This is a genomic window from Pseudomonas fluorescens (genome assembly GCF_902497995.1).
In the GTDB taxonomy this organism is placed as follows: domain Bacteria; phylum Pseudomonadota; class Gammaproteobacteria; order Pseudomonadales; family Pseudomonadaceae; genus Aquipseudomonas; species Aquipseudomonas fluorescens_BK.
In genome coordinates, this window is record NZ_CABVII010000027.1 from 1 (window position 1) to 90,554 (window position 90,554).

74 protein-coding genes and 2 pseudogenes are annotated in these 90,554 nt (G+C 59.3%); 46 read left to right on the forward strand and 30 right to left on the reverse strand.

Annotated features, from left to right (window positions below):
• Positions 1-204 precede the first annotated feature (204 nt).
• From F8N80_RS25470 to rarD, 4 genes are all read left to right on the forward strand, one after another.
• The gene (locus F8N80_RS25470) at positions 205-969 is read left to right on the forward strand and encodes a TOBE domain-containing protein (RefSeq protein WP_150745743.1); all 765 of its coding nucleotides are present in this window, start codon (positions 205-207) and stop codon (positions 967-969) included.
• Between the two features lie 57 nt (positions 970-1,026).
• Positions 1,027-2,928 carry a PhoX family protein gene (locus tag F8N80_RS25475; protein WP_150745744.1) on the forward strand — a complete coding sequence of 634 codons (1,902 nt, stop codon included), beginning with the start codon at positions 1,027-1,029 and terminating at the stop codon, positions 2,926-2,928.
• A 301-nt stretch (positions 2,929-3,229) separates the two neighbouring features.
• Entirely contained in the window at positions 3,230-4,204 is a 975-nt protein-coding gene (locus F8N80_RS25480) for a serine/threonine protein kinase (RefSeq protein ID WP_150745745.1), read from the forward strand.
• A gap of 172 nt (positions 4,205-4,376) precedes the next feature.
• Positions 4,377-5,264: an EamA family transporter RarD gene (rarD, locus tag F8N80_RS25485; protein ID WP_150784946.1), complete on the forward strand. Its 888-nt coding sequence runs from the start codon at positions 4,377-4,379 to the stop codon at positions 5,262-5,264.
• Positions 5,265-5,479: 215 nt separating this feature from the next.
• On the opposite strand, the gene F8N80_RS25490 is transcribed toward rarD, so the two are convergent.
• Entirely contained in the window at positions 5,480-5,998 is a 519-nt protein-coding gene (locus F8N80_RS25490; protein WP_150745747.1) for a glycine cleavage system protein R, read from the reverse strand.
• A 560-nt stretch (positions 5,999-6,558) separates the two neighbouring features.
• On the opposite strand from F8N80_RS25490, the gene F8N80_RS25495 reads away from it, so the two are divergent.
• Positions 6,559-8,736 carry a malate synthase G gene (locus F8N80_RS25495; protein WP_150784947.1) on the forward strand — a complete coding sequence of 726 codons (2,178 nt, stop codon included), beginning with the start codon at positions 6,559-6,561 and terminating at the stop codon, positions 8,734-8,736.
• Between the two features lie 197 nt (positions 8,737-8,933).
• Here the strand turns inward: F8N80_RS25495 and F8N80_RS25500 are convergent, their stop codons facing one another.
• Positions 8,934-9,380, reverse strand: coding sequence for a response regulator (locus F8N80_RS25500; protein WP_150745749.1), 447 nt, complete (start codon positions 9,378-9,380; stop codon positions 8,934-8,936).
• A 257-nt stretch (positions 9,381-9,637) separates the two neighbouring features.
• Here F8N80_RS25500 and F8N80_RS25505 point away from each other — a divergent pair, with 257 nt between their 5' ends.
• The 9 genes from F8N80_RS25505 (at position 9,638) to F8N80_RS25545 (ending at position 20,076) form a co-directional block, all read left to right on the forward strand.
• Positions 9,638-11,572, forward strand: coding sequence for a putative nucleotidyltransferase substrate binding domain-containing protein (locus tag F8N80_RS25505; protein WP_318186175.1), 1,935 nt, complete (start codon positions 9,638-9,640; stop codon positions 11,570-11,572).
• Positions 11,569-12,276, forward strand: a complete 708-nt coding sequence (locus F8N80_RS25510; protein ID WP_150784949.1) for a 3'-5' exonuclease — start codon at positions 11,569-11,571, stop codon at positions 12,274-12,276. The genes F8N80_RS25505 and F8N80_RS25510 overlap by 4 nt, the downstream gene beginning before the upstream one ends.
• A gap of 250 nt (positions 12,277-12,526) precedes the next feature.
• Positions 12,527-13,045 (forward strand): RNA polymerase sigma factor, encoded by a 519-nt coding sequence (locus F8N80_RS25515; RefSeq protein WP_150745752.1) that lies wholly within the window; start codon positions 12,527-12,529, stop codon positions 13,043-13,045.
• Positions 13,042-14,013: a FecR domain-containing protein gene (locus F8N80_RS25520; protein WP_150745753.1), complete on the forward strand. Its 972-nt coding sequence runs from the start codon at positions 13,042-13,044 to the stop codon at positions 14,011-14,013. Before F8N80_RS25515 ends, F8N80_RS25520 begins: the two co-directional genes overlap by 4 nt.
• A 259-nt stretch (positions 14,014-14,272) precedes the next feature.
• Positions 14,273-16,711: a TonB-dependent siderophore receptor gene (locus F8N80_RS25525; protein ID WP_150784950.1), complete on the forward strand. Its 2,439-nt coding sequence runs from the start codon at positions 14,273-14,275 to the stop codon at positions 16,709-16,711.
• A gap of 72 nt (positions 16,712-16,783) precedes the next feature.
• Entirely contained in the window at positions 16,784-17,914 is a 1,131-nt protein-coding gene (locus tag F8N80_RS25530; protein WP_150784951.1) for a PepSY-associated TM helix domain-containing protein, read from the forward strand.
• Positions 17,911-18,090 carry a hypothetical protein gene (locus F8N80_RS25535; RefSeq protein WP_150745756.1) on the forward strand — a complete coding sequence of 60 codons (180 nt, stop codon included), beginning with the start codon at positions 17,911-17,913 and terminating at the stop codon, positions 18,088-18,090. The genes F8N80_RS25530 and F8N80_RS25535 overlap by 4 nt, the downstream gene beginning before the upstream one ends.
• A gap of 185 nt (positions 18,091-18,275) precedes the next feature.
• Positions 18,276-18,905, forward strand: a complete 630-nt coding sequence (locus F8N80_RS25540) for a glutathione S-transferase (RefSeq protein WP_150745757.1) — start codon at positions 18,276-18,278, stop codon at positions 18,903-18,905.
• A 103-nt stretch (positions 18,906-19,008) separates the two neighbouring features.
• Positions 19,009-20,076: an RHS repeat-associated core domain-containing protein gene (locus F8N80_RS25545; protein WP_150784952.1), complete on the forward strand. Its 1,068-nt coding sequence runs from the start codon at positions 19,009-19,011 to the stop codon at positions 20,074-20,076.
• Positions 20,077-20,344: 268 nt separating this feature from the next.
• On the opposite strand, the gene F8N80_RS25550 is transcribed toward F8N80_RS25545, so the two are convergent.
• Positions 20,345-20,695: a DUF6124 family protein gene (locus tag F8N80_RS25550; protein WP_150784953.1), complete on the reverse strand. Its 351-nt coding sequence runs from the start codon at positions 20,693-20,695 to the stop codon at positions 20,345-20,347.
• 506 nt (positions 20,696-21,201) lie between these two features.
• Positions 21,202-21,450 carry a hypothetical protein gene (locus F8N80_RS32245; RefSeq protein WP_440131197.1) on the reverse strand — a complete coding sequence of 83 codons (249 nt, stop codon included), beginning with the start codon at positions 21,448-21,450 and terminating at the stop codon, positions 21,202-21,204.
• Here F8N80_RS32245 and F8N80_RS32250 point away from each other — a divergent pair.
• From F8N80_RS32250 to F8N80_RS31745, 3 genes are all read left to right on the forward strand, one after another.
• Positions 21,334-22,266 carry an RHS repeat-associated core domain-containing protein gene (locus F8N80_RS32250; RefSeq protein WP_440131196.1) on the forward strand — a complete coding sequence of 311 codons (933 nt, stop codon included), beginning with the start codon at positions 21,334-21,336 and terminating at the stop codon, positions 22,264-22,266. The genes F8N80_RS32245 and F8N80_RS32250 overlap by 117 nt on opposite strands.
• A gap of 378 nt (positions 22,267-22,644) precedes the next feature.
• Positions 22,645-23,700: an RHS repeat-associated core domain-containing protein gene (locus F8N80_RS25560; protein ID WP_150784955.1), complete on the forward strand. Its 1,056-nt coding sequence runs from the start codon at positions 22,645-22,647 to the stop codon at positions 23,698-23,700.
• 184 nt (positions 23,701-23,884) lie between these two features.
• Positions 23,885-24,430: an RHS repeat-associated core domain-containing protein gene (locus tag F8N80_RS31745; RefSeq protein ID WP_318186180.1), complete on the forward strand. Its 546-nt coding sequence runs from the start codon at positions 23,885-23,887 to the stop codon at positions 24,428-24,430.
• A gap of 553 nt (positions 24,431-24,983) precedes the next feature.
• Here F8N80_RS31745 and rloA2 read toward each other — a convergent pair.
• Positions 24,984-25,490: a retropepsin-like aspartic peptidase RloA2 gene (rloA2, locus tag F8N80_RS25570; RefSeq protein ID WP_150745762.1), complete on the reverse strand. Its 507-nt coding sequence runs from the start codon at positions 25,488-25,490 to the stop codon at positions 24,984-24,986.
• 323 nt (positions 25,491-25,813) lie between these two features.
• Between rloA2 and F8N80_RS25575 the strand changes: the two genes are divergently transcribed.
• Positions 25,814-26,701: an acyltransferase gene (locus F8N80_RS25575; protein WP_150784956.1), complete on the forward strand. Its 888-nt coding sequence runs from the start codon at positions 25,814-25,816 to the stop codon at positions 26,699-26,701.
• 1 nt (position 26,702) lies between these two features.
• Here the strand turns inward: F8N80_RS25575 and F8N80_RS25580 are convergent, their stop codons facing one another.
• The 9 genes from F8N80_RS25580 to F8N80_RS25620 form a co-directional block, all read right to left on the reverse strand.
• A complete protein-coding gene (locus F8N80_RS25580) occupies positions 26,703-27,263 on the reverse strand; it encodes a DUF2780 domain-containing protein (RefSeq protein ID WP_150784957.1) in 561 nt (186 codons plus the stop codon).
• 316 nt (positions 27,264-27,579) lie between these two features.
• On the reverse strand, positions 27,580-28,779 hold the full coding sequence (gene fdhA, locus F8N80_RS25585; RefSeq protein ID WP_150745766.1) for a formaldehyde dehydrogenase, glutathione-independent: 1,200 nt from the start codon (positions 28,777-28,779) through the stop codon (positions 27,580-27,582).
• 206 nt (positions 28,780-28,985) lie between these two features.
• Positions 28,986-29,843, reverse strand: a complete 858-nt coding sequence (gene purU, locus F8N80_RS25590) for a formyltetrahydrofolate deformylase (RefSeq protein WP_007981374.1) — start codon at positions 29,841-29,843, stop codon at positions 28,986-28,988.
• Positions 29,844-29,996: 153 nt separating this feature from the next.
• On the reverse strand, positions 29,997-30,629 hold the full coding sequence (locus F8N80_RS25595; protein WP_150745767.1) for a sarcosine oxidase subunit gamma: 633 nt from the start codon (positions 30,627-30,629) through the stop codon (positions 29,997-29,999).
• A gap of 175 nt (positions 30,630-30,804) precedes the next feature.
• A complete protein-coding gene (locus F8N80_RS25600; protein ID WP_150784958.1) occupies positions 30,805-33,822 on the reverse strand; it encodes a sarcosine oxidase subunit alpha in 3,018 nt (1,005 codons plus the stop codon).
• Positions 33,819-34,148, reverse strand: a complete 330-nt coding sequence (locus F8N80_RS25605; RefSeq protein ID WP_150745769.1) for a sarcosine oxidase subunit delta — start codon at positions 34,146-34,148, stop codon at positions 33,819-33,821. The genes F8N80_RS25600 and F8N80_RS25605 overlap by 4 nt, the downstream gene beginning before the upstream one ends.
• Before the next feature lie 14 nt (positions 34,149-34,162).
• Positions 34,163-35,413 carry a sarcosine oxidase subunit beta gene (locus F8N80_RS25610; protein WP_150745770.1) on the reverse strand — a complete coding sequence of 417 codons (1,251 nt, stop codon included), beginning with the start codon at positions 35,411-35,413 and terminating at the stop codon, positions 34,163-34,165.
• A 23-nt stretch (positions 35,414-35,436) separates the two neighbouring features.
• Entirely contained in the window at positions 35,437-36,690 is a 1,254-nt protein-coding gene (gene glyA, locus F8N80_RS25615) for a serine hydroxymethyltransferase (protein ID WP_150745771.1), read from the reverse strand.
• Between the two features lie 284 nt (positions 36,691-36,974).
• On the reverse strand, positions 36,975-37,691 hold the full coding sequence (locus F8N80_RS25620; RefSeq protein ID WP_150784959.1) for a TraX family protein: 717 nt from the start codon (positions 37,689-37,691) through the stop codon (positions 36,975-36,977).
• A 123-nt stretch (positions 37,692-37,814) separates the two neighbouring features.
• Between F8N80_RS25620 and F8N80_RS25625 the strand changes: the two genes are divergently transcribed.
• Complete coding sequence (locus F8N80_RS25625) at positions 37,815-38,855, forward strand: threonine aldolase family protein (protein ID WP_150784960.1); 1,041 nt, start codon at positions 37,815-37,817, stop codon at positions 38,853-38,855.
• 964 nt (positions 38,856-39,819) lie between these two features.
• On the opposite strand, the gene gbcB is transcribed toward F8N80_RS25625, so the two are convergent.
• Positions 39,820-40,920 carry a glycine-betaine demethylase subunit GbcB gene (gene gbcB, locus F8N80_RS25630; RefSeq protein ID WP_150745774.1) on the reverse strand — a complete coding sequence of 367 codons (1,101 nt, stop codon included), beginning with the start codon at positions 40,918-40,920 and terminating at the stop codon, positions 39,820-39,822.
• A 285-nt stretch (positions 40,921-41,205) separates the two neighbouring features.
• On the opposite strand from gbcB, the gene gbcA reads away from it, so the two are divergent.
• Positions 41,206-42,501 (forward strand): glycine-betaine demethylase subunit GbcA, encoded by a 1,296-nt coding sequence (gene gbcA, locus F8N80_RS25640; RefSeq protein WP_150745775.1) that lies wholly within the window; start codon positions 41,206-41,208, stop codon positions 42,499-42,501.
• 123 nt (positions 42,502-42,624) lie between these two features.
• On the opposite strand, the pseudogene F8N80_RS31750 reads toward gbcA, so the two are convergent.
• The 8 genes and pseudogenes from F8N80_RS31750 to F8N80_RS25680 all read right to left on the reverse strand — a co-directional run.
• Positions 42,625-42,896 (reverse strand): annotated as a pseudogene (locus F8N80_RS31750) (metallophosphoesterase); the annotation flags it as partial.
• Between the two features lie 801 nt (positions 42,897-43,697).
• Positions 43,698-44,264: a GNAT family N-acetyltransferase gene (locus F8N80_RS25650; protein ID WP_150745776.1), complete on the reverse strand. Its 567-nt coding sequence runs from the start codon at positions 44,262-44,264 to the stop codon at positions 43,698-43,700.
• Positions 44,265-44,438: 174 nt separating this feature from the next.
• Positions 44,439-45,209: an electron transfer flavoprotein subunit beta gene (gene etfB, locus F8N80_RS25655; protein WP_150745777.1), complete on the reverse strand. Its 771-nt coding sequence runs from the start codon at positions 45,207-45,209 to the stop codon at positions 44,439-44,441.
• Between the two features lie 15 nt (positions 45,210-45,224).
• A complete protein-coding gene (etfA, locus tag F8N80_RS25660) occupies positions 45,225-46,445 on the reverse strand; it encodes an electron transfer flavoprotein subunit alpha (RefSeq protein ID WP_150745778.1) in 1,221 nt (406 codons plus the stop codon).
• Entirely contained in the window at positions 46,445-48,397 is a 1,953-nt protein-coding gene (gene dgcB / locus F8N80_RS25665) for a dimethylglycine demethylation protein DgcB (RefSeq protein WP_150745779.1), read from the reverse strand. The genes etfA and dgcB overlap by 1 nt, the downstream gene beginning before the upstream one ends.
• A gap of 175 nt (positions 48,398-48,572) precedes the next feature.
• Positions 48,573-50,633: a dimethylglycine demethylation protein DgcA gene (gene dgcA / locus F8N80_RS25670; RefSeq protein ID WP_150745780.1), complete on the reverse strand. Its 2,061-nt coding sequence runs from the start codon at positions 50,631-50,633 to the stop codon at positions 48,573-48,575.
• A 15-nt stretch (positions 50,634-50,648) separates the two neighbouring features.
• Entirely contained in the window at positions 50,649-51,179 is a 531-nt protein-coding gene (locus tag F8N80_RS25675; RefSeq protein ID WP_016972865.1) for a DUF5943 domain-containing protein, read from the reverse strand.
• Positions 51,180-51,255: 76 nt separating this feature from the next.
• Complete coding sequence (locus F8N80_RS25680) at positions 51,256-52,233, reverse strand: dipeptidase (protein WP_008033250.1); 978 nt, start codon at positions 52,231-52,233, stop codon at positions 51,256-51,258.
• Between the two features lie 224 nt (positions 52,234-52,457).
• On the opposite strand from F8N80_RS25680, the gene F8N80_RS25690 reads away from it, so the two are divergent.
• The 4 genes and pseudogenes from F8N80_RS25690 (at position 52,458) to F8N80_RS25705 (ending at position 56,468) form a co-directional block, all read left to right on the forward strand.
• Positions 52,458-52,859 (forward strand): lysozyme inhibitor LprI family protein, encoded by a 402-nt coding sequence (locus F8N80_RS25690; RefSeq protein WP_150784962.1) that lies wholly within the window; start codon positions 52,458-52,460, stop codon positions 52,857-52,859.
• Positions 52,860-52,872: 13 nt separating this feature from the next.
• Positions 52,873-53,100: pseudogene (locus tag F8N80_RS25695) on the forward strand (helix-turn-helix domain-containing protein); the annotation flags it as partial.
• Between the two features lie 32 nt (positions 53,101-53,132).
• On the forward strand, positions 53,133-53,549 hold the full coding sequence (locus F8N80_RS25700; RefSeq protein ID WP_150745785.1) for a DUF3010 family protein: 417 nt from the start codon (positions 53,133-53,135) through the stop codon (positions 53,547-53,549).
• A gap of 171 nt (positions 53,550-53,720) precedes the next feature.
• Complete coding sequence (locus F8N80_RS25705) at positions 53,721-56,468, forward strand: RHS repeat domain-containing protein (protein ID WP_150784963.1); 2,748 nt, start codon at positions 53,721-53,723, stop codon at positions 56,466-56,468.
• Positions 56,469-56,549: 81 nt separating this feature from the next.
• On the opposite strand, the gene F8N80_RS25710 is transcribed toward F8N80_RS25705, so the two are convergent.
• Entirely contained in the window at positions 56,550-57,515 is a 966-nt protein-coding gene (locus F8N80_RS25710; RefSeq protein WP_150784964.1) for a GlxA family transcriptional regulator, read from the reverse strand.
• A 207-nt stretch (positions 57,516-57,722) separates the two neighbouring features.
• Here F8N80_RS25710 and choX point away from each other — a divergent pair, with 207 nt between their 5' ends.
• The 6 genes from choX to F8N80_RS25745 all read left to right on the forward strand — a co-directional run bounded on the left by choX (position 57,723) and on the right by F8N80_RS25745 (position 63,184).
• Positions 57,723-58,667, forward strand: coding sequence for a choline ABC transporter substrate-binding protein (choX, locus tag F8N80_RS25715; protein WP_150784965.1), 945 nt, complete (start codon positions 57,723-57,725; stop codon positions 58,665-58,667).
• Positions 58,668-58,741: 74 nt separating this feature from the next.
• Entirely contained in the window at positions 58,742-59,629 is an 888-nt protein-coding gene (locus F8N80_RS25720) for a 3-keto-5-aminohexanoate cleavage protein (protein WP_150745789.1), read from the forward strand.
• Between the two features lie 138 nt (positions 59,630-59,767).
• Positions 59,768-60,733 (forward strand): L-carnitine dehydrogenase, encoded by a 966-nt coding sequence (locus F8N80_RS25725; RefSeq protein ID WP_150745790.1) that lies wholly within the window; start codon positions 59,768-59,770, stop codon positions 60,731-60,733.
• 151 nt (positions 60,734-60,884) lie between these two features.
• Positions 60,885-61,361: a thioesterase family protein gene (locus F8N80_RS25730; protein WP_150784966.1), complete on the forward strand. Its 477-nt coding sequence runs from the start codon at positions 60,885-60,887 to the stop codon at positions 61,359-61,361.
• 25 nt (positions 61,362-61,386) lie between these two features.
• Positions 61,387-62,550 (forward strand): gamma-butyrobetaine dioxygenase, encoded by a 1,164-nt coding sequence (locus F8N80_RS25735; RefSeq protein WP_150784967.1) that lies wholly within the window; start codon positions 61,387-61,389, stop codon positions 62,548-62,550.
• Between the two features lie 370 nt (positions 62,551-62,920).
• Complete coding sequence (locus F8N80_RS25745) at positions 62,921-63,184, forward strand: hypothetical protein (RefSeq protein WP_150745793.1); 264 nt, start codon at positions 62,921-62,923, stop codon at positions 63,182-63,184.
• Positions 63,185-63,298: 114 nt separating this feature from the next.
• Here the strand turns inward: F8N80_RS25745 and F8N80_RS25750 are convergent, their stop codons facing one another.
• Positions 63,299-64,402, reverse strand: a complete 1,104-nt coding sequence (locus tag F8N80_RS25750) for a GlxA family transcriptional regulator (protein WP_046029844.1) — start codon at positions 64,400-64,402, stop codon at positions 63,299-63,301.
• A gap of 549 nt (positions 64,403-64,951) precedes the next feature.
• Positions 64,952-66,328, reverse strand: coding sequence for an L-serine ammonia-lyase (locus tag F8N80_RS25755; RefSeq protein WP_150745794.1), 1,377 nt, complete (start codon positions 66,326-66,328; stop codon positions 64,952-64,954).
• A 435-nt stretch (positions 66,329-66,763) separates the two neighbouring features.
• On the opposite strand from F8N80_RS25755, the gene F8N80_RS25760 reads away from it, so the two are divergent.
• The 13 genes from F8N80_RS25760 (at position 66,764) to F8N80_RS25825 (ending at position 84,449) form a co-directional block, all read left to right on the forward strand.
• A complete protein-coding gene (locus tag F8N80_RS25760) occupies positions 66,764-67,714 on the forward strand; it encodes a choline ABC transporter substrate-binding protein (protein WP_150745795.1) in 951 nt (316 codons plus the stop codon).
• A gap of 67 nt (positions 67,715-67,781) precedes the next feature.
• Positions 67,782-68,627 (forward strand): choline ABC transporter permease subunit, encoded by an 846-nt coding sequence (choW, locus tag F8N80_RS25765; RefSeq protein WP_038983589.1) that lies wholly within the window; start codon positions 67,782-67,784, stop codon positions 68,625-68,627.
• Positions 68,624-69,802 carry a choline ABC transporter ATP-binding protein gene (gene choV, locus F8N80_RS25770; protein ID WP_150745796.1) on the forward strand — a complete coding sequence of 393 codons (1,179 nt, stop codon included), beginning with the start codon at positions 68,624-68,626 and terminating at the stop codon, positions 69,800-69,802. The genes choW and choV overlap by 4 nt, the downstream gene beginning before the upstream one ends.
• A 183-nt stretch (positions 69,803-69,985) precedes the next feature.
• Positions 69,986-70,579 (forward strand): transcriptional regulator BetI, encoded by a 594-nt coding sequence (gene betI / locus F8N80_RS25775; protein WP_150745797.1) that lies wholly within the window; start codon positions 69,986-69,988, stop codon positions 70,577-70,579.
• Between the two features lie 110 nt (positions 70,580-70,689).
• The gene (betB, locus tag F8N80_RS25780; protein ID WP_150745798.1) at positions 70,690-72,162 is read left to right on the forward strand and encodes a betaine-aldehyde dehydrogenase; all 1,473 of its coding nucleotides are present in this window, start codon (positions 70,690-70,692) and stop codon (positions 72,160-72,162) included.
• A gap of 186 nt (positions 72,163-72,348) precedes the next feature.
• The gene (betA, locus tag F8N80_RS25785) at positions 72,349-74,052 is read left to right on the forward strand and encodes a choline dehydrogenase (RefSeq protein ID WP_150784969.1); all 1,704 of its coding nucleotides are present in this window, start codon (positions 72,349-72,351) and stop codon (positions 74,050-74,052) included.
• Positions 74,053-74,316: 264 nt separating this feature from the next.
• Complete coding sequence (locus F8N80_RS25790) at positions 74,317-75,759, forward strand: TldD/PmbA family protein (RefSeq protein WP_150745800.1); 1,443 nt, start codon at positions 74,317-74,319, stop codon at positions 75,757-75,759.
• Positions 75,759-77,096: a TldD/PmbA family protein gene (locus tag F8N80_RS25795; protein WP_150784970.1), complete on the forward strand. Its 1,338-nt coding sequence runs from the start codon at positions 75,759-75,761 to the stop codon at positions 77,094-77,096. Before F8N80_RS25790 ends, F8N80_RS25795 begins: the two co-directional genes overlap by 1 nt.
• A gap of 170 nt (positions 77,097-77,266) precedes the next feature.
• Complete coding sequence (mdtD, locus tag F8N80_RS25805; RefSeq protein ID WP_150784971.1) at positions 77,267-78,694, forward strand: multidrug transporter subunit MdtD; 1,428 nt, start codon at positions 77,267-77,269, stop codon at positions 78,692-78,694.
• Between the two features lie 105 nt (positions 78,695-78,799).
• Positions 78,800-80,137: an ATP-dependent RNA helicase DbpA gene (gene dbpA, locus F8N80_RS25810; protein WP_263596679.1), complete on the forward strand. Its 1,338-nt coding sequence runs from the start codon at positions 78,800-78,802 to the stop codon at positions 80,135-80,137.
• 147 nt (positions 80,138-80,284) lie between these two features.
• On the forward strand, positions 80,285-81,463 hold the full coding sequence (locus F8N80_RS25815) for an NAD(P)/FAD-dependent oxidoreductase (protein ID WP_150745804.1): 1,179 nt from the start codon (positions 80,285-80,287) through the stop codon (positions 81,461-81,463).
• 230 nt (positions 81,464-81,693) lie between these two features.
• Positions 81,694-83,877, forward strand: coding sequence for a YccS family putative transporter (yccS, locus tag F8N80_RS25820; protein ID WP_150745805.1), 2,184 nt, complete (start codon positions 81,694-81,696; stop codon positions 83,875-83,877).
• 119 nt (positions 83,878-83,996) lie between these two features.
• Positions 83,997-84,449, forward strand: a complete 453-nt coding sequence (locus tag F8N80_RS25825) for a GNAT family N-acetyltransferase (RefSeq protein ID WP_150745806.1) — start codon at positions 83,997-83,999, stop codon at positions 84,447-84,449.
• Positions 84,450-84,575: 126 nt separating this feature from the next.
• On the opposite strand, the gene F8N80_RS25830 is transcribed toward F8N80_RS25825, so the two are convergent.
• Genes F8N80_RS25830 through F8N80_RS25840 form a run of 3 tightly spaced genes read right to left on the reverse strand, consistent with a single transcriptional unit; the run spans position 84,576 to position 87,569 of the window.
• Complete coding sequence (locus F8N80_RS25830) at positions 84,576-84,872, reverse strand: winged helix-turn-helix domain-containing protein (RefSeq protein WP_150745807.1); 297 nt, start codon at positions 84,870-84,872, stop codon at positions 84,576-84,578.
• Between the two features lie 36 nt (positions 84,873-84,908).
• Positions 84,909-85,400 (reverse strand): M48 metallopeptidase family protein, encoded by a 492-nt coding sequence (locus F8N80_RS25835; protein ID WP_150784972.1) that lies wholly within the window; start codon positions 85,398-85,400, stop codon positions 84,909-84,911.
• A gap of 45 nt (positions 85,401-85,445) precedes the next feature.
• A complete protein-coding gene (locus F8N80_RS25840; protein WP_150784973.1) occupies positions 85,446-87,569 on the reverse strand; it encodes a putative bifunctional diguanylate cyclase/phosphodiesterase in 2,124 nt (707 codons plus the stop codon).
• Between the two features lie 323 nt (positions 87,570-87,892).
• On the opposite strand from F8N80_RS25840, the gene F8N80_RS25845 reads away from it, so the two are divergent.
• The 3 genes from F8N80_RS25845 to F8N80_RS25860 all read left to right on the forward strand — a co-directional run bounded on the left by F8N80_RS25845 (position 87,893) and on the right by F8N80_RS25860 (position 90,275).
• Positions 87,893-88,561 (forward strand): polysaccharide lyase family 7 protein, encoded by a 669-nt coding sequence (locus tag F8N80_RS25845; protein ID WP_150784974.1) that lies wholly within the window; start codon positions 87,893-87,895, stop codon positions 88,559-88,561.
• Between the two features lie 808 nt (positions 88,562-89,369).
• The gene (locus tag F8N80_RS25855; protein ID WP_150784975.1) at positions 89,370-89,654 is read left to right on the forward strand and encodes a fructose-bisphosphate aldolase; all 285 of its coding nucleotides are present in this window, start codon (positions 89,370-89,372) and stop codon (positions 89,652-89,654) included.
• Positions 89,655-89,960: 306 nt separating this feature from the next.
• Entirely contained in the window at positions 89,961-90,275 is a 315-nt protein-coding gene (locus F8N80_RS25860; protein WP_150745811.1) for a hypothetical protein, read from the forward strand.
• A 60-nt stretch (positions 90,276-90,335) separates the two neighbouring features.
• Here the strand turns inward: F8N80_RS25860 and F8N80_RS31755 are convergent.
• Positions 90,336-90,554: hypothetical protein (locus F8N80_RS31755; RefSeq protein WP_224790761.1), on the reverse strand; the 219-nt coding region annotated here is incomplete at its 5' end.

Genomic DNA, 90,554 nt, shown 5'->3' on the forward strand with positions numbered 1-90,554 from the left:
TACCACGCAAGCACTGGTGATACTGGCTCGCAAACTCGCTCGAATCGTATTCGCCCTACTGAAAGGGCAGAGCGAATACCAACCGAAAGCAGGTTGAGGCTTCCCCTCAACCATAGAATCTCCCACAAGGAATGTGGCTTGGCTTGACTCCCGGCCTTCCAGCCGCCAACGTCCTCCCCATCGCCACAGCCCAAAGCATCCGCCATGTCCTTGCCTACGTTGTTGTCCCAGCACATCGTCCGCCGCCCGCAACGCATTGCCTTGCTGCAACACATCGCCGAGCAGGGCTCGATCACCCGTGCCGCAAAAAGCGCAGGCCTGAGTTACAAGGCGGCGTGGGACGCCATCGACGAACTGAACAACCTCGCGCAAAAGCCATTGGTGGAGCGCAGTGTCGGCGGCAAGGGCGGCGGCGGCGCCAGGCTGTCCGGCGAAGGCGAGCGGGTATTGCGGCTCTATCAAAAGCTGCAAGCGCTGCAGGCCCAGGTACTGGAAGCGGCCGAAGACGCCAGCGACCTCGACCTGCTCGGCCGATTGATGCTCAGAACCAGCGCGCGCAATCAATTGCATGGCAAGGTCGTGGCGATCGAAAGCCAGGGTCGCAACGACCTGATTCGCCTGGAACTGGCCGCAGGCTTGACCATCGATGCGCAGATCACCCACGACAGTACCCTGCGCCTGGAGCTGGAGAACGGCACCGAAGTGGTGGCGCTGATCAAGGCCGGCTGGCTCGATCTGCTCGACATCAAGGATGCAGTGACGCCAGGACACAATGGCCTGACAGGCATCATCGAAGAAATCCTCGACGCCGAAGACGGTCCCAGCGAAGTGCGCATCGGCCTGCCCAATGGCCAGACCCTGTGTGCGCTGGCCGAACCGCTGCACTTGCGGACCCTGGGCCTTGGCACGGATAAAGCGGTACGGGTGCAGTTCGCGCCGTCCAACGTGTTGCTCGGTACACCGCTCTGAAACATTAGCGTCACAATCGGTCTTTAAGGTGGCTGAAAAATCCGCAGGGAGCCTGATGTGAGCCTATTGGAAGAAAACCAGTCCACCGACCTCGAAAACATGGTCGGCCTCAGCCGTCGCGGCTTTATCAGCGCCGGCGCCTTGTGCGGTGCAGCGATGTTCCTCGGCGGTAATCTGCTGAGCCGTAGCGTGCTCGCTGCCAGCGTCAGTGCAGGCACCAGCAAACTGTTGGGTTTCGACAGCATCCCCGCCGCCACCCGCGACACCATCAGCTTGCCGCCGGGCTATAAATCCTCGGTATTGATCAGCTGGGGCCAGCCGTTGCAAAAGGACGGCCCGGCATTCGACCCGAGCGGCAACGGCACCGCCGAGCAACAAGAAGTCCAGTTCGGTGACAACAACGACGGCATGAGCCTGTTCGAGTTTCCCGCAGAGCAAGACCGGGCGTTGATGGCGATCAACAACGAGTACACCAACTATCGCTACCTCTACCCCCACGGCGGCATGCCGCAATCGGCCGACGAAGTGCGCAAGGCACTGGCCTGCGAAGGCGTGTCGGTGATCGAGGTCCGGCGCCAGAACGGCCAGTGGCACTTCGTCCAGGGTTCGCGCTACAACCGGCGCATTCACGGCAATGCCCCGATCGACCTGAGCGGTCCGGCTGCCGGCCACACGCTTGTGAAAACCAGCGCCGACCCGCAGGGCAAGCACGTCCTCGGCACTTTCCAGAACTGCGCCAATGGCAAGACGCCGTGGGGCACTTATCTGACCTGCGAAGAAAATTTCACTGATTGCTTCGGCAGCAGCAATGCCGAGCAAAAATTCGATGCCGCGCAGAAACGCTACGGTGCAGTGGCGGCCAGCAAAGAGATCAACTGGCATCAGCACGACGAGCGATTTGACCTGGCGAAGCATCCGAACGAACTCAACCGTCACGGCTGGGTGGTGGAAATCGACCCGTTCGACCCACAATCGACCCCGGTCAAACGAACTGCGCTGGGCCGTTTCAAGCATGAAAACGCCGCCCTGGCTGAAACCCATGACGGTCACGCCGTGGTGTACATGGGCGACGATGAACGCGGCGAATTCATCTACAAATTCGTCAGCCGCGACAAGATCAACCATAAAGATCCCAAGGCCAACCGCGACTTGCTGGACCATGGCACCCTGTATGTGGCGCGCTTCGACGCGGGCGACGGCAATGCCGATCACCCCAAGGGCCAGGGCGAATGGATCGAACTGACCCACGGTAAAAACGGCATCGATGCCAGCAGCGGTTTTGCCGATCAGGCGCAAGTGCTGATTCACGCGCGCCTTGCGGCCAGTGTGGTGAAAGCCACGCGCATGGACCGTCCGGAATGGATCGTCGTCAGCCCCAAGGATGGCCAGGTCTATTGCACCCTGACCAACAACGCCAAGCGCGGCGAAGACGGCCAACCGGTGGGCGGGCCGAACCCGCGTGAGAAGAACCTGTACGGACAGATCCTGCGCTGGCGCACCGAGCGTGACGATCACGGTGCCAAGACCTTTTCCTGGGACTTGTTCGTGGTAGCCGGCAACCCGGGCGTGCATGCCGGCACGCCGAAGGGCGGCTCCTCGAACATCACGCCACAGAACATGTTCAACAGCCCGGATGGCCTGGGCTTCGACAACGCCGGGCGGCTATGGATTCTGACAGACGGTGATTCGAGCAATGCGGGTGATTTTGCCGGTATGGGCAATAACCAGATGCTGTGTGCCGACCCGTTGACCGGGGAAATTCGTCGTTTCATGGTCGGACCGGTGGGCTGCGAGGTGACGGGGATCAGCTTCTCGCCGGATCAGAAGACGTTGTTTGTGGGGATTCAGCACCCGGGGGAGAACGGTGGGTCGACGTTTCCTGAGCATTTGCCGGACGGGAAGCCGCGGTCTTCGGTGATGGCGATTTCACGGGAAGATGGCGGGATCGTCGGCGCCTGATAGGGCCTCTTCGCGGGCAAGCCCGCTCCCACAAGGGATCTCCTGTGTGTCACAAATCCTGTGCACACCGCAGCCCCTCTGTGGGAGCGAGACCGGCTTGCCGGCGAAGTCGTCAGCCCAAACAAACAGGATCTCCTGTGTGTCACAAATCCTGTGTACACCACAGCCCCCTGTGGGAGCGGGCTTGCTCGCGAAGACGTCAGCCCGGACAACACTCATCTCAAGCCCACCCCCTAAAGAAGCCCCGTCTGCGCTACCATGCTTGGCCGGACGCGGCAGCCTGCTGCGCGCAGGAGTCAGCATGGCCCACCCGTTTGCAACCCTCACCCCAGACCTCGTGCTCGATGCCGTCGAAAGCATCGGCTTTCTCAGCGACGCGCGCATCCTGGCGCTCAACAGCTACGAAAACCGTGTCTATCAGGTCGGTATCGAAGACGGCGAGCCGCTGATCGCCAAGTTCTACCGTCCGCAACGCTGGACCAACGAGGCGATTCTCGAAGAGCACCAGTTCACCTTCGAACTCGCCGAGTGCGACGTGCCCGTGGTGGCGCCGATGATTCACAACGGTGCAAGCCTGCACGAACACAACGGCTTCCGATTCACCCTGTTCCCCCGCCGTGGCGGACGCGCGCCGGAGCCAGGCAATCTCGATCAGTTGTATCGCCTCGGCCAACTGCTCGGTCGTTTGCATGCCGTCGGCGCGACCAAGCCGTTCGAACACCGTGAAGCCCTGGGCGTGAAAAACTTCGGCCACGACTCGCTGACGACATTGCTCGAAGGCAATTTCGTCCCCAAAAGCCTGCTGCCGGCCTACGAGTCCGTGGCCCGCGACCTGCTCAAGCGGGTGGAAGAGGTCTACAAGGCGACGCCGCACCAGAACATCCGCATGCACGGCGATTGCCACCCCGGCAACATGATGTGTCGCGACGAGATGTTCCACATCGTCGACCTCGATGACTGTCGAATGGGCCCGGCGGTGCAGGACATCTGGATGATGCTCGCCGGCGACCGCCAGGAATGTCTCGGCCAGTTGTCGGAACTGATGGACGGCTACAACGAATTCCACGACTTCGACCCGCGGGAATTGGCGCTGATCGAACCGCTGCGCGCCCTGCGCCTGATGCACTACAGCGCCTGGCTCGCCCGCCGCTGGGACGACCCGGCATTCCCGCACAGCTTTCCGTGGTTCGGCAGCGAGCGGTATTGGGGCGATCAAGTACTGGCGTTGCGCGAACAACTGGCTGCGCTCAATGAAGAGCCACTAAAAATCTTCTGATCCACACGACCCTGTAGGAGCGAGGCTTGCCCGCGAAGAACGATAACGCGGTATATCAGGCAGACCGCGTTATCGTTCTTCGCGGGCAAGCCTCGCTCCTACAGGGATCAGCACATCGAGACAAATCTCCTTACAATCCCCTCTTTGTTAGCTGCCTAAGCAAGGATTCTGCATGCAAGCCGCCAACCCGCGTCGCGGGTACATTCTGGGCCTGAGTGCCTACATCATCTGGGGATTGTTCCCGCTCTATTTCAAAGCCATCGCCAACGTGCCCGCCGTGGAAATCATCGTCCACCGCGTGCTTTGGTCCGCCCTGTTCGGCGCCTTGCTGTTGATGGTCTGGAAACATCCGGGCTGGTGGCGCGAGTTGCGTGACAACCCGAAACGCCTGGCGATCCTGGCCCTGAGTGGCACGCTGATCGCGGCCAACTGGCTGACCTACGTCTGGTCGGTGAACAACGGGCGCATGCTCGAGGCCAGCCTCGGTTACTACATCAACCCATTGGTGAACGTGCTATTGGGCATGCTGATCCTCGGCGAACGGCTGCGGCGCATGCAGTGGCTGGCCGTTGGCCTGGCGGCAGTCGGCGTCGCACAACAGGTGTGGCAAGTCGGCAGCCTGCCGTGGGTGTCGCTGGTGCTGGCGCTGACCTTTGGCTTCTACGGATTGATTCGCAAGCAGGCCCCCGTCAAGGCACTGCCGGGCCTGGTGGTGGAAACATGGATGCTGGTGCCGATCGCCGTCGCCTGGTTGCTGTTCAATCCGACCGCGAGTAGCGCGCAAGCCGAATTCTGGACGACCTCCGAAGCCTGGTGGCTGGTGGCCGCGGGGCCGGTGACGTTGGTGCCGCTGGTATGTTTCAACGCCGCTGCACGGCATTTGCCCTACACGACGCTGGGATTTCTTCAGTACCTGGCGCCGACGCTGGTGCTGTTGCAGGCCGTCCTGCTGTTTGGTGAACAGCTGTCATCCAGCACACTGGTGGCGTTCATCTTTATCTGGGCCGGCCTGGCAGTGTACAGCGTCGATGCATGGGTAAGTCTGCGCCGCCGCAGCTGATCAAAAAACGCACAAACCTCCACAGGCCACGTACTTCGTGGCCTGCATCGATCCTTCCCACGGTTATCCACAGCGTGATCCCCGCCGTTTGTGCGCAACTTGTTAAAACTGCCGGTTTTTTGATCAGATCTTGACGAAGCCCGGCCAGCGGGGCCTGGCGGGCTGTTTCTACAGGTTATCCACAGGCAGGTGCACGTATAACTTGGATAACCCTGTCAGGGCTCGCTACGCAGTACCAATTCCACCATCAGATCATCCGCCAGGGTTTCCAGACGCGATTGCAGCACGTCCAGAGACAACGTCAGCGGCACCGCGAGAATCGCTTCGGCGTGGAACAACGGTTCGCTGCTCATTGGTGCCGGACGCACTTCAGTCACCAGACTCTCCAGATTGACCCCTTGCTCGCTCAGCAGGCGAGTAATGTCACGGACAATCCCCGGACGATCATTGCCCACCAGTTCCATCGCAATCGGTTTCCAGGTGCAGGATTGTTCGATACCACTTTCGGCGATCAGCACCCGAATGCCGTGGGCGGACAACGCCTGCAGGGAGTCCACCAGTTCGTCGTAGGCTTCGGCTGGCACGCCCACCCGAAGGATCCCGGCGAACTGCCCGGCCATGCGCGACATTCGGCTTTCCAGCCAATTGCCGCCGTGCTCGGCAATACACTGGGCGATGCGCTCGACCTGCCCAGGCTTGTCCGGAGCGATTACAGTGAGTACGAGGTGGTCCATGGCGCAGCCCTCTTTTTCATGATTTTTGTTATAGATAGGCAAGTATAGGCAAGGCGGGATTGTGTGTTGAATCGTCTGACGCCTTTGCGGGCAAGTCGGATCGCCGCACCGCTCGCTCCTACAGGGATTGCGCAAGACCTGTAGGAGCGAGGCTTGCCCGCGAATGAAGCACCGCCGATTCACCTGCCAACAACAAATCGTGTACAAGTTTTGATATTTAACTGGAACAATCCAATAGTTTTTTGAGAACATCCCGTTCCCCGACCTGACCGCAATGCGTCACAAGGTCGCAGAACGACGTAATTAGTCTGATTTTCACAAGCGCAATTCATCATGTAGTATGCCAAAGCGCGCACTACATAACATGGATCGATGTCTGCCACCGGCGCAGTCGCAACCCTGAAAGCCCCGTCAGCAAGGCCCCTAGCCGTTGATTGGACCAAACCCAGCCGCCCACATGGCATGTACTGGTAGACGGGTTTGTGGTTTAAATGGCCAGAGGCTTCATTGTCAAATTGAAGAGCTGAAAAGCGAAATAGCTGAGCAGAGTGAGGCAAGCAATGACTGAACACGTTCAAGTCGGTGGCCTGCAGGTCGCCAAAGTCCTGTTCGACTTCGTAAACAACGAAGCCATTCCCGGTACCGGCCTCACCGCCGATAAGTTCTGGGCCGGTGCCGACAAGGTCATTCATGACCTGGCACCGAAGAACAAAGCCCTACTCGCCAAACGCGATGATTTCCAGGCTCGTATCGATGGCTGGCACCAATCCCGTGCCGGTCAGCCACACGACGCCGTGGCCTACAAAGCCTTTCTGCAAGACATCGGTTATCTGCTGCCAGAAGCCGCCGATTTCCAGGCAACGACGCAAAACGTCGATGACGAAATCGCCCGCATGGCCGGCCCACAGCTGGTGGTGCCGGTGATGAATGCCCGTTTTGCACTCAATGCTTCGAACGCTCGCTGGGGTTCGCTGTACGACGCGCTCTACGGCACTGATGCCATCAGCGACGCTGACGGCGCGCAGAAAGGCAAAGGCTACAACAAGGTTCGCGGCGACAAGGTCATCGCCTTTGCTCGCGCCTTTCTGGACGAGGCCGCCCCCTTGGCCGCCGGCTCCCACGTCGACTCCGTCGGTTACAAGATCATTGACGGTAAACTGGTGGTCGCCCTTAAAGGCGGCAGCAATACCGGCCTGCGCAACGATGCGCAACTGATCGGTTTCCACGGCGATGTCAGCGCTCCGACCGCGATCCTGCTGAAGAACAACGGTCTGCACTTCGAAATCCAGGTCGACGCCAGCACCCCGGTCGGCCAGACCGACCCGGCCGGCATCAAAGACATCCTGATGGAAGCTGCTCTGACCACCATCATGGACTGCGAAGACTCCGTGGCTGCCGTCGATGCCGACGACAAAGTGGTGATCTACCGCAACTGGCTCGGCCTGATGAAGGGCGATCTGTCGGAAGAAGTCTCCAAGGGCGGTCAGACCTTTACCCGCACCATGAACGCCGATCGCCGCTACACCGGCGTCGACGGCAAGGAGCTGAGCCTGCACGGTCGTTCGCTGTTGTTCGTGCGTAACGTCGGTCACCTGATGACCATCGACGCGATCCTCGACAAAGACGGCAACGAAGTACCGGAAGGCATCCTCGACGGTCTGGTGACCAGCCTGGCAGCCATCCACAGCCTCAACGGCAACAACTCGCGCAAGAACAGCCGCACCGGCTCGGTCTACATCGTGAAGCCGAAGATGCATGGTCCGGAAGAAGCCGCGTTTACCAACGAGTTGTTTGCTCGCATCGAAGACGTGCTCGACCTGCCGCGCAACACCCTGAAAGTCGGGATCATGGACGAGGAGCGCCGTACCACGGTCAACCTCAAGGCCTGCATCAAGGCCGCCAGCGAGCGCGTGGTGTTCATCAACACCGGGTTCCTCGACCGCACCGGCGATGAGATCCACACCTCCATGGAAGCCGGCCCGATGGTGCGCAAGGCGGACATGAAGGCTGAGAAGTGGATTGGCGCCTACGAAAACTGGAACGTCGATATCGGCCTGAGCACCGGCCTGCAAGGCCGCGCGCAGATCGGTAAAGGCATGTGGGCCATGCCCGACCTGATGGCGGCGATGCTCGAACAGAAAGTCGCCCACCCGCTGGCCGGCGCCAACACCGCCTGGGTGCCATCGCCTACCGCCGCGGCATTGCACGCACTGCATTACCACAAGGTCGATGTGTTCGCCCGTCAGGCCGAACTGGCCAAACGTGCCCGCGCGTCGGTGGACGACATCCTGACCATCCCGCTGGCCGTGAACCCGAGCTGGACCACGGAACAGATCAAGAACGAACTGGACAACAACGCCCAGGGCATTCTCGGTTACGTGGTGCGCTGGATCGACCAGGGCGTGGGCTGCTCAAAGGTGCCGGACATCAACGACATCGGCCTGATGGAAGACCGTGCGACGCTGCGTATTTCCAGCCAGCACATCGCCAACTGGCTGCGCCATGGCATCGTCACTGAAGAGCAAGTGCTGGAAAGCCTCAAGCGCATGGCGCCGGTGGTTGACCGCCAGAACGCCAATGACCCGCTGTACCGCCCGCTGGCACCGAGCTTCGACAGCAACATCGCCTTCCAGGCGGCGGTCGAACTGGTGGTCGAGGGCAGCAAACAACCCAACGGCTATACCGAGCCGGTTCTGCACCGTCGTCGTCGCGAGTTCAAGGCTGCCAATGGCCTGTAACTGAGCGCTGATGCGTTAAATGAAAAAAGCCCTGATTTTTTCGATCAGGGCTTTTTTTGTTCACTTGAAACCGGCGGCGCTCCCTTCGCGGGCAAGCCTCGCTCCTGCAGGATTTGCGTCGTTCGTGAAAATAACACAGTCCTGTAGGAGCGAGGCTTGCCCGCGAAGACGATCGAATAGGCAACACAAATCTTGAATCAGGGCTCCATCCCCAATTCATGCTTGACCAACTGCAACAGCTTGCGGGTATCGACAGGCTTGAGCAAAAAGTCCACCACACTCAGATGCATGGCGGCAATCGCGTCTTTCAGGTCCGCATCGCCGGATACGATAATGAACGGCATCGCCGCCCTTACCGACGCACGCACCTGGCGAATCAAGTCCAGGCCATCGACATGCCCCATTCGCAGATCGGTGATCACCAGGCCAATCGAAGGCTTTTCGCTCAACATCTCGAGTGCGGTTTCGCCACTGGCGGCGGTCATGCACCGAATGCCATCCAGAGCGAGAATCTCTGCCAGCAGCTCACGTGCGTCTTTATCGTCGTCGACGATCAGCACCCGCAGCGGTGGCAAGTCAGGTTCGAGCATGACCGCACTCAGCGCCTGGCGCTCGGCGTCACTCAAAATATCGTGGTCGGACATGGCTTACTCTACATTTCAAATTCAATCGCCTGACTCATTCGTCAGACATCGCCAGCAAGCCCTTCAATGTGCACTTCGTCGGAAAGGTTTCCTATAGCCAATGTAGGAGGTTTTTCTGATAGTTGCGTCAGACATTTCCTAATTTCCTCTAAATGCAGTGCCTACCTAGACTTACGTCCAATGGGCACCCTGCGCGCAGGGGCCGACCATGGGTGAGTCATCCGACAACAACAATCGACAAGACTGCGGTAATGGTTATGAGTAAAGCGGACGCCTTCACACAGGCAGGGAAAACCGCGGTGTTGCAGAACATCCAGGGCACTTTGCAATTTCTTCAGCGCTTCCCGCCCTTCAATCAAATGGAACACGCCCACCTGGCGTACCTGGTCGAGCAATGTCAGCTGCGTTTTTATGCGCCGGGCGAGAGCATCATCAAACCCGCCGATGGCCCGGTCGAGCATTTCTACATCGTCAAACAAGGCCAGGTGGTGGGTGAACGTCCCCACACGGCCAAGGGCGGGACTGAAACCACCTTCGAAATCACCACCGGCGAGTGTTTCCCCCTCGCCGCGCTGTTGGGCGAGCGTGCGACCCGCACCGAACACCTGGCCGCCGAAGACACCTTTTGCCTACAGTTGAACAAGCTGGCGTTCATCAAACTGTTCGCGCTTTCCAACGCGTTTCGCGACTTTGCCCTGCGCGGCGTCAGCAGCCTGCTGGATCAGGTCAACCAGCAAGTCCAGCAAAAAGCCGTGGAAACCCTGGGCACCCAGTACTCGCTGAACACCCGGCTGGGTGAGCTGGCGATGCGCCACCCAGTGACCTGCAGCCCCGCCACGGCATTGCGGGTCGCCGTCACCCTGATGCACGACCAGCAAGTCGGCAGCATCGTCATCGTCGACGAGCACAAAGCCCCACTGGGTATTTTCACCCTGCGCGACCTGCGCCATGTCGTGGCCGACGGCACGGACGACTTCAACGAAGCCATCGAACGCCACATGACCCAGGCGCCGTTTTACCTGTCGCCGGACCACAGTGCCTTCGATGCGGCGATCGCCATGACCGAACGGCACATCGCCCATGTCTGCCTGGTCAAGGACCATCGCCTGTGCGGCGTAGTGTCCGAGCGGGATCTGTTTTCCCTGCAGCGGGTCGACCTGGTTCATCTGGCGCGGACCATTCGCAGCGCCCAACGCGTGGATAGCCTGGTGGCGATCCGCGGCGAGATTGGCCAATTGGTGGAGCGCATGCTGGCCCACGGCGCGTCGTCGACCCAGATCACCCACATCATCACCCTGCTCAACGACCATACCGTGTGCCGGGTCATCGAACTGACCCTCGCCGAGAAAGGCGACCCCGGCATCCCATTCAGCTGGCTGTGCTTCGGCAGCGAAGGCCGCCGCGAGCAGACGCTGCACACCGATCAGGACAACGGTATTCTGTTCGAAGCCCGGGACGCGGCCCATGCCGCCGAGATCCGCGGCAAACTATTGCCGATCGCCCAGCAGATCAACCAGAGCCTGGCGCTCTGCGGCTTTACCCTGTGCAAGGGCAATATCATGGCCGGTAATCCCGAGCTGTGTCTGTCCCGGGTCGAGTGGGCGCGGCGTTTCGCGGCGTTTATCCGCGAAGCAACGCCGGAGAACCTGCTGGGTTCGAGCATCTACTTCGACTTGCGCGTGGTCTGGGGTGACGAGCAGGGCTGTGAGCAGCTGCGCCGGGGGATTCTCGACCAGGTCGATGACAACCGGTTGTTCCAGCGCATGCTGGCCGAGAATGCCCTGCGCAATCGTCCGCCCGTAGGACGCTTCCGGGAGTTCGTGCTGGCTCGCAAGCATGGCGAGAAAGCCACCCTGGACCTGAAAATCCAGGGCCTGAGCCCCTTTGTCGATGGTGCCCGCTTGCTGGCACTGGCCCACGGGATCGAAGCGAACAATACCCTGGAGCGCTTTCGTCAGCTGGTGGACAAGGAGGTCATCGATCGGCTGGACGGGGCGGCGTACGAAGAGGCTTATCACTTCATTCAGCAGACCCGCATGCAGCAACATCAGCGTCAGACCCGGGAGAATTTGCCCCACTCCAACCGGGTCGACCCGGACAGCCTCAATCATCTGGATCGACGGATCCTGCGTGAATCCCTGCGCCAGGCCCAACGCCTGCAAAGCAGCCTGGCCCTGCGGTATCAGTTATGAGCCTGTTTTCATGGCTGCGCCCGGCAGGCCCGATGCTGTCCGGCGAACTTCAACTGCGCCTGCAACGCTTGCCGGCGGCCGCCGAGCTGGGTGAATGCAGCCTGCGCGAACAGCGATGGGTGGTGCTCGACCTGGAAACCACCGGGCTGAACCTCAACAAGGATCGAGTACTGTCCATCGGCGCGGTGGTGATCGAGGACGGGGCGATCGACTTCAGCCAGCAATTCGAACGCACCTTGCAATGCAGCGAGCTCAAACTCGGTCCCAGTGTACTGATTCATGGTCTGGGCCCGAGCGCGATTGCCGCGGGCAGCGACCCGGCCCAGGCCCTGCTCGACTTCATGGAGTTTGTCGGTGACAGTCCTGTGCTGGCCTTTCATGCGCCGTTCGATCAACACATGCTCGGGCGCGCATTGAAAGATCATCTGGGCTACAAGTTGCAGCATCTGTTTCTGGATGTCGCGGATATCGCGCCGCTGCTGTGTCCGCAGGCGCCTATGCGCGAGGCCGGGCTGGATGAGTGGATCGACTGGTTCAAGCTGGAGGTGTTCGAGCGGCACAACGCCAGTGCCGACGCGCTGGCCACGGCAGAACTGGCGCTGATCCTGTTCAGCCGGGCGCGGCAGCAGCAGATTCACAGTCCGTTGAATCTGCAACAGCGGGTGAGCCAGTGGAAACGCAGACAGCGCGCGCCGTCCTTCTAGATACGCGGTGTCTGTTCCGGCCTCTTCGCCGGCAAGCCTGGCTCCTACAGGGTTTGGGGTCGTCCACGAAATCGGCGAACGACACAAAACCCTGTAGGAGCCAGGCTTGCCGGCGAAGAACGATAACGCGGTCCATCTGAACACAACCAGTCAAAACCACCCGACCAGTGGCCAATTGCTTACCTCCCCCGCCTCTGCCACAATCGCGAACAATTCTCGTTAGTTAACACTTCCCAATCGGTGATACGGCGTGCCGTCAGTCCAAAGCCCCCAGAGTGAGCTCGTTGGTGCGTTGTATCGCGACCATCGCAGCTGGCTATTGGCCTGGCTGCGGCGCAACGTGGCCTGTCCACAACGGGCCGAAGACCTGAGCCAGGACACCTTCGTCCGCCTGTTGGGCCGTGATGAACTCAAGGAGCCTCGCGAGCCGCGGGCGTTTCTGGTGGCGATCGCCAAGGGCCTGCTGTTCGACTATTTCCGCCGCGCCGCGCTGGAACAGGCCTACCTGACTGAATTGATGCTGATCCCCGAGGCCGAACAACCTTCGGTGGAAGAGCAGCAACTGATTCTCGAAGACCTGAAAAACATCGACCGCCTGCTCGGCCAACTCTCGAGCAAGGCCCGGGCGGCGTTTCTCTATAACCGACTCGACGGCCTCGGCCACGCGCAAATCGCCGAGCGTCTGGGCGTGTCGGTGTCGCGGGTACGTCAGTACCTGGCCCAGGGCATTCGTCAGTGCTACATCGCGCTGTACGGTGAGCCGGTATGAACCCCGCCAGCTCCAAACCGGTGTCGGCGCAGGTGCTGGATGCCGCCATTGCCTGGCAACTGACCCTGGATTGCGGCAACCCGGTCGATCGCGAAGAATTCGCCAAGTGGCACGCCGCCCACGAAGAACATGCCCGGGCCTGGCGCCAACTGGGCATGCTCGATGCGCGTTTCAGCGCCGCCAGCGGTCCGGCCCGCAGCGCATTGCTGCAATCGCGCGAAAGCATTCGCCGGCGATTACGCAAACTGGGCAGCGGCGTGGCGAGTGTCATTGCAGTGATCGGCCTGGCGCTGTTCGCCGGCGATCGTTATCTGCCGCTCGACTATTGGCTGGCCGACCAGCGTACCGCCACCGGCGAACAACGCACCCTGCGCTTGAGCGACGGTACGCTGGTCAACCTCAATACCCACAGTGCCATGGACGTTCGCTTCGATGACAAGCAGCGGCTGATCATTCTGCAGGAAGGGGAAATCCTCGTCGAAACCGGGCATGGCGATGCCCGGCCGTTCATCGTCGAAACCCGCGAAGGCAGCCTGCGCGCGCTGGGCACCCGATTCCTGGTCAAGCGCGAGGAACAAGGCACGCGCCTGAGTGTGCTGCAATCGGCGGTGGCCGCCCGTGCGCAATCGAGTCCTGAAGAACAGATATTGCGCGAAGGCCAGCAAGTGCTGATGCGCAACAACGGCCTCGGCCCGATCATCGCCCTCAACCTCGGCGCCGATGCCTGGACCCGCGGCATGCTGGTGGTGGATAACGCGCGACTGGAGGACCTGATCAACGAACTTGGCCGTTATCGCCCCGGGCATTTGGGCGTCGCACCGGAAGTTGCCGACTTGCGAATCACTGGCAGTTTCCCGCTGAACGACACCGACCTGGCGTTGAGTGCCCTGCTGCCGACCCTGCCGGTGCAGATCGAACAGCACACGCCGTGGTGGGTGACGGTGGTGAAGGATGAAGCCAAACCCTGAGATTTTCTGTGTTTGACCCGACGCCATCGCGGGCAAGCCACGCTCCCACAGGTTTTGTGTCGTTCACGAAATCGGTGAACGACACGACCCCTGTAGGAGCGAGGCTTGCCCGCGAAGAGGCCCGTGAAAACAACACAACTACCAATCCAGACTCAGCTCCCGCAGTTGAATCAAAATTATTTTCATCCACCCCTATCACTTTTGCATTCTCGTTCGGCACCTAGGCAATTGAGAAATATTTCCATTCAGGAGCCGCCGTATGTCCCGTTCGCTAGACACCTTGTTACGCCCCGGTTTGCTGGCAGTCGCCATTGCCCTCTGTGCCCCTCTGGCCAGTGGTCAACTGATCGCCGCCGAACAGGCGTCCAGCGTTCGCGCCTACAACCTGCCGGCCGCGCCACTGGCCAGTACGCTGAACCAGATCGCCAGCCAGGCTGGCCTGGCGCTGTCGCTGAATCCTTCCCTGGTGGCAGGCAAAACCTCGGCCCCGGTCCAAGGCCAGTTCGACGCTGCCGGCGCCCTGCGTGAAGCCCTGCGCGGCACCGGTCTGCAACTGGAACGGAGCAGCGCTGGCACCTACACCCTGGTGGCCGTGCCCGAGGGTGCGATGGCGCTGCCGGAAACCGCCGTCATCGGCGTGGAAAACACCGAAAGCGCCTGGGGCCCGGTGCAGGGTTATCTGGCCACCCGCACCGCCGCCGGCACCAAGACCGACACCGCGCTGGTCGAAGCACCACGTTCGATTTCGGTCGCTACTCGCCAGCAGATGGACGACCGCAAAGTACAAAACATCGATGACGCCGTGCGCTACATGCCCGGTATTACCGCCAGCAGCTACGGCAGCGACACCCGCGCCGACTGGCTGCGGGTGCGCGGTTTCGAACCGACGCAATTCCTTGACGGCCTGCCGCTGCCCAAAGGCGTATACGCCAACCCGAAACAGGAAACCTGGAACCTGGATCGCCTCGCCCTGCTGCGCGGCCCGGCTTCGTCGGTGTACGGCCAGACCCCGCCGGGCGGCTTGCTGGACATGGTCAGCCGCCGCCCCAGCGCCGAGTCGAGCAATGAAATCCAGGTGCAATACGGCAGTGACAACCATCGCCAGATCAACTTCGCCAGCACCGGCAAGATCGACGAGGAAGGTCGGTTCCTCTACGGCCTGAGCGGTGTGATACGCGACAGCGGCACGCAAATCGACCACGTCGACAACAAGCGCTACAACATTGCGCCTAGCCTGACCTGGAACATTGACGACGACACCCGATTGACCCTGCTCACGCAGTTCACCCGGGACGATACCGGGACAACCAGTCAGTTCTACCCCATTCAGGGCACCAAGATCGACATGCCGTTCGGCAAGATCTCCCACCACAAGAATCTGGGTGATCCGAATTACGAATACTACGACCGCACCTACTACGCACTGGGCTACGCCTTCGAACATCGGCTGAACGATGTATGGCAGTTCCGGCAAAACCTGCGCTACACCAAGTCTGACCTGTCGTTCCAGGCAATCACCGTCAACAGCTACTTCCCGGAGTTCGGAATGGTCGTCGACGATGAAGGCAATACCGGGCGGGGCACTACCAATGTGGACGAAGATATTAGCCAGTTCGCGGTGGATAACAATTTCCAGGGCGACTTCGCCACTGGCGATATCCAACATACCCTGCTGATTGGGCTCGACCACCAGCGTAACAACACCAATTACACCTCGATCTTTGGTTCCGCCCCGAGCATCAACGTCAATCACCCGGAATATGGCTTGCCGATCACGCGCCCACCACGCTCCGCCGCATTCTATGACTACGACCAAAAAACTCGTCAGACCGGTCTGTACATCCAGGACCAGATGGCCCTCGACCAATGGCGTCTGACGCTCGGTGGTCGTGAGGACTGGGTGCACACCGGCACCAAGTTCTTCAATAAAGGCGACGCCACGAATACCGAGCGCGACAAGAAATTCAGCGCCAACGCAGCCATCAGCTACGTGTTCGACAACGGTTTCGTGCCCTACCTGTCCTACGCCGAATCATTCCAGCCGACCAGCAACGCCACGGCCTCGCCGACCGACTCGTTCAAGCCGACCGAAGGCCAGCAATGGGAACTGGGCATCAAGTACCAACCGCCTGGCAGCAACACCCTGCTGACCGCCGCGGTGTACAACCTGACCCAGAAAAACGTCTCCGTCACCACCACCAACTCGGACAACGTTGCGATCACCAGCCAGACCGGTGAAGTCAAAGTCAAAGGCCTGGAACTGGAAGCCGTTTCCGACGTGACCGACAACCTCAAGGTCATCGCCGCCTACACCCTGGCCAAGTCCGAAGTGCAAAAAGGCGACTTCAAAGGCAACCGCCTGCAACTGATGCCCAACCAACAGGCTTCGCTGTGGGCCGATTACACCTGGCACAACGGCGTGCTGGACGGCTTCGGCATCGGCGCCGGCGCGCGTTACACCGGCAATACCTACGGCGATCAGGGCAACACCTGGCTGGGCAAGGCCGACGCCTACACCCTGTTCGATGCAGCGGTTCATTACGACCTGGGGCGTCTGGACAATAGTCTCAAAGGCGCCTCCCTGGCACTCAACGCGACCAACCTGTTCGACAAGGATTACATCTCCACCTGCGACAGTTTTTATTGCTACTACGGCGACCAACGCAGTGTCGTCGCCAGTGCCACCTACAAGTGGTAATCGCTTGATCTGACACGCTCGATACCCAGGCCGTCCTATGAGGACGGCTTTGGTATTTCTGAAGGCCATGAAATGAAAAGTAAAACAATTCGCCGCTGGTCCTTCGTCCATACCTGGACCAGCCTGATCTGCACCCTGTTCCTGCTGATGCTGGCATTGACCGGCCTGCCGCTGATCTTCCATCACGAGATCGACCACCTGCTGGGCGATGCCGCCGAGTTGAAGCAGATGCCGGCGGACACCCCGCAGCTGAATCTGCAGCAGCTGGTACAGGCGGCAGAAAAACATCGTCCCGGCGACGTCATGCAGTACTTCGGCTTCGAGGAAGACGAACCCAACGCCGCGATCACAATCATGGCGGCCACTGCCGGTACCGAGCCGAATTCGTCGCACACCTTCATGCTCGACGCCCGCACCGGCGAAGCGCTGGAAATGCCGTCCGCCAACGGCGGTTTCATGATGGTCATGCTGCGCCTGCATGTGGACATGTTCGCCGGCCTGCCGGGCAAGCTGCTGCTGGCGTTCATGGGGCTTTTGTTCGTGGTCGCGATCGTCTCCGGGACCGTGCTTTATCTGCCGTTCATGCGTCGCTTGAGATTCGCCACCGTGCGCCAGGACAAATCCACCCGCCTGCGCTGGCTCGACTTGCACAACCTGATCGGCGTGGTCACCCTGACCTGGGCGCTGGTGGTCGGCGTGACCGGCGTCATCAGCGCCTGCGCCGACCTGCTGATCGCCGCCTGGCGCAACGACAGCCTCAACGCAATGATCGCGCCGTACCGCGACGCGCCAGCGCTGACGCAACTGGCGCCTGCCACCCGCCTGCTCGACATCGCCAAAGACGCTGCACCCGGCATGCAACCGGACTTCATCGCCTTCCCCGGCACCCGGTTTTCCAGCGAACATCATTACGCCGTGTTCATGAAAGGCAGCACACACCTGACCTCGCATTTGCTGACGCCGGTGCTGATCGACGCCAGCACCCTGCAAGTCACCGCCGTGGCCGAACGGCCGTGGTACATGGACGCCATGGGCATGTCGCAGCCGCTGCACTTCGGTGATTACGGCGGCATGCCGATGAAAATCCTCTGGGCGACCCTGGATGTGCTGACCATCATCGTGCTCGGCAGCGGCGTTTACCTGTGGGTCGTGCGGCGCAAGACTGCAAAACCCGTCCTTGAAAACGCGCAGGCTCAAGCATGAAGCCGCGACAGTCGAACTTCTGGAAGGTCTTCGCCACCCCGACCGTCATCGCCCTGCTCAGCGGCGCGGGCTTGTTCGCCGCGTTGCTGGGTGATGGCCTGTGGGATGCATTGAGCTGGCTGGGCCTGGGCGTTCCCGCCGTTCTAGCCTTGCGCGGATTGTTGCAACGCCCCTGACCCTTGTGGGAGCGGGCTTGCTCGCGAATGCGGTATATCAGTCAATAGAGATGTTGAATGTGACGCCCTCTTCGCCGGCAAGCCGGTCTCGCTCCCACATTGGATCTGTGCAGCGCTCAACTCGCGCTTGAGCTGGCGGATCAACGCGCTATGCTGCCGACACCGCCATCGACCGAGACGCCGCCATGTCCGCCCCCAGCATGACCCTCTACCACAACCCTTTATCCCCCTTCGTTCGCAAAGTCATGGTGTTGCTCCACGAAACCGGTCAACAAAACCGCGTGGCGCTGCAAAACTGCGTGCTGACGCCCGTCGACCCGGACCTTGCACTTATCGAGGACAACCCCCTGGGCAAAATCCCGGCCCTGCGCCTGGCCGACGGCAACATCATCCATGACAGCCGGGTCATCCTCGATTACCTCGATCACCAGCACGTCGGCAACCCGCTGATCCCCCGCGACGGCTCGGCCCGCTGGCGCCGCATGACCCTGGCCTCCATCGCCGACGGAATCATGGACGCCGCGGTGCTGACCCGCTACGAAGTGGCCCTGCGCGCGCCGGAAAAACACTGGGCCGAATGGCTGGACGGCCAACGCGACAAAATCCGCCGTGCGCTGGCATTGCTGGAGAAAGACGCGATTGCCGAGCTGACCAGTCATTTCGATGTAGCGGCAATCAGCGTGGCCTGTGCATTGGGTTATCTGGATTTACGTCACCCGGATCTGGACTGGCGTGAGGCGAATCCACAGCTGGCGGGCTGGTATTTCGAGGTGAGCCAGCGGGCTTCGATGCTGGCGACGATGCCGAAGGTTTGACGCCAGAAAGGGCAAAACCCTAGCAGTTCTGATAGTAGGCAACGACTGAAAAAGGATTGATGCTGAAGGCTCGGCTTTTTCGACCTTGCACGGAGCTCAGTCAATGCCTACCTCTACTCGCGAAATACTCTTGGGTCGCTACCATTACGACCCGCTCGATCGGCTTGTCGATTGCACGCCATTCGAACGGCCTGCCATTCAGCGCTATTACTGCAAGACGCGCCTGTCCACCGAATTGCAAGGCGCGGTGCAACGCACAATCGTGCAGCATGACGAGCAACTGTTGGCGCAGCAGCAGAGCGAGGGCGACAAGGCAACCGCCACATTGCTGGCGACTGATCAGCAGCGTTCGGTCTTGAATGCACTCGACGCGAACCAGCCTCATCCCCTTGCTTATACCCCCTATGGTCATCGTCCGATGGAGAATGGGTTACTCAGTTTGCTCGGGTTTAACGGTGAGCGACCTGACCCGGTGACCGGGCATTATCATTTGGGGAATGGATATCGGCAGTTCAATCCGGTGTTGATGCGGTTTAACAGTCCGGACAGTTGGAGTCCGTTTGGGGAGGGTGGGATTAATGCGTATGCGTATTGTGAAGGTGAACCCATTTTAAGGATTGATTCTGATGGACATGCCTGGGGTTCGGGTTTACTGAAGGCAATAGGAAGAAAGTTAAAAATCAGGCCATCAGGAAAGGCTAAACTTGCAGAAACGTTTAAAGCAAAACCAAAAGCAACTGCTCCATCGGATTTTTTTCCGGAAACCTTATGGTCAATGCAAGAGGCTAAAACTGGTAAGTCCGACACAACCGCAAAATTAATATATCAGGAACATTCCAATACTTTGATCTTGAAAAGAACAACGACAAACGAAAAATTCTCGTACGTCACAAATTCCAGAATCAACTCCAAAGGCCAGCGATTACCGAATCGCCCAGAGACAATGACCTCAATCACCCCTAATAAAGACCTAAAGGCAATAGATCCCGACACTTACGAATACGTCAAAGAAATCCAAAACAATATGGGATACCCGTATTTGACTGCGCAGAGAGCTAATGACATCGAGCATCCAAAAGTAGCCAGACGCATAAAAGAAATTCGTAACAGGCCTAAGGACACATCCACTTCCGACCCCCGTCGGTTTGAATATAGATCAGGGGGGTACTGATAGATAAATTAAAGGGTCAATCAAAAAAGGAGCGGATTTATTTGAGGTAGGGGGGCTAGGGGCCGGGCTAGGGGTCTACGGGCTAGGGGTCAGATTTATTTAAATAGGAGCATAAAACAGCGGGACAGATTTAAACCAAATCAATCTGTCCTGCTTTGTACCTTTCGTAATGTCCTTCGCTGTAATTATTTTTTGTGTCCGTCTCAACTCCCCCTGTGGGAGCGAGCCTGCTCGCGAAAGCAATATCAACGACAACCCACTTCTTGAATCAGTCCCGGGTGTGCTTCATCCCCAGACAATCAATCGACCGATCAACCATGGCCTTGGCGATCTCCAGCAAATGCCAGACTGAAAACACCATAGCCCTGTCCGCACCCTTGAGGTGGTCGCCGCATTGATAGGCGGTGACCGAGGCACAGCGCAACAGGTCGGCGATATAGAGTTGGGTGTCTTCGAAACTCACGTCATCACTGACGTTGTAGAACCGAAATTCATCCGGTGCCGACGGTTGTTCGCCGGTCAGGTAGAAATCGATCGCCCGGTAGAGCGCGGAGCGGTCTCTGAGGGGATCGTCGTTTCTGGTTGAGTTGGAGGGTGGATCGGGTACTGGTTTTTTCATTGGTAAAACTCCCGGTGTTAGTAGGAGCCAACCGATATCGCGACTAAACGAATAAGGGTGGCGGCTGCACGCAGGTTAGTCGACCGGTCACCAGGTACCCGGCGCACCCGAAGGTGCCCTACGCACAGCCACCATAGATTACAGGCAATAAAAAACCTGAACAGAGGTAGCGCTGTACGCCTGGTGAGATCCGGGCGACTAAACCCGATCACTGATGAGCAGTGACGGACCGAGAGTAGCCATGGGATTTCACGGGCGCAAGCGTGCGGAATAATCTAGGAAACGTCCTGCAAATGGAAGGGATTGGCGCTGTAGGAAGCCCGTTTTTCCTGTAGGAAAACTTACTTTTTGACGAGAGAGGTTTCCTGTGGCGAGGGAGCAGAAACGGCGAAACCCTAACAGTTCTGATAGTAGGCACCCACTGAAAAAGTAACCATGCTAAAGGCTCGGCTTTTTCGACCTTGCACGGAGCTCAGTCAATGCCTGCCTCTACTCGCGAAACCCTCTTAGGCCGCTACCACTACGACCCACTTGATCGCTTGGTCGATTGCGCGCCATTCGATCAGAAGCCTACTCAGCGCTATTACTGCAAAACACGCTTGGCCACCGAAATACAAGGCAGTGTGCAACGCAGCATCGTGCGGCACGACGATCAACTGTTGGCGCAGCAACAGCGCGAGAGCGGCAAGGTCGCTGCCACGTTGCTGGCCACCGACCAACAACATTCGGTATTGAATGCGCCGGACGCGACTCAACCCAATGCTCTCGCCTACTCACCCTACGGCCATCGTCCACGAGAAAACGGCTTGCTCAGCCTGCTCGGCTTCAATGGCGAACGGCCGGACCCGGTGACCGGGCATTATCATTTGGGCAATGGCTACCGGCAATTCAACCCGGTGCTGATGCGATTCAACAGCCCGGACAGTTGGAGTCCGCTTGGAAAGGGTGGGTTGAATGCATATGCGTATTGCCAAGGGGACCCCGCAAATATGAGTGATCCAAGCGGGCATCTCAAAATACCCAGGATACTTCGACCAAGAACTCCCCCACCATCCCCTCCACCCATACGCCCAGCCCGTGCTGTTATAACTCCTGGCCCGCTTCCACAAAGCGCCTATGACAACGTAATACCCAGTTATATGGATAGAACGGATCCAATGATAAGGCGTTTATACGAAGAGCCAGCTCGCGATTACCACTATCGTTTTGGGCGCACGATGGCTGGGCTCGAGAGCGGTGACGTCGGCCGCACAGAGCATTATGCGAATCTAAGAATCAGGGAGCATGGCCCAACTTCTTATGGTCAGCAGCCGTCGACGTCTGGTTACGCCGTATCCTCGCTTGCAAGCGGCGGAGCCATATCCCAAGCGGCCCAACCAGTACCCTCTGCGCCTCCATTGTCACAGTTTCGTAATGTCCAACGGCCTGAATCCCCTCTACCCTATAGTCCGCGACCAGATTCCCCTCCTCCTCCGTATAGTCCGCAACGACCAGATTCCCCCCCTCCGCCTTACCATTCGCTAGAATTTGGTTCCATTCCCAGCCGCGGAAACGATGTGCGTCGTAAATAACGGTATGAGCAACGGCATCAACGCTCGCCACGATGAAGATTTCGATCTTCGCGGGCTGTACCTACCCCATCGCGAGCCTGCTCGCGATGGCATCACACCGGATCTACTGGAAATAGCTGCGCAATCCGCGTCGCTAATTCCTCACCCTCCCGCTGATCCTCTCGCAGCCCCAGCGACCGGCTCATTGCACAGCTCCGATATCGAATTCCAGCGGCTCGGCCTTTTCCTGTTCAACCCCGTACCAATAGCCCCCCTTTCTGGCCTCAAGGCTTGACTACAGGAACGGCAAAACCCTAGTAGTTCTGATAGTAGGCAACGACTGAAAAAAAAACGATGCTGAAGGCTCGGCCTTTTTCGACCTTGCACGGAGCTCAGTCAATGCCTGCCTCTACTCGCGAAACCCTTTTAGGTCGCTACCACTACGACCCACTTGATCGCCTGGTCGATTGCGCGCCATTCGATCAGGAGCCTATGCAACGCTATTACTGCAAGACACGCCTGGCCACCGAAATACAAGGCAGTGTGCAACGCAGCATCGTGCAGCACAACGACCAACTGTTGGCGCAGCAACAGCGCGAGGGCGGCAAGGCCGCTGCCACGTTGCTGGCCACCGACCAACAACATTCGGTATTGAATGCGCCGGACGCGACTCGACCCAATGCCCTCGCCTACTCTCCCTACGGCCATCGTCCACGAGAAAACGGCTTGCTCAGCCTGCTCGGCTTCAATGGCGAACGGCCGGACCCGGTGACCGGGCATTATCATTTGGGCAATGGCTACCGGCAATTCAACCCGGTGCTGATGCGATTCAACAGCCCGGACAGTTGGAGTCCGTTTGGGAAAGGTGGACTGAACGCCTATGCCTATTGTGCTGGCAACCCAATTAGCCAAAGAGATCCGAGCGGTCACTATTTAGTTCCCGCAATGCAATTCGATGAGATCTTTATGAATAGTTATTCGCTTATGAAAGATACTAATTTGGGAAAAATACAGCTATTAAACGCAGCAGAAAAAAAAGCGGACTCCTTATTTGGCAGCATGGACAAATTGACTACATTGGCTAAAGATACGAAAAAAGACTCCAAAGCCATCCTAGCAGGTTATCTGTCCGAACGAGAAAAAACCGGATTTCTGGAAGAGTTAAAACAAGGAGAAAACCCACTCACCTACCTTAATAGAGCCGACCGACACATTAGAGAAACTCTTGAGAATAGAAATATAAGCCATGAGTTACTACAACCGGAAAATGGCTATGTACAACACTTGGACGAACGTCAACAAAGAAACCTTAGAGCATCCAAAATTGAGAACCAAAACGAACTCAACCGCACAGTTTCAAATTTACTGACTCTTCGAATTGAAGGTCCGAATCGTGCGGGCTCATCTTTCGACGCAAACACATGGTCGAAGATTGCTTCCGAAATAAGAAAGTGATGGAGGTACACTGCGATGGGATCACCCATACACTGATCCTGCCGCAATCCAATAGACCCACTGATGGATCCCCCTTCACCTTCACCGCCTCGCCGATCCCCTAGCAGTTCTGATAGTAGGCAACGACTGAAAAAATAACGATGCTAAAGGCTCGGCTTTTTGGACCTTGCACGGAGCTCAGTCAATGCCTACCTCTATGCGCGAAACCCTGTTGGGTCGCTACCACTACGACCCGCTCGATCGCCTCGTCGATTGCGCGCCATTCGAACAGGAGGCTATTCAGCGCTATTACTGCAAGACACGCCTGGCCACTGAAATGCAAGGCGCGGTGCAGCGCACTATCGTGCAGCACGACGATCAGCTGTTGGCGCAGCAGCAGAGCAAGGGCGACAATACGAGCGCCTCGCTCCTGGCGACAGATCAACAACGTTCGGTATTGAATGCGCTCGACGCGAACCTGCCTCACCCTCTTGTTTACACACCCTACGGGCATCGTCCGATGGAGAATGGTGTACTCAGTTTGCTTGGTTTCAACGGCGAACGGCGGGATCCGGTGACTGGACATTATCACCTGGGGAATGGGTATCGGCAGTTCAATCCGGTATTGATGCGATTTACCAGTCCCGATAGTTGGAGTCCGTTTGGGGAGGGGGGGCGTGAATGCGTATTCATATTGCGCAGGAGAGCCAGTGCTCGGAAGCGATCCTTCAGGACACTCGCACCTATTTAGAAGTCTATGGAAGGGGGTTAAAAACATATTTGGTAGAAAAGCACGTAAATTAAGCCGCGCAAAAAAGAGATACGAAGTTAACCTTAAAAGTTTCAATTCCGACTTTGCGAACCCTCGTCAATTAAGTCGTACAGAATCTCTTTTCTTGAATACCAAGGCTTCAAAAAACGCCAAACCCAATGCTAGGGTAGAAGCCCTCTTGAACTCGGAAAAAAACTACCCAGATGGAAGACAGTTGATTTTCGGTCTAATCAAAAACGATCCATCCTATGAGCGTATTTTATTCCTTTATGAGTCGCGATCGCAGTTGCGCACCCCCCACACTAATGCGAAGACCAGGAGGATAGTCGACACTGGCATCAAAAACTCCGAAATCAGAGAAGGCTTGTAGGAGGTCGCCCAGCCTGCAAAGAGGCTGCGCTTTCGCGCAGAGAACATGCCGATAAATCGGCAAATAATTTATCTTAAAAATCAATGAGATAAATTTTGTCCTATAAGAGCTGGGGACTTAGATCCAGACCTGTGAAACGCAGAATAGTCCCACGTGAAAGGATCAACAATCCGGCTTATCCGCCGTAAACCGCCGAGCCGGATTCACCGCAGCCCCAAACTCACGCAACGCCTTCGCCCCAATCAGCAACGGATAATTAAAGCTGCTGCGATCAGTCAGATTGACCTCAACCGTGCGCTTGACGTTACCCAGGCACAACTCCAGATCAACCACTGGCCGCTTGGTGGGTGCGACGTCTTCGTCGTCATCCTCGCCTTCTTCGGAGCGGGTCTTGATCTTGCTGATCCGCGCGACCTTGTGTTCGTAGACCTTGTTGCTCGCGTCCTTGGTGCCAAGGCGGAAGCGCACCCATTCATCGCCGTCACGGGTAAAGGTTTCGATGTCCTTGGCCGACAGCGACGCGGTCAGGGCGCCGGTGTCCATTTTGGCCTTGAGCACTTCGCCGCCGATTTCCGGCAGCGAGATGTATTCATAGCGCCCGTACAGGGTCGGCTCGGCAGCCAGGATTGGCAGGGCCACCAGGGAGAGCAGTGCAAGGAGGGATTTCACGTAATGGGCTTCCTTGGGAAAATTGGGGTGTCGACCGCGGAATTTTAGACCGTCAGCAGGGAATTCGTTCGTTCTTCAGATCGCTTCGCGGGCAAGCCCGCTCCCACAGGGTTTCGGGTTCGTTACAAAAAATGTGGTTAGCACAGGCTTCCTGTAGGAGCGGGCTTGCCCGCGAAGAGGCCAGAACAGCCACTAGCGCAACTTGACCTGTATGGCATCGCTCTAACATACCCAGGCAAAGGTGAAACATTCGTCACCACCGATTTGGCCTCTCGGCCGAAGCTGCCTATCATGGCGCGCCCAAACGCTTTCAAGAGTTACTTATGCGCCGCCTGCTCACCGGCTGTTTCGTTACCCTGTTGTTGTTGCTCAATACTCTGGTCCTGTTCGGGCCGCTGATGGTGTTCGCCTTGCTCAAGCTGGTCCTGCCGGGGCGTTTTCGCGATTACGCCTCCTGGGCGGTGATGTGGATCGCTGAAACCTGGGCCGAGATCGACAAGCTGATTTTCCACCTGTGCATCCCCACCCGATGGGACATTCGCGGCGGCGATGACCTGCGCCGCGACACTTCGTATCTAGTGATCAGCAACCATCAATCCTGGGTCGATATCCCGGCGCTGATCCAGACCCTGAATCGACGTACGCCGTTCTTCAAGTTTTTCCTCAAGAAAGAATTGATCTGGGTGCCCTTCCTCGGCCTGGTCTGGTGGGCGCTGGATTACCCGTTCATGAAACGCTATACCAAGGCGTTCCTGGCGAAGAACCCGGAGCTGGCCGGCAAGGACCTGGAGATCACCCAGGCTGCCTGCGAGCTGTTCAAGCGGCAGCCGGTGACGGTGGTCAATTATCTGGAAGGCACTCGGTTCACCGCCGCGAAAAGCACCCGGCAGCAATCACCCTTCACCCACCTGCTCAAACCCAAGGCAGGCGGTGTGGCCTTCGTGCTGGCGGCGATGGGCGAACAACTGGATGCCATTCTCGATGTGACGGTGGTGTATCCACAGCAAAGGATTCCGGGGTTCTGGGACTTGATCAGCGGCAATGTGCCGCGGGTGATCGTCGACATCAAGACCCGCGAACTCGACCCCGCGCTGTGGCAGGGCGATTACGAAAACGATCCGGTGTTTCGCCAAACCGTCCAGAACTGGGTCAACCAGCTCTGGATCGAAAAGGACCGGCGCATCGACGCCTTGCGCGCCGAGCGCCGCTGAATCAGCTACCGGTGGCGGTGCCGGCACCCCAGATCCCGCCCAGGCTTTGCAGCAACGAACCGCCGACGCCCTGTTGACCGAAGTATTGCAGGATTAGCGGGGCAAACTGGGCGATCATGCCGGTGTCCATGCCCAAGGCGCTGAACGCATTGTTCAAGTCGTTGGTGTCCTTGACGGCGCCCAAGGCGTTGTCCAGGCCGGCCGCCTTGCCAGACGAACCAAGCAACCCGGCGAGGGCGCCCAGCTCACCACCGCCCGACAGCTTGTCGATCCCCGGTACGCTTTTGGCCAGCTCCGAATAGTCGGTCGAGCTCAATTGATTCTTCGCCAGCCCCAGCATCGCACTGGTGCCGCCAACGGCCTGTTGTGGCGTCACATTCAATTGGCTTAGCGCACTCAGCAGGCTGGCCGTCTCGGAAGTCGGGGCGGCTGCGGTGGCGGCGTTATCGCCTTTCATGCCGGAAATGGCATTGGCCGCATCGTTCAGGCTGAACTGAGCAAAGACCGGGCTGGCGGCCAGGGTCATGAGCGATGCCAGTGCAAAACCGCGTGAAATCTTCATTCAGACATCCTCTTGTGTCATGAAACCGCCTGTTGATCGACGGAAAACTGCCGGTTTGACCAGGCAGCTGCCGGCATGTTCCTCAGCGCTGCGCGTATTTTTGCACCCGCTCACGCACCTGTGGCGAGGGATCTTGCTCCCGCTCGGCGGCGCAGCCGTCGCGAAACAGGTAGACGCGGTGTGTCTGACAGATCGATATATCAGTATTTGGGCCCGCTTCGCAGCCCAACAGGAGCAAGCTCCCTCGCCATAGGATTGATGTGTGACGTAAATAAAACGGCGACCAGAAGGTCGCCGTTCTTTTCCTCGTTAGGCCTTACGCCGCGCTAAACATCTTATGCGGATCAATCACAAACTTCTTCGGCACACCCGCATCAAACTCGCCATAACCCTGCGGCGCCTGATCCAGGCTGATGACCTGAACGCCCACCACTTCGGCAATGTTGATACGATCCCACATGATCGCCTGCATCAACTGGCGGTTGTACTTCATCACCGGCGTCTGCCCGGTGTGGAAGCTGTGGGATTTGGCCCAGCCCAGGCCGAAACGAATGCTCAGGCTGCCCATTTTCGCGGCGGCATCCACAGCACCTGGATCTTCAGTCACGTACAGGCCAGGAATACCGATCTTGCCAGCCACACGAACCACACCCATCAGCGAGTTGAGCACGGTGGCCGGAGCTTCGTGTTTCACGCCGTCATGGCCGTGGCCGCGCGCTTCGAAGCCTACGGCGTCGACGGCGCAGTCCACTTCCGGCTCGCCCAGCAGTGCGGCGATCTGTTCGTGCAGCGGGGTGTCCAGGGACAGGTCGGCGATTTCGAAGCCCTGGGCCTTGGCGTGCGCCAGGCGGACGGTATTGACGTCACCGATGATCACCACGGCCGCGCCCAGCAGGCGAGCGGAAGCGGCAGCCGCCAGACCTACCGGGCCGGCACCGGCGATGTACACGGTGCTGCCTGGGCCGACGCCGGCGGTCACTGCGCCGTGGTAACCGGTGGGCAGGATGTCGGAGAGGCAGGTCAGGTCACGGATTTTTTCCATGGCGCGATCGCGATCCGGCAGTTTCAGCAGGTTGAAGTCGGCGTACGGCACCATGGCGTATTCGGCCTGGCCGCCGGTCCAGTCGCCCATGTCGACATAGCCGTAGGCACCGCCCGGGCGCGCCGGGTTAACGCTCAGGCAGACACCGGTGTGCATTTCCTTGCAGGAACGGCAGCGCCCGCACGCGACGTTGAACGGCACCGAGACCAGGTCGCCGATTTTCAGGTTTTCGACGTCGCTGCCCTTCTCGATCACTTCGCCGGTGATTTCGTGACCCAGTACCAGACCGGTCTGGGCGGTGGTACGACCGCGCACCATGTGCTGGTCGGAACCACAGATGTTGGTGGAGACCACGCGCAGGATGACGCCGTGTTCGATTTTCCTGCCGCGCGGGTCCTGCATTTTGGGATAGTCGATTTTCTGTACTTCGACCTGGCCATTGCCGAGATACACGACACCACGATTACCAGACATGCTTTCACCTCGCTGTTGTTTTTATGTAGCGGTCGCGTCGCCCGGGATCGGCGGCGCGTTGATTGCTTGGGTTATTGCCTGTGTGTCTTGCGTTGTTCGTGAGGGCCTCTTCGCGGGCAAGCCTCGCTCCTACAGGATTGAGGTCGTGCCCATTTTCCTCGGGCAATCTCACTCCTGTAGGAGCGAGGCTTGCCCGCGAAAGCGATTTAAAGAACGACTGTTCTATTCGCGTTAAGAAACACCCTGCGTTCAATGTGATAACCCACCGCCCTGGCCAGGGTCAGCCCTTCGATATCCCGCCCCTTGGCGATCAGATCTTCGGGGTAATGACTGTGGTCCACAGCCTCAACGCCCTGCGCAATGATCGGGCCTTCGTCGAGGTCGTTGTTGATGTAGTGCGCCGTCGCGCCGACCAGTTTCACGCCCTTGTTGTAGGCCTGGTGATACGGCTTGGCGCCCTTGAAACCCGGCAGCAGGGAGTGGTGAATGTTGATCGCCTTGCCGTCGAGTTTGCGGCACAGCTCTGGCGACAGGACCTGCATGTAACGCGCAAGAATGACCAGCTCGGCGCCGGATTCTTCGATCACTTGCCAGACCTGGCGCTCCTGGGACGGCTTGTCGTTCGGGTCCAGCGGGAAATGGTAGTAGGGAATCTGGTGCCAGTCCGCCAACGGCTTGAGGTCCGGGTGGTTGGAGACCACGGCGGCCACGTCCATGGACAACTGGCCGATGCGCTGGCGGTAGAGCAAGTCGTTGAGGCAGTGATCGGCCTTGGAGACCATGATCACCACTTTCGGCCGATAGTTCGGCGCGGTCAGTTCGAAGATCATGCCGAAGGCTTCACCCCGTTCCGCGAGACCGGCGCGAAAAGACTGCTCATCGAAGCCGTCGGGCTGGCGGAATTCCACGCGAATGAAGAAACGACCCGAGAGTCGGTCATCGAAGGAATGGTGCTCGGTGACGTAGCAGCCCTGCTCGAACAGAAAGCGGGTCACCGCGTCCACGGTGCCGAGGACGCTTGGGCAGTCGGCGGTCAGAATCCATGTGTCTGGGGCGCGGCTCATAGTGCGGTGACTCCTGTTGTTATGGGCAACCGCTGCGCGGTTGATCGCGGGCAAGCCTCGCTCCTACAGTTTCGCGTCGTTCGCGGGAAATTCGCACAACTCGGTTCTGTAGGAGCGAGCGGGCGGCGATCCGACTTGCCCGCGAAGGCGATCTCAAGCCTGCACACTAAGCCCGTATTCAGCGGCCGCGTCCTGCAACCACAACCACCAGTAATCCGAGAAGCTGCGACGGATCAGCAGTTCCCAGGTGTCTTCGGCGGTGTGGCGGATCATCAGTTGCGATTTGGCAAACACAGTGCCCACCGCCTTGCCGACCGGAAAGCTGTTGGGGTGCACGTCGTAGCTGGTGGATTTCATCAGCACCTGGCGCACGTTCGGGCCGCTCAGTTCGAGGAGCTGCTGGCCGCCGCTGACGTTGACGATGGCGATGTGCAGGTCGCCCAGCGCTTTACGCAGTTTTTGCTCGACGGCGAATTCTTCGCCGGTCGGCACGATCAGCAGCCATTCATCCGGCCCCATCCATTGCAGGCTGGTTTCGCCTTTGACGATGACGGTCAGCGCACCTGGCAATTCAATGCCCAGGGCTTTGTGCACGCCAGCGGCGAACGCGGCATCGTGGCCATCGCCACGAAGGGTCAGGTGACCGAGGAGTTTTTTCTCACGCACGATCACGCCGGCGCTTTTGCGGCCCTTGCCCACCAGGCTGGCGAGGTCGGCATGATGCAGCGACGACTCGGCCTTGGCCCCGGTGGTTGGGCGTTGTTGGTAAACATTGGCTGCGGTCATAAAGCACCTGTTCCTGAATTCTGTTGTGCGGTTGGTCTCAACCCTTATGGTGACTGGGCTGCCGTCTTCGCGAGCAAGCCCGCTCCCACATTTCGACCGCGGTCCCCTGTGGGAGCGGGCTTGCTCGCGAATGGGCCGACTCGGTGTCATTGCCCACCCACAAGATCTAGGGCCACTAGATGTTCTGGCGATCACCCTTCGGATCGAAGAACACCGAAGAAACGATTTCCGCCTCGATCACGCTGCCATCGGCCAGCGGTGCGAACACGCGCTCGCCCAGGCGCTTCAGGCCGCCCTTGACCACACCCATGGCAAACGAATAACCCAGGGAATTGTGCAGGTAGCTGGAGGTGACGTGGCCAACCATCGTCATCGGAATCGCTTGCTTCGCATTCAGCACAAGCTGTGCACCTTCCGGCAGCCATTTGGTCGGATCGATCGGCTTCAGGCCCACCAACTGTTTGCGTTGATCACGCACGCAGTCTTCACGGTTCATCCCACGCCAGCCGATCCACGAGAACGGTTTGGTGCGACCGACACACCAGCCCATGTTCAGGTCGTCCGGGGTCATCGAGCTGTCAGTGTCCTGACCGACAATGATGAAACCCTTCTCGGCCCGCAACACGTGCATGGTTTCGGTGCCGTACGGCGTCAGGTTGTATTTCTTGCCGGCATCGACGATTTTCTCGAGCACGCCCATGGCGTAGTCGGCCTGCACGTTGACTTCGTACGACAGCTCGCCGGTAAACGAAATCCGGAATATCCGCGCCGGTACGCCGCCGACCAGGGCTTCTTTCCAGGTCATGAACGGGAAAGCTTCATTGGCCAGATCGACGTCGGTGACTTCGCTGAGCAGCTTGCGGCTGTTCGGCCCGGACAGGGTCATGGTTGCCCAGTGGTCCGTCACGGACGTGAAGTACACCTTCAGGTCTGGCCATTCGGTCTGGTGGTAGATTTCCAGCCATTGCAGCACGCGTGCAGCGCCGCCGGTGGTGGTGGTCATCACGAAATGGTTATCGGCCAGGCAGGCGGTCACGCCGTCGTCGAACACCATGCCGTCTTCTTTGCACATCAGGCCGTAACGCGCCTTGCCCACGTCGAGCTTGGTCCAGGCGTTGGTGTAGATACGGTTGAGGAATTCACGGGAATCCGGGCCCTGGATGTCGATCTTGCCCAGGGTCGAAGCGTCCAGCAGGCCGACGCTGTCGCGCACGGCTTTGCATTCGCGCTTCACGGCGGTATGCAGGTCTTCACCGTTTTTCGGGAAGTACCACGGACGTTTCCACTGACCGACGTCTTCGAATTCGGCACCGTTTTTCACGTGCCAGCGATGCAGCGCAGTGAAACGCACCGGCTCGAAAATGTGCCCACAGTGGCGACCGGCTACGGCGCCGAAGGTCACCGGCGTGTAGTTCGGACGGAACATGGTGGTGCCCATCTGCGGGATGGTCACGTTCAGCGAACGGGCGGCGATGGCCAGGCCGTTGACGTTGCCGAGCTTGCCCTGATCAGTACCGAAACCCAGTGCGGTGTAGCGTTTGACGTGCTCGACCGACTCGAAGCCTTCGCGGGTCGCCAGTTCGATGGCGGCGGCGGTGACGTCGTTTTGCAGGTCGACGAATTGCTTCGGCGCACGTGCGGTGTTCTTTTCGTGCGGCACCTGGAACAGCGCCAGCGTCGGCTCTTCGAGACGGCCCAAGGCTTTCGGCAAGGTGCCTTCGACCCCACTGAAACCGGCTTCGCTGGCTGCGCGAGCGCCGCCTTCAAAACCATCGGCCAAGGAATCGCCAAGGCCGTAGACGCCGTTGATGCCACCGACACACACGCGTTTTTGCGGTGCTTCGCCCGGTACGAAACCGAGGATGTCTTCACGCCAGATCGGCTTGCCGCCCAGGTGCGAAGCCAGGTGAACCACCGGGCTGTAACCGCCGGAACTGGCGACCAGGTCGCATTCAAGCCACTCACCAGGACTGGTCACGGTGTGCGCTTTGACATCGATGGCAGCAACGCGAGCAGCGGTAACGTGCTTGCTGCCACGGGCCTCGATCACAGCACTGCCGGTCAGGATGCGGATGCCTTTGGCGCGAGCTTCTTCAACCAGCGCACCGCGCGGGTTGCTGCGGGCGTCAGCGATGGCCACGACTTGCAGGCTGGCGTCGAGCCAGTCCAGAGCAACGCGGTAGGCGTGATCGTTGTTGGTCGACAGCACCAGTTTTTTACCCGGTGCCACGCCGTAACGACGCACGTAAGTCGACACAGCGCCAGCCAGCATGTTGCCCGGCACATCGTTGTTGCCATAAACCAGTGGACGCTCGTGAGTACCGGTCGCCAGCACCACACGTTTGGCGCGAACCCGGTGGATGCGCTGACGCACCTGGCCAATCGGTGCGCGGTCGCCGAGGTGATCGGTCAGGCGCTCGTGAATGGTCAGGAAGTTATGGTCGTGATAACCGTTGACCGTGGCGCGCGGCAACAGCAGCACGTCCGGGGTGTCTTTAAGCTCGGCGATGACGCTGGCGACCCACTCGGTAGCAGGCTTGCCGTCGAGGCTTTCGCGGGAGTCGAGCAGGCTGCCGCCGAACTCTTCCTGCTCATCGGCGAGGATCACGCGGGCACCGCTGCGGGCGGCTGCCAAAGCAGCAGCCAGGCCAGCGGGGCCACCACCGACGATCAGCACGTCGCAGTGCTGGTTCATGTAGTCGTAGGTGTCCGGATCGTTCTCGGTCGGCGAGCGGCCAAGACCGGCCGCCTTACGGATGTACTTCTCGTAAGTCATCCAGAACGATTGCGGGTACATGAAGGTTTTGTAGTAGAAGCCCGGCGGCATCAGCTTGCCGCCGACCTTGCCGAGAATTCCCATCATGTCGTTGTTAACGTTTGGCCAGCCATTGGTGCTGGTGGCGACCAGGCCTTGATACAGCGCTTGTTGCGTGGCGCGTACGTTCGGGATCTGGGTGGCTTCGGTCGCGCCGATCTGCAGCACGGCGTTCGGCTCTTCGGCACCGGCGGCGAAGATGCCGCGTGGACGAGAATACTTGAAGCTGCGACCGATGATATCGACACCGTTGGCCAGCAGGGCAGCGGCCAGGGAGTCGCCTTCAAAGCCTTTGTAGCTCTGGCCGTTGAACGTGAAGTTCAGCACTTTGTTGCGGTCGATCCGACCACCGTTGGACAGGCGATTGATCTGGCTCATACCTTCGCTCCCAGAGCCTGCGCGGCCGCTTTCTGAGTGTCAGCCTTGTCGGTGAATTGCGGCTTGGTGCCGATCTTGTAGGTTTCGAGAATCTCGTAGGTCACGGTGTCGCGAGTGGCGTTGAAATACTGGCGGCAACCGGCGACGTGATCCCACAGTTCGTGGTGCAGACCGCGCGGGTTATCGCGGAAGAACATGTAGTCGCCCCACTCCTCGTCGGTGCAGCTGGTCGGGTCCAGTGGGCGCGGGATGTGCGCCTGGCCGGATGCATGGAATTCCTCTTCGGAGCGCAGTTCGCCACAGTGAGGACAGAAGATATGCAACATAGGGATTTCTCCTGTTAGTGGGCGACTGCTGCAGCGCCGTGTTCATCGATCAACGCACCGCTGTGGAAGCGGTCGATGGAGAAAGGTGCGGCCAACGGGTGCATTTCACCCTTGGCCAGGCTGGCGGCAAACACGTTGCCCGAGCCAGGTGTGGCCTTGAAGCCACCGGTGCCCCAACCGCAGTTGAAGAACATGTTCGGTACCGGGGTTTTCGAGATGATCGGGCACGCATCCGGCGTGGTGTCGACGATGCCGCCCCACTGCCGGTTCATGCGTACGCGGGACAGCACCGGGAACATCTCGACGATGGCCTGGATGGTGTGCTCGATCACCGGGTACGAACCACGCTGGCCGTAGCCGTTGTAGCCGTCGATACCGGCGCCGATCACCAGGTCGCCCTTGTCGGACTGGCTGATATAGCCGTGCACGGCGTTGGACATGATCACGCTGTCGATAATCGGCTTGATCGGCTCGGACACCAGCGCTTGCAGCGGGTGGGATTCGATCGGCAGACGGAAACCGGCGAGTTTGGCCATGTGTCCGGAGTTACCGGCGGTGACCACGCCGACGCGCTTGGCGCCGATGAAGCCCTTGTTGGTTTCAACACCGATGCACACGCCGTTTTCCTTGCGGAAACCGATCACTTCGGTCTGCTGGATCAGGTCCACGCCCAGTGCGTCGGCGGCGCGGGCAAAGCCCCAGGCCACGGCATCGTGACGGGCCACGCCGCCGCGACGCTGGACGGTGGCGCCCATCACCGGGTAGCGCGTGTTCCTGGAGCAGTCGAGGTACGGAATCTCGTCGGCCACTTGTTTGGCATCGAGCAGTTCACCGTCCACGCCGTTGAGGCGGTTGGCGCTGACCCGACGCTCGGAATCACGAATGTCCTGCAGGGTGTGGCACAGGTTGTAGACGCCGCGCTGGGAGAACATCACGTTGTAGTTCAGGTCCTGGGACAGGCCTTCCCACAGCTTCATCGCGTGTTCGTACAGGTGCGCCGACTCGTCCCACAGGTAGTTGGAGCGAACGATGGTGGTGTTGCGCGCGGTGTTACCGCCGCCCAGCCAGCCTTTCTCGACCACGGCCACGTTGGTGATGCCGTGCTCTTTGGCTAGGTAGTAGGCGGTCGCCAGACCATGCCCGCCACCGCCGACGATGACCACGTCGTAGACCTTTTTCGGGGTCGGCGTGCGCCACATGCGCTGCCAGTTTTCATGGTGGCTGAGCGAGTGTTTGAAGAGGCCGAAGCCCGAGTAGCGTTGCATAGTCATTTACTCCAAAACCGCACTCAGCGATAAACCGGGAAGTCCGCGCACAGTGCCGACACTTGCTGGGCGACATTGGCCTCGACATCGGCGTCGCCGAGGTTGTCGAGGATGTCGCAGATCCAGCCGGCCAGTTCTGTGCACTGGGCGACCTTGAAGCCGCGAGTGGTCACCGCCGGGGTGCCGATGCGCAGGCCGGAGGTCACGAACGGCGACTGTGGATCGTTCGGGACAGCGTTCTTGTTCACAGTGATGTGGGCGCGACCGAGTGCTGCATCCGCCTCTTTGCCGGTCAGGCCCTGACGGATCAGGCTGACCAGGAACAGGTGGTTATCGGTGCCGCCGGACACTACATCGTAGCCGCGTTTGATAAACACGCCGGCCATGGCCTGGGCGTTGTCGATCACTTGTTGCTGATAGACCTTGAAACCAGGCTCCAACGCTTCCTTGAAGCACACGGCCTTACCGGCGATCACGTGCATCAGCGGGCCGCCCTGGGCACCCGGGAAGACCGCGGCGTTGAGCTTCTTCTCGATTTCTTCGTTGGACTTGCACAGGATCAGGCCGCCACGCGGACCACGCAGGGTCTTGTGGGTGGTGGTGGTCACCACGTCGGCATAAGGCAGCGGGTTCGGGTACAGGCCGGCAGCGACCAGACCGGCGACGTGCGCCATGTCGACGAACAGCAGGGCACCGACCTTGTCGGCGATCTGACGGAAGCGCGGGAAGTCGAGGGTCTTGGAGTAGGCCGAGAAGCCGGCGACGATCATCTTCGGTTTGCACTCGACGGCCAGGCGCTCGACTTCGTCGTAATCGATCAGTCCGGTCTTGGTGTCGATGCCGTACTGCACGGCGTTGTACAGCTTGCCCGAGGACGACACTTTGGCGCCGTGGGTCAGGTGACCGCCGTGGGCCAGGCTCATGCCGAGGATGGTGTCGCCGGCTTGCAGCAGGGCCAGGTACACGGCGCTGTTGGCCGAGGAACCGGAGTGCGGCTGGACGTTGGCGTAGTCGGCGCCGAACAGTTGCTTGGCGCGCTCGATGGCCAGCGCTTCAACCTTGTCGACGTGCTCGCAGCCACCGTAGTAGCGCTTGCCCGGATAGCCTTCGGCGTATTTGTTGGTCAGGCCGCTGCCTTGCGCTTCCATCACGCGCTTGCTGGTGTAGTTCTCTGACGCGATCAGCTCGATGTGATCTTCCTGGCGTTGCTCCTCGGCATCCATCGCCGCCAGCAGTGCATCGTCGTAGCCTTTGATCTGGTCTTGCTTGCTGAACATCGCGTCTCTCCCAGCGGCGGTGGTGCGCCATTCGTCTCGGTGAGGCACTGGCGTTTCGGCAGTGCCCTTTGAATGCGATGGTATGACCGGCGCAGACAGGCCAAATGCCTACGGACGCCACGTAAAGGTGCGTTTACGACATGGTAGGAAATGGCACGCCGAACACCTTCTCCAATCCAGCAGAGAACCCTGTGGGAGCGGGCTTGCTCGCGAAAGCGTCAGGTCAGTCAACATCAGTGGTGGATGACCCACCGCATTCGCGAGCAAGCCCGCTCCCACAGGGGTTATGAGGCGACTTGACGGACGAGTAGCAGCAGTAAGAAATGCAGTGGATACAAGGCATACGCCCACCGCCGCATCGGTGGCGGCTTGAAATGCCCGGCATGTCGCAACAAGACCAGACCCAGCAATGGCGCGATCAGACAAACGGCGATGCCGAGAACGGCTGCCCCACTGCCCAACCGGGCCGAGTAATACAGCACTTCCCATTGATTGGCAGCCAGGCAGATCAATCCCGGCAACAGGCTGTAATACCAGGGCCGCCTGATCACCAGCAACATCACCCACGGCAACAACACCCCGAAAAAACCGAACATCAGTCGTTCCGTGAACAGTGCCGCGAGCACAACGGCAGCGACCGCCAGCAGTCGCGATTGCAGCAGCGGTTGCTGCCAGCCACGCGCCACCAACAGGCCCAGGACCAGCGTGGGCAATACGTTCAGGGTATCGGGATCAGGAATGAACATTCGGTAGGGCATTTCACTGATGGCGCTAAACAGCACCAACCACCCCAGATAACGCCACTGGCCGTCGGTCGTTGCGCTTCGGGCCCGCGACAGATTGGCCGCCATCGCCAGACAGAACCACGGGAACGCCAGCCTACCGGGCACATACAGGACATCGACGGAATAACCGACATATCGCAGGTGATCGAGCACCATGCTCAACAGCGCCAGCCACTTCAGCAGATCCAGTGCCCCGTCCTGTTGAGTCATGTGCATAATTGCCCTGTATTTTTCTGACAGAAAGATCCCGTGTGCTCCCCGGACGACCTTCGGTAAAGTGCGCACCATCATTGACCACGAAGCTCTTCATCATAAGAGTCTCGATCACGGAAGCCGGCCATGACCGATAAGAGCCAACAATTCGCCAGCGACAACTACTCCGGTATCTGCCCTGAAGCCTGGGCTGCCATGGAACAGGCCAACCACGGCCACCAACGCGCGTATGGCGACGATGAGTGGACCGCCCGCGCGGCCGATCAATTCCGCAAACTCTTTGAGACCGACTGCGAAGTGTTTTTCGCTTTCAACGGCACCGCCGCCAACTCCCTGGCCCTGTCGTCGCTGTGCCAGAGTTACCACAGCGTGATCTGCTCGGAAACCGCCCACGTCGAAACCGACGAATGCGGCGCACCGGAGTTCTTCTCCAACGGCTCCAAATTGCTCGTCGCCCGTACCGAAAACGGCAAGCTGACCCCGGAATCGATCCGCGAAATCGCCCTCAAGCGCCAGGACATCCACTACCCGAAACCCCGCGTCGTGACCCTGACCCAGGCCACGGAAGTCGGCAGCGTCTACACCCCCGAAGAAATCCGCGCCATCAGCGCCACCTGCAAAAAACTGGGCCTGAACCTGCACATGGACGGCGCACGTTTCTCCAATGCGTGCGCATTTCTTGGCTGCTCGCCAGCCGACCTGACCTGGAAGGCCGGTGTCGACGTGTTGTGCTTTGGCGGTACGAAAAACGGCATGGCGGTGGGTGAAGCGATTCTGTTCTTCAACCACAAACTGGCCGAAGACTTCGATTACCGCTGCAAACAGGCCGGGCAACTGGCGTCGAAGATGCGCTTCCTCTCGGCACCGTGGGTCGGGATCCTGGAAAACGACGCCTGGATCAAATACGCCCGCCACGCCAACCACTGCGCGCAGCTGCTGGCCGAGCTGGTGAGCGACATCCCTGGCGTGGAACTGATGTTCCCGGTACAAGCCAACGGCGTGTTCCTGCAACTGTCGGAACCGGCCATTGCCGCACTGACCGCCAAGGGCTGGCGTTTCTACACCTTCATCGGCAACGGCGGCGCGCGGTTCATGTGCTCGTGGGACACCGAAGAAGAACGCGTGCTGGAACTGGCGGCGGATATTCGGGAAGTCATGGCGGCCTGAAGCCCCCACCAGGCTGATCGTTCCCACGCTCCGCGTGGGAATGCCTCTCGGGACGCTCCGCGTTCCTGCCTCACCACCGATTCAATGCCGAGCACCGTTGTGACGCAGAGCGTCACGGGCTGCATTCCCCCGCGGAGCGTGGGAATGATCATTAAATGCTTCACGATCAGAACAATCATAAAAGCATTTCAATTACTTAAGAATAAATCGCCTCGCCTCAACCACAAATAAACTCAACGCGCAAGCTGTCAAGTCTTACAGGTGTATATCGTAAATGAAATTGTTAAGATTCCATCGCAGCAGTAAAAAAGCAATTTCAACTTACGAAAAGGAATACGACAATGAACGACAAAGTAAAGATTAAATTTCTAGTAGACGGCCATAACACTTCAACTTTTCCAGAATTTGACCACTTTGAGTCAATTCCTTATATGAACGCTGGCGACAAACTATATTTCGAGGCCAATAACAGCACGTATACCATTCTTTACAAGAAATTTTTCGTTGGCACTCATGTGACTCAAATCACGTACGCGATGACAATAGATAACTAAACTTACAAACAACCAAACATACAGCCACCACTAAAATTTCAGCATATTTATTAACTTGCGATGGCATGTAAATTTGCAGTGCGCTGCAATCATGCCATCTTTTCATCAACACCCCCACTTTTAAAAGCTCGGCCTTATCGACTTTTTCGCTAAACCATGCGAACAACACCTCGTTTTCTCCAAGTCAATCCCGTAATTCCGCCCGCCGCATCGCCCCTGAGAATTGGAACCGACAATTACGGTCTACATTGTCTGTCGACTGACAAACTGAGGCCGGATCTGTTTGTCGACTGAAATGCCGCCCCTGTGGGAGCGGGCTTGCTCGCGAAAGCGCCGGATCAGTCAACATCAATGTTGAATATCAGTACGCCTTCGCGAGCAAGCCCGCTCCCACAAGGGCTTGGCATGGCTTAGAACTCGATCCGCACATCACCCTTCGGCACGCTGCAGCACGACAGGATGAACCCCTCGGCTTCGTCTTCTTCGGTGATCCCGCCGTTGTGGTCCATGTCGACCTCGCCACCCAGTTTCAACACCTTGCAGGTGCCGCAGATCCCCATCCCGCACGCTTTCGGAATCAACAGGCCCAACTTGGCAGCAGCGGCGTGAACGGTTTCCCCCGGTGCAACACGAATGCTCTTGCCGGACGCCGTGAACTCCACCTGATGCAGGTCCGCCACGTCGATGTCCGGTGCGTCTGCGGCGATTTCGGCTTGTTCCACCGCGTCGGCGCGGGCTTCCGCTGGCGTGGCCCCGAAGGACTCCTCGTGATAACGCGACATGTCGAAGCCGACCGTTTCCAGCATGCGTTTCACCGCATTCATGTACGGCGTCGGGCCACAGCAGAACACTTCGCGCTCCATGAAGTCCGGCGCCATCAGTTCGAGCATCTTGTGGTTCAGGTAACCGCGATAACCGGCCCACGGCTCGCCCAGACCATGCTTCTCGCAGATCAGGTGCAGGCTGAAGTTGTCGATCCGCGACGCCATGTGCTCCAGCTCGCGGTGGTAAATGATGTCTTTGGGCGAACGGGCGCTGTGGATAAACACCATGTCGACGTTGCCGTTGGTGTCGTAGAACCAGCGCGCCATGGACATGACCGGCGTGATGCCGACACCGCCGCTGAGGTACAGCACTTTCGGCGCGGTGAAGTCCATGGCGTTGAACAGCCCGACCGGTCCGTGCACCGCCAGCTCCTGGCCTTCGTGCAGGGTGTCGTGCAGCCAGTTGGAGACCTTGCCGCCCGGCACGCGCTTGATGGTCACCGAAAAGCTGTACGGCACCGACGGCGAGCTGGAAATGGTATAGGAGCGCATGATCGGCACGCCTTCGATTTCCAGCTCCAGGGTGACAAACTGCCCCGGCTTAAAGAAGAACAGGATCGGCTGGTCGGCCATGAAGCAGAAGGTGCGCACATCCCAGGTTTCCTGGATGACTTTGACGCAACGGACGATGTGTCGACCATTGGCCCAGGTCTGGGTGGTTACTGGATTCAGGAAGCTGTTGGACATGCTGTTCTCCACCGCCGATGGTCGGCCTTATGTTGGCGATTCTGCGTATAGCGCGAACCACCCATTTACCTATCTGCGACATTCACATACTTATCGCGACCAGCCCCCAATTACCGGGGGTTGCGCGTCGGGAACAGATTGGGCCATGTCGCCCATGGATAAGGTTCCGGACAACGGCGGCCCCACACTCGCCACATACAAAGACGTTGTATTTACACCCTTGCGTAGCAAACCGTATCAGCCACTATTCGCCGGCCACACAGAATGGCCATGAGGATCAAAACGATGGACGTCACCGCAAAAATCAGCCTGGGCGATCCGCTGGAACCCGCACGCAAGGCCACCGCGCAGATGCTGCAAGAGCGCGAGCGCACTTTCTCGCTGCCGCAGCCGTTTTACTCTGACGAGCGGCTGTTTGATATCGATATGCAGGAAATCTTTCAGAAAGAGTGGTTGATCGCCGGCATGACCTGCGAGATCCCGACCAAGGGCAACTACCTGACCCTGCAAATCGGCAAGAACCCGATCATCGTGATTCGCGGCGCCGAGGGCGTGGTGCATGCGTTCCACAACGTCTGCCGTCACCGCGGCTCACGGCTGTGCACCAGTGAAAAAGGCAAGGTCGCCAAGCTGGTCTGCCACTACCACCAGTGGACCTACGAGCTGGACGGTCGCCTGCTGTTCGCCGGCACCGAAATGGGCGCCGACTTCGACATGAAGCAATACGGCCTCAAGCCGGTGAACGTGAAGACCGCCGGTGGCTACATCTTCATCAGCCTGGCGGAAAACCCGCCAGCCATCGATGACTTCCTGTCGACGCTCAACCATTACATGGAACCGTACGACATGGAGAACACCAAGGTGGCGATTACCACCACCTTGATGGAAAAGGCCAACTGGAAGCTTGTGCTGGAGAACAACCGCGAGTGCTACCACTGCAACGCCTCGCACCCGGAACTGCTCAAAACCCTGCTGGAATGGGACGACGTCACCGACCCGCGGGCCGACCAGGCGTTCAAGGACCACGTAGCCGCCTCCGCTGCCGCCTGGGAAGCCGAAAAAATCCCTTACGCCCACGCCAGCTTCGGCCTGCGCAACCGCATCGTGCGCATGCCGCTGCTCAAGGGCACCGTATCGATGACCCTGGATGGCAAACAGGGCTGCGCCAAACTCATGGGCCGGATCAAGAACCCGGACCTGGGCTCGATGCGCATCCTGCACCTGCCGCACTCGTGGAACCATTGCATGGGCGACCACATCATCGTCTTCACGGTGTGGCCGATCAGCGCCCAGGAAACCATGGTCACCACCAAGTGGGTCGTGCACAAGGACGCGGTCGAAGGCGTGGACTACGACGTGGAGCGCATGCGCCAGGTCTGGGATGCGACCAACGATCAGGACCGTCGCCTGGCCGAAGAGAACCAGCGCGGGATCAACTCCACGGCGTACCAGCCAGGGCCTTATTCCAAGACCTATGAGTTTGGCGTGGTGAATTTTGTGGACTGGTACAGCGAGCGGTTGCTGAACAACCTTGGGGCTGAGCCTGCGCCATACCTCAAAGGCGTGCCGGTTCAGGGATAAGATCAAAAGCTTCGCGAGCAAGCCCGCTCCCACAGGAGATCGGTGGTGTTCACAAATGTTGTGAACCACTTCAATCCCTGTGGGAGCGGGCTTGCTCGCGAAAGCGGTCTCAAATTCACCCAATCAGCTTGAAGACCACCGCACACTGCCATCCTCCCCGATAAACTCCTCGACAATGCTCTCCCCCACCCACCGCACCTTCACATAACCCTTCAACACCCGATCCGGGTACGCCTCATCCCGCGCATTTTGCGTTTCCGACCACAACACCCGCGAATGCCCGTCCAGTTCACTGGCGTTGCCATACGGAATCGCCCATGCCCGGCACAACGCGCATGCAGCCCTCCTTGAGCCGCATAGCAAATGCCGTTGTGCAAATGCCCCCAATACCAGTAATGACAGGTGACTGGTTGAAGTCAAAACGGGCCTTAGAACTGTATGAAATCTGATCTATAGCGTTCAGGCCTATGCGGAACGTGGCTTGCAGGGTTTGGCGAACAAGTTATCCACAACTCCACCCACAGCTAATGGGGACAAGTCGGAATCTTTGGAAAATTTATTCACAGAATGCGAAAAAAATCCGTGACTTATCTTGAAACAGGGTTCCAGACCACAGTTGGTTGTTTTTTGATCTAAAGTCTACAAGCCACGGTTTACCTGGCCCGCAGAGGATGGCGAACACCTTATCCACAGAAGCGCCAACAGACTTTGGGGGCAACTTTGGCAATTCTGTGGAAAACCGCGGGAACCCGCGATAAATCGGGGCTTGCGAAAGGTATTCAAGAATAAAGCAGTGATTTGGCTATTTTTTAATCAGACGCCTGACAAGCCCGGTTTATATGGGCTGTAGCCGACAGCAAACATCTTATCCACAGAAGCGCCAACAGAGATTGGGGGCAAGTATTGGCCCGCGAACACCCTTATCTTCTGGAAAAAGCTCGTGAAAACCGTGAGTTAGGCTGGTTGTTTTTCGTACGAAGGCTTGCAGGGCTTGTTTTACATGGGGTGCAGCGAGGGGCGAACATGTTATCCACAGAAGCGCTAACAGGGATTGTGGGTAAAAGGAAAAAATCCCTGTAGGAGCTGGCTTGTCGGATCGCCGCACCGCGGCGAAGGGGCGTAACAGTCAACATAGATGTTGAATGTGATGGCCTCTTCGCTGGCAAGCCAGCTCTTACAAGGGTTTGGTTAGCGCCTTACGGGCGGTACATCAGATAGGCCTCACCCCTCACCCGAATCATCGGATGTGGCGTGATCTGGCACGTATCGACAATACGAAAGCCATGTCGCTCGTAAAACCGCCGGGCGCCGGCATTCGCGGCGTAGTCGATCAGGCTCAAGCCGTTGAGCCCGAGCTGGTTGGCACGATCGTAGGCGTAGTCGAGGAATTGCTTGCCCAGGCCCTGGTTCCGCCAGCCCTCATGCAGCGCCAGGCTGGAAATGTAGAGGGTGTCGGGGATTTCCATCGTCGCGTAGGGCGCCAGGACCGGGTCGGTCACAGGCGTAGCCAGCGGATCGTGACGCATCACGTAGCTGTGCATCATGCCAATGACTTGGTCGTCCGACTCTGCGATAAGGCAGTTCTGCCAGGAGAAGTCCACGTTGTCACGGGCATATCGAATGGCGCCGACGTCCAGCAGATCCTGGCCGGGCTGTGCCAATTGGCTCCAGATGTAATCGGCAGTCCCCTCTGATGTGATCTGGAACAAACGCGCAATTTCCCGCGCATCCGCACGCACGGCTAAACGAAACTCAACTGCCATTATTTCCCCATAAATGTCGGTGACACGAACATCCTGTGGGAGCGGGCTTGCTCCGGGCGGCGTTCCGACGAAAGCGGTGTGGCAGGCAATTTTAATGTCGACTGACACGCCGTCTTCGTCGGAACGCCGCCCGGAGCAAGCCCGCTCCCACATTGGTTCTGTGCTGATTAGCTGTTAGCGGACCACGCCTTCTTCAATCAGCAGCTTGAGAATCGCCTCAGCCCCCGCCTCGGGACTCAGCCCTTTGAGCACCTGCCCACCGCCACCACTGGCCTTGGCCGTGGCCGCCTTCATCCGGTCAGCACCACTTTTGGCCTTGATCACCTTCAAGCGTTTAGGCCGTGGTTTGGCTGGCTGCAGCGTGGCGACGGCAAGCAACTCATCATCGACCACATCAACTTCATCCGCCTGCAGCACACCGCGTCGAGCCGGACCATAAGCGCTCTGCCGAGGCTTCGGCGCGGCGTTATCCACAGTCGCGAGAAACGGCAACCGCACTTTCAACCGACGACGCTGACCCCGGGGCAAGGCTTGCAGTACCAGGGCCGAGCTGCCGTCGATGGATTCAACCTGGGCCAGCCCCACCACCAGCGGCCAGCCAAGACTTTCGGCCAGCAGGAACGGCAGCATGCCGGAGCCTTCGCCGGTTTCCGCCTGACTGCCGGTCAATACGACCTGAGCGCCGGCGTCACGCAAATAGGCGGTCAATGCGGGCAGCGCATCGGCGCCGACCGGTTGTTCCAGCACATGCAGCTGTTCCAGTCCCATGCCCAGGTAAGCGCGCAACGCCGGTTCCGCGACGTCGCCGGCATGCAGCACTTGCAGGTTATCCCCCGCCAGTTGCAGGCCCAGTTCCACCGCCCGCGCATCCTGTTCCGCGCGACGTGGCCGGCCGGAGGTCGGGTGGGCGCCGATGGACACCAGGCTGATGATTTTCGTGCTCATAACCCTTTCCTTTCCTTAAGCCGCATCGCGCCTGGCTTCATTGCGGTAAGCCTCTACCGCATCGATCAAGGCTTGAAGAATCTCGGCGCTCTCGCCGATCACCGACAGGTCGGCCCGTTTGATCATGTCGCAACCAGGGTCGAGGTTGATCGCCACCACCTTGTCGCAGGCACCGATGCCTTGCAGGTGCTGGATCGCCCCGGAAATCCCCACCGCTACGTAGACCCGTGCGGTGACCCAGGTGCCGGACGCGCCGACTTGGCGGTCGCGCGCCATGAAGCCATCGTCCACCGCCACTCGGGAGGCGCCTTCGGTCGCGCCCAACGCTTGGGCCGTCCTGTGGAAAAGTCCCCAGTCCTTGACCCCGTTGCCGCCGGAGAAGATGAACTCGGCTTCGGCCATCGGAATGGCCGCCGGGTCCACCGCCACCGCGCCCAGATCCTCGATGCGCGAGAGACTGCGCGCGATGGTTGTGGATAACTCTACCGGCAAGGCTTCGTGTCGGGTTTCGCTGACAGGTTCGGCACATTCGACGGCAGCCAGGATCAGACGGGCAACCGGGCGCGCAAGGTCTTGCAATCCTGCACCGGCGCGGCCGATGCATTCCTGATCCTTGACCTGCCAGACTCGAGTGGCGGGGCGTTCGCCCAGTGCTGCGGCAAAGCGTCGACCGAGTTCGCCGCCACCGGTGCGACTGTCAGGCAGCAACCAGTGACGCGGGCTGAACTGGTTATCCACAGCCCGTAATCCCTGAACCCGTTGTTCCGGTGCATAACCGCTGAATTCATCGCCATCGAGCACCAGCAAGCGATCGACGCCCGCGGTGGCGAAGGCATTTTCCTTGTGTTCACCGAAGACCACGGCCAATACCGCACCGTCCTTGCCGGCCAACTGATGCGCCAGGCCGAGCAGGTCGCGGTCATGGCTGCTCAAGCGGCCGCCGACCATGTCCGGCACCACGCTGATGTAGAAGGCCGGTTGCGGCACCTGATGCAGCGGCAATTGCACTTCAGCGGCGGCAGCGCGTTTGCTCGCCCCGCCCTGTTGCGCGCCACTGCGGTCGATGCGCTTGATGCCGTTGGGCCCGATGAAACCGATGCCATGGGGGTTCTTGCGGATGACCCCGTTAGGCCCCATCCAGCTGTGTTGCACTGGTTGCATGGCCGCGTGCAGCGGATGCAGGCGGTTGCGGGCGATCCATTCGGCGTGTGGGTCGCGGCGGATAATGTCGCTCATCAGTGGGCCTCCGCAGGTTCTTCACGTTTGGCCGGAGCATTGGGTTTGCTCGGGGCAGCGTCTTCGAGCAAGGCATCGGCGACCAGTTCGGCGATGTCCTTGATCAGCGGACGGGGTTCGACCACGCCTTCGAGCATCGCGGTGCACTGTGGACAACCCACGGCCACCAGTTCGGCGCCGGTTTCGCGGATGTCGTCCATGCGCATGTCGGGGATCCGTTGCTTGCCCGGAATGTCGGTGATTGGCGCACCGCCGCCACCGCCGCAGCAGCGCGAGCGGAAGCCGGAGCGTTGCATTTCCTTAATCTCGATGCCCAGGGCACGCAGTACTTCGCGCGGCGCCTCGTACTCGCCGTTGTAGCGGCCGAGGTAGCACGGGTCGTGATAAGTCACGCTGCTGCCTTTGTGCTGGCCGAGATTCAGGGCGCCAGCGCCGATGATTTCCGCCATGTAGGTACTGTGGTGCTGCACGAGGTAGTGGCCGTCGAAGGCGCCGTACTCGTTTTTCAGCACGTGGAAGCTGTGCGGGTCGCAGGTGACAATGCGGTTGAAGCTGTACTTGGCCAGGGTCTGGATGTTGCGTTTGGCCAACAACTGGAAGGTCGCTTCGTCGCCCAGACGTCGGGCCACATCACCGCTGTCGCGTTCTTCGAGGCCCAGCACTGCGAAGTCGACCTTGGCTGCTTTCAGCACTTTGACGAAGGCGCGCAAGGTGCGCTGGTTGCGCATGTCGAAGGCGCCGTCGCCGACCCAGAACAGCACGTCGACCGACTTCTTCTCGCTGAGCAGGTTCAGGTTCAAGTCCGCCGCCCAGTTCATCCGCCCGCCCGGGGCGAAGCCGCCAGGGTTGTCGGTGGCGATCAGGTTTTCCAGGACTTCGGCGCCCTTGTTCGGGGTCGCGCCTTTTTCCAGGGTCAGATGGCGGCGCATGTCGACGATGGCATCGACGTGCTCGATCATCATCGGGCACTCCTCGACGCAGGCGCGGCAGGTGGTGCAGGACCACAGGGTTTCGGCGTCCACCAGGCCGTTGACGATCGGTTGATGCGGGTTGCCGGCGTGCTCACCAATCGCCTTGCCCGGATAGGGACTGCCGGCGAACTTGGCGTCAGTGCCGCCGGCGAGGCCGACGACCATGTCCTGGATCAGTTTTTTCGGGTTCAGCGGCTGGCCGGCGGCGAATGCCGGGCACGCGGCTTCGCACTTGCCACACTGCACGCAGGCGTCGAAGCCAAGCAGTTGGTTCCAGGTGAAGTCCTTGGGTTTTTCCACGCCCAGTGGCGCAGTGAGATCGCTCAGGTCCAGCGGCTTCAAACCAGTGGAACGGCCGCCACCAAAACGTTCGGCGCGGCGGTGCCAGGCCAGGTGCAGGGCACCGGCGAAGGCGTGCTTCATCGGCCCGCCCCAGGTCATGCCGAAGAACAGTTCCGAGACGCCCCACAGCACACCGACGCCGAGGATCGCTGCCACTACCCAGCCACCGAAGTTTTCCGGAAGGATGCCGGCGACCGGCAGGGTCAACAGGAAGAAACTGACCGAGAACGCCAACAGGCTTTTCGGCAGGCGCATCCACGGGCCTTTGGACAGGCGAGCCGGTGGGTTGCGGCGACGCAGGTAGACAAAAATCGCCCCGACGAACATCACTGCCGTCATCAACAGCAGCGCATAACCGAGGATGCGGTTATGCAGGCCAAATCCGTGAACCAGAATCGCCAGTACGATGGACGCCACCGCACCACCGGCCGTGGCGACGTGAGTATTGGCGATGTATTTGTCCCGCGCTACCACATGGTGCAAATCGACCATGTAGCGCTTGGGCATGGCGAACAGGCCGCCGATCAGGTCGACTTTCGAAGCCCGGCCCCGGCGCCACATGGCCACCCGCCGCAACGCGCCGAGAACCGCAAGGCCCAGGGCAGCGAACAACAGGATTGGAAGAAGGGTGTTCAACATGGTGGAGCTCCCAAAGACCGCAGGGTCTTGCAGGCCAAACTACCTGGATGCCTTGCCCGATTCCCTGTAGGAGCGAGGCTTGCCCGCGAAGGCGATGGATCAGCCGACATCAATGTTGAATGTCAGGACGCCTTCGCGGGCAAGCCTCGCTCCTACAAGGGTTATCCACAAGCCGTTAGAAATCCTTGCACAACCGCAACGCGTCATAGATCGCGGCGTGAACGTTACGCTGGGCCACGCAGTCGCCGATGCGGAACAGCAGGTAGCCGTCGCCGCTCTGTTCCAGGCAGGGTTGCGGCTTGATCGCGAACAGGGCCTCGACGTCGATCTGGCCCTTGTTGCGCGAGCCTTCCTTCATCGCGTAGTAGATCTCTTCGTCCGGACGCACGCCGTTTTCGACGACCACCTGGTCCACCACCCGCTCCTCTTTGGCGCCGGTGTATTCGTTTTCCAGTACCGCGATCAACTTGTCGCCTTCGCGGTAGACCTTCTCCAGCATCATGTCGCCGGTCATGATCACTTCTTTCGGATACATGCTGCGGTAGTACGTCGGGAACGATGTGCCGCCAATCGCCACGCCGGGCTTGATGTCGTCGGTGACGATTTCGACCTGGCTGCCTTTGTCGGCCAGGAAGTCGGCCGTCGACATGCCGGTGAACTCGCAAATGGTGTCGTACACCAGCACGTTCTTGCCCGGTGCAACCTTGCCATCGAGGATGTCCCAGCTGCTGACCACCAGGCCTTCAGCCGCGCCCCAGTGCTCGTTCTGCTCCAGGTAGGAGTGACCGCCAACGGCGAGCACCACCACGTCCGGACGCAGGTCGAGAATGGTCGGTGCATCGGCCGCCACGCCCAGGCGCAGGTCGACTTTCAACCGCGCCAGTTCCAGCTGATACCAGCGCGTGATACCGGCGATCTGGTCCCGTTGCGGGGCTTTCGACGCGGTGGTGATCTGCCCGCCGATGAATTCCTTTTTCTCGAACAGGGTCACGTCGTGCCCGCGCTCGGCGGCCACACGAGCGGCTTCCATCCCGGCAGGGCCGGCGCCGACCACCACGACCTTGCGTTTCACGCCGGTGGTCTTTTCGATGATGTGCGGCAGCCCCATATACTCCCGGGAGGTCGCAGCGTTCTGGATGCACAACACATCCAGGCCCTGGTATTGCCGGTCGATGCAGTAGTTGGCGCCGACGCATTGTTTGATCTGGTCGATCTGGCCCATCTTGATCTTGGCGATCAGGTGCGGGTCGGCGATATGGGCGCGGGTCATGCCGACCATGTCGACGTAACCGCCCTCCAGGATACGGGTCGCCTGGTTCGGGTCCTTGATGTTCTGCGCATGCAGCACCGGCGCCTTGACCACCTCCTTGATACCGGCGGCCAAATGCAGGAACGGCTCCGGTGGATAACTCATGTTCGGGATCACGTTGGCCAGGGTGTTGTGGGTGTCGCAACCCGAGCCCACGACGCCAATGAAGTCCAGCATGCCGGTGTCGTCGTAGTACTTGGCGATCTGTTTCATGTCCTCATGGGACAAACCGTCCGGGTGGAATTCGTCACCGCACAGACGGATGCCGACGCAGAAATCCGGCCCGACTTCGGCGCGCACGGCCTTGAGCACTTCCAGGCCGAACCGCATGCGATTCTCGAAACTGCCGCCCCATTCGTCGGTACGTTTGTTGACCCGCGGGCTCCAGAACTGGTCGATCATGTGCTGGTGCACAGCGGACAGTTCGACGCCATCCAGGCCCCCGGCCTTGGCCCGGCGAGCGGCCTGCGCGTAGTTACCGATCACCCGCCAGATTTCTTCCGGCTCGATGGTTTTGCAGGTGGCACGGTGCACCGGCTCGCGTACGCCCGAGGGCGACATCAGCGTCGGCCAGTTAAAGCCGTCCCAACGTGACCGCCGGCCCATGTGGGTAATCTGGATCATGATCTTGGCGCCGTGCTTGTGCATGGCGTCGGCGAGATTCTGGAAGTGCGGAATGATGCGGTCGGTGGAGAGGTTCACCGAGCTCCACCACTCCTGCGGGCTGTCGATGGCCACCACGGACGAGCCGCCGCAAATCGCCAGGCCGATCCCGCCCTTGGCTTTCTCTTCGTAATACTTGACGTACCGATCGGTGGTCATGCCGCCGTCGGTCGCGTAGACCTCGGCGTGCGCGGTGCTGAGCACGCGGTTGCGGATGGTCAGTTTGCCGAGCTGGATCGGCTGGAACATTGCTTCGAAAGCCATGGCGGGTTCCTCGACTTACAACGGCTTGACGGTGAACAAACCGTCATCGTGACCCTCTTCAGAGCCACCGTAGACTTGTTCGGCAACGGTACGGATCTTGCTGCCGCGGGCCTGCAGAATCTGGTCCATGGCACCGGCAAACCAGCCGGTGAACATGTAGTCGACCTTGCGTCCGACCTTGCCGTAGACGTAGACGAACGCCGAATGTTCGAGCTTGACGCTGGCGGTGCCTTTATCGAGGTCGATGTCCTGGATCTTGAACAGGCCCCAGCCACGTTGCGACAGGCGCTTCATGTAGTGCTCGAACACCGCGACGCCTTCCAGGCCGTGGCACTCGGCTTCTTTTTCACACCAGTGCCAGGCGGACTTGTAGCCGGCCTTGTAGAGGATCTCAGCATAGGCGTCGGCCCCCAGAACCTCTTCGATGCCGATGTGGTTGTTGACGAAGAAGTGACGCGGTACGTACAGCATCGGCAGGGCGTCGGACGTCCAGACACCGGTTTCGCTGTCGACTTCGATAGGCAATTGCGGGGCGATCTTGGCCATGGAAACTTAACTCCAGAAAATTCGTTGTGTTGCCCCCGGCGCGGACGGCCGGGGGAAAATTCAGAGGTGCGGTGGCTTACTCGCCCCAGACGTCCTTGAGGACGTTGACCCAGTTTTCACCCATGATCTTGCGCACCACGCGCTCGGAATGGCCGCGCTTGAGCAGGGTTTCGGTCAGGTTCGGGAACTCGCCGACGGTGCGGATGCCCAGCGGGTTGATGATCTTGCCGAAGCTGGTCAGGCGGCGGGCGTAGCCCTTGTCATGGGTCAGGTATTCGAAGAAGTCCTGGCCATGGCCCTGGGTGAAGTCGGTGCCGATGCCGATGGCGTCTTCGCCGACGATGTTCATGGTGTATTCGATGGCTTCGGCGTAGTCGTCGATGGTCGAATCGATGCCCTTGGCCAGGAACGGCGCGAACATGGTCACGCCGACGAAACCGCCGTGGTCAGCAATAAACTTAAGCTCTTCATCGGACTTGTTGCGCGGGTGGATTTTCAGACCCGATGGCAGGCAATGGGAGTAGCAGACCGGCTTCTTCGATTCGAGGATGACTTCTTCGGAAGTCTTGGAGCCGACGTGGGACAGGTCGCACATGACGCCGACGCGGTTCATCTCGGCGACGATTTCGCGACCGAAACCCGACAGGCCGCCGTCACGCTCGTAGCAACCGGTACCGACCAGGTTCTGGGTGTTGTAGCACATCTGCACAATACCGACGCCCAGCTGCTTGAAGACCTCGACGTAGCCGATCTGGTCCTCGAAAGCGTGAGCATTCTGGAAGCCGAACAGGATGCCGGTCTTGCCCTGCTCCTTGGCCTTGCGGATATCGGCGGTGGTGCGCACTGGAATCACCAGGTCGCTGTTCTCGCGGATCAGTTTCTGGCTGGCGGCGATGTTGTTGACGGTGGCCTGGAAGCCCTCCCACACCGACACGGTGCAGTTGGCCGCGGTCAGACCGCCCTTGCGCATGTCTTCAAACAGCTCGCGGTTCCACTTGGCAATAATCAGCCCGTCGATAACGATGCTGTCGGCGTGCAATTCGGCTGGGCTCATCAGGCTGTCCCCTATTAGCGATTCATGCGCCGAATCGTGTGTCGGCGCTTTGGGGCCAGCATATGCCTCAGTGCCTTGGCAGCCGGGTGCAAAAACGACAGGGGAATTGCCGAAAGCGTCAATGCACGACAAAGGGTCGTCAGCCGGCCGGATAAGCGACCTGTTCAAGCCCGTCCGCATACGCGAGAATCCATCGCATCACTGGATTTAGGGGCGGCGACACGATGAAATCGATATTTCTGGCTTTGGCATTGATAGCGACCGGCGCGCAGGCGGCTGAAGAGGCCGACGACAACCCCTGCGACGCCGTCGAAAACGAAATCCAGACCCTGGAATGCTCGGCCTACGGCAGAACCACTGCCGAAGACCTGCTGAGTGAAAACTACAAAAGCCTGGCCGAGCGCATGCAGATGCTCTACGGCAAGAACCCGGCGCAACTGACCGACGTCACCGCCAGGCTCAAGACGGCCCAGCAACAGTGGCTGAAAACCCGCGACGCGGATTGCGCCGTCGAGGCGTTCCCGGCGACCAGCGGCAGCAAGGCCTTCACCATTGCGCAGAATGATTGCGTGGCGCGGATGAGTGATGAGCGGTCGGAGTTTCTGGAGTCGATCGGGCAGGAATAAGAACATAAGCATGGAGAATAATTTGATCCCACACGAAGTAGTCAGCCTTATCGTTGACGGTGCAACGCCCATTCGCGCCTGGCGCGAACACCTCAGCCTTACACAGGAAGAAGTAGCCAGACGCATGGGCATTTCCCAGCAGGCGTTCGCTCAGCAAGAGAACGTCGCCAAGCCTCGCAAGGCGACCCGTGAGAAAATTGCCGGGGCTTTTGGCATCACCGCCAACCAACTAGAGCTGTAAGCTGAACGCCAGCATCAGGAAAAGGGATCGAAATGAATATCTGCGGCATCGAAATCAAAGGCAGTGAAGCGATTATCGCGGTGGCCTCCCTCGACGGTCAGGTGCTGAGTCATGTCGCCCTGGCCACCAAGAAAATCACCCTCGACGATGACGACGAGGCGGCGAACGTCAAAGTGTTTGCCGCTCAAGTGGCGTCGTTTGTGCGTGAGCATTCCATCGACCGGATCGCGATCAAGAAACGCAGCAAGAAAGGCGAGTTCGCCGGCGGGCCGACCACCTTCAAGATCGAAGGGGTTTTGCAGTTGCTGGAGAATTGCGAGGTGACGCTGCTGTCGCCGCAGACGATCAATGCGCAGAACAAGAAGTTTGATTTTGAGCTGCCGGCGACGTTGAACAAGTATCAGCATGAGGCGTACAAGGCGGCGTGTTCGGCGTTGATAAAGAAGTAGCAGCGAGCGCCTCAACTACGCGCAGTCCAAACGCCAGTCTCCGAAACACTGCAGTAGCTGTTGACGAGCTCATCGGTTTAACGCCTTCTAACCTGTTATTTATGACAGTAGGCAACCTCTACAAAAAAGCGCATGTTCAATTTCATCCGACATTGAATATGCGTGTACCCAATGAGCAGCTTTTCGCAACCGTCTCTTCATAGCGCAACGCCGACGCTTTCGGTAATTGACGCACGCGAACTACAGATTCGAAGCATTGCCTATCATTGCTCCGACGCCACTCAAACACCCGAGGCACGAATCACCCGCCAGGCTTTCGACGCACATGCGCGCCTGGAGTCCAGTTGGGATCCACGGCTGTTTTCGGCTCAGCAAGCACCCAATCTTGCAACCAGATATTCTTTATCAGCCCTGCCATTGCTGACCAAAAGCGTCGATGCCGGGTGGCGGTTGAAACTCATGGGAAATGCAAACCAACTGCTTTGTGAATGGGATGGTCGACAGAGCCAGCGCCTGATTGGGTATGACAACTTGCTTCGCACCACCTTAGTAACGGAACACGCCGTCAACGAACCCTCGTGTGTAACCGAACGGATGACCTACGCCGACAGCCGCATTGAATTCAATACCCATAATCAATGCGGGCAGTTGATTCGGCACGATGACACCGCCGGCAGTCTTTCCATCGATGAATATGGTTTGTCAGGCACAATCCTGTGCAAATCTCGACGATTCATGATTGACCTGCTGATACCAGACTGGTCAGACATCGAAACTGAGCGCGACAAAAAACTCGAGCTCGAAATCTTTACTACTCGGTGGCTATTCAACACCACGAATGATTTGTTGAGCCAGACCGATGCACGGCGTAATCAACAGGTACTGGGGTATAACGTTGCCGGCCAGGTTAGACAGATTCAACTGAAACGCGAAGGCTTGCCCGAGAGAACGTTAGTCAGCAACCTTCTCTACAGTGCCACCGGCCAGATCGAAAGCGAGACTGTAGGCAACGGTGTTGAGATTACCCGGTGTTATGAGGCTGAAAGTAATCGCCTTTTGCGACTTACCTCCCGTCGGCCCGGTCACACCTTTCAGGATCATCACTACTTCTATGACCCTGTCGGCAATATCTCCCGCATTCTGGACTCGGCGCAGACCGTCCGCTACTTTAGCAACCAGCGTACTGAGCCCCTCAACACCTATAAATACGACTCTCTTTATCAATTGATAGAAGCAACCGGGCGTGAGTCCGTACCGGCCAGTCAAGGACCTGCGCTGCCCGAGTTGCAAACCCCTCTTATCGATCCGCAACGAATGAGTACCTATAAACAGACATTTTCATATGACGCAGCGGGGAATCTGTACACTGTCGTTCACGATGGCCGGAGCGGTTACACCCGAGAAATGGTAACTGCCCCTTCCAGTAATCGCAGCCTGTTGAGAGCAGGAAATAAAGAACCAGACTTCAACAACAGCTTCGATCACAATGGCAATCTGCAGACGTTACTGCCGGGGGCACAGACCCTGCGCTGGAACACGCGAAATCAACTGAGTGAAGTCATTCAGGTCCTCAGGGATAACGCCCAGGATGACGATGAAGTCTATATCTACGATGGACAGGGCCAGCGGCTGCGAAAGACGCTTCGCGCTCGAACTAAATCTGGCGTCCGAAGTGCCGATGTACGTTATTTGCCAGGACTGGAAGTCCATTACAACAACGCTGTAGAAGTGCGCCATGTCATGAACATTGAAGCCAGCAATTGCAGCGTGCGGGTTTTGCACTGGGACGAAGAACCTCCCATAGACATTGTCAACAATCAGATTCGCTACAACCTGAGTGATCACCTTGGTTCCAGCACACTAGAACTCGATGAGGAGGCAGGCCTGCTAAGCCAAGAAGGTTACTACCCGTTCGGCGGCACTGCCTGGTGGGCCGCACGAAACTTGACAGAAGCCAAGTACAAAACCATTCGCTACTCCGGGACAGAGCGAGATACCACTGGACTTTACTATTATGGGTTTCGATATTACGCACATTGGCTACAGCGCTGGATTAATCCTGACCCCGCCGGAAACATTGATGGCTTGAACTACTACAAAATGGTCCAGAACAATCCACTGAGACTTAAAGACAGCAAAGGTCTCGCCCCGATCGAGCCAATCGATGAGCATGAAACAAAAATGCTCGCGGCTGGACAGGCAATACTTTATCGACGTGCTGATCACTTGCCCTCTATCGATAAAGCCGAGTTCCTCGAAGATTATGCAACGATGCTTCAATTCACCAAAAAAGCGATCTCCGCACTCAGCGCTCCAAATTTATCGGATTCCACGCTGGAAAAACTAAAAAATATTTTCGGTACAGACATGCAGGAAGAACACTTGAAACTTGCGGCGGACGCCGCCAGGAAAAAACTAGAGAAGACCTATAATGGAGGGTTAAAGGACCAAGCTACGGGAGATCGATTTGTATTTACCGAAAATAATCCCCAGAAACCCGTGCAAAGAGCACACCGTCACAAAAGTAAAAAACAGGGGACGGAGATTGTCTATCTTAACCTAAAGGCTCGCGAGCAATCAGCCCCGCGTAGAGCCGGGACAATGTTTCATGAATTGACCCACGTTCATGCCAAAACTGCAGATTTTTGGTACTTGTTTCCCTCGTCCGGGAAAAACGACACAGCAGCAACCATCGAGGGCGCCATGAATACCGCACTGGAGAAGTCCCGATTGATGGCCGAAAAGGGTCCCGATCAATCGAAGCTTAAAGACAAGAACAAAATAAAACTCATGAAACATATAGAAAAAGCACAAAAAAACTTCCATTCACCAGAAGCTCAAGTATTGAACGCAAAAATAGCAATTACCGTTCACAACGCTGATAGCCTAGCGGCACTGGCCCTCCAATTCAGACATTAACAAATGCCAAAATACCTGAGCAGCGATGGAGACAACCCGATTACATCGATATGCGATCCCTCGATATACACTGCAATCTTGCTAAGTGTTCGTTTTCGCCCCTTGCCGATTTTCCACCCGCCGATCCTCCCGCGGACACCGCGCAAACCGCGCCCGATAACTGCGGGTGAAATACGACGGCGACTCAAACCCGCAGGCAATACTCACCTCCAGCACGCTCATATCCGTCTGACGCAACAACTTCCGGGCCTTTTCCAGCCGCAAGCGCAGGTAGAAGTTACTCGGCGTGTCATTCAAATGCAGGCGAAACAGGCGCTCCAGCTGCCGGCGCGTCACCTTGATCGATTCCGCCAACTCCAGCGTGCTTAACGGCGGCTCGCTGTGCTGCTCCATCTCGCCAATCACCTGCACCAGTTTCTTGTTGCTGATGCCATACCGCGTGGCGACTTCCATGCGTTGGTGGTCTTTGCGCGGGCGAATGCGGCCGAGTACGAATTGTTCGCTGACCTGGATCGCCAGTGCCGGACCGTGGGCCTGGCCGATGAGGTCGAGCATCAGGTCGATGGAAGCGGTGCCGCCCGCAGAGGTGATACGCCGACGGTCGATCTCGAACAGCTCCTGGGTGACGCTGAGTTGTGGGTAAGACTCCTTGAAGGCGTCGATGGCTTCCCAGTGCAAGGTCAGGCGATGGCCATCGAGCAGGCCGGCCTCGGCGAGGACGAAGCTGCCGGTGTCGATGGCGCCGAGGGTCACGCCTTCGTGGTCCAGGCGGCGCAGCCAGTGCTCCAGTGCCGGGGTGGCGAATTTCAGCGGTTCGAAACCGGCGACCACCAATAGGGTTGCACCTTTTTTCAGCGGTTCCAGCGCCGCGTCGGCGTTGACCGACATGCCGTTGCTGGCCAATACCGCGCCACCGTCGGCGCTCAGCACATGCCAGCGATACAGCTCGCCGCGAAAGCGATTGGCGACCCGCAGCGGCTCGATGGCCGAGATGAAACCGATGGCCGAGAAGCCCGGCATCAACAAGAAGTAGAAATCCTGGGACATGAAGCGCACTCGGTGGGCAGGTAGCTGTTGATACGCCACTTGCGCGCGGCATTCAAGAGCACAGGTCGCCGCAGTGCAAGAGCTGGTCGCCGTAGTGCGCTTTCACGGGGGCTATGCTGCGTAACTTGGCATCACCGGCGCACGGCGCATCCGGTCTTACGGATGCAGACGCCGGACCCACAATAACGTCTGCCGAGGAACCCCGACATGAAACGACTGATCAGCAGCTGTGTTCTTGCACTCAGCGGTACCGCCTTATTGAGCGCCGGTGTCATGGCGGCCGAACCTGCTTCATGCCAGAACGTACGCATGGGCGTCGTGAACTGGACCGACGTGATCGCCACCAGCGCGATGACCCAGGTCCTGCTCGACGGCCTCGGCTACAACACCAAACAAACCAGTGCGTCCCAGCAAATCATTTTCGCCGGGATCCGCGACCAGCGCCTGGACCTGTTCCTGGGCTACTGGAACCCGTTGATGACACAGACCATCACGCCGTTCGTCCAGGCCAATCAAGTCAAGGTGCTGGAAGCGCCCAGCCTGAAAGATGCCCGCGCCACCCTCGCCGTGCCGACTTACCTCGCCGACAAGGGCCTGAAAACCTTTGCCGACATCGCCAAATTCCAGAAAGAACTGGGCGGCAAGATCTACGGCATCGAGCCTGGCTCGGGCGCCAACACCCAGATCAAGGCGATGATCGCCAAGAATCAGTTCGGCCTGGGCAAGTTTCAGCTGGTCGAGTCCAGTGAAGCCGGCATGCTCGCCGCGGTGGATCGCGCCGTGCGGCGCAAGGAAGCGGTGGTGTTCTTCGGTTGGGCGCCGCACCCGATGAACGTTAACGTGCAGATGACTTACCTCACTGGCAGCGAAGACGCCCTGGGCCCGAACGAAGGCATGGCCACGGTCTGGACCGTCACCTCGCCGAACTACGCACAGCAATGTCCGAACATTGGTCGCTTGCTCAGCAACCTGACCTACACCGCCGATGACGAGAGCCGGATGATGCAGCCGTTACTGGAGCACAAGGACGCTTTCGAATCGGCCAAGCAATGGTTGATGGATCACCCGCAAGACAAACAACGCTGGCTCGAAGGCGTGACCACCTTCGATGGCAAACCGGCGGCTGAAAACCTGAAATTGACCACCAAATAAACCCGATTGAACCACTGATTCGCAGCCCGACCGGGCTGCGGACGGAATCATCACGCCTGCAAGGAACCCCCCTCATGAACCACGACGTCATCATCACCTGCGCACTCACCGGTGCTGGCGACACGAGCGCCAGAAGCCCACACGTGCCGGTCACCCCGAAACAAATCGCCGCGGCAGCCGTGGAAGCCGCCAAGGCCGGTGCCACCGTGGTTCACTGCCACGTTCGCGACCCGCAAACCGGCAAATTCAGCCGTGACGTGGCGCTGTATCGCGAAGTGATGGAGCGCATCCGCGAGGCAGACGTCGACATCATCGTCAACCTCACCGCCGGCATGGGCGGCGACCTGGAAATCGGCGCGGGCGAGAACCCGATGGAGTTCGGCCCCAATACCGACCTGGTCGGCCCGCTGACCCGTCTGGCCCACGTCGAAGAACTGCTGCCGGAAATCTGCACTCTCGATTGCGGCACCCTGAACTTCGGCGACGGCGACACCATCTACGTGTCCACCCCGGCGCAGTTGCGTGCCGGCGCCAAACGCATTCAAGAGCTGGGCGTTAAGCCTGAGCTGGAAATCTTCGACACCGGTCACCTGTGGTTCGCCAAGCAGATGATCAAGGAAGGACTGCTGGACAACCCATTGTTCCAGCTGTGCCTGGGCATTCCGTGGGGCGCGCCGGCGGACACCACCACCATGAAAGCCATGGTCGACAACCTGCCGGCCGACGCGGTCTGGGCCGGGTTCGGCATCGGTCGCATGCAGATGCCGATGGCGGCACAAGCGGTGCTGCTGGGCGGCAACGTGCGGGTCGGTCTTGAGGACAACCTGTGGCTGGACAAGGGCGTGCTGGCGACCAACGGCCAACTGGTCGAGCGCGCCTCGGAAATTCTCAGCCGCCTCGGCGCCCGGGTTCTGACACCGGCTGAAGGCCGGGCAAAAATGGGCCTGACCAAGCGCGGCTAAACCCACACACAATACCTGTAGGAGCGAGGCTTGCCCGCGAAGAGGCCAGTACATCCACTACGTACTCTGCGGCCGGACCACCGTCTTCGCGAGCAAGCTTCGCTCCTACAGGATCACCGAACTTTTTAGGACGTCGCCATGACCTTTATCACCGAAATCAAAACCTTCGCAGCACTCGGCAGCGGTGTGATCGGCAGTGGCTGGGTCTCCCGCGCCCTCGCCCACGGCCTCGACGTGGTGGCCTGGGACCCGGCGCCCGGTGCCGAGGCGGCCCTGCGCAAACGCGTCGCCAATGCCTGGGGTGCACTGGAGAAACAAGGCCTGGCAGCCGGCGCATCACAGGATCGCTTACGCTTTGTCGCGACGATTGAAGAGTGCGTTCGCGATGCGGATTTCATTCAGGAAAGCGCCCCGGAACGTCTGGACCTGAAGCTGGAACTGCACAGCAAGATCAGCGCGGCGGCCAAGCCCGATGCCCTGATCGGCTCCAGTACTTCGGGGCTGTTGCCGAGTGAGTTCTACGAGAGCTCGACACACCCGGAACGCTGCGTGGTCGGGCATCCGTTCAACCCGGTTTACCTGTTGCCGTTGGTGGAAGTGGTTGGTGGCAAAAACACTGCGCCCGAAGCCGTTCAGGCGGCGATGAAAGTGTACGAATCCCTCGGCATGCGTCCGTTGCATGTGCGCAAGGAAGTGCCAGGATTTATCGCCGACCGCCTGCTCGAAGCGCTGTGGCGTGAAGCGCTGCACCTGGTCAACGATGGCGTGGCGACCACCGGTGAAATCGACGATGCGATTCGTTTTGGCGCGGGCCTGCGCTGGTCGTTCATGGGTACATTCCTGACTTACACCCTGGCCGGTGGCGATGCGGGCATGCGCCACTTCATGGCGCAGTTCGGGCCGGCGTTGCAATTGCCGTGGACGTACCTGCCGGCGCCGGAATTGACCGACAAATTGATCGACGATGTGGTGGACGGGACCAGTGATCAGCTGGGCACGCACAGCATTTCGGCGCTGGAGCGCTATCGTGATGATTGTCTGCTGGCGGTGCTGGAGGCGGTGAAGACCACCAAAGAGAAGCATGGGATGGCGTTCAGCGAGTAACTAGCCAGCAGGTCCGGCCTCTTCGCGAGCAAGCCCGCTCCCACATTGATCTGCTGCGTGACATAGATTGTATTCACACCTCAAATCACTGTGGGAGCGGGCTTGCTCGCGAAAGCGACATTCCTGTCACCACACATCCTGGATCCTGATCATGCCCACCCTCACCACCTACCAAACCAAAATCATCCCCGATTGGGTCGACTATAACGGCCACCTGCGCGATGCCTTCTATCTGCTGATTTTCAGCTACGCCACCGACGCGCTGATGGATCGGCTGGGCATGGACAGCAACAACCGCGAAGCCAGCGGCAACTCGCTGTTCACCCTCGAACTGCACCTCAACTACCTGCACGAAGTGAAGCTCGATGCCGAAGTCGAAGTGCACACGCAGATCATCGGCCACGACAGCAAACGCCTGCACCTCTACCACAGCCTGCACCTGGTGGGCGATGACAAGGAGCTGGCGGGCAATGAGCAAATGCTGCTGCACGTCGACCTCGCCGGGCCGCGATCCGCGCCGTTCAGTGAAGAGACCTTCAGCAAGCTGCAAGCCATCGTCGCCGAGCAAGCCGACTTGCCCACCCCCGCCTGCATTGGCCGCGTGATCGCTCTACCCCCGGCAAAATAACCACCCCCGAACAAGGAGATCGCCATTGAACACCGCCGCCGCTTTTGCCGACTTCCGCACCTACCCGTTGATCAGCGCGCTGGCTGGCGTGCAGACCCTGGCGGATCGCGTCCTGGTGAAGTGGGCCGATGACCGCGTCAGCCCCTTTCATCATCAATGGCTACGGGACAACTGCCCGTGCCCGCTCTGCGTCTACACCGTGACCCGCGAGCAGGTGTTGGAAATCGTCGATGTCGAAGAAGATCTGGTGCCGGCAGAGACGAGCGTCGATGCCGAAGGCTGCCTCTGCATCGCATGGCAGGACGGCCACCGCAGTCGCTTCGATCCGGGCTGGCTACGGGCCCACGCCTATGACGATGAGTCCCGCGCCGAGCGCCGTGCCGGCAAACCGCAAGCCAGGCTTTGGAACAGCGATTTGCAGTTGCCGGTGTTCGACTACCAGGCACTGATGCACAACAACGACGCCTTGCTGCAGTGGCTGCTGGCGGTGCGCGACATCGGCCTGACCCAGGTCCGTGGCGTGCCCACCGAGCCTGGCTCGCTGAAGCTGATCGCCCAGCGGATTTCCTTCATCCGCGAGAGCAATTTCGGCGTGCTGTTCAACGTGCAATCCAAGGCCGATGCCGACAGCAATGCCTACACCGCCTTCAACCTGCCGCTGCACAGCGACCTGCCGACCCGGGAGCTGCAACCGGGGCTGCAATTTCTGCATTGCCTGGTCAATGACGCCGACGGTGGCGAGAGTGTTTTTGTCGACGGGTTCGCCATCGCCGCAGCCTTGCGCCAGGAAGATCCCGAAGCGTTCCAGGCCTTGTGTGAAATCCCCGTTGAGTTTCGCAACAAGGACCGTCATAGCGACTACCGCTGCCTCGCGCCGATCATCGCCCTGGATGCTTTCGGGCAGGTGTCGGAGATCCGCATGGCGAACTTTCTGCGCGGTCCGTTCGAGGCGTCGGTGGAGCAGATGCCCAAGCTGTATCGCGCTTATCGCCGGTTCATTGCCATGACCCGCGAGCCTCGATTCAGGCTGATGCAAAGGCTCAATCCCGGGGAGCTGTGGTGTTTCGACAACCGCCGTACCCTCCATGCCCGCAATGCCTTCGACCCGGCCACGGGCGCGCGGCATTTCCAGGGTTGCTATGTTGACCGGGATGAATTGCTGTCGCGCATCCTCGTGTTGCAACGCTGAACCGCGTCATCGTTCTTCGCGAGCAAGCCCGCTCCCACATTTGAACGCGTACTCCTGTGGGAGCGGGCTTGCTCGCGAAGACGCCAGTACAAACACCCCAAATCTCCCGGATTCACAGGCAAAAAAAACCCCGATCAAGCCGTGACAGGATCGGGGCAGAGGTGGGTACTGTTGAGGAGCCGTTGCGCGAGGGTGACCAAACCTTCGTGAAGCCAGCTGAATCCAGTGTGCGCCGTCCTCTCTTTAGAAAGTTAGCCGAAAACGACATGTTCATAGCCATTGCGGTCATTGCGACAAATCGCCCTTGCCGCCAATCCGCGCCCCAACCAGAATCGAGCCAAGACAACGTTCCCTGAAGAAGGATTGCGTCATGATGCACGCCGATTTGATTGACCAGGAAGACCTGTTGGGCCAACTGAAGTCGTTGGGTTTTCAAGTACCGAATGGTTCCACCGCCGAGCAGGCTTGCGAGTGTGCGGTGCGAGGCTTGAACAATGAACGGGCGATCGCGCTGCGGACCATGGTCAAGCAGATGTACACCAGCAGCGCGACCATCCTGCCGGCGGTGCGCCAGGCTATCGACAAGCAACTGTTGCCGGCATTGGCGGAGTATCAGCAGAGCCGTAACGCCTGACAGGACGCCTTCGCGGGCAAGCCTCGCTCCTACAGGATTGATGTCGATCACGAATTTTCGGTACGACGCTAATCCTGTAGGAGCGAGGCTTGCCCGCGATGAGGGCGCCTCGGTCTAGAGCCTTACGCTGGCGAACGTCGACTCATTACGCGCCTGACTCAACGCTGACAACGGCCCCGACAACGGCGACAGCACCAATGCCTGCGGCAGCGGCATCATCGCCACTTGCTGCGTGGTGTTGGAGCCTACACGCTCGTCGCGCGGCGGAATGCCGAAGTATTCGCGGTAGCACTTGGAGAAGTGCGGCGTAGACACAAACCCACACACCGATGCCACTTCGATGATCGACATCGGCGTTTGCTTGAGCAGCTGCCGGGCACGGATCAGGCGCAGCTTCAGGTAGTAACGCGACGGCGAGCAGTGCAGGTATTTCTGGAACAGCCGCTCCAGCTGACGCCGCGACACGGCGACATACACCGCCAGTTCGTCGAGGTCGATCGGCTCTTCCAGGTTGGCCTCCATCAACGCGACGATTTCCTGCAGCTTCGGCTGGTTGGTGCCGAGCATGTGCTTGAGCGGCACACGCTGGTGATCCTGTTCGTTGCGGATACGCTCGTAGACGAACATTTCCGAGATTGCGGCGGACAGTTCACGCCCGTGATCGCGGCTGATCAAGTGCAGCATCATGTCCAGCGGTGCGGTGCCGCCGGAGCTGGTGAAGCGGTTACGGTCAAGGGTGAACAGGCGGGTGCTCATGGCCACCCGCGGGAAGGCTTCCTGCATCGAGGCCAGGCATTCCCAGTGCACGCTGCAGTCGAAGCCGTCCAGCAGGCCGGCGCAGGCCAGGGCCCAGCTGCCAGTGCAAACCGCACCGAGACGACGGGACTGACGCGCCTGGCTTTGCAGCCACGACACGTGTTCGCGGGTAACGGTGCGCTGAATGCCGATACCGCCGCAGACAATGATGGTGTCCAGGGCGGGCGCTTTGTGCATGGAGCAATCGGGGGTGATCTGCAGACCGTCACTGGCCCAGACCTGACCGCCGTCGACGGTGATCGTGGTCCAGCGATACAGTTCGCGACCGGACAATTGGTTGGCCATGCGCAGTGGTTCTACTGCGGACGCCAGAGAAATAAGCGTGAAATTGTCCAGCAGCAGAAAGCCGATGGATTGAGGCGCACGGTTCTGGGGTTGGGCCCCGGAGTTGAACGTCGTCATCGCGGTATCTCCTCACACTAAACGGGTGATGGCCTCAGGCGGAGGCTCTTGTTATTGCCATCGTTCTCGCGTGGGAGACGGGCTTTGTAATGACAGAGCAATTGCCATGCCTAAATTTGAATGCGCGTTCAATAACTCCTGAAAACGACGTCGCGATGTGTCTGGATATGACACGAATCGAGTCTGGAATTTATGTGCCATCAATGGCAGCAAGCGCTCTGTCCCGTTACCTGTGAGCAAATCGGTAGCACTTGTGGGAACAGGGCTGCCGCGCAGCTGGGAAGAGTGTCACCCCAAGCACGGGTGACGGGCGGTCAGGGCGGGTTTTGAACCCTGCCCTCGGGTCGGCGGCTTATCTGTAAGCGACGCGCCAAAACGTGGCGCGTTTTGATTCCGGTGTTCACTTTGCGCGCAGTTTTGACTGGTCTGGCGTCTTCGCGAGCAAGCCCGCTCCCACATTAGATCTTCAGCGAGCACAGATTTGTGTACGACCGAAATCAAGTGTGGGAGCGGGCTTGCTCGCGAAGCAGGCGACTCGGTGTGACTGACTCAGCACTCCACCGCGCTCACCGCCAACCCACCCCGCGATGTCTCTTTATATTTGTCATGCATATCAGCCCCGGTATCACGCATGGTCCGGATCACCCGATCCAGCGAGATAAAGTGCTGACCATCACCGCGCAGCGCCATTTGCGCCGCGTTGATCGCCTTCACCGCAGCAATCGCATTGCGCTCGATGCATGGCACCTGCACCAGTCCACCCACCGGATCACAGGTCAGGCCGAGGTTATGCTCCAGACCGATCTCCGCCGCGTTGCACAGCTGCTCCGGCGTGGCACCAAGAATCTCGGCCAACCCGGCCGCCGCCATGGCGCAAGCCGATCCGACCTCGCCCTGGCAACCGACTTCCGCACCGGAAATCGAGGCGTTCTTTTTGCACAGAATTCCCACCGCCGCCGCACTGAGGAAATAGTCGACCACGTTAGCGTCTGTCACCGCCTCGCTGAACTTCATAAAGTAATGCAGGACCGCCGGGATGATCCCCGCCGCGCCGTTGGTCGGTGCCGTGACCATGCGCCCGCCCGCGGCGTTTTCTTCATTGACCGCCAAAGCGAACAGGTTGACCCACTCCATGGCGCTCAAGGTCGAGCCGATCACGTTGGGCTTGTTCAACTCCTGCAGGCTACGGTGCAGCCTGGCCGCACGCCGACGCACATTCAGGCCGCCGGGCAGGATCCCTTCGTGTTTAAGGCCCTGCTCCACGCAATCCTGCATCGCACGCCAGAGCGTCATCAGGCCGGCGCGGATTTCGTCTTCGCTGCGCCAGACCTTTTCGTTGGCCATCATCAATTCGGCAACACGCAGGTTGTGTTGCTTGCAGAGGCTGAGCAGCTCGACGGCGCTGGAGAAATCGTACGGCAACACCGTGCGATCCAGGTCCACCACACCGCTGCTGGCCTGTGCTTCATCGACCACAAACCCGCCGCCGATGGAATAGTAGGTGTCGCGATGCAGCTCACCGTCATTGCCCTCGGCAACCAGGGTCATGGCGTTGGGATGGAATGGCAGGTTCTCGTCGATCAGGCGCATGTCCCGACCCCAGATGAACGGCACCGGCAAACGTCCATCAAGCAACAGCGTGTCGGTTTCACGCAGGGTGGCGATGCGGATGCCGATCTGCGACGGATCGATCGCGTCCGGCCACTCGCCCATCAGCCCCATGATCACCGCGTTATCGCTGCCGTGACCGATGCCGGTGGCGGACAGCGACCCATATAGCTGAACCTCGACGCGCCGCACTTGCTCCAGAAGCCCTTGCTCACGCAAACCTTGCACGAACAACGCCGCGGCCCGCATGGGCCCCACGGTGTGCGAACTGGAAGGGCCAATACCGATTTTGAACAGGTCGAAAACGCTGATAGCCATTGCTGCCGAACTCCTGGATGTGCCAACTCCAGACGCAAAAGCGCCTGGTGACGGAGCTGCTACGCTCAAGCTGCAATCCGCCGGTATGGCTGCATCATCAGGCTTTTACCCTGTCATTCGACGTCTGACACCGACGTACTCTTGTCCACAAACGCCGCGTGCGTTTTACGCTGTGTTTTCGCCGTTTTTTTGCGGTTCAGAACTGCAAACAGGGCTGAAAAAAGCTGTAAGCGACGTCACCGACACTGGATGCGACCCTCCCTGTACTGGTTACGACGCACCCTGTAGGCGTCAGAATTTCACTGGTACATGATCGTATCGACTCGATTGCAAGGCGCCGTGGCAGAGATGTCTCCAAAACGCCATCCAACCGCAACCTATAAGTGCGGTGGTCCAGTCGGAACACTGCCAAAAAAAACACCAAGGAGTCCATTCATGAAAGGTTCCCCGCCGTTGTTGTTGTTGGCCGCCATGCTGAGTCTGCCGTTTCTGGCGCAAGCCGCCGAACCGGCTCAGTGCAAAACCGTAAACTTCTCCGATGTCGGCTGGACGGACATTACCGTGACCACCGCCACCACCAGCGTCGTGCTCGATGCCCTGGGCTACAAGACCAAGACCACGATGATTTCCGTGCCAGTGACCTACAAATCCCTGGCCGATGGCAAGAACATGGACATCTTCCTGGGTAACTGGATGCCGACCATGGAAAACGACATCAAGGCCTACCGCGATGCCGGCACCGTGGACACCCTGCGCGCCAACCTGGAAAACGCAAAATACACACTCGCCGTCCCCGAAGAGTTGTATAACAAGGGTCTGAAGGATTTCGCCGACATCGCCAAGTTCAAGAAAGAACTCGACGGCAAGATCTACGGTATCGAACCAGGCAACGACGGTAACCGCCTGATTCAGAGCATGATCGACAAGAACGCCTTCGGCTTGAAAGACGCCGGCTTCAAGGTGGTCGAATCCAGCGAGGCAGGCATGCTCTCGCAAGTCGATCGCGCCCAGCGCCGCAACACCGCCGTGGTGTTCCTGGGCTGGGAACCGCACCCGATGAACACGCGATTCAAGATGAAGTACCTGACCGGCGGCGACGACTTTTTCGGCCCCAACTTCGGTCAGGCGACCATCTTCACCAACACCCGCAAGGGCTATGTTCAGGAATGCAGCAACGTGGGTCAGTTGCTGAAAAACCTGGTGTTTACCCTCGACATGGAAAGCACGCTGATGGGCAACGTCCTGGACGACAAAATGAAGCCTGACGCGGCCGCCAAGGCCTGGCTGAAAAAGAATCCACAGGTGCTCGATACCTGGCTCGCTGGCGTGACCACCATTGACGGTAAACCAGGCCTGGAGGCCGTGAAAGCCAAGCTCGCACAGTAAAATCGCTTATGCCGGGCGAGTTCGCTCGTCCGGGCTGTTTATTCCTTGCATGCGGACGTTCACTACCATGCTGATTGATCAGAAAATACCTTTAGGCCAGTACATCGCAGGCTTCGTTGAATGGTTGACGCAAAACGGCGCCAGCACCTTCGACGCAATTGCCGTGTCACTGGAAACGATGATCCACGGCGTGACTTTTGCGCTGACCTGGTTCAACCCGCTGGCATTGATCGGCCTCATCGCGCTACTGGCACACTTCATTCAACGAAAGTGGGGGCTGACCGTTTTTGTCATCGCCTCCTTCCTGCTGATCCTCAACCTGGGGTACTGGCAGGAAACCATGGAAACCCTTGCCCAGGTGTTGTTCGCCACCCTGGTCTGCGTGCTGATCGGCGTGCCATTGGGCATCGTCGCCGCGCACAAACCGATGTTCTACACAGTGATGCGGCCGGTACTCGATCTGATGCAGACCGTGCCGACCTTCGTCTACCTCATTCCTACCCTGACCCTCTTCGGACTGGGTGTGGTCCCGGGCCTGATCTCCACGGTGGTGTTCGCGATTGCCGCGCCCATCCGCCTGACTTACCTGGGTATTCGCGATGTCCCGGAAGAATTGATGGACGCTGGCAAGGCCTTTGGCTGCTCGCGACGTCAGCTGCTCTCACGGATTGAATTGCCCCACGCCATGCCAAGCATCGCGGCCGGTATCACCCAGTGCATCATGCTGTCGTTGTCGATGGTGGTGATCGCGGCACTGGTGGGCGCCGACGGCCTGGGCAAACCCGTGGTCAACGCACTGAACACTGCTGATATCGCCCTGGGCTTCGAAGCGGGCCTGGCGATCGTACTGCTGGCGATCATGCTCGACCGTATCTGCAAACAACCCGACGCCAAAGTAGGGGGTGACGCATGAGCATTATTCGCTTCGATAACGTCGACGTAATCTTCTCCAAGGATCCACGCGAGGCACTCAAGCTGCTGGATCAAGGCATGACCCGTAACGAGATCCTGAAAAAGACCGGGCAGATCGTTGGGGTCGAAAAGGCCAGCCTGGACGTCGAAAAAGGTGAAATCTGCGTACTGATGGGCCTGTCCGGCTCCGGCAAGTCCAGCCTGCTGCGCTGCATCAACGGCCTCAACACCGTCAGCCGTGGCAAATTGTTCGTTGAGCACGAAGGCAAGCAGATCGACATCGCCTCTTGCACCCCGGCAGAACTGAAAATGATGCGCACCAAGCGCATTGCGATGGTGTTCCAGAAGTTTGCCCTGATGCCTTGGCTGACCGTTCGCGAGAACATCAGCTTCGGCCTGGAGATGCAGGGTCGTCCGGAGAAGGAACGGAAAAAGCTGGTCGATGAAAAACTCGAACTGGTGGGCCTGACCCAGTGGCGCAACAAGAAACCCAACGAGCTTTCCGGCGGTATGCAACAACGTGTGGGCCTGGCCCGCGCGCTGGCAATGGACGCCGACATTCTGCTGATGGACGAACCGTTTTCGGCCCTCGACCCGCTGATCCGCCAGGGTCTGCAGGACGAACTGCTGGAACTGCAAAACAAGCTCAGCAAAACCATCGTGTTCGTGAGCCACGACCTCGATGAAGCCCTGAAGCTCGGCAGCCGCATCGCGATCATGAAAGACGGCCGGATCATCCAGTACAGCAAGCCGGAAGAAATCGTCCTCAACCCGGCGGACGATTACGTGCGGACTTTCGTCGCCCACACCAACCCGCTGAACGTGCTGTGCGGTCGCAGCCTGATGCGCACCCTGGACAACTGCAAACGCATCAACGGTTCGGTATGCCTGGATCCGGGTGGCGATTCGTGGCTGGACCTGGCCGAAGGCAACACCATCAAAGGCGCACGCCAGAACGGCGCGAGCCTGGACCTGCAGAACTGGATTCCGGGCCAAGCGGTTGAGGGTTTGGGTCGCCGGCCGACGCTGGTGGATTCCAACATCGGCATGCGCGATGCGTTGCAGATTCGTTACCAGACCGGCAACAAGCTGGTGCTGCACGATAACAACAAGGTGGTCGGGATTCTGGGTGACAGCGAGCTGTACCACGCACTGCTCGGCAAGAACCTGGGGTAAGGCAACACACACAAAAACGCCGCGAGATGATCGCGGCGTTTTTGTTTGAGCGCGATGTTGAAAGCGAAGACTTGTCGTCGGACTTATTTTTTGTTGATTGAACGTTCAATCAAAACAAAATAGACTGGCCGTCAATGCGAGACCTTTTTACGTCCGCCGGTAAGGCCCAAGGAGATGTGCAAGATGCCCAAGGTCGGTATGCAACCCATCCGCCGCCAGCAGTTGATCGAAGCCACGCTGCAGGCGGTAGATCAGGTCGGAATGGGGGACGCCAGCATTGCGCTGATCGCCCGTTTGGCCGGTGTCTCGAATGGCATCATCAGTCACTACTTTCAGGACAAGAACGGCCTGATCGCCGCCACGGCGCAGTATCTGATGAGTGTCCTCAGCGAGAACGTCACCGCGCGCCGTCAGGCGCTGGAGGACAACAGCCCGCGGGCTCACCTCCAGGTGATTGTCGAAGGCAACTTCGACGCCAGCCAGGTCAATGGCCCGGCAATGAAAACCTGGCTGGCCTTCTGGGCCACCAGCATGCACCACCCGTCATTGCGCAGGTTGCAGCGGATCAACGATCACCGCCTGTATTCCAACCTGTGCTGCCAGTTCCGCCGTGTATTGCCGCTCGATGACGCGCGCAGTGCAGCCCGAGGCCTGGCAGCCCTCATTGACGGTTTGTGGTTGCGCGGCGCGCTGTCGGGAGATGCTTTCGACACCGCGCAGGCGCACCAGATCGCCTACGAATACATGGATTTCCAATTGGCCAAGCAGGTGAGCTAGAGCACACATAAAACGCTCAGCCCCTGAACCGCCACTGAACAGCGCCGCCAACGCTACACGGCACGCCCCAGTGGTTAACGCCAACCCACTTATGCACTTGCGAGGACTTTATGGCCCGTTTCGAACTGCAAAAACTCTACATCGATGGCGGCTACAGTGACGCCAGCAGCGACGCCACTTTCGAAGCCATCAACCCGGCTAACGGTGAAGTCCTCGCAACCGTACAACGTGCGACCAAGGAAGACGTCGAGCGCGCTGTGGTCAGCGCCGAAAAGGGCCAGAAAATCTGGGCGGCGATGACGGCCATGGAGCGTTCGCGCATCCTGCGTCGTGCCGTGGACATCCTGCGCGAGCGCAACGATGAACTGGCCGCCCTGGAAACCCTGGACACCGGCAAGTCGTACTCAGAAACCCGCTACGTCGACATCGTCACCGGCGCTGACGTGCTGGAGTACTACGCAGGCCTGGTGCCGGCCATCGAAGGCGAGCAGATTCCGCTGCGTACCACTTCTTTCGTTTACACCCGTCGCGAGCCGCTGGGCGTCGTGGCCGGTATCGGCGCGTGGAACTACCCGATCCAGATCGCCCTGTGGAAATCCGCGCCAGCCCTGGCGGCCGGTAACGCGATGATCTTCAAGCCAAGCGAAGTCACTTCCCTGACCACGCTGAAACTGGCGGAGATCTACACCGAAGCCGGCGTTCCAGCGGGCGTGTTCAACGTCCTTACCGGCAGCGGCCGTGAAGTCGGCACTTGGTTGACCGAGCACCCACGCATCGAAAAAATCTCCTTCACCGGCGGTACCGATACCGGCAAGAAGGTCATGGCCAGCGCTTCGGGCTCTTCGCTCAAAGACGTGACCATGGAACTGGGCGGCAAATCGCCGCTGATCATTTTCGACGACGCCGACCTCGATCGCGCCGCCGACACCGCGATGATGGCCAACTTCTACAGCTCCGGTCAGGTTTGCACCAATGGCACTCGTGTGTTCGTCCCGAGCCACCTGAAAGCCGCGTTCGAAGCCAAGATCGTTGAGCGCGTTGCCCGTATCCGCGTCGGCAACCCGCAAGACGAGAACACCAACTTCGGTCCGCTGGTCAGCTTTGCCCACATGGAAAGCGTGCTGGGTTACATCGCCAAAGGTAAGGAAGAAGGCGCTCGCCTGCTGTGCGGCGGTACTCGCCTGACCGACGGCGAATTCGCCAAGGGCGCGTTTGTCGCGCCGACCGTGTTCACCGACTGCACCGACGAGATGACCATCGTCCGCGAAGAAATCTTCGGCCCGGTGATGAGCATCCTGACCTACGAAACCGAAGAAGAAGTGATCCGTCGTGCCAACGACACCGAGTTCGGTCTGGCGGCTGGCGTCGTAACCCGCGACCTGAACCGCGCTCACCGGGTGATTCATCAACTGGAAGCCGGTATCTGCTGGATCAACGCCTGGGGCGAGTCCGACGCCAAGATGCCGGTCGGCGGCTACAAGCAGTCGGGCGTGGGCCGTGAGAACGGCATCAGCTCGCTGAACAACTTCACACGCATCAAATCGGTACAGGTCGAGTTGGGCGACTACGCCTCGGTGTTCTAAAGCCCCGAGTCTTGTATTGCCTGCGAGGGCCTCTTCGCGGGCAAGCCCGCTCCCACAGGTTTGGCGTCGTCCATCAAATCTGTGGCAGCCCCAATCCTTGTGGGAGCGGGCTTGCCCGCGAATCGAGTGCGAAGCACTCGCCTCGAGACACCCCGATCTGGACCACTATCAAAGAGGGTGCATTCAATGTCCCAAGAATTCGACTACATCATCATCGGTGCCGGCTCGGCCGGTAACACCCTGGCGACCCGTCTGACTGAAGACGAAGGCGTCACCGTCCTGCTGCTCGAAGCAGGCGGCCCGGACTACCGTCTCGACTTCCGCACGCAAATGCCGGCCGCCCTGGCGTTCCCGCTGCAAGGCCGTCGCTACAACTGGGGCTACGAAACCGATCCAGAACCACACATGGACGGTCGCCGGATGGAATGCGGTCGCGGCAAGGGCCTGGGCGGTTCTTCGCTGATCAACGGCATGTGCTACATCCGCGGCAACGCCATGGACTATGACAACTGGGCGAAGCTTCCTGGTCTTGAAGACTGGGACTACCTGAACTGCCTGCCGTATTTCCGCAAGGCGGAAACCCGTGACATCGGCCCGAACGACTACCACGGTGGCGACGGCCCGGTCAGCGTGACCACGCCGAAAGCCGGCAACAACCCGCTGTTCCACGCGATGGTTGAAGCCGGTGTGCAAGCCGGTTACCCGCGCACGGAAGACCTGAACGGTTATCAGCAAGAAGGCTTCGGTCCGATGGACCGTACCGTGACGCCGAACGGCCGTCGCGCCAGCACCGCCCGCGGTTATCTGGACGTCGCCAAGAAGCGCTCGACCCTGACCATCGTCACCCACGCCCTGACCGACAAGATCCTGTTCGAAGGCAAGCGTGCGGTCGGCGTGCGTTACCTGATCGGCACCGCTGAAGAGCGCATTGAAGCCCGCGCCCGCAAGGAAGTGCTGCTGTGCTCCGGCGCCATCGCGTCGCCGCAGATCCTGCAACGTTCCGGCGTCGGCCCCGCCGAGCTGCTGAACAAGCTCGACATTCCGCTGGTCCACGACCTGCCGGGCGTTGGCGAAAACCTGCAGGATCACCTCGAGTTGTACCTGCAATACGCTTGCACCCAACCGGTCTCGCTGTACCCGTCGCTGCTCTGGTACAACCAGCCGGCCATCGGTGCCGAGTGGCTGTTCAACGGCACCGGTATCGGCGCCAGCAACCAGTTCGAAGCCGGCGGTTTCATCCGCACCCGTCCGGAATTCGATTGGCCGAACATCCAGTACCACTTCCTGCCGGTCGCGATTAACTACAACGGCAGCAACGGTGTGAAGGAACACGGCTTCCAGGCACACATGGGTTCCATGCGTTCGCCAAGCCGCGGTCGCATCCAGGCCAAGTCCAAGGATCCGCGCGAGTACCCGAGCATCCTGTTCAACTACATGGCCACCGAGCAGGACTGGCAGGAATTCCGCGACGGCATCCGCCTGACCCGTGAAATCATGCAACAGCCTGCATTGGACGCCTTCCGTGGCCGCGAAATCAGCCCGGGCATCGAGGTGCAAACCGATGAGCAGCTGGACACGTTCATCCGCGAACACGCCGAAACCGCGTTCCACCCGTCCTGCTCGTGCAAGATGGGCACCGACGCCATGGCCGTGGTCGATGGCGAAGGTCGTGTGCATGGCATGCAGGGCCTGCGGGTGGTCGATGCCTCGATCATGCCGATCATCACCACCGGTAACCTGAACGCACCGACGATCATGATCGCCGAGAAAATCGCCGACAAGATCCGTGGTCGCAAGGCGTTGCCGCGCAGCAAGGCTGATTACTACGTGGCCGGTGATACGCCGGTGCGTGGCAAGCCGATGCGGGATGTGAGCCTGACTGCGCAGTAAGTCGTTACACCGAGGCGCGCCCTTCGCGGGCAAGCCTCGCTCCTACGGGTTTCGGGCTGGATTGCACATTCGTGATCCACCCGCGATCCCTGTAGGAGCGAGGCTTGCCCGCGAAGGGGCCCAACCAGACACCACCCATCTCCCGGCAATCCCTCCCCACCCCGCTCCGCTCTTGAACTCCCCCCCCGCCCAGGCCTAATCTAGCGCCACGCAATCGTTTCACCCCCTCGCAACACCGATGCTCCATCACAAGGAGGTCCACGAATGTTCGATTTCCACCCCCAGCTCAAGCAGCGCTTCGCTGCCTTGCGCACGGGCGCTGAATTTTTTTCGCTGCGTTATGTACGCGAGTCCGGCCAGTACCTGTCGGTGCGCAAGAACGTCGCCGAGCCTCCGAGCCTGAGCCGTGACGAAGGCGCGATGCTGACCGTTCGGGTCAACGGCGTGGAAGCCTACGCCGCGACCAGCGACCTGTCCCAATCCGGCCTGCAAGCAGCGCTGGGGAGAGCCGAGCAGCAAGCCCGCCGACTCAAGCCCCACGCCTTGCTCGACCTGCGCGAACACGCTGTCCCCAGTGACCGCGGCGACTACTTTTCGCCGAACCTGGACCAGCCCTTCCCGTCCCTGAGCGACTGCTACCAACTGCTCGGCGCCGAATCCGCCGCCGTGCCCAAGGATGAGCGCCTGGTGAACTGGCAGGTGAGCATCGGCATCACTAATGTCGAGCAGATCTACCTCAACAGCGCCGGCGCCGAGCTGCGTCAGGCACAGCGCTTCGTCTACCCGGGCCTCGACGTCACCGCCTATGACGGCAACGACAGCCAGACCCGCAGCCTCGGCCGTGAAAACTTCGGCCAGCAGGGCGGCGCCGATGTCATCAGCCGCTGCGGCCTGGTCGGGGCCGGCCCGACAGTCGCCGATCAGGCGCTGCAGCTGCTGCTGGCGCCGAACACTCCGCAAGGCCCGCGTGACCTGTTGTTGATGCCGGACCAGATGATGCTGCAGATCCACGAATCCATCGGTCACCCGCTGGAACTGGATCGCATCCTCGGCGACGAGCGCAATTACGCCGGCACCAGTTTCGTCAAGGCAGAAGACTTTGGCAGCCTGCAATACGGCTCCAGACTGCTCAACGTCACTTTCGACCCGGACATCCCCGAGCAACTGGCCAGCTACGGCCATGACGACGACGGCAGCGCCGCCAGCAAGCAATTCCTGATTAAAGAAGGCTTGCTGTTGCGCCCGCTGGGCGGCGCGCTTTCTCAATTCAGGGCCGGCATGGAGGGCGTTGCCAACAGTCGCGCCTGCGGCTGGAACCGCCCACCGATCGACCGCATGGCCAACCTGAACATCGAGCCTGGTGATCAACCGCTGGAGCAACTGATCGGCAACATCGAACACGGCATTCTGATGAGCACCAACCGGTCCTGGTCGATCGACGATGCGCGCAACAAGTTCCAGTTCGGCTGTGAATGGGCTCAGCTGATCGAAAACGGCGAACTCAAGGGCGTGGTGAAAAATCCGAACTACCGGGCGATTTCCGCGCAGTTCTGGAAAAGCCTCAGCGCCGTCGGCGATGCCAGCACCTTCAAGGTCCTGGGTACGCCGAACTGCGGCAAGGGCGAACCGAATCAGGTAATCCGCGTCGGCCATGCCTCGCCGGCCTGTGTGTTCAGCCATGTGGATGTGTTTGGAGGAGATGCCTGATGAGTACGTCTAAAAGTCAGGTCGAATCGTTCAAGGCACTGGTCAACTGGTTGCGCGACTCGATTCGCGAACCGGAACAATTCACCCTCAGCTACGCTGCCGAGTCGTCGGCCTTCGTGCGTTTCAACCACGCCAAGGTGCGTCAGGCCGGCCAGGTGCAGCAGGCGAGCGTCGGTTTCAAACTGATCAATGAAGGCCGCCATGCCGACCTCGACATCACGCTGACGGGCGATCCGGAAGTCGACCTTCAGCGTTTGGCCGAAGGCCTGCAACAGTTGCGTGAAACCTTGCCGTTGCTACCGCAGGACCCGTACCTGCTGCTCAACTGCAACGGCTGGCAGAGCAAGAACGTGCAAGAGCATCCGCTGCCGGATACCGAGCAATCGGTTGCCGAAATCACCCAGGCAGCCGAAGGGCTGGACCTGGTAGGTTTCTACGCCGCCGGCCCGATCAGTCGTGGTTTCGCCAGTTCTTCGGGCGCGTTTGGCTGGCATCAGGCCAACAGCTTCAACTTCGATTTCAGCCTGTTCCATGAAAATGGCCAAGCCGTCAAAGCCAGCTACGCCGGGCACGACTGGAACAGCGAAGGGTTCGCCAGGCGTTTTGCGCAAGCACGCGAGCAGTTGGCGTTTCTGGGCAAACCGCAACGCACCCTGGCGCCGGGTCAGTACCGCGCCTACCTGGCTCCGGCTGCCTTGGGTGAAATCATGGACATGCTGGGTTGGGGCGGTTTCTCGGCACAATCGATTGCCAGCAAAAACAGTCCGCTGCAAAAGCTTTACGCGGGCGACAGCTCGTTCAGCCCGTTGGTGTCGGTCGATGAGAAGGTCAGCGGTTCGTTGAGCCCGGCGTTTTCTGGCGAAGGGTATCCACGCAGTGACCTGGGGTTGATCGTGAATGGCCAGGCCGGCGCGCAGATGGTCAGCTCACGCAGTGCCGCCGAGTACGGCCTGACAGCCAACGGCGCCAGCGGCGGTGAAATGCCGAGCGCGTTGAACATGGCACCCGGTGCGTTGCCTGATGCAGAGATTCTCAGGCAACTGGGCACTGGCTTGTACATCAGCAACCTTTGGTACCTGAACTACTCTGACCAGCCGGCGGCACGCCTGACCGGCATGACGCGGTTCGCGACCTTCTGGGTCGAGAACGGCGAGATCCAGGCGCCGGTGAGCACCATGCGGTTTGATGACAGTGCCTACAGTTTGCTGGGATCGCAGCTGGAAGCATTGACTGAAGAGCGCGAGTTGTTGCTGTCGGCAAGCACCTACAGCCAGCGGGCCACGGCCTCGGCGTTGTTGCCGGGGGCGCTGATCAGCCGATTGACCCTTACGCTGTAAACACAAAATCCTGGTGAAGCCGGAACCCTGTGGGAGCGGGCTTGCTCGCGAAGAGGCTATTACATTCAACATCAATGTTGACTGATCCAGCGCCTTCGCGAGCAAGCCCGCTCCCACATGGACTGCGACCACCATGACATTGCATTAACTCTTCTCCCACAAGAGGCCCCATGCCCAACCGCCAACCTCTCGACGCTGTCACTGCCCGCTGGGTGCCCTGGGTTGTTGCCATCGCTTTCTTCATGCAATCCCTCGACGGGACCATCCTCAACACCGCCCTGCCCGCCATGGCCCGGGACTTGGCCGAAGACCCGCTGCGCATGCAAGGCGTGATCATCGCCTATATGCTCACCGTCGCCTTGCTGATCCCCGCTTCGGGCTGGATCGCCGACCGCTTCGGCACCAAGAAAATCTTTTTCGGCGCGATTCTGCTGTTCAGCCTCGGCTCGTTGCTTTGCGCCCTGTCGAGCACCTTGAGCATGCTGATCGGCGCCCGAGTGATTCAGGGCCTGGGCGGTGCGCTGATGCTGCCGGTCGGGCGCTTGGTGGTGCTGCGCGCCTACCCGCGCTCGGAGCTTGTGCGGATCATGGGCTTTATCACCATTCCCGGTCTGCTCGGCCCGTTGCTCGGCCCGACCATGGGCGGCTGGATGGTGGAATACCTGACCTGGCACTGGATCTTCCTGATCAACCTGCCGGTGGGCGCCGTCGGTTGCTACGCCGTGTGGAAATTCATCCCTGATCTGCGCGGCACCGAGCGCACCCGTTTCGACAGCCTGGGTTTTTTGCTGTTTGGCGCGGCGATGGTGCTGATCACCATTGCCATGGAAGGGCTCGGCGAACTGCACCTGCCGCACTTGCGTGTTATGTTGCTGCTGTTCGGCGGCATGGCGTGTCTGGCAGCGTACTGGCTGCGGGCCGGGCACATCGATAATCCGCTGTTCGCGCCCTCGCTGTTCAAGACCCGGACGTTTGCCGTGGGCATTCTCGGCAACCTGTTCGCCCGTCTGGGCAGCGGCGCGTTGCCGTTCCTCGTGCCGTTGCTGCTGCAAGTGGCGCTGGGTTATTCGCCCTCCCAGGCCGGGATGAGCATGTTGCCACTGGCTGCTGCAGCGATGGTCGCCAAGTCGGTGGCGCGGCCGCTGATCGAGCGCCTGGGCTATCGCATCGTGCTCACCGGTAACACCCTGGCCCTGGGCATCATGCTGGCGAGCATGGGCCTGGTCAGCGAACAGACACCCTATTGGCTGTTGCTGGGGATGCTGGCGATTCTCGGCGCCATCAACTCGTTGCAGTTCACCGCGATGAACACCGTGACCCTGATCGACCTCGACGACGCCAGTGCCAGCAGCGGTAACAGCTTGCTGTCAGTGGTCGCGCAGTTGTCCCTGAGCCTGGGTGTAGCCTGCGCTGGCGCCCTGCTCGGCGGCTTTACCGCAGAAGCCGGAAATGACGGCGTAGACACTGTTCTGGGTGCATTCCAACTGACCTTCGTGACCGTCGGAATCATGGCGATGCTGGCTGCGACGATTTTCTCCCAGCTCTCAAAGGAAGACGGACGGCGCGTCAAGCGTCCGGAAGAACACATAGAGCCTTAGGGCGAATGGCCATGGGACTGATACACTGCGCGACATTTTGTTTTGCAGGCCAGTCCCGTGACCACCATTGCCACCGCTTTTAATACTTTGCCGCTGTCCGCCGCCATGCTGGCTAACCTCGACTCCCTCGGTTATGCCCAGATGACGCCGATCCAGGCGCAAAGCTTGCCGGTGATCCTCAAGGGAATGGACCTGATCGCCCAGGCCAAGACCGGCAGCGGCAAGACCGCCGCCTTCGGTATCGGCCTGCTGAACCCGATCAATCCGCGCTTCTTCGGTTGCCAGGCGCTGGTTATCTGTCCGACCCGTGAGCTGGCTGACCAGGTCGCCAAGGAAATCCGGCGCCTGGCCCGTGCCGAAGACAACATCAAGGTCCTGACCCTGTGTGGCGGCGTTTCCTTCGGTCCGCAGATCGGCTCGCTGGAGCACGGCGCGCACATCATCGTCGGTACCCCGGGTCGTATCCAGCAGCACCTGCGCAAGGGTTCGCTGGTACTCCATGGCCTGAACACGCTGATCCTCGACGAAGCCGACCGCATGCTCGACATGGGTTTCTACGATTCCATCGAAGAAATCATCGCCCAGTGCCCGGAGCGTCGTCAGACCCTGCTGTTCTCCGCCACGTATCCGGTGGGCATCAAGCAGCTGGCATCGAAATTCATGCGCAACCCGCAGCAAGTGAAGGCCGAGGCGTTCCACGACGACACGCAGATCGAACAACGCTTCTACGAAATCTCCCCGGAAGAGCGCATGAGTGCTGTGACCAAGGTGCTCGGTCACTTCCGTCCAGCCTCTTGTGTAGCGTTCTGCTTCACCAAGCAGCAGGTTCAGGAAACCGTCGATCACCTGACCTCCAAAGGCATCTCTGCCGTCGGCCTGCACGGCGATCTGGAACAGCGTGATCGTGATCAGGTGCTGGCCATGTTCGCCAACCGCAGTACCTCGGTACTGGTCGCCACCGACGTCGCCGCGCGCGGTCTGGACATCGACGCGCTCGACATGGTGATCAACGTCGAACTGGCCCGCGACTCGGAAATCCACATCCACCGTGTTGGCCGTACGGGCCGTGCCGGTGAGAAAGGCATTGCGATCAGCCTGGTCGCGCCGTCCGAAGCACATCGCGCCCAAGCCATCGAGCAACTGCAGAAGTCGCCATTGAGCTGGGATCAAATGGACAACCTCACCTCCCAGGGCGGCGGACCGCTGCTGCCGGTCATGAGCACGCTGTGCATCGGCGCGGGTCGTAAAGACAAGGTGCGTCCGGGTGACATTCTGGGTGCCCTGACGGGTGATGCCGGGATTCCGGGCGCCCAGGTGGGCAAGATCGCGATCTTCGATTTCCAGGCATTTGTAGCCGTGGAGCGCGGGATCGCCAAGCAGGCCCTGCAACGCTTGAACGACGGCAAGATCAAGGGTCGCTCGCTGCGCGTGCGCATCCTGTAAGACCGCCACCGCCCCCTGTAGGAGCGAGGCTTGCCCGCGAAGAACGATAACGCGGTGTACCTGATACACCGCGGGGCCTTGTTCGCGGGCAAGCCTCGCTCCTACAGGGGGCGTTTCAGCTTCTGAGATTTGTGTGAGGACACCGTTTTGCGCTCTACCGAAGTCGTGATCATTGGCGCTGGCGCCGCAGGGTTGATGTGTGCGCTGACCGCCGCCGGGCGTGGGCGCAAGGTGATGTTGCTCGATCATGCGAACAAGGCCGGCAAGAAAATCCTGATGTCCGGCGGTGGCCGCTGCAATTTCACCAATATGTATACCGAACCTGGCAATTTTCTCTCGCAGAACGAGCACTTCTGCAAATCCGCCCTGGCGCGTTACACCCAGTGGGATTTCATCGGCATGGTCGCCAAACACGGCGTGCCGTACCACGAGAAAAAACTCGGCCAGCTGTTCTGCGATAACAAATCCAGCGATATCCTTGAGATGCTGCTCAATGAGTGCGATCAGGTCGGCGTGAGCTTGCACCTGGACACCTCGATCCAGACCATCGAAAAGCTCGAAAGCGGTTATCTGCTGGACACCACGCTGGGACAAATTACCTGCCAATCCCTGGTGATCGCCACCGGAGGCCTGTCGATCCCGACCCTGGGCGCCACCGGTTTTGGCTATCAAGTGGCCAAGCAGTTCGGCCACGAGCTGCTGCCAACCCGCGCCGGCCTGGTGCCGTTCACCATCACCGATCAGCTCAAGGCACTGTGCACCGAGTTGTCCGGCACATCCGTGGATTGCCTGGTGAGCTGCAACGAGCAGAGCTTTCGCGAGAACATCCTGTTCACCCACCGCGGACTCAGCGGCCCGGCGATTTTGCAGATTTCTTCGTTCTGGGAATCCGGCGACACGGTGGAGATCAACCTGCTGCCGGATCTCGACGTGCCGAGCTGGCTGCAACAGCAGCAGGCCGAACGCCCAAACAGCGAGCTGAAAACCCTGCTTGGCGAAATATTCACCAAGAAGATGGCCAACCTGCTGGCGGACAACTGGTTCGTCTCCAAGCCGATGAAACAGTACACCCACGCAGAAATTGCCGACATCGCAGAGAAACTGGCGAGCTGGACAGTCGTACCGGCCGGCACCGAAGGTTATCGCACGGCCGAAGTGACCCTGGGCGGCGTCGATACGCACGAAGTGTCGTCCAAAACCATGGAGTCGCTGAAAAGCCCTGGCCTTTACTTCATCGGCGAAGTGCTCGACGTGACCGGGCATCTGGGCGGTTTCAACTTCCAGTGGGCCTGGGCATCCGGTTACGCTGCCGCGCAATACGTCTGACAGACCGCGTTATCGTTCTTCGCGGGCAAGCCTCGCTCCTACGGTTTTGTGTCGTTCGCGATATTGCGTATGACAGAAACTCGTAGGAGCGAGGCTTGCCCGCGAAGGCGTCCTGACAGACAACTCAGAAGTAAGGAACAGATTTTGCTGTCAGATGTGATCGGCGCCATTGCGTCGGCGTCATTACTGGCTCAATTTAGCGTCATTGCCTCGGAAGGCCTTCGCACTTCATGTCATCGACCCCGTTCAGTCAGTCTCTGCGTCGCCTCTGGGCGCTGGATAAATTCAGCTACAGCGTGCGGGTGTTCATCGCCCTGACCGGCAGCATGGCGCTGTGTTGGTATCAGGATGAAATGGCGCTGCTGATCCCGTTGTTCCTGGGAATCATCGCCAGCGCCCTGGCCGAGACCGACGACAGTTGGCAAGGCCGTCTCAACGCCCTGGCCGTGACGCTGGTATGTTTCAGCGTCGCCGCCCTCTCCGTCGAACTGCTCTTCCCCTACCCCATCGTCTTTGTCATCGCCCTCGCGCTGGCCAGTTTCGGCCTGACCATGCTTGGCGCCTTGGGCGAACGCTATGGGGCGATTGCGTCGGCAACGCTGATTCTGTCGGTCTACACCATGATCGGCGTCGACCAGCGCGGCGGTGCGGTGACTGATTTCTGGCACGAGCCGGTGCTGCTGGTAGCCGGTGCGGCCTGGTATGGTTTGCTCTCGGTGCTGTGGCAGGCGCTGTTCTCCAACCAGCCGGTGCAGCAGAGCCTGGCGCGATTGTTCCGTGAGTTGGGTTACTACCTGAAGCTGAAATCGTCGCTGTTCGAGCCGATCCGGCAGATGGACGTGGAGGCACGCCGCCTGGAACTGGCCCAGCAGAACGGCCAAGTAGTGGCAGCACTGAACGCAGCCAAGGAAATCATCCTGCACCGGGTCGGCAATGGTCGACCAGGGTCGAAAGTCAACCGTTACCTGAAATTGTACTTCCTCGCCCAGGACATCCACGAGCGCGCCAGTTCCTCGCACTACCCTTACAACGCCCTGGCCGATGCCTTCTTCCACAGCGACGTGCTGTTCCGCTGTCAGCGCCTGCTGCGCCAGCAAGGCAAAGCCTGCCGCGCGCTGGCCGAGTCGATCCAGATGCGCCAGCCATTCATTTATGACGCGAATTTTGCCCAAGCCCTGGGCGACCTGCACGCCTCCCTCGAACACCTGCGAAACCAGAGCAACCCGGCCTGGCGCGGTCTGCTGCGTTCATTGCGCGCGCTGGCGGCCAACCTCGGCACCCTTGACCGCTTGCTCAGCGATGCCAGCAACCCCGACGCGCTGGCCGACGCCACCGACAGCAGCCTGCTCGACCGTTCGCCACACAGTTTCAAGGACGTGTGGATACGCTTGCGCACGCAGCTGACGCCGACCTCGCTGCTGTTCCGCCACGCCCTGCGATTGCCCCTGGCCTTGAGCATCGGCTACGGCATGGTGCATTTGATCCATCCGTCCCAGGGTTACTGGATCATCCTCACCACGCTCTTTGTCTGCCAGCCGAACTACGGCGCGACAAGACTCAAGCTTGGTCAGCGGATCATCGGCACCGGCATCGGCCTGACCGTGGCCTGGGCGCTATTCGACTTGTTCCCCAACCCACTGGTCCAGTCGTGCTTCGCGATCGCAGCCGGCGTGGTGTTCTTTATCAGCCGCACCACCCGCTACACCCTGGCGACTGCTGCAATCACCCTGATGGTGTTGTTCTGCTTCAACCAGGTCGGGGACGGTTACGGGCTGTTCCTGCCGCGACTGTTCGATACCTTGCTCGGCAGCCTGATCGCCGGACTGGCGGTGTTCCTGTTCCTGCCGGACTGGCAGGGTCGACGCCTGAACAAAGTGCTGGCCAACACCCTGACCTGCAACAGCATTTATCTGCGCCAGATCATGCAGCAATACGCCGTCGGCAAAAGCGACGACCTTGCGTATCGCCTGGCCCGACGCAATGCCCACAACGCCGACGCCGCGCTGTCGACCACGCTGGCGAACATGCTGATGGAACCGGGGCATTTCCGTAAGGAAGCGGATGTCGGCTTTCGGTTTCTGGTGCTGTCGCACACCTTGCTCAGCTATTTGTCAGGTCTGGGCGCGCACCGCGAAACCCGGCTACCGCCGGACGTGCGCGAGCATTTGATCGAGAGTGCCGGCGTGAGACTGGCCGCCAGCATCGATGAAATCGCCCAGGGCCTGGCGAGTAAACTGCCGATTACGATTCAGAGCGATGAGGAAGAGGCGCTGGCCAATGCGCTGGAACACATGCCGGACGAAATCGATGAAGGCCAGCGGCTGGTGCAGACGCAACTGGCGTTGATCTGCCGGCAGTTGGGTCCGTTGCGGACGTTGGCGGCGCATTTGATCAAGGATACGGGTGAGGATTGAGATCTGCAGTGCGCGAAATGAATGATGGCATTGTGGCCTTTGTCACAGATTTATTCGCCGTAAAGACATCGTTGGCCTGGGCGCTTAGTATCGGTACCAGTTGATCAAGGAATGGGACGATGACAATCGATTGGGTCTGCAAACATCACAGTGACCTGGGCAAAGAGCAGCTGTACGCCATTCTGCAGTTGCGTGCGCAGGTGTTCGTTATCGAGCAGAAATGCATTTATCAGGACGTGGATGGCCAGGATCTGGAGGGCGACACTTGCCATTTGATGGCTTGGGACGGTGATCGGCTGGTGGCGTACCTGCGGTTGCTTGACCCGGAGCTACAGGGTGGCGATGTGGTGATCGGACGGGTGATTACCGCACCAGAGGCGCGCGGCAAGGGCTTGGGTCATGAGTTGATCAACCAGGCGTTGAAGCAGGCTGAGAAGCGCTGGCCTGAGGTACCGATCTATCTGTCGGCCCAGTCGCACTTGCAGGGGTATTACGGGCGGTACGGGTTTGTCGTGGCGGGTGAGGAGTTTCTTGAGGATGATATTCCGCATATCGGGATGCGTCGCTCCTGAGGGCCCCTTCGCGAGCAAGCCCGCTCCCACATTTGATCTTCGTCGTACATAAATACAGCGTTCGACGAAGATCAAATGTGGGAGCGGGCTTGCTCGCGAAGGTGCCAGATCAGTCGATACAGGCGCTCAGGGGTACTCAAGCACCGCCTTGATCTGCCGCAAATGGCGCTCGATCCACCCCCGATCAATCGCCCCCCACTCACGAATCCGATAGCCCCCGGCATGATTGCGCGCGCCTTCTTCCTGCTCGAACTCGCAAACAATATCCAGATCCGCCAGCGCCGCGATGGTGTCCTGCGCGGTGCGCCGGGGCATGCCGGTCACTTCGGTCAACGCCGGGACGCTGCTGGCCAGCCCGCTGTCGATCAGGTACGCCACGTACAACCGGCGGTAGAAGCTGCTCTTGGTCTTGCTGACGTCCATCCATGCGCTCCGCGTTATTTAGAAGATCTTGATCTTTTATTGCATATCCTGCCAAGTCAGATAAACCCGCAAATCAAACTCCACCTGGTGATACCCCGGCAACATGTGTTCGCATAACTTGTAGAACGCCTTGTTGTGATCCGACTCTTTGAAATGCGCCAGTTCATGCACCACGATCATCTTCAGAAAATCGGAAGGTGCGTCCTTGAACAACGAGGCCACGCGAATTTCTTTCTTGGCCTTGAGCTTGCCGCCCTGCACCCGGGAGATCGTGGTGTGCAGGCCGAGGGCACGATGGGTCAGGTCCAGGCGGTTGTCGAACAAGACCTTGTCGATGGCCGGAGCGTTACGCAAGAACGCCTGCTTCAAGTCCAGCGCGTACGTATACAGCGCCTTGTCGCTCTGCACGCCGTGCTTTTGCGGGTAACGTTGGCTCAGGTAGTCACCCAGCCGCTCTTCGGCGATCAGCTGGCGCACCTGGTCCTGCAATGCAGCGGGATAGGCCTGGAGGTATTTCAACACGGTCATCGGGACGGCCAACATCAGAACGAACAGGTCGCCAGTGTAGCGAATTCAGCGGACCAGCGTGCCCCAGTCGAACGGCTGCACAAAGTCGCCGACGTCCTCGGCCATCATCGGCTGCGCCACCAAAAACCCCTGTACGTACTCGCAGCCGTTGGCGTGCAACCACTCATATTGCGCAATGGTTTCTACGCCTTCGGCAATCACCAGTATCCCGTATTGCCTGCACAGGTCGATCACATTGCGCACCAGCGCCGCATCCCGTGAAGACGCCGGCAGCCGAGAGATCAAGTGCCGGTCGAGCTTTAGTGTGTCCAGCTCCAGATCGCGCAGATGAGACAGCGAACACGGCCCGGAACCAAAGTCATCCAGGGCCACCCGCACCCCCAGATTACGCAGCAAGCGCAGCTGTTTGCGGGTTTCGTCGGGATTGTGCACCAAGGCCTCTTCGGTGATCTCGACTTCCAGATGGCGTGCCTGCAAACCGTTGCGCTCCAGCACCTGGCGCAACTCGGCGACCAGATTGGGCATGCCGAACTGCGTGCCGCTCAAACTGACGCCCAGCACCAGGTCCTCGGCAAACAAGGTTTCCCAGGCCTTGCGCTGACCGGCCCCGCGCTGGTAGATCCAGCTGCCCAGCCGACTGATCAACCGCGCCTCTTCCAGCAATGGCAAAAACAGTCCTGGCGGTACATCGCCGACACTCGGATGGTGCCAGCGCAGCAGCGCTTCGAAGCCGCGAATCTGTCCGCTGGCAATGGCCACCTGAGGTTGATACACCAGATTGAAATCACGGTTATCGATGGCCGTGCGCACGCTTTCTTCGAGCATCAGCCGCGAGCGTGCCCGGCCATTCATTTCATGATCGTAGAAGCGATACTGCTGACGGCCGGCACGCTTGGCTTCATACATGGCGATGTCCGACGCTCGGAGCAAGCCGTCGAGATTGGCGCCGCAATCCGGGAAAGTGGCGATACCGATGCTGGCGCCCAAGGCGATGTCCAGACCGTCGATCTGCTGACAGATCGACACACGCTCAATCAGCTTCTCGGCAATCTTTGCCGCTTGTTCGGGGAACTCCAGGTCCAGCAACGCCGTGAACTCGTCACCGCCCATGCGTGCCAGGATGTCGAAAGATCGCAGACAAGCCTTCAACTGTTCAGAGACCCAGCGCAGTACCCGGTCGCCGGCATCGTGACCGAGGGAGTCATTGACCCGCTTGAAGCCGTCGAGGTCCAGATACAGCAACACCCAGACACTGCCAGTGCGTTCGCCACGCAGCAGAAGGTTTTCCACCGTCTGGTAAAACCCCCGACGATTGAGCAGCCCGGTCAGCGGGTCGGTGACCGCCTGATACTCCAGCTGTTGGTGCAGATGACACACGACCGACATGTCCAGCACCGTCACCACCATGGCCCGTTGCTCGGCGGGTAAAGGTGCGCAGGACAGCGCGACCGGCACTTGTTGACCCGGTGCCGTGCGCAGCAGTGCATCATGCAGGCGCAGGGTTTCACCGCGCCTGTAACCGCCGAGCAATTCGGAATCGGCCCAGACAGGGATGTGTGGCTTTTGCAGGTAATCCAGAAATTCCGTGCCCTGCAGGTCTTGCACCGTGGCATTGAGCAGCCGCGACATCGCTGGATTGGCAAAGCGGATCAGACCCTCCTCATCGACCACCAGGATGCCTTCGGCGGCGTTGTCCAATACCGAGGCATTAAACGCGCGAGCGAGCTCCAGATCGTGGCTCAGGCGCTGCAACGCGCGGCGATTGCGCTGATGCTCAAGCAGCGCCTGGACTTTGGGCTTGAGGATTTGCGGGTCGAACGGTTTGAACAGGTAATCCACCGCGCCACTGGCATAGCCCTTGATCACGGCGGCCTGGGACTGTTCGTTGGCGGTGAGGAAAATGATGGGCGTGTGGCAGGTGCGCTGACTGCCGCGCATCAGGCGCGCGACTTCAAAGCCGTCCATGCCCGGCATCTGCACATCCAGCAGCACCAGGTCGACATCGTGTTCGAGTAACAGGTCGAGGGCTTCGAAGCCCGAGGCGGCGGTCATCACCTGCCAGTCCTGGCGCTGGAGCAGCGCGCGCATGCTGATCAGGTTTTCCGGGTAATCATCGACGATTAAAAGAATTGAGCTGCCTTCGGCTGGCGTCGCTTGCGCGCATTCCATGCTGCTTCTCTTTTTCGGGACGTCGGGTCGGCTTCTCGTGAAAGCCGGACAAATACTAGCCTTCACTTTAGACGGGTTCTGTGAAAGCTGAAGATATCAGTACGCCATCATTTAACCAATGCGTTAATTTGCCGACTAACGGTCACTCTCTCAAGCCCCTGAAACCGGGAAAGGTGGCATTTCGACAGGATGTTGACGCCAACCATCTGCCCGACGGGCATTAACAAAACTGCGTTCTGCGCTTATAAAGACCGCCCTTCAAGGCGCGTGCTAGAGCTTCTGGCACGGGCGTGCAGCAAAAAAAATCGTGGAAGCTTTTGACTATGATCGATCTCGCAACCTGGAACCTGAGTGTTCCCGTCGGCAATCCGCCGTACACCGTTGACACTCCCAAACTGGTGAACGGCTTCAAGGATCAATACTTCCACTCCAATACCGGCACACTTTTTTTCTGGGCGCCGGTGACGGGTACCCGCACTGAAAACGCAATATATCCTCGCACCGAATTGCGCGAAACCTACAGCAACGGAACCCTGCGCAACTGGCTCTACCCGGACGCCGACAACGTCTTGCGTGCCACCCTGGCAGTCAACCAGGTGCCCAGTTCCGGCAAGATCGTCATCGGCCAGATTCACGCCTATAAAAGCCAGAAACCCATGGTGAAGGTCGAGTACCAGTACAAGACCAAGACGCAGTCGGGCAACATAGTCGCCAAAGTGCGCATGCGCCCCGACGACGGCGAAGGCCGGGTGATCACCATCGCCACTGGCGTGAAGCTGGATCAGCAATTTTCCTACATGATTCACCTGAGCCCCCGCGGCGCACTGGGCATCAGTGCGGCGGGCTACAAGTGGGACACCGACATCAGCAAGACCTGGAGCGTCAAGCCGCTGTACTTCAAGGCCGGGGTGTATGTGCAGGACCATACCGGATACACCAGCGAAGGCGCAAAAGTGACGTTCACCAAGCTGGATATTGATCACGATAAGTAACTGGATCGTATCGACTGCTAACCATCGCGGTTTTCCAGTCCGTATGAAAAAACGGGTGCTCTGTGCGCCAGAATTGCCTGCTATAGCCTTTGGCGCGCCGCAACTGACGGACTCTTTCACCGAACACAGAAGGATTTTGCAGGAGCATGGATGTCACTCATAACGGACTTTATTAACCTATACATTGACTATGTCCACTATAGGTGACATTTCAAGTGCCTTACGTCAGCCCCCCTTAAACGCTGGAGGCTTAATCCATGAGGCGACGCATCGCACCGGTGGATGCCAGACGCAGGTCAGTAACGCGGAACGTAGGAACGATCTGAACGATTGGCTTCCGAAAAACGTGTAGGATCCCGGCCGTTGTGGCGAGGGAGCTTGCTCCCGCTGGACTGCGAAGCAGACCCAAACCCTGCCACACATTTCTACGGACATACCGCAGTGTCCGGTTTTACGACGACTGCGCCGCCGAACGGGACGGTGCGGCGATCCGACAAGCTCCCTCGCCACAATGCCCGCACGCGGTCCTACACCCCGGTTGCAACCACCAAAATCGCCGCTTATAGTTCGCCTCGTCGCTGACAGCAGTCGGCGATAGGGTTTCGCAGCCCTACTGAGTTAGAACCACAACCGTCAAACTACGACACGGGCAGCGTTTGCCCGTACTCGTTTTTTATGGCGGCTGTGCGTGGGAGACCCTCGGGTCTGCCGGGTCTTAACTCCTCGGTCTGCGAACCCGCGCACAGCTGCCACCCTATTTGTTTCGCAGCAAACGGTGGCGAATTCTTTCTTGAGTTAAGGACTTTCCATGAGCAATCGACTACCACCTCGCCGCTTCACCCCCATGTCCCAATTCGCCACCGACTACCCCGTCCTGCTCATCGACAGCGACGCCCCGCTACGCGAACTCCACAACTGCGTCAGCGAACGCCTCAACGCCGTCCTCAAATACCTGCACCTCATGGCCTGCACCAGCCTGCCGGACTACGCCGAGAACGACATCAACACCGTTACCAACATCGCCCGGATCATGGTCCAGGATGTAAGCGATGTGTTTCGGGTAATTGAGCAACGTGGGTTTGATAACCCGTAAGTAGCTGAGCATTTGGCTTTTTAAGGAAAAGGGGGCGATTACATAAATCTATCCCCTTTCCCTCGCCCTCTTTCCCTCACTTTTCCCGCAAAAAAGCTTTCTTTCTATAGCAAAAAGATATTAAAAACTGTCAATTGTTACAGGTGACCGTACACCCTTACAGAGCTAGCCTTATCTACGAAACAAAAAAAAGAAGAACAGGCCACATAAATAAATACGTCCCCTTTTCTTTTCTAAATAAATACGTCCCCTTTTCTTTTTTTCTTTTTTCATTTTTTTATATTCAACATCATAAGGATATAAATTATGGGCGCTCTAGTAGGAACTTTTTATGGTGCGTTTGCCGAAAACCACATCTATTTGACAGTCAATAGCAGTGATGACTATGCAGGTCCGGTTAACGCGACCGCCAATGTTAATGGACAAACCGGAACAATCAACGGGACGCAGAACATCGGGGCAAACTCCACAACCATTATGCTCAGCGGGAAGGTGGGTGAAAATACAGAAAGCTGGACACTTACAACTTCCGACTTTAACACTCTGAATGGGACCCGAAATTTCGCTGGAGCTTCCGGCGTTTCGTATTATCAACAAGTAGGCCTTGGTCGGATTGGGTGAGTGCACAATATATAACGTAGAGCATGTCAGACTATAACCCTCGGACAAAGATGTCACCTATTACGAACGCTTGCTAAGTTGAGCATAAACATGTCCGCTACAGGTTACATCAAACCGCTTGGCGCATTTTTTTTGCAAAAAACGTTTCGCCCACAAAAATCTATGGTCACCCCCATTTTTGCAATACTGATTAACGGGTGGTGTGGTTGGCTTGCTTAAATCTATCCGGCGTCTGTTTGGGGCATGCCCCAGCGCCACGATGAGAGTCGCGCCTGACGG

Excerpts from the sequence above, each read along its gene's own strand:
- F8N80_RS25470 (WP_150745743.1), top strand. The coding sequence starts at position 205 with ATGTCCTTGCCTACGTTGTTGTCCCAGCACATCGTCCGCCGCCCGCAA.
- F8N80_RS25480 (WP_150745745.1), top strand. The coding sequence starts at position 3,230 with ATGGCCCACCCGTTTGCAACCCTCACCCCAGACCTCGTGCTCGATGCC.
- rarD (WP_150784946.1), top strand. The coding sequence starts at position 4,377 with ATGCAAGCCGCCAACCCGCGTCGCGGGTACATTCTGGGCCTGAGTGCC.
- F8N80_RS25490 (WP_150745747.1), bottom strand. The coding sequence starts at position 5,998 with ATGGACCACCTCGTACTCACTGTAATCGCTCCGGACAAGCCTGGGCAG.
- F8N80_RS25495 (WP_150784947.1), top strand. The coding sequence starts at position 6,559 with ATGACTGAACACGTTCAAGTCGGTGGCCTGCAGGTCGCCAAAGTCCTG.
- F8N80_RS25500 (WP_150745749.1), bottom strand. The coding sequence starts at position 9,380 with ATGTCCGACCACGATATTTTGAGTGACGCCGAGCGCCAGGCGCTGAGT.
- F8N80_RS25505 (WP_318186175.1), top strand. The coding sequence starts at position 9,638 with ATGAGTAAAGCGGACGCCTTCACACAGGCAGGGAAAACCGCGGTGTTG.
- F8N80_RS25510 (WP_150784949.1), top strand. The coding sequence starts at position 11,569 with ATGAGCCTGTTTTCATGGCTGCGCCCGGCAGGCCCGATGCTGTCCGGC.
- F8N80_RS25520 (WP_150745753.1), top strand. The coding sequence starts at position 13,042 with ATGAACCCCGCCAGCTCCAAACCGGTGTCGGCGCAGGTGCTGGATGCC.
- F8N80_RS25525 (WP_150784950.1), top strand. The coding sequence starts at position 14,273 with ATGTCCCGTTCGCTAGACACCTTGTTACGCCCCGGTTTGCTGGCAGTC.
- F8N80_RS25530 (WP_150784951.1), top strand. The coding sequence starts at position 16,784 with ATGAAAAGTAAAACAATTCGCCGCTGGTCCTTCGTCCATACCTGGACC.
- F8N80_RS25535 (WP_150745756.1), top strand. The coding sequence starts at position 17,911 with ATGAAGCCGCGACAGTCGAACTTCTGGAAGGTCTTCGCCACCCCGACC.
- F8N80_RS25540 (WP_150745757.1), top strand. The coding sequence starts at position 18,276 with ATGTCCGCCCCCAGCATGACCCTCTACCACAACCCTTTATCCCCCTTC.
- F8N80_RS25545 (WP_150784952.1), top strand. The coding sequence starts at position 19,009 with ATGCCTACCTCTACTCGCGAAATACTCTTGGGTCGCTACCATTACGAC.
- F8N80_RS25550 (WP_150784953.1), bottom strand. The coding sequence starts at position 20,695 with ATGAAAAAACCAGTACCCGATCCACCCTCCAACTCAACCAGAAACGAC.
- F8N80_RS25560 (WP_150784955.1), top strand. The coding sequence starts at position 22,645 with ATGCCTGCCTCTACTCGCGAAACCCTTTTAGGTCGCTACCACTACGAC.
- F8N80_RS31745 (WP_318186180.1), top strand. The coding sequence starts at position 23,885 with ATGCCTACCTCTATGCGCGAAACCCTGTTGGGTCGCTACCACTACGAC.
- F8N80_RS25575 (WP_150784956.1), top strand. The coding sequence starts at position 25,814 with ATGCGCCGCCTGCTCACCGGCTGTTTCGTTACCCTGTTGTTGTTGCTC.
- F8N80_RS25580 (WP_150784957.1), bottom strand. The coding sequence starts at position 27,263 with ATGAAGATTTCACGCGGTTTTGCACTGGCATCGCTCATGACCCTGGCC.
- fdhA (WP_150745766.1), bottom strand. The coding sequence starts at position 28,779 with ATGTCTGGTAATCGTGGTGTCGTGTATCTCGGCAATGGCCAGGTCGAA.
- purU (WP_007981374.1), bottom strand. The coding sequence starts at position 29,843 with ATGAGCCGCGCCCCAGACACATGGATTCTGACCGCCGACTGCCCAAGC.
- F8N80_RS25595 (WP_150745767.1), bottom strand. The coding sequence starts at position 30,629 with ATGACCGCAGCCAATGTTTACCAACAACGCCCAACCACCGGGGCCAAG.
- F8N80_RS25600 (WP_150784958.1), bottom strand. The coding sequence starts at position 33,822 with ATGAGCCAGATCAATCGCCTGTCCAACGGTGGTCGGATCGACCGCAAC.
- F8N80_RS25605 (WP_150745769.1), bottom strand. The coding sequence starts at position 34,148 with ATGTTGCATATCTTCTGTCCTCACTGTGGCGAACTGCGCTCCGAAGAG.
- F8N80_RS25610 (WP_150745770.1), bottom strand. The coding sequence starts at position 35,413 with ATGCAACGCTACTCGGGCTTCGGCCTCTTCAAACACTCGCTCAGCCAC.
- glyA (WP_150745771.1), bottom strand. The coding sequence starts at position 36,690 with ATGTTCAGCAAGCAAGACCAGATCAAAGGCTACGACGATGCACTGCTG.
- F8N80_RS25620 (WP_150784959.1), bottom strand. The coding sequence starts at position 37,691 with ATGCACATGACTCAACAGGACGGGGCACTGGATCTGCTGAAGTGGCTG.
- F8N80_RS25625 (WP_150784960.1), top strand. The coding sequence starts at position 37,815 with ATGACCGATAAGAGCCAACAATTCGCCAGCGACAACTACTCCGGTATC.
- gbcB (WP_150745774.1), bottom strand. The coding sequence starts at position 40,920 with ATGTCCAACAGCTTCCTGAATCCAGTAACCACCCAGACCTGGGCCAAT.
- gbcA (WP_150745775.1), top strand. The coding sequence starts at position 41,206 with ATGGACGTCACCGCAAAAATCAGCCTGGGCGATCCGCTGGAACCCGCA.
- F8N80_RS25650 (WP_150745776.1), bottom strand. The coding sequence starts at position 44,264 with ATGGCAGTTGAGTTTCGTTTAGCCGTGCGTGCGGATGCGCGGGAAATT.
- etfB (WP_150745777.1), bottom strand. The coding sequence starts at position 45,209 with ATGAGCACGAAAATCATCAGCCTGGTGTCCATCGGCGCCCACCCGACC.
- etfA (WP_150745778.1), bottom strand. The coding sequence starts at position 46,445 with ATGAGCGACATTATCCGCCGCGACCCACACGCCGAATGGATCGCCCGC.
- dgcB (WP_150745779.1), bottom strand. The coding sequence starts at position 48,397 with ATGTTGAACACCCTTCTTCCAATCCTGTTGTTCGCTGCCCTGGGCCTT.
- dgcA (WP_150745780.1), bottom strand. The coding sequence starts at position 50,633 with ATGGCTTTCGAAGCAATGTTCCAGCCGATCCAGCTCGGCAAACTGACC.
- F8N80_RS25675 (WP_016972865.1), bottom strand. The coding sequence starts at position 51,179 with ATGGCCAAGATCGCCCCGCAATTGCCTATCGAAGTCGACAGCGAAACC.
- F8N80_RS25680 (WP_008033250.1), bottom strand. The coding sequence starts at position 52,233 with ATGAGCCCAGCCGAATTGCACGCCGACAGCATCGTTATCGACGGGCTG.
- F8N80_RS25690 (WP_150784962.1), top strand. The coding sequence starts at position 52,458 with ATGAAATCGATATTTCTGGCTTTGGCATTGATAGCGACCGGCGCGCAG.
- F8N80_RS25700 (WP_150745785.1), top strand. The coding sequence starts at position 53,133 with ATGAATATCTGCGGCATCGAAATCAAAGGCAGTGAAGCGATTATCGCG.
- F8N80_RS25705 (WP_150784963.1), top strand. The coding sequence starts at position 53,721 with ATGAGCAGCTTTTCGCAACCGTCTCTTCATAGCGCAACGCCGACGCTT.
- F8N80_RS25710 (WP_150784964.1), bottom strand. The coding sequence starts at position 57,515 with ATGTCCCAGGATTTCTACTTCTTGTTGATGCCGGGCTTCTCGGCCATC.
- choX (WP_150784965.1), top strand. The coding sequence starts at position 57,723 with ATGAAACGACTGATCAGCAGCTGTGTTCTTGCACTCAGCGGTACCGCC.
- F8N80_RS25720 (WP_150745789.1), top strand. The coding sequence starts at position 58,742 with ATGAACCACGACGTCATCATCACCTGCGCACTCACCGGTGCTGGCGAC.
- F8N80_RS25725 (WP_150745790.1), top strand. The coding sequence starts at position 59,768 with ATGACCTTTATCACCGAAATCAAAACCTTCGCAGCACTCGGCAGCGGT.
- F8N80_RS25730 (WP_150784966.1), top strand. The coding sequence starts at position 60,885 with ATGCCCACCCTCACCACCTACCAAACCAAAATCATCCCCGATTGGGTC.
- F8N80_RS25745 (WP_150745793.1), top strand. The coding sequence starts at position 62,921 with ATGATGCACGCCGATTTGATTGACCAGGAAGACCTGTTGGGCCAACTG.
- F8N80_RS25750 (WP_046029844.1), bottom strand. The coding sequence starts at position 64,402 with ATGACGACGTTCAACTCCGGGGCCCAACCCCAGAACCGTGCGCCTCAA.
- F8N80_RS25755 (WP_150745794.1), bottom strand. The coding sequence starts at position 66,328 with ATGGCTATCAGCGTTTTCGACCTGTTCAAAATCGGTATTGGCCCTTCC.
- F8N80_RS25760 (WP_150745795.1), top strand. The coding sequence starts at position 66,764 with ATGAAAGGTTCCCCGCCGTTGTTGTTGTTGGCCGCCATGCTGAGTCTG.
- choW (WP_038983589.1), top strand. The coding sequence starts at position 67,782 with ATGCTGATTGATCAGAAAATACCTTTAGGCCAGTACATCGCAGGCTTC.
- choV (WP_150745796.1), top strand. The coding sequence starts at position 68,624 with ATGAGCATTATTCGCTTCGATAACGTCGACGTAATCTTCTCCAAGGAT.
- betI (WP_150745797.1), top strand. The coding sequence starts at position 69,986 with ATGCCCAAGGTCGGTATGCAACCCATCCGCCGCCAGCAGTTGATCGAA.
- betB (WP_150745798.1), top strand. The coding sequence starts at position 70,690 with ATGGCCCGTTTCGAACTGCAAAAACTCTACATCGATGGCGGCTACAGT.
- betA (WP_150784969.1), top strand. The coding sequence starts at position 72,349 with ATGTCCCAAGAATTCGACTACATCATCATCGGTGCCGGCTCGGCCGGT.
- F8N80_RS25790 (WP_150745800.1), top strand. The coding sequence starts at position 74,317 with ATGTTCGATTTCCACCCCCAGCTCAAGCAGCGCTTCGCTGCCTTGCGC.
- F8N80_RS25795 (WP_150784970.1), top strand. The coding sequence starts at position 75,759 with ATGAGTACGTCTAAAAGTCAGGTCGAATCGTTCAAGGCACTGGTCAAC.
- mdtD (WP_150784971.1), top strand. The coding sequence starts at position 77,267 with ATGCCCAACCGCCAACCTCTCGACGCTGTCACTGCCCGCTGGGTGCCC.
- dbpA (WP_263596679.1), top strand. The coding sequence starts at position 78,800 with ATGCTGGCTAACCTCGACTCCCTCGGTTATGCCCAGATGACGCCGATC.
- yccS (WP_150745805.1), top strand. The coding sequence starts at position 81,694 with ATGTCATCGACCCCGTTCAGTCAGTCTCTGCGTCGCCTCTGGGCGCTG.
- F8N80_RS25825 (WP_150745806.1), top strand. The coding sequence starts at position 83,997 with ATGACAATCGATTGGGTCTGCAAACATCACAGTGACCTGGGCAAAGAG.
- F8N80_RS25830 (WP_150745807.1), bottom strand. The coding sequence starts at position 84,872 with ATGGACGTCAGCAAGACCAAGAGCAGCTTCTACCGCCGGTTGTACGTG.
- F8N80_RS25835 (WP_150784972.1), bottom strand. The coding sequence starts at position 85,400 with ATGACCGTGTTGAAATACCTCCAGGCCTATCCCGCTGCATTGCAGGAC.
- F8N80_RS25840 (WP_150784973.1), bottom strand. The coding sequence starts at position 87,569 with ATGGAATGCGCGCAAGCGACGCCAGCCGAAGGCAGCTCAATTCTTTTA.
- F8N80_RS25845 (WP_150784974.1), top strand. The coding sequence starts at position 87,893 with ATGATCGATCTCGCAACCTGGAACCTGAGTGTTCCCGTCGGCAATCCG.
- F8N80_RS25855 (WP_150784975.1), top strand. The coding sequence starts at position 89,370 with ATGAGCAATCGACTACCACCTCGCCGCTTCACCCCCATGTCCCAATTC.
- F8N80_RS25860 (WP_150745811.1), top strand. The coding sequence starts at position 89,961 with ATGGGCGCTCTAGTAGGAACTTTTTATGGTGCGTTTGCCGAAAACCAC.